This window comes from Pseudomonas sp. MD330_10 (assembly GCF_042610415.1).
Lineage (GTDB): Bacteria > Pseudomonadota > Gammaproteobacteria > Pseudomonadales > Pseudomonadaceae > Aquipseudomonas > Aquipseudomonas rhodesiae.
In genome coordinates, this window is sequence record NZ_JBHGZU010000002.1 from 393,992 (window position 1) to 501,303 (window position 107,312).

A 107,312-nucleotide genomic window follows, 5' to 3' on the forward strand; every position below is an offset into this window, starting at 1 on the left:
GACCTTCCCGCAGATGATGCGCTTTGCCCTGCCGGGCATCGGCAATAACTGGATGGTGATGCTCAAGGCCACCGCGCTGGTGTCGATCATCGGCCTGGCGGACCTGGTCAAGGCCGCACAGGATGCCGGCAAGAGCACCTACCAACTGTTCTACTTCCTGGTACTGGCCGCGTTGATCTACCTGCTGATCACCAGTGCCTCCAACTTTGTCCTGCGCCGTCTTGAACGCCGCTACTCCGCTGGCGCCCGGGAGGCCGTGCGATGATCGAACTCTTGCAGGAATACTGGCGCCCGTTTCTGTACAGCGACGGCCAGCACATCACCGGCCTGGCGATGACCATGTGGCTGCTCAGCGCTTCACTGGTGATTGGTTTTCTGGTGTCGATCCCGCTGTCCATCGCCCGCGTCTCGCGCAACCCGCTGGTACGTTGGCCGGTGCAGTTCTACACCTACCTGTTTCGCGGTACGCCGCTCTATATCCAGTTGCTGATCTGCTACACCGGCATCTACAGCATTGCCGCAGTCCGCGCGCAGCCAGTGTTGGACGCGTTTTTCCGCGATGCGATGAACTGCACCATCCTGGCCTTCGCCCTCAACACTTGCGCCTACACCACGGAAATTTTCGCTGGGGCGATCCGCAGCATGGCCCACGGCGAGGTCGAAGCGGCCAAGGCCTATGGGCTCAGCGGTTGGAAGCTCTACGCGTACGTGATCATGCCGTCGGCGCTGCGTCGTTCGCTGCCGTACTACAGCAACGAAGTGATCCTGATGCTGCACTCGACCACCGTGGCTTTCACTGCGACGATTCCCGACATCCTCAAAGTGGCCCGGGACGCCAACTCGGCGACCTTTATGACGTTTCAATCATTCGGCATCGCCGCGCTGATCTACCTGACCGTGACCTTTGCCCTGGTCGGTCTGTTTCGCCTGGCGGAGCGGCGCTGGCTGGCCTTTCTCGGCCCCAGCCACTAAGGAGCCTTCATGCGTCATCGGATTCACGAACTGATCGCGCCGCTGCCCGGCACGGCGCGGCAGATTCACAGTTTTCACTTCGGCCCGGAACACGCCGAAGGCAAAGTCTACGTCCAAGCGTCGCTGCATGCCGACGAGTTGCCGGGCATGCTGGTGGCCTGGCATTTAAAGGCGCGCCTGGCCGAGCTGGCCGCCGCCGGGCGCCTGCGCAGCGAAATCGTGTTGGTGCCGGTCGCTAACCCGGCGGGCCTGGAACAGGTGCTGATGGACACCCCGCTGGGCCGCTACGAGCTGGAGAGCGGGCAGAACTTCAATCGGCTGTTTGTCGACCTCGGTGATGAGGTGGGCAATCAGGTCGAAGCCTTGCTTGGCGACGATCCGCAGCACAACGTGCAAGTGATCCGTGCCGCGCTGCTCTCCGCCCTGGCCGGCCAGGGCGCCGCGACCCAGTTGCAATCCCAGCGCCTGGTGTTGCAACGCCTGGCGTGCGATGCCGACCTGGTGCTGGACCTGCACTGCGACTTCGAAGCCGTGGCGCACCTGTACACCACGCCGCAAGCCTGGCCGCAGGTGGAGGCGTTGGCACGTTACCTCGGCTCGGAAGCCAACCTGCTGGCTACGGATTCGGGCGGACAGTCGTTCGACGAATGCTTCACCCTCGTGTGGTGGCAGTTGCAGCAGCGCTTCGGCGCGCGGTTTCCGATCCCCATGGGCAGCATCGCGGTGACCGTCGAACTGCGCGGCCAGGGCGACGTCAACCACGGCCTGGCCAGCCTCGACGCCCAGGCGATCATCGATTACCTGATCCGCTTCGGTGCCATCAACGGCCAGGCCTCGCCGTTGCCCGACCTGCCTTACCCGGCCACGCCACTGGCAGGCGTAGAACCGGTAGCCACGCCAGTGGGCGGCTTGCTGGTGTTCGCCGCCCTGCCCGGCGAATATCTGGAAGCCGGGCAATTGCTGGCCGAAATCATCGACCCCATTACCGACCGCGTAACGCCCGTGCACTGCCGCAAAGCTGGCCTGCTTTACGCCCGTTCGCTGCGCCGCATGGCCACTGCCGGGATGGTCATCGGCCATGTCGCAGGCACCGAGGCCTACCGCAGCGGCTATCTACTTTCGCCTTGAGGATGCACGCCCCATGTACAAATTGACCGTTGAAGGCCTGCATAAAAGCTATGGCGACAATGAGGTGCTCAAAGGTGTCTCGCTCAAGGCCAAGACCGGTGACGTGATCAGCCTGATCGGCGCCAGCGGCTCGGGCAAGAGCACCTTCCTGCGCTGCATCAACTTTCTGGAAACCCCCAACGACGGCGCCATGACCCTCGACGGCCAGCCGATCCGCATGGTCAGCGACCGCCACGGCATGCGCGTGGCCGACGACGCCGAACTGCAACGCTTGCGCACCCGGCTGGCGATGGTGTTCCAGCACTTCAACCTGTGGAGCCACATGAGCGTGCTGGAGAACATCACCATGGCCCCACGCCGGGTGCTGGGTTGCAGCAAAAAAGACGCCGAAGACCGCGCCCGCCGCTACCTGGACAAAGTCGGCCTACCGGCCCGCGTAGCCGATCAATACCCGGCGTTTCTTTCCGGCGGTCAACAACAACGTGTCGCCATCGCCCGCGCATTGGCGATGGAACCGGAGGTGATGCTGTTCGACGAACCCACCTCGGCCCTCGACCCGGAACTGGTGGGCGAAGTGCTGAAGGTGATCCAGGGTCTGGCCGAGGAAGGCCGCACCATGATCATGGTCACCCATGAAATGAGCTTCGCGCGCAAAGTGTCCAGCCAAGTGCTGTTTCTGCACAAAGGCTTGGTGGAGGAGCAAGGCGCGCCGGAAGACGTGCTGGGCAACCCCAAGAGCGAGCGTCTGAAACAGTTCTTGAGCGGTAATTTGAAGTAAACCTTTGTGACGCCTGGAGGGTCTGTGGAATAAGCCCTCCAGAGCGTCAGCCACCGCATGGCAAAACCCCACGACTTCGTCAGGCAATGGTTCGCCGCCAAAGGCTGGAAGCCATTCGCCTTCCAAAAAGCCGTGTGGACGGCGGTCAAGGAGGGAAATTCCGGCTTGCTGCATGCCAGCACCGGCGCCGGCAAGACTTACGCACTGTGGTTTGCCGCGCTCAATCGCTTCGCCATTACGCGCCCGCCGGCCACCGGCAAACGTAAGCCACCGGCCGAGCCGCTGACGGTGTTGTGGATTACGCCGATGCGCGCCCTCGCCGCCGACACCGCGCGCGCCTTGGAAGCGCCGCTGGCAGCGTTGCAAATCCCGTGGAGTGTCGGCCTGCGCACCGGCGACACGAGTAGCGCTGAGCGCGCCCGACAAACCCGTCGCCAGCCGACCACACTGGTCACCACCCCGGAAAGCCTGACCCTGATGCTGGCCCGCGCCGACAGCGAAGCCAGCCTGGCCCATGTGCGCATGGTGGTAGTGGATGAATGGCACGAACTGATCGGTAACAAACGCGGGGTGCAGTTGCAACTGGCCTTGGCACGCTTGCGCCGTTGGCATCCTGACTTAATGGTGTGGGGGATTTCCGCGACGCTGGGTAATCAATCCCACGCCTTGGAAGTACTGGTGCCACAAGGCGGCGGGATCAATGTGCAGGGGCAAACGGCCAAGGCGCTGCACGTCGACACGTTGCTGCCGCCGGTGTCCGAACGCTTTCCCTGGGCCGGGCATATCGGATTGAAAATGCTGCCGCAGGTGGTGGCCGAGGTGGACGCCAGCAGCAGTTGCCTGGTGTTCACCAACACCCGTGCACAGTCGGAAATCTGGTACCAGGCCCTGCTCGATGCGCGGCCGGATTGGGCCGGGCTGATTGCTTTACACCACGGTTCGCTGTCCCGCGAGACCCGTGATTGGGTCGAACGGGCGCTCAAAGACGGGCAGCTCAAGGCGGTGGTGTGCACCTCCAGCCTGGACCTGGGGGTGGATTTTCTGCCGGTCGAGCGGGTGTTGCAGATCGGCTCGGCTAAAGGCGTGGCGCGCCTGATGCAGCGTGCCGGGCGGTCCGGCCACGCCCCGGGGCGTCCGTCCCGAGTGACGCTGGTGCCGACTCACAGCCTTGAACTGATTGAAGCGGCGGCGGCTCAGGACGCGATCGCCGAGCGCCGCATCGAAGCCCGCGAATCACCCTACAAACCCTTGGATGTACTCGTACAGCATCTGGTAAGTATGGCCTTGGGCGGTGGCTTTATGCCCGTGTCGTTGCTGGAGGAAGTGCGCGGCGCCTGGGCCTATCGCGACCTTACTGACGCCGACTGGGCCTGGGCCCTGGGTTTTGTGCGCCACGGCGGCTTATCGCTGACGGCCTATCCGGACTACCGCCGCGTGGAGCCCGACGAACACGGCATATGGCGTGTACCGGATGCACGCTTGGCCAGGCGCCATCGCATGAGCGTGGGCACCATCGTCAGCGATGCAAGCATTCAGCTGAAATTCTGGAGCAAGGGCGGCGGCGGCAAGAACCTGGGCAGCGTCGAGGAAGGCTTTATCGCGCGGCTCAAACCTGGGGATGGCTTCTTGTTTGCCGGGCGTTTGCTAGAGCTGGTGCGGGTGGAAAACATGACTGCCTATGTACGCCGCAGCAACGCCAAAAAAGCCGCCGTACCGCGCTGGAATGGCGGGCGCATGCCGCTTTCCAACGAACTGGCCCAGGCCGTGGTGGAACGTTTCGATGCTGCCGCCCATGGCCACTTCGACGGCCCGGAAATGCGCGCGGTGCAGCCGTTGCTACAGACCCAGTTGCGCTGGTCGGGCCTGCCGACACGCGAGCATTTGTTGGCCGAAGCGCTGAAATCACGGGAGGGTTGGCACCTGTTCCTCTACCCGTTCGCGGGGCGCCAAGTGCATCTCGGCCTGGCCAGTTTGCTGGCTTGGCGCGTCAGCCAGGGGCAACCCGTCACCTTTTCCATTGCGGTCAACGACTATGGCTTGGAACTGCTCAGCGCTACACCCGTGGATTGGCCGGCACTGTTGAATTCTGAGCTGCTGAGCCCGGATAACCTGCTGGAGGATGTGGCGGCCAGCTTGAACGCCGGTGAACTGGCCCTGCGCCGCTTCCGCGAGATCGCCCGTATCGCCGGGCTGGTGTTCGCCGGTTACCCCGGCGCGCCGAAAAGCACCCGGCAGGTGCAGGCTTCCAGCGGCTTGTTCTTTGAAGTGTTCAAGCAGTATGACCCGCACAACCTATTGCTGGCCCAGGCTGGCGAAGAAGTATTGCGAGACGAGTTGGACATCCGCCGCCTGGAAGCGGCGTTGAGACATCTTTGCACCCTGACACTGGACCTGCACGTAATCGAACGGCCCACGCCCCTGGCTTTTCCGCTACTGGTGGAGCGGATGCGCGAAAGCATGAGTTCGGAAAAACTCTCGGAGCGCATCGCGCGGATGGTCAAGGATTTGGAAAAAGTCGCGGATAACGGGAAAACTTGATGTATTGCGAAGTGCAGCTTGAAGGCGAAACGTTATGGCTGCTGGCGGAGAAAGCTATCTACTGGCCAGCGCGCAATTGCCTGCTGATCGCCGACGCGCATTTTGGCAAAGCGTCGGCCTATCGCAGCCTGGGGCAACCGGTGCCCCAAGGCACCACCACCGACAACCTGGCGCGACTGGACCGACTGCTACAAGCATTCGACTGCGCGCAGGTGATCTTCCTCGGCGACTTCCTGCACGGCCCCGGCTCCCATGCCAGCGGCACGCTGAGCGCCCTGCGAGCGTGGCGCGCCCAGCATCGCCAACTGCCCATGACGTTGATTCGCGGCAATCACGATAAGCGGGCGGGTGACCCGCCGGCCGACCTCGGCATCGACGTGGTAGCAGAACCGTTGCTGATGGGGCCGTTTGCCTTGCAACACGAACCGGACGCTCACCCCAGCCACCATGTACTGGCAGGTCATGTGCATCCGGTATATCGCTTGCGCGGCAAGGGTCGCCAGAGCCTGCGCTTGCCCTGCTTTCAGCTCGGGCCGCGGGTCAGCCTGCTACCCGCGTTCGGGGCGTTTACAGGGGGCTATAGGGTGGAACCGGACGCCAACCACCGGATTCTGGTGATTGGCGATCAGGAGGTATGGTTTGTCAGATGATGCAGGCCAACCCTAAAGGCTTCAGGCAACGGGCACGGGGGGTGCCTCGTCCGGCCGGGTAGGCTCACCGGGCTCACCGGGCTGCGGATAATCCGGCCCAGGTTGGCCGGGGATGCCGCCCGCATAGGCAGGGTCGGCCATCAGGGACCAGGCTAGAACACCAATCTGATTGGGCTCCAGCCGTGCGAGTTCTGCGCTGATTCGGGGGTCGATCTTCATAAAGTACTCCTCAAGCGTGGCCCGACACACTTCACACGTGTCGGGGCAGTACACCCAATAGAGTCACTTTCTTCAGACTAATTCCCTTTACGTGTAGGAGCTTTCGATCAAGCGCGCGGCAAGGTGACGCCAAGCTGACCCTGATACTTACCGCCACGGTCCTTGTAGGACACTTCACAGGCCTCGTCGGATTGCAGGAACAGCATCTGTGCCACGCCTTCGTTGGCGTAGATTTTTGCCGGCAATGTGGTGGTGTTGGAGAACTCCAGGGTCACGTGGCCTTCCCACTCAGGCTCAAGCGGGGTCACGTTGACGATGATGCCGCAGCGCGCGTAGGTACTTTTACCAAGGCAGATGGTCAACACGTCGCGAGGGATACGGAAAAACTCCACGGTGCGCGCCAGGGCGAAAGAGTTCGGCGGAATGATGCACACGTCGCTCTTGATATCGACGAAGCTCTTTTCATCGAAGTTTTTCGGATCGACGGTTGCCGAATTGATGTTGGTGAACACCTTGAATTCATCGGCGCAACGCACGTCGTAGCCATAGCTGGAAACACCATAGGAGATCAGGCGTTCGGCGCCTTCGCCACGCATCTGGCGCTCGACGAAGGGTTCGATCATGCCGTGCTCTTGCGCCATGCGGCGAATCCACTTGTCCGATTTGATGCTCATGGCGGGTGTCCTGAATAGCGAGGTGGAAAAATTCTGTGGGGCATCTTACCGGTGCCGGCGTTGGGGTTCAAAGGGCGTGGGGGTTTTCTTGACGAAAGCGGGCCTCTTCATACGCTCCAGCCAGCGGGGCTGGGCCCCACGCTACTGGGTCGGGTGACTGGAAATATCACCGCCAGTCACGAAATTGGAGAAACCTTCGGAAATATCATTGGCACGTTCCGGAAAAAGGGTTAAGGTGGCGCCACTGTGCTGCTTGTGTCACTGAGAATCTCTACACGATATGTTGAATTTCGATCCAACCATCTCCAAGAATTTTTCCTGCTCTTTGCACTCAGTCTCGGCCAGGGCTTTTCCTGAGTCGCAGTTAACTTTGTCCAAGGAGATACACCATGTCTAATCGCCAAACTGGTACCGTTAAGTGGTTCAACGATGAAAAAGGCTTCGGCTTCATCACTCCACAATCCGGTGACGACCTGTTCGTTCACTTCAAAGCTATCCAATCCGACGGCTTCAAAAGCCTGAAAGAAGGCCAACAGGTTTCTTTCATCGCTACCCGCGGTCAGAAAGGCATGCAAGCTGAAGAAGTTCAAGTTATCTAACTTGTACTGACTTAGTCGAAAAAACCCCGCCCTTAAAAGCGGGGTTTTTTTATGCCCGGGATTTGGTATTCGCAGCCACTGGTGCCTGATAAAAAATGTGGGAGGGGGCTTGCCCCCGATGACGGCTTAGCAGTCGGCACTTGCTTTGACTGATACACCGCTATCGGGGGCAAGCCCCCTCCCCCATTCAGGCATTCAAACTGCGCCGCTATTGAAACAACGACTCGCTCGACAGGCCATTCTTCTCCAGGATCTCACGCAAGCGCTTGAGCCCTTCCACCTGGATCTGACGCACCCGCTCACGGGTCAGCCCAATCTCCAGGCCCACATCCTCCAGGGTGCTGCTCTCATGACCGCGGAGGCCGAAGCGGCGAATCACCACCTCACGCTGCTTGTCCGTGAGCTCAGACAGCCACTGGTCGATGCTTTGAGACAAGTCATCGTCCTGCAACAGCTCACAAGGATCCGTCGGGCGATCATCCGTCAAAGTGTCCAGCAGGGTTTTATCCGAATCCGGCCCCAGCGACACATCGACCGAAGACACCCGCTCATTGAGACCAAGCATGCGCTTGACCTCCCCTACCGGTTTCTCCAGCAGGTTGGCGATCTCTTCAGGTGACGGTTCGTGATCGAGCTTCTGCGTCAGCTCACGGGCGGCCCGCAGGTAGACATTGAGTTCCTTGACCACATGGATCGGCAAGCGAATCGTCCGGGTCTGATTCATGATCGCCCGCTCGATGGTCTGGCGAATCCACCAAGTGGCATAGGTAGAAAAACGAAAGCCCCGCTCGGGATCGAATTTCTCAACTGCCCTGATCAGGCCCAGATTGCCCTCCTCAATCAGGTCCAGCAGCGACAACCCACGATTGACATAGCGTCGGGCGATTTTCACCACCAGGCGCAGGTTGCTTTCAATCATGCGCTTGCGCCCAGCCGGATCGCCCTTTTGCGACAAGCGCGCAAAGTGGACTTCTTCCTCGGGGGTCAGCAAAGGGGAAAAACCGATCTCATTGAGATACAGCTGGGTCGCGTCGAGCGCCCGCGTGTAATCAATGTATTTGTGTTGCTTTAACGCGGAGGAGTTCTTGGATTTGGTTCGAACTGAAGGTGTAGCAGGTCCCTCATTCGACATCGATTCCATAGCGATGCCGCTCTCCATAAGGAGAACCTCATCGTCGATGTCAAACTCCGGCGCTTCTTTACTGAGAGCCATTGTTATAGTCCTTTGGTGAGTTCGACCTCAAGCTCAAGCGACGCCTTTATCCTTGGCAACGCTGGAGCCTGTTCCTTCTACGCGAGGAACAGGCTGGCAACACATCAACGACGGGGTAGGAATTGCAGTGGATCTACAGGCTTCCCTTGACGGCGAATCTCAAAGTGCAGTTTCACCCGGTCCGTACCAGTTGACCCCATTTCGGCAATTGTCTGTCCGACTTTGACCTGCTGCCCCTCCCGAACCAACAGCCTGCGGTTATGACCGTAAGCACTGACGTAGGTATCGCTGTGTTTGATGATGACCAGTTCGCCGTAACCCCGTAGACCGCTCCCGGCGTACACCACTGTCCCATCAGACGCAGCTAAAACAGGCTGTCCCAAATCCCCGGCGATATCAATGCCTTTATTCAAACTACCGTTTGAAGAGAATTTTCCAATCAGCACTCCATTTGAGGGCCATCCCCACCCGGTAGGTGCAGGACCTGCAGGAGGTTGCGGCGCCGGTGCTGGTTTGCTGGCGGAGGTCGAGGCCGCAGTACCGGCAGGCCGCGTAATGACGGTGGTTTTACTGGAGGACGATGGGGACGATGCGGTGCTTGTCACAACCGTCGTAGAGGCCGAGCCTGTGCGTCCATCGAAGCGGATCGTCTGACCCGGATGGATCGTATAGGGCACAGGAATATTGTTTCGAGCTGCGAGAGCCTTGTAATCCCAGCCATAACGGAAGGCGATCGAGAATAACGTGTCGCCCTTACGCACCACATACTGCCCGGTGGTGACCGTCGGCTTCTGCGGGGCGGAATTATTACGATCAACGACCCGTGCGCCACTGCTTGGTGAGCTTGAACAGCCGACCAACACGGAACTGAACACAAGGCCAAGCACCAGTCGCTGAAAACTTGTTTTACTCATACGCTGCGCAAGACCTGTGAGACTCACCCGCCGCTCCCTTTGTGGTGACTGAATATGAACGCCCATAGCAGGCTTGAAAGATGACGCAAGTATAACTGGGCACTGAAGTTTTACTGGCACCCGCGCGAAACCGATGTGCAAGCGCGTGGAATGTAGCCGCCCAGCATGTTGACTTGATAGACCCCGCCGTAAGACACATCCGCATCAACAGAATTCACTGGCCGCGCAAATTGATCAGGCCAGCGGGCCATTGAGCAGGGGCACAAAGCGCACGGCACCCAGTACATGTCGTGAAAAGCCTTCGTCCTCACGAACAATCAGCATCAGCTGCTGCACTTCACCGGAACCGACCGGAATGACCAGGCGCCCGCCCGGTGCCAGTTGGTCGAGCAATGCCTGCGGTACATCGGTGGCCACTGCGGTAACGATAATGCCGTTATAGGGCGCCAGCGCCGGCCAGCCTTCCCAACCATCTCCCCAGCGGAAGACCACGTTGCGCAGGTTTAACTCCACCAGGCGTTCCTTGGCGCGGTCCTGCAACACTTTGATACGCTCAACCGAAAACACCCGTTCCACCAGCTGCGACAGCACGGCTGTTTGGTAGCCGGAACCGGTACCGATCTCCAGCACCTTGTCCAGCGGCCCCGCCGCTAGCAGCAGCTCGCTCATGCGCGCAACCATGTACGGTTGGGAAATCGTCTGGTTATGCCCGATGGGTAGCGCGGTGTCTTCATAGGCGCGATGGGCCAGGGCCTCATCGACAAACAGATGCCGCGGCGTGCGCCGGATCACTTCCAACACCTGGGCGTTGGAAAGCCCCTCTTCGTACAGGCGCTGGATCAAGCGCTCGCGAGTACGCTGGGAGGTCATCCCAATGCCGCGACGCAGCAGATCGTCTTGTTCACGAGCCATCAGCGCAGCCCCTCCAGCCAGCCATCGAGACTACCGAAGGCATCACTGAAGGTGCGATCGAGTTGCAACGGAGTAATCGACACATAACCTTGCATCACCGCGTGAAAGTCGGTGCCGGGGCCGCCATCTTCAGCGTCACCGGCGGCCGCGATCCAGTAACCCTCCTTGCCACGCGGGTCGACCACCTTCATCGGCGCCGCCGCGCGGGCGCGATGGCCCAGACGCGTGAGCTGGATACCGCGAATATGGTCGAGGGGCAAGTTGGGGACATTGACGTTCAGTACCGTACGCGGCGGCAGGTCCAGGGAACCGTGGGCCTCGACCAGCAAACGTGCGAAATGGGCAGCGGTCGGCAGGTTGTCGAGCTGGCGCGAGGCAAAAGAGAAGGCAAACGAGGTGCGCCCCAGGAAGCGCCCTTCAAGGGCGGCGGCCACGGTGCCCGAATACAACACATCATCGCCCAGGTTGGCGCCGAGGTTGATACCCGACACCACCAGGTCCGGCTCCTGCTCCAACAGGCTGTTGATCGCCAGGTGTACACAGTCGGTGGGGGTGCCGTTCACACTGATAAAGCCATTGGGCAGAACGTGCGGATGCAGCGGACGGTCAAGCGTCAGCGAACTGCTGGCGCCGCTCTTGTCCTGGTCGGGGGCAACCACTATGCACTCGGCATAATCCTGCAGCGCGGCATGGAGCGCGGCAAGGCCGGGTGCGGTGGCACCGTCATCGTTTGATATCAGAATACGCATGGGCTGTCCGTCTGCCCCACCGGCACCAGATCAACAAGCTCGCGCACCAAGACAGTGGCGAAGCATCCGGCCGGCAGGACGAATTCCAATTGCAGAATGTCAGGCCCGGGATAATGCCACGTCAACCCGCCAATGGGCAGTCGAAGAATACGACGTTCCTGGCTCATGCCCGCCTTCACCAGCCAATCACGCAGGTCGGCTTCGCTGGCGGCAACCGCCTGTTCCAGCTCGAAGGTGGCGCCGGCGGCAGGCGAATCGCCTTCGCCCCATTGCGGCCCGGTGGGGTGCAGGTCCAGGATCGCCAGGCGCGGGTCGTTGCACTCGGCCTCGCCCGCCGGGAAAAAACTGCGGCTGTCGGTAAACGCCAGCAAGTCGCCCACCTGGGCGCGCTGCCAGGAGCCATCGGCCACGCGCGCCGCCAGGACTTTGTTGAATAGAAAACTGCGCGCGGTGGACAGCAGCCGCGAGCGCACATTGCGTTGCTCGGGCAAGGCTTTGCGCGCTGCCCAGTCGCGCGCGTCAACGACGTTGCCACCGTTATGCCCAAAGCGCTGGGCGCCGAAATAATTGGGAATGCCATGCTGGGCAATCAGTTGCAAGCGCGCGTCGATCGCGGCGGTATCGGCCACCAATTGGGTCAGGCGCAAGGTGAAACCGTTGGCCGAATGTGCGCCGCGCTGCAACTTGCGTTTATGCCGAGCGGTTTTGAGGATAGTGAGGCTGTCGTTTTCAGCGGCGCTCATGTCCGGGTCGGTCTTGCCGGGCAATTGCACGCTAAACCACTGACGGGTCAGTGCCTGGCGATCCTTGAGCCCGGCATAACTGACGGTGCGCAACGGTACGCTAGCGGCCTTGGCGATACGCCGCGCTGCCTCTTCGGTGTTCAAGCCGCGCTTTTCCACCCACAGCCACAGATGCTCACCCTCGCCGGTCAGCGGGATATCGAGCACTTCGTCCACTTGGAAATCTTCGGCCGTGGCTTTCAGTACAGCACTGCCCAATGCCTCGCCATAGGCCCGCGGGCCCAGCAGTTGCAGATCACTCATGCGCGCAGCAACAAGGCGACGGAGTGCACCGCAATGCCCTCTTCACGACCGGTAAACCCGAGCTTTTCGGTGGTGGTGGCTTTCACGTTGACTTGATCCAATTCAATTTGCAGGTCCGCGGCAATCAGCGCGCGCATGGATTCGATATGGGGTGCCATTTTCGGTGCCTGGGCCACGATAGTGTTGTCGACATTACCGACCTTCCAGCCTTTTGCATGGATCAGGCCGACCACATGGCGCAGCAGCACCCGGCTGTCGGCACCTTTGAAGGTGGGGTCGGTGTCTGGAAAATGCTTGCCGATATCACCCAATGCCGCCGCGCCGAGCAACGCATCGCTCAAGGCATGCAGCACAACGTCGCCGTCGGAATGAGCCAGCAACCCATGGTGGTGTGCAATGCGCACGCCGCCCAAGGTAATGAAATCGCCCTCAGCGAAACGGTGCACATCGTAGCCGTGGCCAATACGCATAAAAAAACGCCCCGATTTAATTCAGGGCGTGATTCTACCTACTTTTGCCTCACATTAACCGAGCAAAGCACGACCATGGTGTCGCAAATGATCTTCGATGAAGCTGGCGATAAAGAAGTAGCTATGGTCGTAACCAGGTTGCAGCCGCAGTTCCAGCGGATGGTTGGCCGCTTTCGCTGCCTGCTGCAGGGCTTCGGGCTTGAGCTGCACGGCAAGGAAATCGTCGCGATCGCCCTGATCCACCAGCAGCGGGAGCTTGTGCGAGGCTTCACTGATCAGTACGCAGGCATCCCACTCGCGCCACTTTGAACGTTCTTCACCCAGGTAACGGGAGAACGCTTTCTGGCCCCATGGGCAGTCCATGGGGTTGCTGATCGGCGAAAATGCCGACACCGACAGGTAACGCCCCGCGTTGCGCAACGCACACACCAAAGCGCCATGCCCGCCCATGGAGTGGCCGCTGATGCCGCGCTTATCGGACGCAGGGAAATGCGCCTCCACCAATGCCGGCAATTCCTGCACAACATAGTCATGCATCCGATAATGCTTGGCCCAAGGTTCTTGGGTGGCGTTCAGGTAGAACCCGGCGCCAAGGCCGAAGTCCCAGGCGTTGTCCGGGTCACCCGGCACACCGGGCCCGCGAGGGCTGGTGTCCGGGGCCACGATGATCAAACCAAGTTCGGCGGCCATGCGCTGGGCGCCGGCCTTTTGCATGAAATTCTCATCGGTGCAGGTCAGGCCGGACAGCCAGTACAGCACCGGCAGCTTGCCGCCCTGCTCGGCTTGCGGCGGCAGGTAGACTGCGAAGGTCATGTCGCAACCGAGCACATCGGAATGATGTTTATAGCGTTTATGCCAGCCGCCGAAGCTTTTCTGGCACGACAGGTTCTCCAGACTCATGGCCGACCTCAAAAGTGAATGACGGTACGAATGCTCTTGCCTTCATGCATCAGGTCAAACGCCTTGTTGATGTCTTCCAGGCCCATGGTGTGGGTGATGAACGTATCCAGCGGGATTTCGCCGGTCTGGGCCATCTCCACGTAGCTTGGCAATTCGCTGCGACCGCGTACGCCGCCGAACGCCGAACCGCGCCAGACGCGACCGGTGACCAGTTGGAACGGACGGGTGGAAATTTCCTGGCCGGCACCGGCAACGCCGATGATCACCGACTCGCCCCAGCCTTTGTGGCAGCACTCAAGGGCCGCGCGCATCAGCTGCACGTTGCCGATGCACTCGAAGGAAAAGTCCACGCCGCCATCGGTCAGGTCGACGATCACGTCTTGAATCGGGCGATCGTAGTCTTTCGGGTTGATGCAGTCGGTGGCGCCCAGTTGCTTGGCGATTTCGAACTTGGCCGGGTTGATGTCGATGGCGATGATACGTCCGGCCTTGGCCTTGACCGCACCGATCACCGCCGACAGACCAATACCGCCCAGGCCGAAGATGGCGACAGTGTCACCCGGCTTGACCTTGGCGGTGTTGATCACCGCACCGATACCGGTGGTCACGCCGCAACCGAGCAGGCAAACCTTCTCCAACGGTGCTTCTTTGGGAATCTTGGCCACGGAAATTTCCGGCAGCACGGTGTACTCGGAGAACGTCGAGGTACCCATGTAATGGAAAATTGGCTGACCTTTGTAGGAAAAGCGCGTTGTGCCATCGGGCATCAAGCCTTTGCCCTGGGTGGAGCGAATGGCCTGACACAGGTTGGTTTTACCCGAGCGGCAGAATTTGCACTGGCCACATTCCGGGGTGTACAGCGGGATCACATGGTCGCCGACCGCAACGGAAGTCACGCCCTCACCGATGGCTTCGACCACTGCGCCGCCTTCGTGGCCGAGAATCGACGGGAAGATGCCTTCCGGATCGGCGCCCGAGAGGGTGTAGGCGTCGGTATGGCACACGCCGGAGGCAACCACCCGCAACAGCACTTCGCCGGCCTTGGGCATGGCGACATCCACTTCTACGATTTCGAGGGGCTTCTTGGCTTCGAAGGCTACGGCGGCGCGAGACTTGATCATCCGGGTTTCTCCATGGGTTAACAACTGAGGCTGAGAGTGTAAAACATGGCCGAATGATTAATAATCCAGTCAAAAGCAAAACTTTATTGCTGCACAGGGATAATCACTATGCAGGAAAACCGCTGGGAAGGCATCGACGAGTTCGTCGCAGTCGCCGAGTGCAGCCAGTTCACCGCCGCCGCTGAGCGTCTTGGGGTTTCGTCATCCCATATCAGCCGGCAAGTCGCGCGCCTGGAAGACCGACTGCAAACACGGCTGCTTTATCGCAGTACCCGCAAGGTCACCTTGACCGAGGCCGGCCAGACCTTTTTGCAGCATTGCCAACGCCTGCAGGATGGCCGCGAAGAAGCCTTGCGTGCCGTGGGCGACCTGACCAGCGAACCCAAGGGCATGTTGCGCATGACCTGTGCCGTGGCTTACGGCGAGCGCTTTATCGTGCCGCTGGTGACCCGATTTATGCGCCTGTATCCACAGCTGCGAGTGGATATCGAACTGAGCAACCGTCAGCTGGACCTGGTGCACGAAGGCCTCGACCTGGCGATTCGCCTGGGCCGCCTGCAAGACTCGCGTATGGTCGCCAGCCGCCTCGCGCCGCGACGCATGTACCTGTGCGCTTCACCGTCCTACCTGGCACGGTATGGTCGGCCACATAGCTTGTCGGAATTGACTCGGCACAATTGTCTGATCGGCAGTTCGGACATTTGGCAATTGGCCCAGGACGGACGCGAATTTGCCCAGCGCGTGCAGGGAAACTGGCGCTGCAACAGTGGGCAAGCCGTGTTGGATGCGGCGCTGCAAGGTGTGGGTTTGTGCCAGCTGCCGGACTATTACGTGCTGGAGCACCTGCACACGGGCGCACTGGTGTCGCTGCTGGAGGCCCATCAACCACCGAATACGGCGGTGTGGGCGCTGTATCCGCAGCAACGACATTTATCGCCAAAGGTCAGGAAGTTGGTGGATTTCTTGAAGGAGGGCTTGGCCGAGCGGCCGGAGTACAGCGGTTGAGTATTGGATGTCTAGATGGGGCTCATCGCGGGCAAGCCCGGCTCACACAGTTGACCGAGCGGCATGGGGAGAAGGTGATCGAATGTGGCTTGCCTGCGATGAAGTCGACCCGGTGCAACTGACTATCGACGATTGGCCCAACGCAGTCGTAACCACTCCAGATCTTCCGGACGGGTCACCTTGATATTATCCGAGCGCCCTTCGATCAAGCGCGGCGCCTGCCCGGACCATTCCATCGCCGAGGCTTCATCAGTGATCAGCGCATCGGCCACCAGGCTGTCGGCCAATGCGCGATGCAAGGCCCCGAGGCGGAACATCTGCGGCGTATAGGCTTGCCAGATCAAACTGCGATCGACGGTCTCCACCACCCGCCCCTGCTTGTCGACGCGCTTGAGGGTATCGCGAGCCGGCACCGCCAGCAGGCCACCGACCGGATCGTCCGCCAACTCAGCCAGCAATTTATCGAGATCATCACGGCTCAGGTTAGGCCGCGCCGCATCATGCACCAAGACCCAATCGTCATCGCAGGCGCCCAGGGCATTGAGCTGCAGCAGCGCGTTGAGTACCGAGCCCGAACGCTCCGCACCACCGTCCGCGCGTTGGATACGCGGGTCGGCAGCACACGCCAGGGCGGGCCAATAAGGATCATCAGAAGCGAGGCTGACCACCAGGCCCTTGAGAAAGGGGTGGTCGAGGAAACAGCCGAGGCTGTGTTCGAGAATCGTGCGTCCGCCCAGTTGCAGGTATTGCTTGGGACGGTCCGCGGCCATACGGGCACCAACGCCCGCGGCAGGAATCACGGCCCAGAAGGCCGGCAAACGCTGACTCATTGGGCCAACTGGTAGAGGGTTTCACCCTCCTTGACCATGCCCAACTCATGGCGAGCCCGCTCTTCGACGGTCTCCGTGCCCTTTTTCAACTCAAGGACCTCGGCATCGAGCACGCGGTTGCGCTCCAGCAAGCGTTCGTTCTCGGCACGCTGATCGGCAATTTGTTGGGTCAGGTCTTTTACCTGCGCAAAGCTGCCATTACCTACCCATAGGCGGTACTGCAGGCCAGCCAGCAGCAAGAGCAAGACAAGAAACAACCAATTGGGACTGCGCATCGAATATCGGGTATCCAGTGGAAAAAGACAGCCATGCAAAACTTTTGAAGCAACTGATAGCACGAAGCCTGGAAGAACCAGGCTTGTGCTAGATAGTCACCAGATTAACGCCGAAATTCACCCTGTCGTGAGTTTTCCGACGCAATCCGCCGACTTTTTACCATTTAACCCTCAGCCGCGAAACTCACCGCGACCGTTGTACTTGGCTTTGCCAGCCAGTTGCTCTTCGATACGCAGCAATTGGTTGTACTTGGAAACGCGGTCGGAACGGCACAGCGAGCCGGTCTTGATCTGGCCAGCCGAGGTGCCCACGGCCAGGTCGGCAATGGTCGAGTCTTCGGTTTCGCCGGAGCGGTGCGAGATCACAGCGGTATAACCTGCGGCCTTGGCCATCTGGATGGCTTCCAGGGTCTCGGTCAGGGTACCGATCTGGTTGAACTTGATCAGGATCGAGTTGGCGATCTTTTTATCGATGCCTTCTTTCAGGATCTTGGTGTTGGTCACGAACAGGTCGTCGCCCACCAGTTGGATCTTCTCGCCGATCTTGTCGGTGAGAATCTTCCAGCCATCCCAGTCGGACTCGTCCAGGCCGTCTTCGATCGAGATGATCGGGTAGCGCTGGGTCAGGCCCTTCAGGTACTCGGCAAAACCTTCGGAGTTGAACACCTGGCCTTCGCCGGACAGGTTGTATTTACCGTCTTCGTAGAACTCGCTGGCCGCGCAGTCCAGGGCCAGGGTCACGTCGGTGCCCAGGGTGTAGCCAGCGTTGGCCACGGCTTCGGAGATAACTTTCAGCGCATCTTCGTTGGACGCCAGGTTCGGTGCGAAACCGCCTTCGTCGCCGACCGCAGTGCTCAAGCCACGGGCTTTGAGTACGGCTTTGAGGTGATGGAAAATCTCGGTGCCCATGCGCAGGCCTTCGGAGAAGGTCTTGGCGCCAACCGGCTGCACCATGAATTCCTGGATGTCGACGTTGTTATCGGCATGCTCGCCACCGTTGATGATGTTCATCATCGGTACGGGCATCGAGTAGACGCCTGGGGTGCCGTTCAGGTTGGCGATGTGCGCGTACAACGGCAGGTCCTGGTCCTGGGCAGCGGCCTTGGCGGCGGCCAGGGATACGGCGAGGATGGCGTTGGCGCCCAGGCTGCCTTTGTTGTCAGTGCCGTCGAGCTTGATCATCGCGTGGTCCAGGGCTTTCTGATCCAGCGGGTCTTTACCCAGCAGCAGGTCACGGATCGGACCATTGATGTTGGCGACAGCCTTGAGGACACCCTTACCCAGGTAACGGCTCTTGTCGCCATCACGCAGTTCCAGCGCTTCGCGCGAACCGGTGGAAGCACCGGACGGCGCACAAGCGCTGCCGATGATGCCGTTATCGAGAAGCACGTCGGCTTCGACGGTGGGGTTGCCACGGGAGTCGAGAACTTCACGACCTTTGATGTCGACGATTTTTGCCATTGTTGTAAACACTCCAAAGTTGACGAAAACGACGCAGCTGAAGGAAAACTTTTGACCGACCGCAAGGGTGGAACAACGGGGCAGGCTTGCAGGCGACAAGACTCAGGCCCGCAGGCCTGAGCGTTTAGCGTGGGATACTCTACCGGAGAAACCCGGCTTACGCGGTCTCTACCGTCGGAAAACTCTTGACCAGTTCGTCCAACTGCTTGAGCTGGGCCAGGAACGGTTCAAGTTTATCCAGGCGCAGGGCACAAGGGCCGTCGCACTTGGCGTTATCCGGGTCCGGGTGGGCTTCCAGGAACAGGCCGGCCAGGGATTGGCTCATGCCGGCCTTGGCCAGGTCGGTGACCTGGGCGCGACGCCCGCCTGCGGAGTCCGAGCGACCACCGGGCATTTGCAGCGCGTGGGTCACGTCGAAGAACACCGGGTATTCGAACTGTTTCATGATGCCGAAACCGAGCATGTCCACCACGAGATTGTTGTAGCCGAAGCTGGAACCGCGCTCGCAGAGGATCAACTGGTCGTTACCCGCTTCCACGCACTTGCTCAGAATGTGTTTCATTTCCTGAGGCGCAAGGAACTGGGCTTTCTTGATATTGATCACTGCACCGGTCTTGGCCATGGCGACCACGAGGTCGGTCTGGCGCGACAGAAAGGCCGGCAACTGAATGATGTCACACACTTCGGCGACCACGGCCGCCTGCGCAGGCTCGTGGACGTCAGTGATGACCGGCACGCCGAAGGCTTGCTTGATGTCCTGGAAGATCCGCATGCCTTCTTCAAGGCCTGGGCCGCGATAGGACGTCACAGACGAACGGTTGGCCTTGTCGAAGCTGGCCTTGAATACATAAGGGATGCCCAGCTTCTGGGTGACCCGCACATATTCTTCACAGACCTGCATCGCCATGTCGCGACTTTCCAGTACGTTCATGCCGCCGAACAGCACCATGGGCTTGTCGTTGGCAATCTCGATATCGCCTACGCGAATGATCTTCTGGGCCATCGGTTTACGCCTTCTTCTGATGTTGCGTCAGTGCAGCTTTGACGAAACCGCTGAACAGTGGGTGACCGTCGCGCGGTGTCGAGGTGAACTCGGGGTGGAACTGGCAAGCCACGAACCACGGATGATCCGGCGCCTCGACCACTTCAACCAACGCGCCATCGCCCGAGCGACCGGAGATTTTCAGGCCGGCCTCTTTGATCTGCGGCAGCAGGTTGTTGTTCACTTCGTAGCGGTGACGGTGACGCTCGACGATCACGTCCTTGCCGTAGCAGTCGTGAACCAGCGAGCCCGGCTCCAGCAGGCAATCCTGCGCGCCCAGGCGCATGGTGCCGCCCAGGTCGGAGGCCTCGGTACGTACTTCGACCGCACCGGTGGCGTCTTCCCACTCGGTGATCAGGCCCACGACCGGGTGACCGCTCTTGCTGTCGAACTCGGTGGAGTTGGCGTCTTTCCAGCCCAACACGTTCCGGGCGAATTCGATGACGGCCACTTGCATGCCCAGGCAGATACCCAGGTACGGAACCTTGTTCTCACGGGCGTATTGAACGGCCGTGATCTTGCCTTCCACTCCGCGCAAGCCGAAACCGCCAGGTACGAGGATCGCGTCCACGCCTTCGAGCAGCGCAGTGCCTTGGTTCTCGATGTCTTCGGAATCGATATAGCGCAGGTTGACCTTGGTGCGGTTGCTGATACCGGCGTGGCTCATCGCTTCGATCAGCGACTTGTACGCGTCCAGCAGCTCCATGTACTTGCCGACCATGGCGATGGTGACTTCGTGCTCAGGGTTGAGCTTGGCGTCGACCACTGCATCCCACTCGGACAAGTCCGCGCCGCCACACTGCAGGCCGAAACGTTCGACCACAAAATCATCCAGACCTTGCGAATGCAGGATGCCCGGGATCTTGTAGATGGTGTCGGCGTCTTCCAGGGCAATTACCGCACGTTCTTCAACGTTGGTGAACTGCGCGATCTTGCGACGCGAGGAAATGTCGATCGGATGATCGGAACGGCAGACCAGCACGTCCGGCTGCAGGCCGATGGAACGCAGTTCCTTGACCGAGTGCTGGGTAGGCTTGGTTTTGGTTTCGCCGGCGGTGGCGATGTATGGCACCAAAGTCAGGTGCATCAGCATCGCGCGCTTGGCGCCGACTTCGAAACGCAACTGGCGGATGGCTTCGAGGAACGGTTGGGATTCGATGTCACCCACGGTGCCACCGATCTCGACCATCGCCACGTCAGCATCGCCCGCACCCTTGATGATGCGGCGCTTGATTTCGTCAGTGATGTGCGGAATAACCTGGATGGTCGCACCCAGGTAGTCACCACGGCGCTCTTTGCGCAGCACGTGTTCGTAGACACGGCCGGTGGTGAAGTTGTTGTTCTGGGTCATGGTCGTGCGGATGAACCGCTCGTAGTGGCCCAGGTCCAGGTCAGTCTCGGCGCCGTCGTGGGTGACGAACACTTCACCGTGCTGGAACGGGCTCATGGTGCCCGGGTCGACGTTGATGTACGGGTCCAGCTTGAGCATGGTGACTTTAAGCCCCCGCGCCTCCAGGATGGCCGCCAATGAAGCGGAGGCAATGCCTTTCCCCAATGAAGAAACAACACCGCCCGTGACGAATATGTAGCGCGTCATGAAAAACCCTAGAAGTCTGCGTTAAAGCGGTCCGAGCCGCCGGGGAAAGCGAAGAGAGGCCGAAGCCCCCGATCACCTGCATTAATCACAGTGCACCTTTCAAAAAAACCGCCGCGTTGTGACAGACCAGCAATGAAACACCGGTACGTTGATCGCTACACATTTTTTGGAATCGCCCAGCAAAGACTGCTTGGTAATCGGCAACTGCTGCGATTCAGGCGAATCCACAGAAGTTGTATCAAGAAGGGAGCGTAGTCTACCGGAAAGGCTCTATCAGCTCAAACCTTGATCGCAGGTCTGTGGCATCCAATGCAATTGCCAGTCCTGACTGGGCGGCGCCCACAATCCCGCAAGGTTGGGCACCCCCACTAAAAATCCTCCTCGATACAGCAGCGGCAATCTGCCACGGACGAAGCCCGGTAAACCGCTTTCGTTGAGCAAGCGCTTCAGATCCCGTCGACCGCGGCCTGGCACATCGACGATTTCACCGCCCTGGCGGTAACGGACCTCCAACGGACCTGCGGGCGCCTTGCCGCAAAATCTCAGCTCACCATTACCGGGTAACTGTAGCGGGCGTTGCGCATCAGACCAGCTCACCGGCACATCGGAAAATTCCGACCAGCAGGAAGGCAACCACCAGATGCGCTCACCGCAACGGTGTATTTGCCCAGCAGCCAGAGACCATAACGGTTGTGCGTCGTGCTTGGCATCACGTAAGGATTGCCAGCCGACCCAGTGATCGCTGTCGGGCAGGCGTGTCAGCGGATTCAGCCAATGGCGCAAAGCATTGCGCTGACGGGCATCGGAAAGCTCTCGCAGCGGAGCAAGCGCCAGGGATGGCAAGCCCAACCAGGGAAACGCTGAAGGTTGTTCGGCGGCTTGCAGATCCATCCTGGCCAACTCATCGAGCAGGCCCTGGGCTTCACTCAAGTGCTCGGCACTGCGGGCCAGCCCGGGGACGGCTTGCGGCCAGCGCTCGGTCAGTATCGGGAATACGCGGTGGCGCAGGTAATTGCGGGAGAAGCGATTGTCTGCATTGGAAGGGTCTGCGATCCATTGAAGCTGATGCTCCACGGCATAGGCTTCCAGCTCTGCCCGAGAGACGCCCAACAACGGGCGGACCAAGTGCCCGCCCGCCAACGGACGGTGCACGGGCATGGCTGCCAACCCCCGTACGCCTGCGCCGCGTAACAGCCGAAACAGCAAGGTTTCGGCCTGGTCTTCGCGATGCTGGGCGGTGAGCATCACCTCCCCTGCTCCGATAACTTGCGCAAACGCCTGATAACGCGCATCACGCGCCGCACGCTCGAGACTGGCACCGGACGGCACTTGCACGCGCATGATACGCAAGGGGACTCCCAGGTAGTCGCACACCGACTGGCAATGGCTTGGCCAAGCGTCGGCAGCGGCTTGCAAGCCATGGTGGATATGGACGGCGCTTAGAGGCACAAGGGGTTTGGCGGTGGCCAGGAGATGCAGCAGCACAGTGGAATCAAGACCGCCAGAGAAAGCGATATGCCAAGCCGGGGCGTCGCGCCAGGGGGCCAGGGCTTGCAGGAGTTTGGCGGGTAAAGTTGGTTTCATCAAACGCTACCGCCGCAAATCTGGAATACGTTGACCAAGCATACACAAAGCAAATGTGGGAGAGGGATTGCGCCCCGATTGCTGAGTGTCAGTCCCTGCATTTGCTGACTGATCCACCGCTATCGGGGGCAAGCCCCCTCCCACATTAGTACTGCTGCGACTTTAGAGACCGTAGCTCATCAGGCGCTCATAACGACGAGCCAACAGCGCTTCGTTATCCAGCTTCTTGAGCATCGCCAGCTGCGAGCCCAACTCTGCGCGGATGGTCGCGGCAGCGGCAGCCGGGTCACGATGGGCGCCGCCCAGTGGCTCGGCGATCACTTTGTCGACGATACCCAGCCCTTTAAGGCGATCGGCGGTGATGCCCATGGCTTCGGCGGCGTCCGGCGCTTTTTCGGCGGTTTTCCACAGGATCGAGGCGCAGCCTTCCGGCGAGATCACCGCATAGGTCGAATATTGCAGCATGTTCAACTGGTCGCAGACGCCAATCGCCAATGCACCGCCGGAACCACCCTCACCAATCACGGTGGCGATGATCGGCGTTTTCAGACGAGCCATCACGCGCAGGTTCCAGGCGATCGCTTCGCTCTGGTTGCGCTCTTCGGCGTCGATGCCTGGGTAAGCGCCCGGGGTATCGATAAAGGTCAGGATCGGCATCTTGAAACGCTCGGCCATTTCCATCAGACGGCACGCCTTGCGGTAGCCTTCCGGACGCGGCATACCGAAGTTGCGGCGCACCTTCTCGCGAACTTCACGGCCTTTCTGGTGACCGATCACCATCACTGGCTGGTCGTCCAGACGCGCAATACCGCCCACGATAGCCGCGTCGTCGGAGAAGTGACGATCACCGTGCAGTTCGTCGAACTCGGTAAAAATGTGCTGGATGTAATCCAGGGTGTAAGGCCGGCGCGGGTGGCGGGCCAGGCGCGCGATCTGCCAGCTGGTCAGTTTGCCGAAGATGTCTTCGGTGAGCGCGCTGCTCTTGTCTTGCAGGCGGGCGATTTCATCGCCGATATTCAGCGAATTGTCATTGCCGACCAGGCGCAGCTCTTCGATCTTGGCTTGCAGGTCAGCGATCGGCTGTTCGAAATCAAGAAAATTCGGGTTCATAAGCGTCCGTCTTGGGTCGACGGCCAGGGAGTGCCTGGCCAGCCGGTTGTCTATTCGCGCCCTACCTTAAGGGAGAGGCGCGTTTAGGTCGAGATTAAATGTTTTGTCGATCACGCTGAATGCCACTACCGGGCCAGCCATCAACGGTATTGGAGGAAGACGTTGTCTCGCCCGAACTGGTCACGCAAAGCTTGAATCAAGCCGTCGGCGGGATCAATTCGCCAGGTCTCGCCAAACTGGAGCATGGCCTTGGCATCGTTACCGGTGTACTCCATGGTCACCGGGCACGCGCCCCGATGCCGCTTGAGCAACTCACCCAACCAGCGTAGCTGATCGCCCTTGAGCGCCTCGGTTTTAACTTTCAGGCGCAGGCTTTCGGCCAGGTTGGTGCGGGCATCTTCCATGCTCATTACACGCTTGATCCGCAGGCGCAGGCCGCCGGAGAAGTCGTCGTTGCTGACCTCCCCTTCCACCACCACCATGGCGTCGGTCTGCAAAAGCGACTGAGCAGAGTGGAACGCATCGGCGAACAATGAGGCTTCGATCCGGCCCGAACGGTCGTCAAGGGTGATGAACCCCATCTTGTCGCCCTTTTTATTTTTCATCACCCGCAGCGCAATGATCATGCCGGCCACGGTCTGGGTATCCCGCGCCGGTTTCAGGTCGATGATGCGCTGACGGGCGAAACGGCGGATTTCCCCTTCGTACTCGTCGATCGGGTGGCCGGTGAGATAGAGGCCCAAGGTGTCTTTTTCGCCCTTGAGCCGCTCCTTGAGGGTTAACTCCTTGGCCTTGCGGTGATTGGCGTACACGTCCGCGTCTTCTTCGACGAACAAACCGCCGAACAGGTCGGCATGCCCACTGTCGTGGGTGCGGGCGGTCTGTTCGGCGGCCTTGATCGCTTCTTCCATAGCGGCCAGCAGCACCGCGCGGTTGCGGTCGATATTGGCCTGATAAGCCTTGGGCTCATCATGGAAATAAGGGCCGAGACGGTCGAGTGCGCCACTGCGGATCAAGCCATCCAGGGTTCGCTTGTTGATACGTTTGAGATCGACCCGCGCGCAGAAGTCGAACAGATCTTTGAAAGGCCCGTCCTGACGCGCTTCGGTGATGGCTTCCACCGGGCCCTCGCCCACGCCCTTGATCGCACCCAGGCCATAGATAATGCGGCCTTCGTCGTTGACCGTGAACTTGAACTCCGAGGCGTTCACGTCCGGCGCGTCGAGGCGCAGCTTCATGGTGCGCACTTCCTCGATCAAGGTCACGACCTTGTCGGTGTTGTGCATATCCGCCGACAGCACCGCTGCCATGAATGGCGCAGGATAGTGCGCTTTCAACCAGGCGGTCTGGTACGACACCAAGCCATAGGCGGCAGAGTGGGACTTGTTGAAGCCGTAACCGGCGAATTTCTCCACCAGGTCGAAGATGTTACCCGCCAGATCGGCGTCGATATTGTTAGTGGCGCAACCCTCAATGAAACCACCACGCTGCTTGGCCATTTCCTCAGGCTTCTTCTTACCCATCGCACGACGCAGCATGTCGGCGCCGCCCAGGGTATAGCCCGCCATCACCTGAGCAATCTGCATCACCTGTTCCTGATACAGGATGATGCCGTAGGTCGGCGCCAATACTGGCTTTAGGCCTTCATATTGGTAATCGGAATGCGGGTACGCCAGCTCGGCACGCCCGTGCTTACGGTTGATGAAGTCATCCACCATGCCTGATTGCAGCGGGCCCGGACGGAACAGGGCCACCAGTGCGATCAAGTCTTCCAGGCAGTCGGGCTTGAGCTTTTTGATCAGCTCTTTCATACCGCGGGATTCAAGCTGGAACACCGCCGTGGTTTCGGCTTTTTGCAGCAGGGTGTAGGTCGGCTTGTCGTCCAGCGGAATAAAGGCGATATCCAGCGGTTCCTCGCCCACCTTGGCGCGGTCGCGGTTGATGGTTTTGAGGGCCCAGTCGATGATGGTCAGGGTACGCAGGCCGAGGAAGTCGAACTTCACCAGGCCGGCCGCCTCCACGTCATCCTTGTCGAACTGGGTTACCAGGCCGTCGCCTTCTTCGTCGCAATAGATCGGCGAAAAATCGGTGAGTTTGGTAGGCGCGATCACCACGCCACCGGCGTGCTTACCGACGTTACGCACTACGCCCTCAAGTTTGCGGGCCATCTCCCAGATTTCGGCGGCTTCTTCGTCGACTTTGATGAAATCGCGCAGGATCTCTTCCTGCTCGTAAGCCTTCTCCAGGGTCATGCCGACTTCGAACGGGATCATCTTCGACAGACGATCAGCCAGGCCGTAGGACTTGCCCTGCACCCGCGCCACGTCGCGGATCACCGCCTTGGCCGCCATGGAACCGAAGGTAATGATCTGGCTCACGGCGTTGCGGCCATATTTTTCGGCCACGTATTCGATCACGCGATCGCGACCGTCCATGCAGAAGTCGACGTCGAAGTCGGGCATGGAAACCCGCTCCGGGTTCAGGAATCGCTCGAACAGCAGGTCGTATTCCAGCGGGTCAAGGTCGGTGATCTTCTGCACATAGGCCACCAGCGAGCCAGCACCTGACCCCCGGCCCGGGCCCACCGGCACGCCGTTGTTCTTGGCCCACTGAATAAAGTCCATCACGATCAGGAAGTAACCGGGGAACCCCATCTGGATAATGATATCCAGCTCGAAATTCAACCGGTCGACATAGACCTGGCGCTTGGCTTCATAGTCTTCGGTGGTTTCCTTGGGCAGCAGGACCGCCAGCCGCTCCTCAAGGCCATCGAACGAGACCTTGCGGAAATATTCATCGATGGTCATGCCATCGGGAATCGGGAAGTTAGGCAGGAAGTGCTTGCCCAGCTTCACTTCGATATTGCAGCGCTTGGCGATCTCGACAGAGTTTTCCAGGGCCTCAGGCAGGTCGCTGAACAGCTCGGCCATTTCTTCGGCGCTTTTAAGGTACTGCTCTTCGCTGTAATTCTTCGAACGGCGCGGGTCATCCAGGGCTCGGCCTTCGCCGATGCACACTCGGGTTTCGTGGGCCTCGAAATCTTCCTTCTTGATAAAGCGCACATCATTGGTCGCCACCAGCGGCGCACCGAGTTTGTCGGCCAATGCTACGGCGGCGTGCAGGTGCTCTTCATCGTTGGGCCGATTGGTGCGCTGCACTTCCAAATAGAAACGGTCGGGAAAAACCTGCATCCACTCGCGGGCCAGCACTTCGGCTTCCTGGGGATTGCCGCCCAGCAGCGCGATACCGATCTCGCCCTCTTTAGCGGCGGACAGCATGATCAGCCCTTCGCTGGCTTCGGCCACCCACTCGCGCTCGATGATGATCGAGCCATTGCGCTGACCGTCGATAAAACCGCGGGAAATCAGTTCGGTGAGGTTGCGATAGCCGACGCCATTCATCGCCAACAGGCTGATGCGGCTCAAGGGGTTGTCGGGGTCTTTGTTGGACAGCCACAGGTCGGCGCCGCAGATCGGCTTGATGCCGGCGGCCATGGCATTTTTATAGAACTTGACCAGGGAACACATGTTGTTCTGATCAGTCACCGCTACCGCAGGCATGTTCATGCCCACCAGGGTTTTGACCAGGGGTTTGATCCGTACCAGGCCGTCGACCAGGGAGTATTCAGTGTGCAGGCGCAGGTGAACGAATGAAGCCGGCATAGTGATCCTGTTCTAATACATGGAGACAACAAGGCCCGGATTGTACCGGGCCTTGGCAAAAACATCAGCCTCGCGACTAAACCTCGCTGAAGCTCTCGCGCAGCTCGTAAGCCTGGCGCACCGGGGCGAAGGAGCGGCGATGAATCGGCGTCGGGCCAAGGCGTGCGAGAGCTTCCAGATGAACGGGCGTCGGGTAGCCTTTATGCCCGCCGATGCCATAACCTGGGTAGATGAGTTCAAATGCAGCCATTTCCCGATCACGACTGACTTTGGCCAGAATCGAGGCCGCGGCAATCGCCGGCACCTTGCTATCACCCTTGACCACCGCTTCCGACGGCATGCTCAGTTTCGGGCAACGGTTGCCGTCGATCATCGCCATCTTCGGCGTGATGTGCAGGCCTTCGACCGCCCGCTGCATCGCCAGCATCGTGGCGTGGAGAATATTGAGCGTGTCGATTTCTTCGACTTCGGCCCGGGCGATATGCCAACTCAAGGCTTTTTCACAGATTTCGTCATACAGCTTTTCACGGCGTGCTTCGGTGAGTTTTTTCGAATCGTTCAGTCCCAGGATCGGTCGATTCGGATCCAGAATGACCGCCGCCGTGACCACCGCACCGCACAGTGGGCCACGTCCTACTTCATCGACGCCGGCCACCAGCTCATGGGCTTGGGCAACCAGGCTGAAATCCAGGCCCATTTGCGTACTCATAAAGCTTCCTGTTGTTTGCCGATCAAGTTCAGCACGGCGTCGGCTGCCTGGTTCGAGGCATCACGGCGCAACGTGCGGTGAATGGCGTCGAACCCACGGGTCTGTTCTTCGCCGCCGTCGATCAAGGGTAGTAGGGTCTGCGCCAGGGCGTCCGGCGTAGCATCGTCCTGCAACAACTCCGGCACCAACAGGCGTTGGGCCAACAGGTTGGGCAGGGAGATGTAAGGGCTCTTGACCATGCGCTTGAGAATCCAGAAGGTCAGCGGCGCCAAACGATAGGCCACGACCATAGGGCGCTTGTACAGCAAGGCCTCCAGCGTGGCAGTACCCGAAGCGATCATGACCGCATCGCAGGCCGCCAAAGCCAGATGGGACTGGCCATCCAGCAAGGTCAACGGCAGGTCGCGGCCTGGCAGCAGCGCTTCGATCTGCGCACGACGTTGCGGGCTGGCACAAGGCAATACAAACCGCACGCCGGGCTTCAGGACCATCAGGCGCTCGGCCGCATCGAAGAAGACGCTGGCCAGACGTCCGACTTCACCGCCTCGGCTGCCCGGCATCAGCGCCACCAGCGGGCCGTCGGGCAAGCCCAACTCGGCGCGGGCCGCGGCTCGGTCGGCATGCAGGGGAATGGCGTCGGCGAGGGTGTGCCCGACAAACCGCACCGGCACGCCCTTCTCTTCATAGAATTTGGCCTCGAACGGCAACAGGGTCAGCATCAGGTCGCAACCCTCGCGAATCTTCAGCACGCGCTTCTGCCGCCAGGCCCACACGGACGGGCTGACATAATGCACGGTCTTGATCCCGGCCTGACGCAGCTTGAGTTCGATATTGAGGGTGAAATCCGGTGCGTCGATGCCGATAAAGACGTCAGGCTTTTCTTCGATCAAGGTCTGGATCAGCAGTTTGCGCCGCGCCAGCAACTCGCGCAGACGACCCAATACTTCCACCAGCCCCATGACCGACAAGCGCTCCATGGGAAAGTAGGACGCCAGGCCTTCAGCCTGCATCAGCGGGCCGCCAACACCGATAAACTCCACCGCCGGATGCTGAGCCTTAAGGGCTCGCATAAGACCTGCGCCCAAAATATCGCCGGAAGCTTCTCCGGCCACCAGCGCTATACGCAGATTGGCCATGGTCAGCGGGTGATGCCGCGCGTCGACGCCTGGATCGAGTCACGGAACACCGCAACTTCCGGGAACAACGCAGCCGGCTCTGTCAGTTGGGTCAATGCCTGCTCTACGGTCAGCCCCTGGCGATAAACCACCTTATAGGCGCGGCGCAGAGCATGGATGGCATCATCGCTGAACCCGCGACGGCGCATGCCTTCGAAGTTCATGCTACGCGCTTCGGCCGGGTTGCCGAATACCGTGACATACGCCGGAACGTCCTTACCGATGGCGGTCCCCATGCCGGAGAAGCTATGGGCGCCGATATGGCAATACTGATGCACCAGGGTAAAACCGGACAGAATCGCCCAGTCATCAACATGAACATGCCCAGCCAACGCGGTGTTATTCACCAGGATGCAGTGGTTGCCGATGACGCTGTCATGACCGATATGGGCATATGCCATAACCAGATTGTGATCACCCAGGGTGGTTTCGGCGCGATCCTGCACGGTACCGCGATGAATTGTCACGCCCTCTCGGATGATGTTGTGATCACCGATAACCAAGCGCGTTTCTTCACCTTTGTACTTCATGTCCGGTGTGTCTTCGCCTACCGAGGAGAATTGGTAGATGCGATTGTGCTTGCCAATGCGGGTCGGACCTTTGAGGATCACATGCGGCCCGATGACAGTCCCCTCGCCGATTTCCACACCTGCGCCGATGATCGACCAGGGGCCGACCTCAACGTCGGCGGCCAGTACGGCCGACGGATCGATGATTGCGCGAGGGTCAATCAAACTCATAGTTTGCGTTCCGCGCAGATGATCTCGGCGGAGCACACCGGCTTGCCATCCACCGAGGCCTGGCACTCGAATTTCCAGATTTGGCGCTTGCAGCTGATGAACTTAGCTTCCAGGATCAACTGGTCACCTGGAGTGACCGGGTTGCGGAAACGCAGCTTGTCCGAGCCCACGAAATAGTAAAGCGTGCCATCGGCGGGCTTGAGGTCGAGCATTTTGAAACCAAGGATACCGGCAGCCTGGGCCATCGCTTCGATGATCAACACGCCCGGCATGATGGGGTGTGCGGGAAAGTGACCATTGAAGAACGGTTCGTTGATGCTGACATTCTTGTAGGCGCGAATGCGCTTTTCCTCAACATTGAGGTCCACTACGCGATCCACCAGCAGGAACGGGTAACGGTGAGGCAGGTATTCGCGAATCTCGTTGATGTCCATCATTTCGGGGGGAAGCCTGTAATAAAGATTGGGGGCGGGCGGACTAAAAGCACGCCCCGCTAGCAAATCAAGGAGGCAGCCTAGCGGCTGTACACACTTGATATGAAAATGGTATCAGCCTTCTGATGAAGCATTACTGCCAGGGGTCACTTCTCCAACACGCTTTTCCAGCTGTTTGAGACGTCGAGCCATATCATCAAGCTGCCGCAAACGCGCCGCACTCTTGCGCCATTCGGCCGCCGGCTGCATGGCGGTACCGGAGGAATAGGCGCCCGGCTCGGTAATCGAATGGGTCACCATGGTCATACCGGTGATGAAGACGTTGTCGCAGATATCGATATGCCCAACCAGCCCGACCCCCCCGGCGAGCATACAATGCTTGCCAATTCGGGTACTGCCGGAAATCCCCACGCATGCGGCCATAGCGGTGTGATCGCCAATCTGCACGTTGTGGGCGATCTGGATCTGATTGTCGAGCTTCACGCCATTACCGATCACGGTATCGGCCAAGGCCCCACGATCCACCGCCGTGTTCACGCCAATTTCCACATCGTCGCCGATCAGAACGCCACCGACCTGGGCAATTTTGTTCCAGACGCCTTTGGCTTTGGCAAAGCCGAAGCCTTCGCCACCGATCACGGCACCCGACTGGATGACCACACGCTGGCCGATTCGCACATCGTGGTACAGGGTCACCCGCGGCGCGAGCCAGCCATCGGCGCCGATCTCGCAACGCGCACCGATAAAGCAATGAGCCCCGACCGTGACGCCTGCGGCGATGCGCGCACCACTCTCGATCACCGCAAAGGCACCAATGCTGGCCGCTGGGTCAACCTGAGCGTCATCGGCAATCACAGCTGAAGGATGAATACCGCCTGCCGCTTTGGGTTTTGGATCGAACAGGTGCGACACCTTGGCATACGCCAGGTACGGGTCCGCTACCACCAACGCCTCCCCCGCGAACCCTTCAGCGTCGGCAGCTTTGAGCAACACGGCTGCGGCACGACTGTCGACAAGGTATTTACGGTACTGAGGGTTTGCGAGGAAGCTCAACTGAGCTGGGCCAGCCTCCTGTAAGGTGGCTAGCCCAGTGATTTCCTTCTCCGGGGAGCCACGCAATGTGGCCCCCAGGAACTCGGCCAACTCGCCGAGCTTGATAGTCGCGGTCATGGCTTACTTCAGCTGGTTCATGCGCTCGATCACCTGACGGGTGATGTCGTATTGAGGCTTGACGTCGATCACAGCGCCACGCTCGAACACCAGGTCAAAGGCACCTTTCTTGATGACTTCTTCCACGGCGCTGTCGAGCTTAGGCTTGAGCTGCTTAAGCATTTCGCGGTCGGCAACAGCCTTGGCTTCGTTCAGCTCCTTGGATTGGAACTGGTAGTCACGGGCCTTTTGCTTGAATTCCAACTCCAGACGCTCACGCTCGCCTTGCTGCATCTTGTCGCCACCAGCCACCAGACGGTCCTGGATGCCCTTGGCACTGCTTTCCAGTGTCTTGAGTTTGGTCAGTTGCGGACCGAATTTCTTTTCAGCGTCCACGGCGTATTTTTTGGCCGCGTCGGACTCCAGCAGCGCCATCTGATAGTTCAGGACGGCGATTTTCATTTCGGCGAAGGCCGGGGTCGCTACCAGCACGGTTGCCAGCAGAACCAATTGAGTCAACTTACGCACGATGTACTCCTACAGAATCCGTTGTCGTTATCTTAGGTCAAACGCTTAGAACGTCTGGCCGAGGGAGAATTGGAAAATCTGGGTTTCAGCGTTATCCGGCTTCTTGATCGGCATGGCCAGAGCAAAGCTCAACGGGCCCAGCGCGGTCACCCACGTCACACCCACACCCACGGAGCTTGCCATGTTGCTCAGGCTCACGTCGTTACACTGGGTGTTGGACTTCACGCCGCTCGGGTTGGTGATCTGCTCGCACTTGGAGTCGAACACGTTACCCACGTCCCAGAATACGGATGTGCGCAGGGAACGCTGATCTTTCACGAACGGCAGCGGGAACAGAATTTCGGCACCACCTTGGATCAACACGTTACCACCGAATGGCAGCGGGTCGTTGTCCGAGTCGGCCGTGGTGCCCTGGTTACCGGTCACACCTACACCACGACTCGGCGTACCGCGCGGGCCAAGAGTACTGTCCTTGAAGCCGCGTACCGAGTTGAAACCACCTGCGTAGTAGTTTTCATAGAACGGCAGACCATTGGTCGAACCATAACCATCGCCGTAGCCCAGCTCAGTATGCAGGCGCATGGTGTAGTTATCACTCAATGGCTGGAACAGCTGGCCACGGTAGTCGAGCTTGAAGAACGACAGGTCGCTGCCCGGCGTGGTGACTTCCGCCGTCAGGCTCTGGGAATGGCCGCGGGTTGCGAGCACACCTTTGTTCAGGGTCGACTCGGACCAGCCAGCAGAGGCCTTGAAGTTCAGGAACTTGTCGCCTTCACGACGGGTGAAGTCGAAGATTTCGTCTACGGTGTAGACACCGGTCTTGATCTCATCCTGCTGCGCCGACAAGCCGAAGGTCAGGCGCGAGGTTTCGCTGATCGGATAGCCGATGTTCACGCCAGCACCCAGGCTGTCGATCGCATAGCTAGCTACGTCTACGTCGAGATCTTTGTAGTCGGTGGTGCGGTAGAAGGCGTTGTAGCCCAGGCTCACACCGTCGGCGGTCCAGTAGGGGTCGACATAACCGAAGTTATAGCGGCTTTGGTATTCGCTACGGGTCAGGCCGATGGAAACCTTGTTACCGGTACCGAGGAAGTTGTTCTGGGTGATCGAACCACCAAGAATCAGACCGGCACTCTGCGCGAAACCGACGCTGGCGGTGATGGAGCCCGACGCTTGCTCTTCAACGGCGTAGTTCACGTCAACTTGGTCATCCACACCTGGCACCGCCGGTGTTTCGACGTTTACTTCCTTGAAGAAACCCAGGCGCTCAAGACGGGTCTTGGACTGATCGATGAGGTAAGTCGACGCCCAGCCACCTTCCATCTGACGCATTTCACGACGCAGCACTTCGTCGGCAGACTTGGTGTTGCCACGGAAGTTGATGCGGTTAACGTAAGCACGCTTGCCAGGATCCACCACGAAGGTGATGTCGACGGTGTGATCTTCGTCATGGGGCGTTGGAACGCCGTTGACGTTGGCGAAGGTATAGCCTTCGTTACCGAGACGACGCGTGATCAGTTCGGAAGTGGTGGTCATCAGCTTGCGCGAGAACACCTGGTCTTTCTGCACCAGCAACAGGGCCTTGACCTGGTCTTCAGGCACTTTCAAGTCACCGCTGAGCTTCACGTCACGAACCTTGTACTTCTCGCCTTCGTTGACGTTGACAGTGATATAGACGTGTTTCTTGTCCGGCGTGATGGACACCTGGGTCGAAGCGATATCCATGTTGATATAGCCGCGGTCCAGGTAGTAGGAGCGCAGACGTTCCAGGTCACCGGAGAGCTTTTCACGAGCATACTTGTCATCGTTCTTGAAGAACGACAACCAGTTGGTGGTTTTGAGTTCGAACAAATCGACCAGGTCTTCATCAGCAAACTTGGTGTTGCCCACCACGTTGATGTGCTGAATGGCCGCCACGGTGCCTTCGTTAATGTTGACCTTGAGGCCTACACGGTTACGCGGCTGCGGAACTACTTCCGTTTCCACGGTCGCCGAGTAGCGGCCCTGGGCTACGTACTGGCGTTGTAGCTCGTTACGTACACCTTCGAGGGTGGCACGCTGGAAGATTTCGCCTTCGGCCAAGCCAGATTGCTTAAGGCCCTTCATCAGGTCTTCAGTGGAGATCGCTTTGTTGCCCTCGATCTCGATACTGGCGACGGAAGGTCGCTCAACGACGTTGATGACCAGGACGTTGCCTTCTCGACCCAGTTGGATGTCTTGAAAGAACCCGGTTTTGAACAGCGCACGAGTGGATTCCACCAGGCGACGATCATCAGCCTGTTCCCCGACGTTCAACGGCAAGGCACCAAAGACGCTACCCGCGGAAACCCGCTGGAGGCCGTTGACGCGAATATCGGAGATGGTGAAGGACTCGGCGTGAACTTCGGCGATCATCAATACGGTGAGAACCGCAGTTAGCAGCAGACGTTTCATGAAGTCCTTTCTTATTCCAACTGGCAATAAACAAACTGCCGCAAAATGCGGCAGATTCGCAATTCAGCGAAGCGTTACAGACGACCCAGATCGTTGACCAGGGCTAACAACATCACCCCAACCACCAAACTGATACCAATCTGTATCCCCCAACCCTGCACACGATCCGACAAGGGGCGACCACGCACCCACTCGACCAGATAAAACAGCAGATGCCCCCCATCCAATACCGGAATGGGCAGCAAATTCAGAACACCCAGGCTGATACTCAGATAAGCCAGGAAATTCAGGAAATCCGCGACACCCGACTGGGCAGAAGCGCCCGCCACTTTAGCAATGGTTATCGGCCCACTCAAGTTTTTTACCGAGAGCTCGCCGAACAACATTTTCTTGAGGGATTCGAGCGTCAGCACACTCATGGTCCAAGTGCGTTTGGCACCCTCGCCGATTGCCGCCAACGGCCCGTAGCTGACCTCCCTCATCATCGAAGGCGGCCACTCGGGACTCTTGACCCCAGCACCCAGATAACCGCCGGCCGCCTTGGCTTCCCCGCGTGCCGCCAACGTTACAGGGACGTCGATTTGAGCATTATCGCGCTCAACTTTCAGCACAATTTTGGTATCAGGGCGAACACGCACCAGATCGACCACCTGCTGCCAGTCATTAAGCGCCTGTCCATCGAGCGCCAATAGGCGGTCGCCGGTTTTCAGACCTGCGGCCTGGGCCGGGCCTTTAGGGTCCAGCTCCGCGAGCACTGGCGGCAACACCGGCCGCCATGGGCGAATCCCCAGGGATTTGATCGGATCGGGCTCATCAGCCCCTTTTAGCCAGTGATCCAATGCCAGTGAACGGGCGGTTTCGGCAGTTGAATCCTGCTCACGCACGATGACGCTGACGGTGCCGCTTTCACCCAGGCGACGCACCAGTTGGAGATTGACCGCGCCCCAGCCTGTTGTGGGTTCGCCATCAATGGAAACAATTTCCTGCCCGGCGACCAAACCCGCTTTAGCTGCAATGCTGTCCGGCTCGACCGCACCGATCACCGGACGGATCTGTTGGCTACCCAGCATGGCCAACACCCAGAAAAACAGCATGGCCAACAGGAAGTTGGCGATCGGACCGGCCGCCACAATGGCGATACGCTGACGAACGGTTTTGCGATTGAAGGATTGGTCCAACTGGTCGGCCGGCACTTCGCCTTCACGCTCATCGAGCATTTTGACGTAGCCACCCAACGGAATGGCTGCGACCACGAACTCAGTGCCATGGCGATCATGCCAGCGCACCAGCGGCATGCCAAAACCGACGGAAAAGCGCAGTACCTTGACGCCGCAACGACGCGCCACCCAGAAGTGGCCGAATTCGTGGAAGGTAACCAGCACACCCAGAGCAACCAGGGTGCCGACAATCATATAAAGCGCACTCATCTAATTTCTCCGCATTCCAATCCAGTGCCAGAAGGCTCAACGCGCCGACAGACTATTTCGCGTTGCGGCTCAGCCAGTGTTGCGCAAGGACGCGAGCCTTGGTATCCGCCTCGAACACCGCACCCAGATCGCCGACCGCCACGACAGGCTCCAGACTCAGCACGTCCTCGATGATACTCGCGATCTGCGGGAAGCGGATGCGCCGTTCGAGAAACGCTGCTACGGCCACTTCGTTGGCCGCATTGAGCATCGCCGGCGCACTGTTACCTGCCTCGGCAGCTTGCCGCGCCAGGCGCAGACAAGGAAAGCGCTGCTCGTCCGGCGCTTCGAAATCCAGGCGAGCCACTGCAAACAGGTCCAGTGGGGCCACACCGGAATCGATGCGTTCCGGCCACGCCAAGGCATTGGCAATCGGCGTGCGCATATCGGGATTGCCCAATTGGGCCAATACCGAACCGTCCACATAATCGACGAGAGAATGAATCACACTTTGCGGATGAATCACCACCTCGACCTGATCAGGGCGCGCATCGAACAGCCAGCATGCCTCGATCAGCTCCAGGCCTTTGTTCATCATGCTGGCCGAATCTACGGAAATCTTACGCCCCATCGACCAGTTAGGATGGGCGCAGGCTTGGTCGGGAGACACATGCTCCAATTCGACCAGCGGTGTTTGCCGGAACGGACCGCCCGAGGCAGTGAGTAGAATCCGCCGCACGCCGACCTGACTCAAACCTCGCGCAAAATCACCCGGCATACACTGGAAAATAGCATTGTGCTCACTGTCGAGCGGCAGCAGCACCGCACCGCTCTTGCGCACGGCCTGCATAAAAAGCGCACCGGACATTACCAGCGCTTCTTTATTGGCCAGCAGGATTTTCTTGCCCGCATCCACTGCCGCAAGAGTCGGTCGCAGGCCCGCCGCACCGACGATAGCCGCAACCACCGTGTCGACCTCGGCATCCGCCGAAACCTGGCACAGCCCCTCCTCCCCCACCAACACTTGAGTGGCGAGCCCGGCCGCGCGCAGATCAGCCTGCAAACCACGCGCCGCGATGGGCTCAGGCACCACGGCATAGCGCGGTGCATGGCGTACGCACAACGTCAGCAACTCGCTGAGGCGCGTAAAACCTGTAAGCGCGAAGACCTGGTAACGATTCGGGTGGCGCGCGATGACATCCAAGGTGCTCAATCCCACCGAGCCGGTCGCCCCCAGCACGGTGACCTGCTGCAAGCGGCTCACGAAGCGGTCATCCACAGCAACACGGCAAAGATCGGGATGGCGGCGGTAAGACTGTCAATACGATCAAGCACGCCGCCATGCCCTGGCAGCAGATTACTGCTGTCCTTGATACCGGCTTGGCGCTTGAACATGCTTTCAGTAAGGTCTCCGACCACCGAGATGAAGACCACGATTGCGGTGCCCAGCAAGGCTAGGACAATTTCCTTTCCCGACCAACCACGCACCACGCCGACCACCAGCGCGATGGCCAGGGTCAATGCCAGGCCGCCGTACACACCTTCCCAGCTCTTGCCAGGACTGACGGCCGGAGCCAGCTTACGCTTGCCAAAGGCTCGACCCGAGAAGTAGGCACCAATATCAGCCCCCCAGACCAACACCATCACCGCCATGATCAGCCAGTTACCCATTGGCGAGTTCTTGATTTCCACCAACCCCTGCCAGGCTGGCAACAGAATCAACAGGCCAATCACCAGCTTGCTGGCGACACTGGACCACTGGCTGCTGGTGCGCGGATAAGTCAGCACCAGAAAGGTCGCCAGCGCCCACCACAGTACCGCAGCGCCCAACACCCATGGCACCACGATGCTCGACAGGGTATGCATCAGGAACAACAGCAGCGCCACGACCGCGGCGTAGGCCACGCGGGGCAACTGAGCGGTGAAACCGGCCAGACGCGCCCATTCCCAGGCACCCAAGGTCACGACCAGGCCAATAAACAGCGCAAAACCGGAACCATCGAGCAGGAAAAACCCACACAAGGCGATCGGTAACAGGATCAGAGCAGTGATGATTCGTTGTTTTAGCATTTAAACCCGGGCTCCAGCTTCGATCTGCTCGCTCGTTTTACCGAAGCGACGCTGACGAGAAGCGAAATCGGCCAGTGCAGTGCGCATGGCATCGTGTTTGAAGTCCGGCCAGAACAGGTCGGAGAAGTACAACTCGGTGTAAGCCAGCTGCCACAACAGGAAATTACTGATGCGGTGCTCGCCACCGGTGCGGATGCACAAGTCCGGCAACGGCAGGTCGCCGGTGACCAGGCAGGTTTGCAGCAATTCGGGCGTGATGTCGTCCGGTCGCAGATGACCGGCCTGGACTTCGCGAGCCAAGCGCTGCGCAGCCTGGGCGATGTCCCATTGGCCGCCGTAGTTAGCTGCAATCTGCAACACAAAACGGTCGGCTCCGGCGGTGATGGCCTCAGCTTCGCGCATGGCCGCTTGCAGCTCCGGGTGGAACCGCGAGCGATCACCAATAATGCGCAGGCTGATGTTGTTGTCGTTGAGACGCTTGGCCTCTCGACGAAGGGCCTTGAAGAACAGATCCATCAACGCGCTGACTTCTTCGGCGGGGCGCTGCCAGTTCTCACTTGAGAACGCGAACAACGTGAGCACCTCCACCTTGGCCTCGGCACACACCTCAATCACCGCCCGCACCGCATCGACACCCGCTTTATGCCCGGCAACACCCGGCATAAAGCGTTTCTTCGCCCAGCGATTATTCCCATCCATGATGATCGCGACATGGCGCGGCACCACGGAGGGCACAGTCTGCTTGGTCTTTTCCATGAAGGCGTCCTGACCCTTTATACGGCCATCAGGTCCTTTTCTTTTTCTTCGGTTGCCTGAGTGATCTTCGCCTCGGCTTCCTTGGTCAGCTTGTCGATATCGGCGACGGCACGACGCTCTTCGTCTTCGCTGATTTCCTTGTCCTTGACCAACTTCTTCAGTTCGCCCAAGGCATCACGACGAATGTTACGCACAGCAACGCGCGCATCTTCTGCCGCGCTGCGCGCCTGCTTGGTGAAGCCCTTACGGGTTTCTTCGGTCAAGGCAGGCATGGAGATCAGCAACAACTCGCCCAGGTTGGTCGGGTTGAGATTCAAACCGGCACTCTGGATCGCCTTGTCGACGGCCGCAAGCATGTTGCGCTCGAAGGCCACGACCTGCAGGGTCCGCGAATCTTTGACGGTGACGTTGGCTACGCTGCTCAGCGGCGTATCTGCGCCGTAATACGGCACCATCACACTGCCCAGGATGCTCGGGTGAGCCTTGCCGGTACGAATCTGGCCGAATGCGTGGCTCAGAGACTCCAGGGATTTCTGCATACGCGCTTGGGCGTCTTTCTTGATTTCATTGATCATTGTTGGCCTTCCTCGATCAGAGTCCCTTCCGCACCGCCATGTACGATATTCAGCAGGGCGCCGGGCTTGTTCATGTTAAATACGCGCAGCGGCATCTTGTGGTCGCGGCACAGGCAAATAGCCGTCAGGTCCATCACACCCAGCTTGCGATCCAGCACTTCATCGTAGGTCAGATGATCGAACTTCTCGGCATGCGGGTCTTTGAATGGATCTGCGGTGTACACACCATCCACTTTGGTGGCCTTGAGCACCACGTCTGCATCGATTTCGATAGCACGCAGGCAAGCCGCCGAATCCGTGGTAAAGAATGGGTTACCTGTTCCGGCGGCGAAGATCACCACTTCTTTGGAGTTCAGGTGGCGCATGGCTTTACGACGATCATAGTGATCGGTCACGCCCACCATGGAGATCGCCGACATCACGATGGCTGAGATGTTGGCGCGCTCCAGAGCGTCGCGCATGGCCAGAGCGTTCATCACAGTGGCCAGCATCCCCATGTGGTCACCGGTGACCCGATCCATACCGGCAGCACTAAGTGCCGCGCCACGGAACAGATTGCCACCGCCAATCACCAGGCCCACTTGCACGCCAATGCCGACCAGTTGGCCGACTTCCAGCGCCATGCGGTCGAGCACCTTGGGATCAATCCCAAACTCTTCCGAGCCCATCAGGGCCTCGCCGCTGAGCTTGAGTAGAATGCGTTTATAGCGAGCCTGATAACCACTGCCCTGCTGAGCCATTGCGAATCTCTCCTGCGGCGTATTTTTCAAAAATTCTTGGCGAGCCGTTTACGGCTTGCGTTCACTCTAGCTGGACGCTATCACAGCGCCATCGGAACACGGCTTTGTAAGCCAGTTCCGAAAGGAAACCAAATAAAATTGGCCTTCCCATTTGAAAAGAGGCTGCGCGCGTGAGCGGGCAGCCTCTTTCGGGCGACAGTTAAAACTGTCTTATTGCTTGGCGGCAGCCAGCTGGGCAGCAACTTCTTCAGCGAAGTTGTCGACCGGCTTCTCGATGCCTTCGCCTACTTTGAAGTAAGTGAAGGAAACGATTTCAGCGCCGGCTTTTTTAGCCAGCTCGCCAACCTTGATTTCAGGGTTCTTGACGAACGCCTGCTCAACCAGGCTCGCTTCGGCCAGGAACTTGCTGATACGGCCTTTAACCATATTCTCAACAATGTTTTCTGGCTTGCCTTTGATTTTTTCTTCGTTCAGCTGCAGGAACACAGCTTTTTCACGCTCGATGGCTTCGGCAGATACTTCCGAAGGCAGCAGGAACTCAGGGTTGCTGGCTGCGACGTGCATCGCGATGTCTTTGGCCAGCTCAACGTTGCCGCCCTTCAGGACAACCGCAACACCGATCTTGTTACCGTGCAGGTAACCACCCACTACATCACCCTCAACGCGGACCAGGCGACGGATGTTGACGTTTTCGCCAACCTTGCCGACCAGTACCAGACGGGCAGCTTCTTGAGCTTCGATCAGAGGCTCGACAGTGGTCAGCTTGTCAGCGAACGCTTTTTCAACGCTATCGGCAACGAATGCTTTGAAGTCGTCCTGCAGAGCCAGGAAGTCGGTCTGGGAGTTCACTTCCAGCAGAACGGCGGATTTGCCGTCTTCTTTCAGAGCGATGGCGCCTTCAGCGGCAACGTTGCCTGCTTTCTTGGCAGCCTTGATGGCGCCGGAAGCACGCATGTCATCAATGGCTTTTTCGATGTCGCCGCCAGCCTTGGTCAAGGCTTTTTTGCAATCCATCATGCCTTCGCCGGTACGCTCGCGCAGTTCTTTAACCAACGCTGCAGTAATCTCTGCCATTTCAAAATCCTCTTGGATAGGTTTTCAACCATTCCACCCGATTAAACGGGCGATCAATTCTTCTCGAACCACCCCTTGTAGGCCGCTGCACGTTACAGATGATGTAGCTGCGCTGCCGACAAATGGTTTTCGAGGGGGCAAAAAGGGGGCCAAGCCCCCTTTTTGCTTACTGAGTCAACGCCAGGGCGTCAATTACTCAGCGGCAGCTACCGGAGCTTCTTCAACGAACTGCTCGGTACCACCAGCAACGTGGTTGCGACCACGGATTACAGCGTCAGCCATCGAACCCATGTACAGCTGGATAGCGCGGATTGCGTCATCGTTGCCTGGGATGATGTAGTCAACGCCTTCCGGGCTGCTGTTGGTATCGACTACGCCGATAACAGGGATGCCCAGCTTGTTGGCTTCGGTGATCGCGATGCGCTCGTGATCAACGTCGATAACGAACAGTGCGTCAGGCAGACCGCCCATGTCCTTGATACCACCCAGGGAACGATCGAGCTTTTCCAGGTCACGGGAGCGCATCAGCGCTTCTTTCTTGGTCAGCTTGGCGAAAGTACCGTCTTCGGCTTGTACTTCAAGGTCACGCAGACGCTTGATGGAAGCACGGATGGTTTTGAAGTTGGTCAGCATGCCGCCCAACCAGCGGTGGTCGACGTACGGCGAACCGCAACGTGCTGCTTCTTCAGCAACGATCTTGCCAGCGGAACGCTTGGTACCGACGAACAGAATCTTGTTTTTGCCCTGGGCCAGACGCTCTACGAAAGTCAGCGCTTCGTTGAACATTGGCAGGGTTTTTTCAAGGTTGATGATGTGGATCTTGTTACGCGCGCCGAAAATGTATTTACCCATTTTCGGGTTCCAGTAACGGGTCTGGTGACCGAAGTGCACACCGGCCTTCAGCATATCGCGCATGTTGACTTGGGACATGATAGTTCCTTAATAAGTCGGGTTTGGCCTCCACGTATCCCAATGACCAACCAGCGGCATCAAGGCCTCCGGCACCCAGGTCATCGTGTCGACACGTGTGTGGATTTAAGCTTTTCGGGGTATCCCCGGAAAGCGGCGCATTTTATACCACACGAAGGGCGAAAACGAAACCTGCAATCACAACTGCCTTGAAGGCCACTCGCGCAACCCTTTGAATTGAGTCCGGATACCCCCACCCTATAGAGAGAAGCGATCGTCAGACCCTCATGACTTGAGAGCATCGTCTGTTAGAATCGCGTTTTTCAGGGCTTGTGTGAATTCTGTAACCTTTTGTCGCACACCCGTAAACCGTTTTGATTTCAGCGCCTCGCGCTAGAGAGAGCCTGTATGACCGTTACTTTGAAAACCGCCGAAGACATCGCCGGCATGCGCGTTGCCGGCAAACTGGCGGCCGATGTGCTGGAAATGATTGCCGAACACGTCAAGCCCGGCGTCACCACCGAAGAACTCGACCGAATCTGCCATGACTACATCGTCAATGTGCAAAAGGCTATCCCTGCCCCGCTCAACTACAAAGGCTTTCCCAAGTCGATCTGCACATCGATCAACCATGTGGTCTGCCACGGCATCCCAGGCGACAAGCCGCTCAAGGACGGCGACACGCTGAACATCGACGTCACCGTGATCAAGGATGGCTATCACGGCGATACCAGCCGCATGTTCCACGTCGGCACCGTGCCGGTCTGGGCCGAGCGCCTGTCCCAGGTCACTCAGGAATGCATGTACAAGGCTATCGAGATCGTCAAACCTGGCTGCCGCTTGGGCGACATCGGCGAAGTGATCCAGAAGCACGCTGAAAAGAACGGCTTTTCGGTGGTTCGCGAGTTCTGTGGCCACGGCATCGGCAAGGTGTTCCACGAAGAACCGCAGATCCTGCACTACGGCCGCGCTGGCACCGGCATGGAGCTCAAGGCCGGCATGACCTTCACCATCGAGCCGATGATCAACCAGGGCAAGGCCGACACCAAGGTGCTGGGCGACGGCTGGACCGCTATTACCAAAGACCGCAAGCTTTCGGCCCAGTGGGAACACACACTACTGGTCACCGAAACCGGCTACGAGATCTTCACCCTGCGCTCGGACGACACCATCCCGCGCGTGTCGGCGTAATTCAAGACTGCGTTGGTTTTCCCAAACGGTGTTGTGACTGACTCATAGATAGAAAGGAAAGCCGATCGATGCCCCAGGTGGATCCCGAACTCTTCGACCGTGGCCAGTTCCAGGCCGAGCTGGCACTGAAGTCGAGCCCTATCGCCGCGTTCAAAAAAGCCATTCGCCAAGCCCGCGAGGTGCTCGATGAGCGCTTTCGCAAGGGCCGGGATATCCGCCGACTGATCGAGGACCGCGCCTGGTTCGTCGATAACATCCTGCAAAAGGCCTGGGAACAGTTCACCTGGAGCACTGACGCCGACATCGCCCTGGTGGCGGTCGGCGGCTACGGTCGCGGCGAATTGCACCCCTACTCCGACATCGACCTGCTGATCCTGCTGGACAGCGCAGACCATGAGATCTTTCGCGACTCCATCGAGCGTTTTCTCACACTTTTGTGGGATATCGGCCTGGAAGTCGGCCAGAGCGTACGGTCGGTGGACGAATGCGCCGAAGAGGCCCGTGCCGACCTCACCGTGATCACCAACCTCATGGAAAGCCGCACCATCGCCGGCCCCGAGCGCCTGCGCCAGCGCATGCTCGACGTCACCAGCACGGCGCACATGTGGCCGAGCAAGGATTTCTTCCTGGCCAAGCGCGCCGAACAGAAAGCCCGGCATCACAAGTACAACGACACCGAGTACAACCTGGAACCCAACGTCAAGGGCTCACCGGGAGGGCTGCGGGACATCCAGACCATTCTGTGGGTGGCCCGTCGCGAATACGGCACCCTGAACCTGCGCGCCCTGGCCGGCGAAGGCTTCCTGGTGGAAAGCGAGAATGCGCTGCTGGCCTCCTCCCAGGAGTTCCTGTGGAAAGTGCGCTACGCCCTGCACATGCTTGCCGGGCGCGCCGAAGATCGTTTGCTGTTCGACCATCAGCGCTCCATCGCCTCGCTGCTGGGGTTTGAAGGCGAAGACGCCAAGACCAGTATCGAAAGCTTCATGCAGCAGTACTACCGCGTGGTCATGAGCATTGCGCAGCTGAGCGACCTGATCATTCAGCACTTCGAAGAGGTGATCCTGGCCCCCGAAGACGAAGCGCCGCCGCAACCGATCAATGCGCGCTTCCAGTTGCACGACGGTTATATCGAAGCACGCAGCGACAATGTGTTCCGCCGCACGCCGTTCGCGATGCTGGAAATCTTCGTGCTGATGGCCCAGCAGCCGGAAATCAAAGGCGTGCGCGCCGACACCATTCGCCTGCTACGGGAAAACCGCTACCTGATCGACGAAGACTTCCGCAACGATATCCGCAACACCAGCCTGTTCATCGAGCTGTTCAAATGCAAGATCGGCATCCACCGCAACCTGCGCCGCATGAACCGTTACGGCATCCTCGGGCGCTATTTACCGGAGTTCGGTTTTATCGTCGGGCAAATGCAGCACGACCTGTTTCATATCTATACCGTCGATGCGCACACCCTGAACCTGATCAAACATCTGCGTAAGTTGCAGTACACCCAGGTATCGGAAAAATTCCCGCTGGCCAGTAAGTTGATGGCCAAACTGCCCAAGCCTGAGCTGATCTACCTGGCCGGGCTGTACCACGACATCGGCAAGGGCCGGCACGGCGATCACTCGGAAATCGGCGCCGTCGATGCCGAGGCGTTTTGCCAGCGTCACCAATTGCCGTTGTGGGACAGCCGCCTGATTGTCTGGCTGGTGCAGAACCACCTGGTGATGTCGACCACTGCCCAGCGCAAGGACTTGTCCGATCCGCAGGTGATCCATGATTTCGCCCAGGTGGTCGACGATGAAACCCGCCTCGACTACCTGTACGTGCTCACCGTCTCCGATATCAACGCCACCAACCCCACTCTGTGGAATTCATGGCGCGCCAGCCTGCTGCGTCAGCTGTACACCGAGACCAAGCGCGCCCTGCGCCGTGGCCTGGAAAACCCAGTGGACCGCGAAGAGCAGATCCGCCGCACCCAAAGTGCGGCCCTGGACATCCTCGTACGCGGCGGCAACGACCCGGACGATGTCGAGCAACTGTGGTCGCAGTTGGGGGACGATTACTTCCTGCGCCACACCGCCGGCGATGTCGCCTGGCACACCGACGCCATTTTGCAGCAGCCTGCCGATGGCGGCCCGCTGGTGTTGATCAAGGAAACCACCCAGCGCGAGTTCGAGGGCGGCACGCAGATTTTCATCTATGCACCGGACCAGCACGACTTCTTCGCCGTGACCGTGGCCGCCATGGACCAGCTCAACCTGAACATCCACGACGCGCGGGTTATCACTTCCAGCAGCCAGTTCACCCTCGACACCTACATCGTGCTCGACACCGATGGCGACTCGATCGGCGACAATCCGGCGCGAGTGAAGAAAATCCGCGAAGGCCTTACCGAAGCCCTGCGCAACCCCGACGATTACCCCACCATCATCCAGCGTCGGGTCCCGCGCCAGCTCAAGCACTTCGCCTTCGCGCCCCAGGTCACCATCTCCAACGATGCCCAGCGCCCAGTCACCGTGCTGGAACTGAGCGCGCCGGACCGTCCGGGCCTGCTGGCGCGCATCGGCGGGATTTTCCTGGAGTTCGACCTGTCGTTGCAGAACGCCAAGATTGCGACCCTGGGCGAGCGCGTGGAGGACGTGTTCTTCATTACCGATGCCGACAACCAACCGTTATCCGACCCCGAGCTGTGCCGACGCTTGCAGGAAGCCATCGTCCAACAGTTGAGCGTGCCCCAGGAGCCGGGCGTTGAACTGACGCGCCTGACGATTTGATACCAGGGGCGGCCCACCGCCCCCTTCGCCGTTTTTAACGCCTTGCACGAGATCCACCGATGAACAACGCCCTGAACCAGCTCCAACCCTACCCGTTCGAAAAGTTGCGCGCCCTGCTGGGCAGCGTGACACCGAACCCGGCGAAGCGCCCGATTGCGCTGTCCATTGGCGAGCCCAAGCACAAATCCCCGCAGTTCGTGGCCGACGCCCTGGCTAATAACCTCGACCAGATGGCGGTGTACCCGACCACCCTGGGCATTCCCGCCTTGCGCGAGGCCATCGGCGTCTGGTGCGAGCGGCGCTTCAATGTACCCAAGGGGTGGCTCGATCCGGCACGCACTATTTTGCCGGTCAACGGTACGCGGGAAGCCTTGTTTGCCTTCACCCAAACCGTGGTCAATCGCAGTGACGACGCACTGGTGGTGAGCCCGAACCCGTTCTACCAGATCTATGAAGGCGCCGCGTTCCTCGCCGGGGCCAAGCCGCACTACCTGCCGTGCCTGGACAGCAATGGCTTTAACCCGGACTTCGACGCGGTTTCGCCGGATATCTGGAAACGCTGCCAGATCCTGTTTCTGTGCTCCCCGGGCAACCCGACCGGCGCGCTGATTCCAGTCCAGACCCTGAAAAAACTCATCGCCCTGGCCGACGAATATGATTTCGTGATCGCCGCCGACGAGTGCTACAGCGAGCTGTATTTCGACGAGCAAACCCCGCCGCCAGGCCTGCTCAGCGCCTGTGTGGAACTGGGTCGCCAGGACTTCAAGCGTTGCGTGGTGTTCCACAGCCTGTCCAAGCGCTCCAACCTGCCAGGGCTGCGCTCCGGCTTCGTGGCCGGTGACGCCGATATCCTCAAAGGTTTCCTGCTGTATCGCACCTATCATGGCTGCGCAATGCCAGTGCAAACCCAGCTTGCCAGCATCGCTGCGTGGCAGGACGAGGCCCATGTGCTGGCCAACCGTGACCTGTACCGCGAAAAGTTCGAAGCCGTGTTAGCCATTCTCAAGCCGGTACTGGACGTGCAGGCGCCGGACGGCGGGTTCTACCTGTGGTCGAATGTGCAGGGTGACGACGCCGCGTTCTGCCGCGACCTGTTCGTGGAAGAACATGTGACGGTGGTGCCGGGCTCGTACCTGTCGCGAGAAGTGGACGGGGTCAACCCTGGGGCCGGTCGAGTGCGCCTGGCGCTGGTTGCGCCGCTGGCCGAGTGCGTGGAGGCTGCGGAGCGAATTCGCGATTTCATTCAGCGCCGTCGTTAAGCCAGACGCATCGAGAGCCCGAGGGATGGCAATCCTTCGGGCACCCAATGCTCAGTATTCCAAGCCAATGGGCAGTGATAGCACTTACTTCACGGGCCCCAGGTTCGCTTCACTCATGTCCAGTTCCGCCAACACTTCCCTCAAAACGTCATCACCAATTTGGTGATGACGGCTCAAACTGTATAACTCCAGACGCTGGGCTCGAAGGGCCTTGAGGCGTAATTTTCGCTCCAGTAGGTCCATCTGCTGCGCCAGCGCTTGAGCTTCGGCCGAATCATTGAATACCTCCAACTGATGACGATATTCCGACATCAGGCGCGCTTTAAGCTCGGTGGCCAATGCGGCTTGCGCAGCGTCCTGGCTCTCGCTCTCGGGCGGCTCCTCGGCCTCAAGCGCGTGGATCGCAGCCACGGCCGTCTTTTTCCACGCTTCGCGCACTTCCTTGTGGCGTTTTTCGTCCGGGCTTTTTTCGATGCCCTTTAATAAAAGCGGCAACGCAATACAGGCAGCGATCAGCGACAGCAGAATCACGCCGGCGGCAATGAAGATCAGCAGGTCGCGCTCGGGGAAATCCTTGCCCGGCGCCAGCAGCAGCGGCACCGACATCACACCGGCCAAGGTCACGGCACCGCGGACACCGCCGACGGTCAACAACCAGCAGGACCGGGCAGTCGGTACCAATGTCAGCTCACTTTTCCCACGCAAGCGCCGCAACAGGCCCGACAGGCGCCAGATGCTTTGCACCCAGATAAAGCGCAAAACCACCAGCACCAGAAAGATCGCGATCACGTCCAGGCAGCGATACAGCAAGGTAGGCCACAGCGTCGACTCATGACTCACCACAGCCTTGACGATGTCGGGTAACTGAAGGCCCAGCAGCAGGAAAATCAGGCCATTGAAGGCGAATTCCAGCAACGACCACACACTGCGATTGAGCAGGCGTGTGCTGGTCTGGCGCGGCAGCAAATCGAGCCAGCTTTGCATCATCCCCGCCGCTACCGCCGACAAAATCCCCGACGCCCCCAGGCGTTCGGCCAGCACATAGGCGGCAAATGGCAACAGCAACATAAACACCACATGGGTCGCCGGATCGTCCCAGCCCCGCGCGATCATCCAAGCCCGCAACCGACCGACCACCCAGCTCAAAGCGACGCCCACCGCCAGGCCACCAAGGGCGACCAGCACGAAGGTCAGGCTGGCATCCGCCAGGGAAAAAATCCCGGTCAATGCCGCTGCCAGGGCGAACTTGAAGGTCACCAGGCCCGACGCGTCATTCATCAAGGCCTCGCCCTGCAGCATGTGCATCAGCGGGGTCGGCAACCGATTCTGGGAAATGGCCGACACCGCCACGGCGTCCGTCGGCGACAACACGGCCGCCAGGGCGAAGGCCACCGGCAGCGGGATCGTAGGCAATATCCAGTGGATGAAGTAACCGGCGCCGACCACGGTAAACAGCACCAGCCCCACTGCCAGCGTCAGGATCGGGCCGCGCAGGCGCCACAATTCACGTTTGGGCATGCGCCAACCATCGGAAAACAGCAGTGGCGGCAGGAACAGAAACAGAAACAACTCCGGGTCCAGGGCTACATGCAGCCCCAACGTGGGCCAGGCCAGCAAAGCGCCGGCGGCAATCTGCACCAAGGGCAACGGTAGGGGGATAACACGCCCGACCAGGCGCGAAGCACTGACCAGCATCAGCAGGATAAGAACGGTGTAGGCGGTTTGCATAAGGCGGGGTTCCCGGACAATCGACTCGCAACGACACACATCAGGCAACAACTCGCCGTTGAAGTGCCATATTAGCCGCCTATGCTGCGCGGTGGCTTTTGCACAAAAGTCGCACGGTGCTGACGAGCGGCACCCAAATGCGCTGGGCGTGGCATAATCCCAGACCTTTGACTTTCATCAGCACACTCCATCGGATCAGAGGGGGGCAATTCCTTGACCGCTTCAAGCAAAACGTTGCACCTTTTCGGTATCAAAGCTTGCGACACCATGAAAAAGGCACGTACCTGGCTCGATGAGCACGCCGTGAATTATGAGTTCCATGACTACAAAACGGCCGGTATCGACCGTGAACACTTGACCCAATGGTGCAACGAGCACGGTTGGCAAGTGGTGTTGAACCGCGCGGGCACCACCTTTCGCAAACTCGAAGACGAACGCAAAGCCGATCTCGATCAGTCGAAAGCCATTGAATTGATGCTCGCGCAACCCTCGATGATCAAGCGCCCGGTGCTGGATCTCGGAGACAGAACCCTGATTGGCTTCAAGCCAGACATTTATTCGGCGGCCCTCAAGTAGGCCAGCCCTTTTATTTTTGTAGAGGTAACAGCATGTCCCATTCCCTGTTCAGCCTGGGCTTCGGCGTCGGCACTCAGAACCGCCAAGGCGCTTGGCTGGAAGTGTTCTACGCACACCCCTTGCTCAACCCTTCGGCTGAAATCGTCGCGGCCATCGCACCGATCCTCGGTTACAGCGAAGGCAACCAAGCCATCACCTTCACCGTCACCCAGGCCCTGCAACTGGCGGACGCACTCAAGGGCGTCGACGCGACCCAGGCCGCGCTGCTCAGCCGTCTGGCCGAAAGCCATACGCCGCTGGTCGCCACCCTGCTAGCCGAAGACGCCGCACTGACCTCCACGCCTGAGGCCTACCTCAAGTTGCACCTGTTGTCCCATCGCCTGGTCAAGCCCCACGGCCTGAGCCTGGCCGGCGTGTTCCCGCAACTGCCGAACGTGGCCTGGACCAGCCAGGGCGCGATCGACATCAGCGAGTTGGCCGAGCGCCAACTGGAAGCGCGCCTGCGTGGCGAGCTGCTGGAAGTGTTCTCGGTGGACAAGTTCCCGAAAATGACCGACTACGTGGTGCCGGCCGGTGTGCGTATCGCTGACGCCGCGCGCCTGCGCCTGGGCGCCTACGTGGGCGAAGGCACCACCGTGATGCACGAAGGCTTCGTCAACTTCAACGCCGGCACCGAAGGCCCGGGCATGATCGAAGGCCGCGTGTCGGCCGGCGTATTCGTCGGCAAGGGCTCGGACCTGGGCGGCGGTTGCTCCACCATGGGCACCCTGTCGGGCGGCGGCAACATTGTGATCAAGGTCGGCGAAGGCTGCCTGATCGGCGCCAACGCCGGTATCGGTATCCCATTGGGCGACCGCAACACCGTGGAGTCGGGCCTGTACGTGACCGCCGGAACCAAAGTCGCCCTGCTCGACGAGCAGAACCAACTGGTCAAAGTGGTCAAGGCACGCGAGCTGGCCGGCCAACCGGACCTGCTGTTCCGTCGTAACTCCGAGACCGGTGCCGTGGAGTGCAAAACCCACAAATCGGCCATCGAACTGAACGAAGCGCTGCACGCTCACAACTAAGCAGCCACTCGATGCCACTAGTGGGCCGCGCCTTCGCGGTGCGGCCCGCTTATACGAGTCTTGATCATCATGCTTGTGCCCTCCCCCTGGCGCGCCGACTTTCCGGCCATCGCCACCCTGCAACGGCAGGACCAGACCTATCTGGACAACGCCGCCACCACTCAAAAACCCCAGGCGCTGCTGGATGCGATCAGCCATTACTACGCCAATGGCGCAGCCAATGTGCACCGCGCCCAACACTTGCCCGGCGCCCATGCGACCCAGGCTTTCGAAGACAGCCGCAGCAAGGTTGCACAGTGGTTGAACGCAGGTGATAGCGGGCAAATAGTGTTTACCCATGGCGCGACCTCTGCGCTGAACCTCTTGGCCTATGGCCTTGAGCACTTATTCACGACGGGCGATGAGATCGTCATCAGCGCCTTGGAACACCACGCCAATCTGCTGCCGTGGCAGCAACTGGCCAAACGTCGCGGCTTGGAGTTGGTGGTATTGCCGCTCAATGCCGACGGCGTGATCGATGTTGAAGCCGCAGTCGGACTGATCGGCCCCCGCGCGCGCCTGCTGGCGGTGAGCCAGTTATCCAATGTGCTGGGGGCCTGGCAACCGCTGGAAACCTTGCTGGCGATGGCCCGGACCCATGGCGCCCTGACCGTGGTGGATGGAGCCCAAGGCATCGTCCATGGTCGGCATGATGTGCAGGCCCTGGGCTGTGATTTCTATGCATTCTCCAGCCACAAACTGTACGGCCCCGACGGCGTTGGCGTGTTGTTTGGCCGCAATGACGCCCTGCACCACTTGCGCCACTGGCAATTGGGCGGCGAGATGGTGCAGCACGCGGACTATCACAGCGCCAGTTTCCGCCCGGCGCCCCTGGGTTTCGAAGCGGGAACGCCGCCGATCGCGGGAGTGATCGGCCTGGGCGCGACCCTGGACTACCTCAGTTCACTGGACCCACAGGCGGTTCTCGCCCACGAAGCCGCTCTGCATGATTACCTGCTGCGCGGCCTGAAGGCCCGCAACGGCGTGCGCGTGCTGGGTTCGCCGCAGGTTGCGCTGGTCAGCTTTGTGGTCGACGGCATCCATAACGCCGACCTCGCGCACTTGCTCACCGAGCAAGGAATTGCCGTACGCGCCGGCCATCACTGCGCAATGCCCCTACTCAAGGCGATGCACTTGTCGGGGGCGATCCGTGTGTCCCTGGCGCTGTACAACGATTCCGACGATCTGGAGCGCTTTTTCGAGGCCCTGGACCAAGCGCTGGATATGCTGCGATGACCCTGCCCGTTGATGCCGTAGAGGCGCTCGAAGCGTTTCAAGCCGTCGGCAGCTGGGAGCAACGCGCGCGCATGCTGATGCAGTGGGGCGAGAGGCTGCCGGCGTTGGCGGATGAAGATAGGGTCGACGCCAATCTGGTGCAGGGCTGTGAAAGCCTGGTGTGGTTGGTTGGCCGTTTGGAGAACGGTCATTGGCAGTTTGCCGCCAGCAGCGATGCGCGAATGATTCGTGGGTTGGTGGCACTGCTGCTGGCGCGAGTCAACGGGTTATCGACTGCTGAGTTGCAGGGGGTCGACTTGCCCGACTGGTTCAATCAACTCGGGCTTTCCCGCCAACTGTCGCCGTCGCGCAGCAATGGCTTGAATGCAGTCCTGCAGCGCATGCGAACCCTAAGCCAGACACAGAGCTAAATGTGAGAGGGCCGGTGCGAGGATTGGACTTGCCCCCGATAGCGGCGGGTCAGTCAGTTATTCAGTGCCTGACACCCTGCAATCGGGGGCAAGCCCCCTCCCACATTTTGATTTGTGCAAGGCCGTGAGATTCAGGTGGGTTTGACCCGCTCCGAAGGCCTGCGCACTCCCGCCACAATTTTGTCCACCGCTTTGGTCGCGGCCACCATGCCGAAGGTGGCCGTGACCATCATCACCGCGCCAAATCCTCCGGCGCAGTCCAGCTTCACGCCATCGCCGACAAAACTCTTCTGCAAACAGATGCTGCCGTCTGGTTTGGGATAGCGCAGTTGCTCGGTGGAAAACACGCATGGCACGCTGTAATGGCGAGTCACGGTGCGGGAGAACCCATAATCGCGGCGCAGCGTGGAGCGGACTTTGGAGGCCAGCGGGTCGTTGAAGGTGCGGTTCAAGTCGCAGACTTGGATCAGCGTCGGGTCGATCTGCCCGCCGGCACCGCCAGTGGTGATGATCTGGATTTTGCGGCGCTTGCACCAGGCAATCAGCGCGGCTTTGGCGTTGACGGCGTCGATGCAGTCGATCACGCAATCGATGTTGGGCGTGATGTACTCGGCCATGGTGTCGCGGGTGACGAAGTCCGCCACCGCATGCACGGTGCAGTCCGGGTTGATGCCGCGCAGGCGTTCGGCCATAACCTCGACCTTGGGCTTGCCCACGGTGCTGTCCAAGGCGTGCAACTGGCGATTGCTGTTGCTGACGCAGACATCGTCCAGGTCAAACAGCGAAATTTCGCCCACCCCGCAGCGGGCCATGGCTTCGGCCGCCCAGGAACCCACGCCGCCCACGCCGACGATCGCCACATGGGCCGCTTTCAAGCGTTGCAGGCCCTCAATGCCATACAAGCGGGCAACGCCTGCAAACCGCGGATCTTCTGTACTCATGACCATTACCCCAAAAACCGGCGCGCATTATAGGGCTACGCAGCGACAAGTTTTAAGCTACAAGCTAAAAGTTAAGAACTTAGATGTACTTTCGCTGCCCAATGTCCGGTTTTTCTCGGCTTGCTGTACGGTCAGGGAAAGGCCGGTGTAGGATGCGCGCCGTTCGGCGCAGCCCGGCACCTCATTTCGTTCCACACCCTTTGGAACCCGCATAACCATGGCATCGCGTAAATTTGGACTCAACCTGGTGGTGGTGTTGGCAATTGCCGCGCTATTCACCGGTTTCTGGGCGCTGATCAATCGCCCGGTCTCAGCCCCCAACTGGCCTGAACAAATCTCCGGTTTTTCCTACTCGCCGTTCCAACAAGGCCAGTACCCCCAGAAAGACCAATACCCCACCGACGAACAGATGCGTCAAGACTTGGCGATCATGAGCAAGCTGACGGACAACATCCGCACCTACTCGGTCGACGGCACCCTGGGGGATATCCCCAAACTGGCGGAAGAATTCGGCCTGCGGGTGACCCTGGGGATCTGGATCAGCCCGGACCTGGAGCGTAACGAACGCGAAATCCAGCGCGCCATCGAGATCGCCAACAACTCGCGCAGCGTCGTGCGCGTGGTGGTGGGCAACGAAGCGTTGTTCCGTGAGGAAATCACGCCCGAGGCGCTGATCGTGCTGCTGGACCGTGTGCGCGCTGCCGTCAAAGTACCGGTAACCACCTCCGAGCAATGGCACATCTGGGAACACAATCCACAACTGGCCAAGCACGTCGACCTGATCGCCGCGCACATCCTGCCGTATTGGGAACATATTCCGGTGGATAAGGCCGGCCAATTCGTACTCGACCGCGCCAAGGATCTGAAGAAGACCTTCCCGAAAAAGCCGCTGCTGCTGTCGGAAGTCGGCTGGCCGAGCAACGGGCGCATGCGCGGTGGGGCTGACGCGTCCCCGGCCGACCAGGCCATTTACCTGCGCACGCTGGTGAACAAGCTCAACCGCCAAGGCTACAACTACTTTGTGATCGAGGCGTTCGACCAGCCGTGGAAGGCCAGCGACGAAGGCTCGGTCGGTGCGTATTGGGGCGTGTTCAACGCCGCGCGCCAGCAGAAATTCAACTTCGAAGGACCGGTGGTGGCGATTCCGCAATGGCGCGTGCTGGCTATCGGTTCGGTGGTGCTGGCGCTGCTGTCCCTGACCCTGCTGATGATCGACGGCTCGGCCCTGCGCCAGCGCGGCCGCACGTTCCTGACCTTTATTGCGTTCCTGTGCGGTTCGGTGCTGGTATGGATCGGCTACGACTACAGCCAGCAATACAGCACCTGGTTCAGCCTGACCGTGGGCTTTTTGCTGGCGCTCGGCGCCCTTGGCGTGTTCATCGTGTTGTTGACCGAAGCCCACGAACTGGCCGAAGCGGTATGGACCCACAAGCGTCGGCGTGAATTCCTGCCGGTGGTCGGCGATTCGGACTACCGCCCAAAAGTATCGATCCATGTGCCGTGCTACAACGAGCCGCCGGAGATGGTCAAACAGACCCTCGACGCCCTGGCCGCGCTCGATTACCCGGACTACGAAGTCCTGATCATCGACAACAACACCAAGGACCCGGCCGTGTGGGAACCGGTGCGCGACTATTGCGCCACCCTCGGGCCGCGCTTCAAGTTCTTCCACGTCGCGCCCCTGGCCGGTTTCAAGGGCGGTGCGTTGAACTACCTGATTCCGCACACCGCCAAAGACGCCGAAGTGATCGCCGTGATCGACTCGGACTACTGCGTCTCGCCCAACTGGCTCAAGCACATGGTGCCGCACTTCGCAGACCCGAAAATCGCTGTGGTGCAGTCGCCGCAGGATTATCGCGATCAGAACGAAAGCACCTTCAAGAAGCTCTGCTATGCGGAATACAAAGGCTTCTTCCATATCGGCATGGTGACCCGCAACGACCGCGACGCGATTATCCAGCACGGCACCATGACCATGACCCGCCGCTCGGTGCTCGAAGAACTGGGCTGGGCCGACTGGTGCATCTGTGAAGACGCCGAACTGGGCCTACGGGTATTCGAGAAAGGTCTGTCGGCGGCGTATTACCACGACAGCTACGGCAAAGGTCTGATGCCGGATACCTTTATCGACTTCAAGAAGCAGCGCTTCCGCTGGGCCTACGGCGCGATTCAGATCATCAAGCGTCACACCGCCAGCCTGCTGCGCGGCAAGGACACCGAACTGACCCGTGGCCAGCGCTATCACTTCCTGGCGGGCTGGTTGCCTTGGGTGGCGGACGGCATGAACATCTTCTTTACCGTCGGCGCGCTGTTGTGGTCGGCGGCGATGATCATCGTACCGACCCGGGTCGACCCGCCATTGCTGATTTTCGCGATTCCGCCGTTGGCGCTGTTCGTATTTAAGGTGGGCAAGATCATCTTCCTGTACCGCCGTGCGGTGGGCGTGAACCTCAAGGACGCGTTCTGCGCGGCCCTGGCCGGGCTGGCGTTGTCCCACACCATCGCCAAGGCGGTGCTGTATGGCTTCTTCACCACCAGTATTCCGTTCTTTCGTACACCGAAAAACGCGGATAACCACGGCTTCTGGGTCGCGATTTCCGAAGCCCGCGAAGAAATGTTCATCATGCTGTTGTTGTGGGGCGCCGCGCTGGGGATCTACCTGGTGCAGGGCCTGCCGAGCAATGACATGCGCTTCTGGGTGGTGATGTTGCTGGTACAGTCCCTGCCGTACGTGGCGGCGCTGATCATGGCGTTCTTGTCGTCGCTGCCGAAACCGGCGCCGGCGCCACAGCCCGCTCCGGCCGCGTAAAAACTTGCGCAATGCACTAAACGGCGGCCTCTGGCCGCCGTTTTGCTATAAGATAACGGCCGTTTTGTCTGCCCGCCCTGCTCTTCCAAACATGCTTTCCGGAGTTTTCCCATGACGGCCCATGCCGACCTTTCGCCCACCCTTCAACTTGCCATCGACCTGATCCGCCGCCCCTCGGTGACGCCGATCGACGCCGATTGCCAGAAGCTGATGATGCAGCGCCTGGGCGACGCCGGCTTCAAACTTGAGCCGATGCGCATCGAAGACGTGGACAATTTCTGGGCCACCCACGGTAAGCATGAAGGCCCAGTGCTGTGCTTCGCAGGCCACACCGACGTGGTCCCGACCGGCCCGGTGCAGGCCTGGCAGAGCGACCCGTTCGACGCCTTGATCGACGAAAACGGCATGCTCTGCGGGCGTGGTGCAGCCGACATGAAAGGCAGCCTGGCGGCGATGTTGGTAGCGTCCGAGCGCTTCGTCGCCGATTACCCGGACCACAAGGGTTCGGTGGCCTTCCTGATCACCAGCGATGAAGAAGGCCCGGCACACCACGGCACCAAAGCCGTGATCGAACGCCTGGCAGCGCGCAAGGAGCGCCTGGACTGGTGCATCGTCGGCGAACCGTCAAGCACCACGCTGGTCGGCGATGTGGTCAAGAACGGCCGTCGCGGCTCCCTCGGCGCGACCCTGACCGTGCGCGGCGTGCAAGGCCACGTGGCCTATCCGCACCTGGCGAAGAACCCGATCCACCTGGCCGCGCCGGCCCTGGCCGAACTGGCCGCCGAGCATTGGGATGACGGCAACGCGTTTTTCCCGCCCACCAGTTTCCAGATTTCCAACCTCAATTCCGGCACCGGCGCCACCAACGTGATTCCCGGCGAGCTGACGGCGGTGTTCAATTTCCGTTTCTCCACCGAGTCCACCGTGGAGGGTCTACAGCATCGCGTTGCGCAGATTCTCGACAAGCACGGCCTGGACTGGCACGTGGAATGGGCGCTGTCGGGTCTGCCGTTCCTGACCGAACCGGGCGCCCTGCTCGATGCCGTATCGGCCAGCATCAAGGCAGTCACCGGTCGCGAGACCCAGGCGTCCACCAGCGGCGGCACTTCCGATGGCCGCTTCATTGCGACCCTCGGCACCCAAGTGGTCGAGCTGGGGCCGGTCAACGCGACCATCCACCAGGTCAATGAGCGCATTCTGGCCAGCGACCTCGATGTGCTGACCGAAATCTATTATCAGACCCTGATCAAGTTGCTCGCCTGATGCTCGCCTGCCCCCTTTGCAGCGCCCCGCTCAACGCGGTGGACAATGGCGTGGCGTGCCCGGCCGGGCACCGTTTCGACCGGGCACGCCAGGGTTACCTGAACCTGTTGCCGGTACAGCACAAGAACAGCCGTGACCCGGGTGACAACCTGGCCATGGTCGAGGCGCGTCGCGACTTCCTCAACGCCGGGCACTACGCCCCGGTGGCCAAACGCCTGGCCGAACTGGCCGCAGAACGTGCGCCGCAGCGCTGGGTGGACATCGGCTGTGGCGAGGGCTACTACACCGCGCAAATCGCCGAGGCCCTGCCCCATGCCGACGGCTACGCGCTGGATATCTCCAAGGAAGCGGTCAAACGTGCGTGCAAGCGCAACCCGGCGCTGACCTGGTTGATCGCCAGCATGGCCCGCGTGCCGTTGGCCGACGCCAGTTGCCAGTTCCTGGCCAGCGTATTCAGCCCGTTGGACTGGCAGGAAGCCAAGCGCCTGCTAAGCCCTGGCGGCGGCTTGATGAAGGTCGGTCCTACCAGTGGTCACCTGATGGAGCTACGTGAACGTCTGTACGACGAAGTGCGCGAATACACCGACGACAAGCACCTGGCCCTGGTGCCGTCGGGCATGAGCCTGGCGCACAGCGAGATCCTGGAATTCACACTGAGCCTGGCCGATCCCAAGGACCGCGCCAACCTGCTGGCCATGACACCCCACGGCTGGCGGGCCAGTGCCGAGCGCCGCGCCGAAGTGATCGAGGCGGCCGAGCCGCTGAAGGTCACGGTGTCGATGCGCTACGATTATTTCGTGCTTCAATAACCGACTTTATTTTCGCGAATGGATTTTCGAATCCCGCAACGAGGAACATCCATGCGCCAACCCGATATCGAGATTTACCTGAAGGACGCCGACGTCGACCACAAAGCCATCGCCGCCTGGCTGGGCGCGGCCCTGGGGCCATGCAGCGACTGGGTCCAGAAAGGCCAGACCTACAAGTGCAAGGCCGGCAAAGTGCCTGTCACCTGGCTGCCCAAGGCCGTTGGCAAGTGGAACAGCCTGTACCTAGAAAGCGACCAGACCCCATGGGACGAAGACATCGCCTGCGCCCGCGCCGCATTTGCCGCGCTGAACGTGGAAGTGCGCTGCGCGCCGGGCACGTGGGTCGAGGAAGAAGGTGAAGAAAGCGCCGACATCTGGATTCGCATCAGCGCAGACGGCGAAGAGCAGATTACTTGGAAGACGGGTTGAAAAGCAGCTTCAAGCGGCAAGCGGCAAGCTGCAAGCCAAAGCGCTTGTAGCTTGCCGCTTAAACCTGCCACTCAGCCTATAGGCCGACCACATCCTCGGCCTGCAAGCCCTTCTCGCCGCTCACCACGGCGTATTCCACCTGCTGGCCCTCGGCCAGGGAGCGGTGGCCTTCACCGCGGATGGCGCGGTAGTGCACAAACACATCCTGGCCGTCCTCACGCTGAATGAAGCCATAGCCCTTTGCATCGTTGAACCACTTCACATTGCCGGTTTCGCGCGTTGCCATCTGTTTACTCCCACTTCGGTTTTTATTATTGAGCCGGTACGCGTTGAACTGCCGAGTATATGGCAGGCTCAAAAGCGTTCAACTCAAGTTTACATCGCTGCTTTTTTGCCGATTTTCGGCGAATACGGCACACTACCCGCCCGAGCGCCTGCTCGGTTTTTTCCCACTTGAAGCAGCTCGCCTATGACCCGCTCCCCGTTCCGCCGTCTGGTGTTCGGCACCTTGCGCCGACTGTTGTACCTCTGGGTTCGCTCGGAGACGATCAACCAGTCGTCCCTAACCCTCAACCTGGACCGCAGCCGGCCGGTGTTTTACGTCCTGCAATCACCCTCCCTCACCGAACTGGCGGTGGTCGACGCCGAGTGCACCAAGGCCGGCCTGCCGCGCCCGGTGTTGCCGGTGTCGGTAGGCCCACTGATGGAGCCGGCGGCGTTCTTCTACCTCACGCCGGAACCGGATTGGCTGGGCCGCCAGGACAAGCGCGGTGCGCCGCCGACCCTGACCCGCCTGGTCAACACCCTCAGCGAGCACGCCGAAGAGAATGCACAAATCATTCCGGTCAGCGTGTTCTGGGGCCAGTCCCCCGAGAGCGAGTCCAGCCCATGGAAGCTGCTGTTCGCCGACAGTTGGGCGGTCACCGGGCGTCTGCGCCGGCTGTTGAGCATCCTGATCCTGGGGCGCAAGACTCGCGTGCAATTCTCCGCGCCTATCAACCTGCGTGAATTGATCGAGCACAATAAAGGCCACGAACGCACCGTGCGCATGGCCCAGCGCATCCTGCGTGTGCACTTTCGTAACCTGAAGACTGCGGTGATCGGCCCCGACCTGTCCCACCGCCGCAACTTGGTGAAGGGTCTGGTCAACATGCCGCTGGTGCGCCAGGCCATCGCCGACGAAGCCGAACGCGAAAAAATCAGCCCGGAAAAAGCCAAGGCCCAGGCCCTGCGCTACGGCAACGAAATCGCCTCGGACTATACCTACACCGCGATCCGGTTTCTGGAAGTGGTGCTGAGCTGGTTCTGGAACAAGATCTACGACGGCATCAAGGTCAATAACATCGAAGGTGTGCAACAGGTTGCCCAGGGTTACGAGGTGATCTACGTCCCGTGCCACCGCAGCCATATCGACTACCTGCTGTTGTCCTACCTACTGTTCAAGAACGGTCTGACGCCGCCGCATATCGCCGCCGGTATCAACCTGAACATGCCAGTAATCGGTAGCCTGCTGCGCCGTGGCGGTGCATTTTTCATGCGCCGCACCTTCAAGGGCAACCCGCTGTACACCGCCGTATTCAACGAGTACTTGCATACGCTGTTCACCAAGGGCTTCCCGGTGGAGTATTTCGTCGAAGGCGGACGCTCGCGCACCGGGCGCATGTTGCAACCCAAGACCGGAATGCTGGCGATCACCTTGCGCAGTTTCCTGCGCTCTTCGCGTATGCCGATCGTATTCGTGCCGGTGTACATCGGTTATGAGCGCGTGCTCGAAGGCCGCACCTACCTCGGCGAACTGCGCGGGGCGAGCAAGAAGAAAGAGTCGATCTTCGATATTTTCAAAGTGGTCGGCGCCCTCAAGCAGCGCTTCGGCCAGGTCGCGGTGAACTTCGGCGAGCCGATCAAGCTGGCGGAATTCCTCGACGCCGAGCAACCGGACTGGCGCGCCCAGGACCTGGGCCCGAACTACAAGCCGGCGTGGCTCAACCAAACCACCCATCGCCTGGGCGAACAAGTGGCTCGCCACTTGAACGAAGCCGCCGCCGTGAACCCGGTGAATCTGGTGGCCCTGGCACTGCTGTCCACCACGCGCCTGGCCCTGGATGAACAGGCCATGGCCCGTCAGCTGGACTTGTACCTGACGCTATTGCGCCGCGTGCCGTACTCGCCCCATACCACCGTGCCGGAAGGCGATGGCATGGCGCTGATCCAGCACGTCAAAGATATGAAGCTGTTGTCGGAACAGAGCGACGCCCTGGGCAAGATTTTGTACCTGGACGAACAGAACGCCGTTCTGATGACTTACTACCGCAACAACGTACTTCACATCTTCGCCCTGCCCGCGCTGCTGGCGAGCTTCTTCCAGAGCAGCTCGCGCATGAGCCGCGAACAGATCCTGCGCTATACCCACGCGCTGTACCCGTACCTGCAATCGGAACTGTTTATCCGCTGGTCCCTGGACGATCTGGACAACGTGATCGACCAGTGGCTGGAGGCGTTCGTCGAACAGGGCCTGCTGCGCTTCGAGAAAGATGTGTACCTGCGCCCGGCCCCCAGCTCGCGACACTTTGTGCTGCTGACGCTGCTGTCCAAGAGCATCGCCCAAACCTTGCAACGCTTCTATATGGCGATCTCGCTGTTGCTCAACAGCGGCCAGAACAGCATCAGCGCCGAGGAGCTGGAAGACCTGTGCACGATCATGGCCCAGCGCCTGTCGATCCTGCATGGGCTCAATGCCCCGGAGTTCTTCGATAAGAGTCTTTTCCGACATTTTATTCAGACGTTGCTGGAGCAAGATGTGCTGCGCCGCGATGAGGCCGGCAAATTGAGCTACCACGACCTGCTCGGTGAACTGGCCGAAGGCGCGGCCAAACGCGTGTTGCCGGCCGAGATTCGCCTGTCGATCCGCCAGGTGGCCTTGCACCGGGTGGACGGTGCGGGTGATGCGCCGGTGGAACCAGAAGAAAGCCGCTAGATTGAATAAGGGCCGGAGAGCCTCCGGCCCCGTTGAAAAGGAGCTGCACCATGAAAAAGATCATTCTCCTGGGCCTCACCGCCCTGCTCGGAGCCTGCCAATCCATGAGTCCCGCGCCCAAGGCCAGCCTCGACGGCGAAGTGTTCTACCTGCAACGCATCGCCCTGCCCCCTGCGGCCACGTTGAGCGTGAGCCTGCAGGACGTGTCCCTGGCGGACGCTCCCGCCGTGGTTCTGGCCGAACAGAAAGGCCCGGTCAAAGGCCAGGTGCCCCTGCCGTTCCACCTGAGTTACGACCCGGCACAGGTCAAGCCCGGCCACAGTTACGCGGTGAGTGCTCGCATCGAGCTGGAGGGCAAGCTACTGTTCATCACCACTGATCGCCACACCGTGCGGCTCGACGGCCAGGACGCCCAGCCGCTGCGCGTGCGCGTCAACGCCGTAGCCCCCTGATTTCGAACATCGAACATAAGGAAGCGCCCATGCTCCGTAAATCCCTTCGCTTCACTGCCCTGTGTGCCGGCCTGCTGCTCGGCGCCAACGCTATGGCCCTGGACCTGGGCAGCCTGTCCCAGGGCGACGCCACTGGCGGACTCAAGGATGCATTGACCCAAGGTGCCCAGATCGCGGTGAAACAACTAGGCGTACCCGGCGGTTTCAGCAACAACCCGGAGGTCAAGATCGGCCTGCCGGGCAAGTTGGGCAAAGTCGCGGACAAGCTGAAGATGTTCGGCATGGGTGATCAGGTCACCCAACTGGAAACCAGCATGAACAAAGCGGCTGAAACGGCTGTGACCCAAGCCCAGCCGATTCTGGTAAACGCTGTGAAAAACATGAGCGTGACCGACGCCAAGGGCATCCTCAGCGGCGGCCAGGATTCGGCCACTCAGTACCTGGACAAAAGCAGTCGCGAAGCCATTCGCGCCAAATTCCTGCCGATCGTCAAGGCTGCCACCGACAAAGTCGGCGTAGCCCAGCAGTACAACGCCCTGGCCGGCAAAGCCGCCGCCTTCGGCGCCGTGGATGCCAAGAGCGCTAATGTCGAGAACTATGTGACCGAACAGGCACTGGACGGTTTGTTCAAGATGATTGCGCAGCAGGAAGAGACGATTCGCAAGAATCCCGCGGCGGCTGCCACCAGTTTGGCGAAGAAAGTATTCGGCGCACTGTAGGCATGCGTCAGCAAACCCCGCACTTATGCAAACGCCCCGATCAGTCGGGGCGTTTGCATTACTGAGCGAGCGAAAAAAACCGTTGGTATCGCAACTGCATCACCAAGTGATTTTGGTCTCAATCGTCGCAGTTTTTTGGCAAGGCTTGGCGTTGTCTTCGCATGGCTTTGCAGGTTCGGGTTTGTGCGAGTGGCAATGCTTATCGCCCCTCTTCGCCTCATTAAACAATGAGTTGAGCCCTAACAACGAAAGCGGGCCTAGGAACACAGGAAAAAACATAGGCAACTCCTCACGAATTCAATGAAACCTTATCCCGCAGCGGCCCCATCAACATGAGAGAGCACCTGCAGATCAGGTAGCCATGTGTGGCAATTCGCTTGTAAACAGTTCCTCTGGCCTGTATTCAAATATCCTGACGCGTCCACAAATAGCGTACAGCAAGACCTCAGTGGATCAGCTCATCTGCCAGTCGTCCCAGCAGAACGGCCGCGAAACAGCAAATCGTCACAGCAGTGGCTCGATCGATGGCAACGGGTGTCAGCCAGTTTCCTCGGCGTCGTTCAAGACGGCTGCCCAGCAGTAACCAGGTCGCGCCAACCGGCACGATCACCATGGCCAGCACAACCATAAACGCCAAGTAGCCTCGCGGACTGCTGAACGCATCGGCGGGCGCGAGGAATGAAGCAATCAATAAACCCTTGGGGTTCATCAACGTCATCAGAAAGAAATAGCGACCTGAAAAACCGTCTCGGTCTAAACGGGTGTTTTCGCTTTTACGCTGCCAAAGCTGATACGAGACGTAGAGTAAGTAGGAGACGGCAACCCATTGCGCGCACCGCATTACCCATGGGGAATAGAACGCGAAATGGATCAGGGCGGCCCCCCACAACGACACCTGCAGCAGATAAGCCGCGCACTCAATCAGCACCAAGCGCCATGCGCCCCGAAATCCGAAGAGCACACCGGCGCGAAAAAGCAATGTGTTAGTCGGCCCGGGGGCAGACAGTAACAACATCAAACTCAAAACTGTGGCCAGCATGCTTACACGTCACCCTTCCTCACTCGGAACCACGCAGCATACAGGGCCGGCAGGAACAATAGGGTCAATGCCGTGGCGACAATCAACCCGCCCATGATCGCCACTGCCATCGGCCCGAAGAACACGCTACGCGACAGCGGGATCATCGCCAGCACCGCTGCCAGGGCCGTCAGCACTATCGGACGGAAGCGTCGGACCGTGGCCTCGATGATCGCCTGCCACGGCGCCAGCCCCGCCTTGATGTCTTGCTCGATCTGATCCACCAGGATCACCGAGTTACGCATGATCATCCCGGACAATGCGATAGTGCCGAGCATCGCCACGAACCCGAAGGGCTGACGGAACACCAACAGAAACAGCGTTACACCGATCAGCCCCAGCGGCGCCGTCAGAAACACCATCGCGGTGCGTGAGAAACTGCGCAATTGCAGCATCAGCAACGTCAACACCACCACGATGAACAGCGGCACACCGGCCTTCACCGAGTTCTGGCCGCGCGCGGAGTCTTCGACGGTGCCGCCGACCTCCAGCAGGTAACCGTCCGGCAATTCGGCGCGCACCTCGGCGAGGGTCGGAAAAATCTGCTGCACCAGGGTCGCCGGTTGTTCCTTGCCGTAGATATCGGCGCGGACGGTCACCGTGGGGAGGCGGTTGCGATGCCAGATCACACCTTCTTCGAAGCCGTACTCAAGGGTGGCGATCTGCGACAGCGCGACGCTTTTACCATTGTCGGTGGGCACCGCCAGGCTGGGGAGCAACGTCAGTTCGGTGCGTTCATGCCGGGTGCCGCGCAGGAGGATTTCGATCAACTCGTTATCCTCCCGGTACTGGCTGACGCTGGAGCCGGTCAGGGAACTCTGGAGGAATTTCGACAGGTTGGCGGTGCTGACGCCCAGCGCCCGGGCGCGGTCCTGATCGATATTGAGGTAGACGATTTTGCTCGGTTCCTCCCAGTCCAGGTGCACGTTAACCACATGAGTATTTTCGCGGACTTTCGCGGCGACCTTGCGGGCCAGGGCGCGCACCTCTTCGATATGTTCCCCCGTCACGCGAAACTGCACCGGGTAACCCACGGGCGGGCCGTTTTCCAGGCGTGTGACACGCGAGCGCAGGTCAGGGAACTGTTCGTTGAGGGTTTCGATCAGCCAGGTGCGCAGGGTTTCGCGCTCCTCGATGGTCTTAGCCAACACCACGAACTGGGCGAAGCTGGTGGCCGGCAACTGCTGATCCAGAGGCAAGTAAAATCGCGGCGAGCCGGTGCCTATATAGGCCACATAATTGTCGATGCCGGCATGCTCTTTGAGCAGCGCCTCCAGGCGTTTGACCTGCTCGGCGGTGTTGCTCAGGGACGCGCCCTCGGCCAATTTCAAATCGACCATCAGTTCCAGGCGACCAGACGCCGGGAAAAATTGTTGCGGCACGAACCGAAACAACGCCACCGAACCGATAAACAGCAGCAGCGTCAGCACGATCACGGTTTTACGCCGATTCACACACCACGCCACCAACCGCCTTACACGCTGATAGAAGGGTGTGCCGTAGGGGTCGGGGCCATCATGGCCGTGTTTGGCGGCATGAATCTTCGCCAGGTCCGGCAGGAGTTTTTCCCCCAGGTAGGGCACGAACACCACGGCGGCCACCCAGGACGCGAGCAGCGCGATGGTCACCACTTGGAATATCGAGCGGGTGTATTCGCCGGTGCTCGACTGGGCCGTCGCGATGGGCAGAAAACCGGCCGCCGTGATCAGCGTACCGGTGAGCATCGGAAACGCGGTGCTGGTCCAGGCAAAACTGGCGGCCTTGAGCCGGTCGTAGCCTTGCTCCATTTTGATCGCCATCATTTCCACGGCGATGATGGCGTCATCGACCAGCAGCCCGAGGGCCAGTACCAGGGCGCCGAGGGAAATCTTGTGCAAGCCGATGCCGAGGTAATACATGGTGGCGAACGTCATCGCCAGCACCAGCGGAATCGCCAGTGCCACTACCATACCGGTGCGCAGTCCCAGGGAGAAAAAGCTCACCAGCAACACGATGGCCAACGCTTCGGCCAGCACCTGGACGAATTCGCCGACTCCGGTTTTGACCGCTGCGGGCTGATCCGACACTTTGCGCAACTGCATGCCCGCCGGAAGGTTCTTCTGAAGACGTGCGAATTCACCCTCAAGCGCCTTGCCCAGCACCAGAATATCGCCGCCCTCGCGCATGGCCACGGCCAGGCCGATGGCGTCTTCGCCCATGTAGCGCATGCGTGGCGCCGGTGGATCGTTGAAGCCACGGTGAATATCAGCTACATCGCCGATACGGAAAGTGCGATCCCCCACGCGAATGGGAAAACTGCGGATTTCGTCCACCGTCTTGAAATTGCCCGACACCCGCAACTGCACACGCTCGCTTGGCGTTTCAAAGAACCCGGCGGTAGTCACCGCGTTCTGTTCCTGCAACGCCTGTTGCACAGCGGCCAAGGGTAAACCCAAGGTGGCGAGTTTGAGGTTGGACAGCTCGATCCAGATCTTCTCGTCCTGCAAACCGAGCAAGTCGACCTTGCCCACATCCGCTACGCGTTGCAGTTGGATCTGGATGCGGTCGGCGTAGTCCTTGAGCACGGCGTAGTCGAAACCATCGCCGGTCAGGGCGTAGATATTGCCGAAGGTGGTGCCGAATTCGTCGTTGAAAAACGGCCCTTGGATATCCGGCGGCAGGGTCTGGCGGATGTCGCTGATTTTCTTGCGCACCTGGTACCACAGTTCGGGTATCTGCGCCGAGCGCATGGCATCACGGGCGACGAAGGTCACCTGGGACTCGCCCGGCCGGGAAAACGAGACAATGCGCTCGTAGTCGCCGGTCTCCATGAGTTTTTTCTCAATGCGCTCGGTGACTTGCCGTGAGACTTCCTGCGCGGTGGCGCCAGGCCAGTTGGTCTTGATCACCATGGCCTTGAAGGTGAAGGGCGGATCTTCGCTCTGCCCCAGCTTGGTGTAGGACAACGTGCCCACCACTGCCAGCAGGATCATCAGGAACAGCACGATCTGGCGATTACGTAGCGCCCATTCGGAAAGATTGAAACCCATTGGGACTACTCCTTGGCCGCCAGATTCACCACACGGTTGGCGCGATCCACCGGGCGCACTGGCTGGCCCTCGTGGAGCACATGCACACCGGCTGCGATAACCCAATCATCGGCGCTCAAGCCCTTCAGCACAGGCACGGTTTTATCGCCGAACGCGCCGATACGCACCGGTGTGCGCTTGAGGGTGTTGTCCGGCTGCACGCGCCAGACGTAGGACTCACCGTTCTCCGCGCTGATGGCAGACAACGGCACGGACAGCGGATTACTGCCGTCGCCCTGTATAAACACGCGAGCGCTCTGGCCGAGTTCCGCCGGGACTTTGCCGCCGGTAAACGCAACGCGCGCAGCAAAAGTACGCGACTTGGGGTCGGCGGCAGGGGACAACTCGCGAATGCGCCCAGCGAAGCGTTGATCCGGCTGGCTCCACAGCTCCACAGACACCGGCTGGCCGATCTTGAAGCGAGCAAAGCCTTGTTCGGGCAGGCTGATCAGCACTTCACGTTCGCCATCGGTGGCCAGGGTGAACACCGTTTGCCCGGCGGACACCACTTGCCCGACTTCCACCGCACGCTTGGCCACCACGCCATCCTGCGGCGCGCGCAACACCGCATAGGCCGCCTGGTTACTGGCCACATCGAACTCGGCTTTGATTTGCTTGAGGCGGGCTTCGCCCGAACGGTAAAGATTTTCGGAATTGTCGTACTGGGACCGGCTGACCATCTGACGATCCAGCAAAGTTTTGTAGCGATCACGCTCGGCACGCACCAAGCTCAAGTTGGCCTGGGCGGCGGCGACCTGAGCGCGGGCGGCGTCCAGTTGCAGGCGCACGTCCTGAGGGTCGAGTTCGGCCAACGCCTGATTGGCCTTGACCCGCTCGCCCTCCTCCACCCAGCGCTTACTGACTTTGCCGCCAATGCGAAAAGCCAGGTCCGGCTCGTAGCGCGCACGCACTTCTCCGGGGTAGCTGTCCGTCGTCTGCGCAGAAGGCTGTGGCTGCACCACCATGGCCGGGCGGATGGTGGTCTGGGGCGCTTCTTCATGACCGCAGGCGGCCAATAGGAGGACCAGACACGAAGGCAACGCAAGGGGCAGGAAAGTGCTGCGCATGCTGAAGGACCTTTCGCAAATGATGCTAGGAATAATTATACTTGCCGGTATGTTATTAATACCAAACTCGCCAGTCCAGTATTAAAGGTGAAAATGTCCGACAATCCTCTGAACACCAATAGCCCCGGGCGTCCCAAGGACATGGCAAAACGCCAGGCAATCCTCGAAGCAGCCAAGTTTCTGTTTTTGAGCAATGGTTACGCCAGCACCAGCATGGACGCGGTGGCCTTGGAGGCTGGCGTGTCGAAACTCACGGTCTACAACCACTTCACCGACAAAGAAACCCTGTTCACCGCCGCCGTCGTGGCCAAGTGCGAGGAACAATTACCGGTGATGTATTTCGAGATGCCCGCGGGTGTACCGGTAGAAACGGTCCTGCTGACCATCGCCCGTGGCTTTCATCGGCTGATCAACAGCGAAGAGTCGGTGAACCTGCATCGGCTGATGATGACCACCGGCAATCAGGACGTGAAACTCTCGCAGATTTTCTTCGAAGCCGGACCCATGCGCATGTTGCAAGGCATGGAACGCCTGCTCAGCACCATTGACCAGAGCGGCGCCCTGAGCATCGATAAACCGTTCAAGGCGGCCGAGCATTTCTTCTGCCTGCTCAAAGGCACGGCGAACTTCTGCCTGCTGTATGGCTGCGGCGGCCAGTTGAGTGAGGAAGCCGCCGAAGCCCATGTGCAGGATGTGGTGGGGTTGTTTATGCGGGCCTACAAGCCATAGCGGTTATCAGGGCTTGAGCGCTTTCTTGGGGTAAATGTCGTAGCGGCTGGACTTGCCATCCAGCGCATGGCTCGGCTTGGGCCCGTCGATACACGGCGCCTTGCGCGGGCGCTTGACCACAACACGGTGACTGGCCAGGGCCAGCGCTGCGGCGAGCAAGGCCGGTGCGTCTGGGTCATCGCCCACCAGCGGGCGGAACAGGCGCATCTCCTTCTTCACTAGGGCGGTTTTCTCACGATGAGGGAACATAGGGTCGAGGTAGATCACCTGGGGAGGCTCGCCCTCCCAGTTGCGCATCACCTCGATGGAGTTGCCCTTGAGCAGCTGCATGCGTGCCACGATCGGCGCCACCTCGAAATCATCCGCGCCGCGCGCCAGGCCGTCTTCGAGCAAAGCGCCAATCAACGGCTGGCGTTCGATCAGGCTCATGTTGCAACCCAGGCTCGCCAGCACAAAGGCGTCCTTGCCCAGGCCCGCCGTGGCGTCCAGCACCCGTGGGCGTACCCCTTGGGCGATGCCCACGGCCTTGGCGATCATCTGCCCACTGCCACCGCCGTATAAACGCCGATGCGCCGCGCCGCCTTCGACAAAGTCCACACGCACCGGCCCCGGCGCGTCCGCCCCCAGTTGCTGCAACTGCAAGCCATGTTCGCCGACCTGCAAGGAAAAATCCGCATCCGCCAGCACTAACGGCAAGCCAAGTTGGGCAGCCCACTGTTCGGCGCGGGCCTGGAAAGCATCGGCCATGGCCTCGACCCGGATGCGGCTGGCCGCTGGTTGTTCGCTCATCAATCGCTACGCTCAAAAATATTAAGGATCGGCCAACACCGGCCGATAAAACCAACAGTCAGGTATTTTGCCAGAGCTGAGCGTCGACCGAAGAAAATGTCAGACATTCTCCCCCTAACCATCGGTGTACTGCCGACCCACAACCACTACGGCTTGCGCAACACTCAAGCGCTGGCCGGTGTGAGTCATGTGTGGCAGGACTTCTTCGCCCGGGCATTGGCCGAGCAGCTCGGCGAAACGCCGGACGCGCCGGCAGCCGAGGCGACGGCACCGCTGGACCCGGCGGTAGAACCCAGCGCAGGCGCAGACCTGTTGTCGCAGATCCTCACCCAGCGTGAGTGCGACGTTAAAGACACCGAAATCGCCCCGCCAGAACCGCTGTTCCTGCCCATCGCCGAATTTGAAACCGAGCTGCTGCCACCGGCTGCGACGCCGTTTCCTGAAGAAGAAATCGTCGCCCAGCAACGTCAGCAGAATTTCGAAAGCGGTTGGGTACGCCCTATCGTGCTGGCCGCCGGGCAGCCGTTGCCGGAGCCAGGCCCCGCGCCGGAACCGCGCGCACTGCACTTGCCAATCGCCGAGTTCGAACTGGACCTGTTGCCACCGCCGCCTACGCCTTACCCCGAAGAAGCGTTGGTGGAGCAGCAAAAAGCCCTGGACTTCGACTACTACTGGGCACGCCCATTGATCACCCACAACCTGCGCCTGGCCGCCTGACCCTCAGCGGCACACCCACCAGCGCCCCATATCGAAGTGGAAGTGATTGCGGTGCGCGGCGTTGTAGTCCGGGCTTAACACCACGTTGAAATCATCACAGGCACTGTCGCGCACCTGACGCAGGAACCGCGCATTGGTGCCCTCCCCTGGCCAATCCTTGAGCACGCTGATACTGCGCCCATCGGCCAAGCGAAAACCGGCGATATCCAGCGCGTTGGCCGAGGCATGCTGGCTCAGTGGCCCGTTGGCACGGTTATACATCGTGCGACAGGCAAAACTGCCCAGATGATCGACTCGCGTCACCGCCTGGCCGAACACCGTCTGCGCCGCCGGTTGCAGGCTATGGCGCTCGAACAGCGCGAACGCCACGGCCAGCGGGCAACTGGCAAGAAAGCTGCTGCTCAATCCCACCCCTGCACCCTGCACGCGCAAGGTGTTGCGCAACGGGCAGGCGACATCGGCGGATGAATCAGCTTGATGGCTCACGCGCAAGCCTGAAGTCTTCAGCACCTGGTCGCACAGCGCCGGGTCGTCCTGCAGACGTCCCAGCTTAAAACGCGTCAACAGGTTTGGGCTGGCGCGCACATCCAGCGGCGCCCATGGATTCCATTCCGGCGCCAACGGCACCCAGCCGCGCCATACACCGACCACCACCGCGCCGCCCAGCATCAGCAGCACGCCCATCACCTTGATAAACCGCATGGGTCAGACCTTGAAAAACTGATTGGCCGTGCTGAAGGGCATGGAGCGCTCGGTAAAGGTAAAGGTGCCCAACTCATAGACCTCCTGGGCCGCGCGATAGAACTCGCCATAGGCCGCCAACGCCATCGCCGAACCCACGCTGATGCGCTTGACGCCCATGGCGCTCAATTGCGCGACGCTGAGTTTCAGCGCACCGGACATCAACACATTCACCGGTTTGGGCGCGACTGCCTTGACCACCGCCAACACCTCATCGGCGGTGCGCAGGCCCGGCGCGTAAAGTACGTCGGCACCGGCCTCGGCGTAGGCTTGCAGGCGGCGGAGGGTATCGGGCAGGTCCAGACGACCGTGCAATAGGTTTTCCGCGCGGGCGGTGAGCATGAACGCAAACGGCAAACTGCGGGCCGCGGTAGCCGCCGCTTGTACACGCTCCACAGACAGGTCGAAGGCATAAATGGGGTCGCCAGAGTGTCCAGTGGCGTCTTCGATGGAACCGCCGACAATCCCCGTGGCCGCTGCACGCAGGATGGTCTGGGCGCAGCCGTCCGGGCTGTCGCTGAAACCGTTTTCCAAGTCGGCCGCCACCGGCAGTGTTGTGGCCTGGGCGATCTGATGCGCGTTGAGCAAGGTGTCGTCCAGAGACAGCGCGCCCTCCGCATCCGGCCTACCAAGGCTGAAGGCATAACCCGCGCTGGTGGTGGCCAAGGCTTCGAACCCCAGGCTGGCAAGCATCACGGCGGAACCTGCGTCCCACGGGTTGGGCATCACGAACGCGCGGTCGCGTTCATGCAGGCGCTTGAAGGTTTCGGCGCGAAGGGTTTGAGCATCCATGGCAAGCTCCTGGCGGGAAAAGGAGCCCTAGAGTAACCCCAGTTGCTCCACTTCGGGCTCGCGATCCAACGTGGGTAATGGTGCAAGGCCAGGCAAGCGTGCCATCAGTTGGGTATGAAAGCGCATGGCCAATTGGGCGGCGAGGCGATTGTCCGAGGTGTGCAGAAACACGTAGGGAGTGCGGCCCTCTTCGATCCAGCCGGCGACTTTTTCAATCCAAGGCACCAGAAACGGGTCGTTGGCCTCCAGCTCCGGATGGCCAATGAAGCGCACCTGCGGAAACTGAGTCAGCGCAGCCGGCCGCGGCGGCACTTTGGGCTTTTTCGATTGCGCATGCAGCACCGCCGGCGACGTCGAGGTGCAACTGAACAGCGCCCTGGGGTCCAGGCAGATACGCTCGACACCCCGGTCGCGCAACAGGCGGTTAAGCATGCGCTCGGCATCGCCCTTGGCGAAAAATTCCGGATGGCGCACTTCCACCGCCATCGGACGCTCCAGGCCGTCGATAAACCCAGCCAGTTCCGCCAGACGCTGCGGCGAGAACGCAGCCGACAGTTGCAGCCACAACGGAGCTACACGTTCACCCAACGGGCTCATCAGGCCGACGAAACTTTCCGCCGCCGGTAATTGCTCACGCAAATCGCCCCCGTGGCTGATATCCCCGGGGAATTTGGCGGTAAAGCGAAAATCGGCGGGCATGATTTCGGCCCAGCGCTGCACGGTGGCGGCCGAGGGGCGAGCGTAGAATGTGGTGTTGCCTTCAACGGCGTTGAAGACCTGAGAATAGAGGGCGAGGTAATCGCTGGCGCGAGCATCGGCTGGGTACAGGTACTCGCGCCAGGCGTTTTCACTCCAGGACGGGCAACCGAGGTAGTAAGGCAGAAGCATCAGATATGAACGTCGAGACCCAGCACTTCCATATCCCACTCGACAAAACCGGCGGTGGTCAGGTAACTGGCCAAGGCGGTGGCAACGCTTTTGCTCATGGAGCGGGGGAAGACCATATCCTGCTGACGGGCAGGCAGGCCGCTGATACGCGCACTGCCAGCACCTTGCGTAGCGGTCGCCGCCTCGGACTGGACTTCGATGAAGTCCGGCGAATCTTCGACCGAATCGTCTACCGTCACGCTCGCCTTGCGCGGCTTACGTTTGAGGGGGTACGACTGTGAGGAAAATCCGTCTATACGCATCGATGCGAACTCGCTATCAGTGATGGCATTTTAGTGGCGACTTCCGTTGCGCGCAAATGCTCTGGTGATAACTAGAACACATAATTTGAAAAAGGTTTAAAACCAAGGGCAAATTCTGACGATTGGCGAAAGTTGCCATCACTTTGGCGTCAAATCAGCCCGCGTTCGGCCTTGGTTTGCGCCACTTTATCGCGCAAGTACACCGGCGCCGCCTGATCGGCTGGGATCGCTTCACCGCGCTCGAAGGCAAAACGCGCCAGGGTCAGCAGGTCTTCGGCATGGGGCAACATGGCAGCGTCCTGGCCGGCCAGTTTCACCGCAATGCGCTCCCCATACCCCCAACCTGTGCCCGCGCCGAACCAATCGCCGCTGGCATCCTCCGGCAGTGCCGACGCTTCGGGCGGCTGCACCGCTTCCGCGCCGACCAGGCGCATTTCACCGGCCACCGCGCGGTAACAGCCCCAGTAGACTTCGTCCATCCGCGCGTCGATGGCGGCCGCTACCTGCGACGCGCCCTGCTCACGCAACGCGCGCTGGGCCAATACGGCAAGGTTGGAGACCGGCAACACCGGGCGTTCCAGGGCAAAGGCCAGGCCTTGCACCACGCCGATAGCAATGCGCACACCGGTAAAGGCGCCCGGGCCGCGACCAAAAGCAATAGCGTCCACCGCCGCTAAAGTGGTGCCGGCATCTTCGAGCAGTTGCTTGATCATCGGCAACAGCTTTTGCGCGTGCAGGCGTGGGATCACCTCGTAGTGGCTGGTTACTTTGCCATCGTGCAGCAAGGCAACGGAGCAAGCTTCGGTTGCGGTGTCCAGGGCCAGCAGGGTGCTCATCGGTGTCGGTGTCCAAGTCGAAAAAAAGTGCGCCAGTATAAACAACAACGGCCCGCAAGCGGGCCGTTGTATGAGACGCCGATCAGGTGATCAGCTCAGGGCTTGCATCACCTTGGCGGTGATCGCTTCCACCGAACCGACGCCAGGGATATGGCTGTACTTCGGCTTGCCGTTGGCAGCGGACAGCTTCTGGTAGAAATCCACCAGCGGCTTAGTCTGGGAATGGTAGACCGACAGGCGATGACGCACGGTTTCTTCGGTGTCGTCCTTGCGCTGTACCAGGTCTTCGCCGGTGACATCGTCTTTGCCTTCAACTTTCGGCGGGTTGTAGACGGTGTGGTACACGCGGCCCGAGGCCTCGTGAACGCGACGGCCTGCGATACGCTGGACAATTTCTTCGTCTTCCACCGCGATTTCAACCACGGCGTCCAGCTCGACACCGGCCGTGACCAAAGCTTCGGCCTGAGGAATGGTGCGCGGGAAACCGTCGAACAGGAAACCGTTGGCACAGTCAGGCTGCGCGATACGGTCCTTGACCAGGGCAATGATCAGGTCATCGGAAACCAGGCCACCGGCGTCCATGATGCTCTTGGCCTTGATGCCCAGCTCGGTGCCTGCTTTTACCGCAGCGCGCAGCATGTCACCGGTGGAGATTTGTGGAATGCCGAATTTTTCAGTGATGAACTTTGCCTGAGTACCTTTACCGGCCCCGGGAGCTCCCAGCAGAATGACGCGCATCGATGTGCTCCTCAATTTTTTATAGAGATGACGCTCGGATTCGCCGCGTGGGGCCAATCGCGTAAAAATGTGATTCGGGCCGCCCAAACGGCCAAAGGCTGATCAAGATACACAGCAGGCCCTAACCACACAAGCCGCCAAAAGTCGGAAGAACCCGCGCCGCGCATGCGTCATAGGTAGGGTATTCCAGAGTGCAACCCTGCCCCTTGAACGATGACCGCCCGGTTCCGGGCGGCCAGCGTGGTTCAAGCGCAAGCCATTGAGAACATGCGAAAAACCTCAGCCGGTGTTGCGCAAGCCGGCCGCGATACCGGCCACGGACACCAGCAGCGCCTGTTCCAGAGGGCTGTCCTGCGCGGCTTCCTGCCGGCGCGAGCGCGCCAGCAGCTCGGCCTGCAACAGATGCAAGGGGTCAAGGTAGGTGTTGCGCAGGCGGATGAACTCCAGGGTGTCAGGGCTGTGGGCCAGCAGTTGCGACTGGCCGGTCAGACCGAGCACCACCGAGCACGCCTGCGACAATAGGTCGCGTAAGTGCGCACCTAATGGCAACAAATCGGGCTGCACCAGACGCTCATCATAGAGACGCGCGATATCGGCATCGGCCTTGGCCAGCACCATTTCCAGCATATCGATGCGGGTGCGGAAGAACGGCCACTGTTCGCGCATCTGCCCCAGCAATTCACCTTCACCCCGCGCCAGGGCATTGCTCAACGCCGCCTCCCAGCCGAGCCACGCCGGCAGCATCAAGCGCGTCTGGGTCCAACCGAAGATCCAGGGGATGGCGCGCAGGCTTTCGATACCGCCCGCACGCCGCTTGGCTGGACGGCTGCCCAGCGGCAGGCGGCCCAGCTCCTGTTCGGGGGTGGACTGGCGGAAATACTCGACGAATTGCGGATTTTCTCGCACCACCGCGCGGTAAGCCCTCACACCATCCGAGGCCAATTCGTCCATCAAATGACGCCAGGCCGGCTCGGGCGGTGGCGGCGGCAACAGCGTTGCTTCCAGCACCGCAGCCAAGTAAAGGTTGAGGTTCTGCTCCGCGATGTCCGGCAGACCGAACTTGAAGCGGATCATTTCGCCTTGTTCGGTGGTGCGGAAACGCCCGGCCACCGAGCCTGGTGGCTGCGACAGGATCGCCGCGTGGGCCGGGCCGCCGCCACGGCCCACGGTGCCACCGCGACCATGGAACAACAGCAGCTCCACTTGCTGTTCGCGGCAAATATCCACCAGGCGCTCCTGCGCCCGGTATTGCGCCCAGGCGGCAGCGGTGGTGCCGGCGTCCTTGGCCGAGTCGGAGTAGCCGATCATCACTTCCTGCGGGCCTTGCAGACGCGCGCGATAACCCGGCAGTTGCAACAATTGCTCGATCACCGGGCCGGCGTTATCCAGGTCGGCCAGGGTTTCGAACAGCGGCACCACGCGCATTGGCCGCTGTACACCCGACTCTTTAAGCAGCAATTGCACCGCCAGCACATCCGACGCCGCACCGGCCATGGAGATGACATACGAGCCCAACGAAGCCGCCGGGGCCGCGGCAATTTCCTTACAGGTGTTGAGCACTTCGGCGGTGTCGGCCGACGGTTTGAAATACCCCGGCAGCAACGGACGACGGTTAGTCAACTCCTTCATCAAGAAGCTGATGCGCGCGTCCTCATCCCAGTCTTCGTAGCGACCCAGGCCGAGGTAATCGGTGATCTCCGTCATGGCTGCGGAGTGTCGGCTGGAATCCTGGCGGACATCCAGACGCACCAGGAACAGGCCAAACGTCACGGCGCGGCGCAGGCAATCGAGCAGCGGCCCGTCGGCGATCACGCCCATGCCGCATTCATGCAGCGACTGATAGCACAGCTCCAGCGGCTCAAGCAGGTCACGGTTGTTCTGCAACACCTCAGCGGGCGCCGGTGTGCTGCTGCTCAACGCGGTGTGGGCCCATTGCCGCGTGGCGCGCAAGCGGTCGCGCAGTTGCTTGAGCACGGCCCGGTACGGCTCGACGCTGTCGCCGACCTTGGCCTGCAACGCTGGGCTGGCGTGGCGCATGGACAGCTCGGAAGCCAACTGATCGATATCGCGCAGGTACAGGTCGGCCGCCATCCACCGCGCCAGCAGCAAGACTTCGCGGGTGACCGGCGCGGTGACATTCGGGTTGCCGTCACGGTCGCCGCCCATCCACGATGCAAAGCGAATCGGCGCCGCTTCCAGGGGCAGGCGCAGGCCGGTGGCCGCGTGCAACGCCTGATCGGCCTTGCGCAAATAGTTGGGAATGGCGTGCCACAGCGAATGCTCGATCACCGCAAAGCCCCATTTGGCTTCGTCCACGGGTGTGGGGCGGGTGCGGCGGATTTCTTCGGTGTGCCAGGCTTCGGCGATCAACCGTTGCAGGCGTTGGCGGATCTGCTCGCGCTCGGCGGTGGTGAGGTCGCGGTGGTCTTGCAGCGCCAACTGCGCGGCGATGGCGTCGTACTTCTGGATCAAGGTGCGGCGCGCCACTTCAGTCGGGTGGGCGGTGAGGACCAGCTCGATTTCCACGCGCGCCAACTGGCGGGCCAGGGATTCGTTGCTGTGGCCTTCGCGTTGCAGGCGCGCCAGCAGCTCGGGCAGCACGCGCGCCTCGAAGGGTGCCGGTTGCGACTCATCGCGGCGGTGAATCAATTGATACTGCTCGGCGATATTGGCCAGATTGAGAAACTGGTTGAAAGCCCGCGCCACCGGCAGCAGTTCGTCTTCCTGCAACTGATTGAGGCTGGCGCTCAGTTCATCGCCGGCGGTTTTCTCAGAGTCGGCGCCACGCCGATCGGCCTTGGCGCCTTTGCGGATCTGCTCGATCTTGTCGAGAAAATCATCGCCGTACTGCTCTCGAATGGTGTTGCCCAACAGCTCACCCAGCAGGTGAACATCCTCACGCAAGCGTGCATCGATATCACTCATCAGCCAATCTCCAGCCAGAAATCCGGGACGCGCAGATCTGCCAGAGTGCCGCCCGCGTTGTTTTATGACAAGACTTTAAACCTTGTGGGTTGCAGCTAGTCTCAACCGTAAGCCGTCGCGATAGGCGAACGGCTGGTCACTCATCACCGCCCGCTTGCCGTGGGTTTTATTGAGGTTGCCATGAAAATCCGAGAATTGGCCCAGCATTGGGAAGAGAACGCCAAGGGTCGCTTGACCAAGACCGAATATGCGATCCACCTGGACGTGGAGTCCGCCGCCCGGCTGGCGGCCATCGCCGAGATGTACCCCAAGCGCAACACCGAAGAGCTGCTGGGCGAGCTGATCGGCGCCGCCCTTGAAGAGCTGGAAGCCAGCTTTCCCTATATCAAAGGTCAGCAGGTGATTGCGACCGATGAAGAGGGCGACCCGCTGTACGAAGACGTCGGCCCGACCCCGCGCTTTTTGTCGCTGTCGCGTCGCTATCTCCATGATTTGTCTACCAGTGCGGACGAATCGAAGCACTGATCTGCTGTCGTTTAATCCACCCTCCCCTTGTATTCCGGGCCTATTGCAGGCCCGAAATACTTCCTGGCACTGCAAAAGTTCCAATTTTTTTCGCTGACCGCTCAGTCAGTTATTTTTTTAGGCAAATCGCCATCTCGTCTGAACTTTTGAAAAAAGCCTCCGGTCACAGCCAGTAAGCCATCACTTGGAACGGCCGTTTGAAAGAGCACCAGGCGCTTTACGACCGGGCTCGCAGCCGTTCACTGACTGAGATGGATTTTGATGTTTTTCAGGAGTTATCCAATGGAGTTGAAGACGATGAAGACCAGCACTGCCAAATCCTCGTTTAACCATCTGCGCGGGCTTAAATTGGCCGCGCTGGCAATCGGTACCAGCTTCGTTCTGGCTGGCTGCGCCGGTAACCCTCCGACTGAGCAGTACGCAGTGACCCAGTCGGCGGTCAACAGCGCTGTCAGCGCCGGTGGCACCGAGTACGCCGCTGTAGAAATGAAGTCGGCTCAGGACAAGCTCAAAGAAGCTGAAATCGCGATGCACGACAAAAACTACGAGAAGGCTCGTATGTTGGCTGAGCAAGCCGAGTGGGACGCCCGTGTCGCAGAACGTAAAGCCCAGGCTGCCAAAGCTGAGCAAGCGGTAAAGGATTCCCAGAAGGCCGTTGACGAGTTGCGTAAGGAAGGTATGCGCCCGGCTGCTATCCAGCAGAAATAAACCGAGCCCCTTGATCGCACCGCACCCGATACTGAATTGAAAGGACGACACGATTATGCGTAAACAACTGATGATCCCTGCCCTGTTGGCAATGAGCGTTGCCTTGGCGGCCTGCTCCACCCCGCCGAACGCCAACCTGGAAAACGCCCGCACCAACTTCTCCGCCCTGCAAACCAACCCTCAAGCCACCAAGCTTGCGGCGCTGGAAACCAAGGACGCTCAGGAATGGCTGGATAAGGCCGACAAAGCCTACCGCGACAAGGAAGACCAGAAGAAGGTCGACCAGTTGGCTTACCTGACCAATCAGCGCGTTGAAGTGGCCAAAGACACCATCGCCCTGCGCGAATCCGAAGCCAAGCTGAAAAACGCCGGTGACGAACGCGCTCGCGCCCTGCTGGATGCTCGCGATGCGCAGATCAAGCAGCTGCAGGATAGCCTGAACGCCAAGCAGACCGATCGCGGCACGCTGGTGACTTTCGGTGACGTACTGTTCGCCACCAACAAATCCGACCTGAAATCCAGTGGTCTGGTGAATATCACCAAACTGGCTCAGTTCCTGCGCGACAATCCAGATCGTAAAGTGATCGTCGAAGGCTACACCGACAGCACCGGTTCCGATTCCTACAACCAGAGCCTGTCGGAGCGCCGTGCAGCGTCCGTACAACGCGCACTGGCTCAACAAGGTGTGGATATTTCGCGCATCGTGACCCAGGGCTATGGCAAGGAATATCCGGTTGCCGACAATAGCAGTGCATCGGGCCGCGCCATGAACCGCCGCGTTGAAGTGACCATCTCCAACGACAACCAACCGGTCAAGCCACGTTCGTCGATGGCGAACTGATTGATTGAGCTTGGATAGAAAAACCCACCTTACGGTGGGTTTTTTTTCGGTTCGCCAAACTCGATAGTGCGATGAGTATCCTCAGCGGGCATCTCAATTCTGGAACCGTAGGTATTTTGCGATAGCTTGTCCATCAGTTGCGCAAGCTCATGATCCCGAGCATCTCGCCTTTCTAGCGTCTGATGCCCTCTGATCATGTCCAGCATATTGTCGATTGCAGCAATCCGTATCGCCACGTTCTCAGCCTCGATCTGTGTAAGCAACTCCGCTTTCTGTGGTTTGAATACGCGATAGGGTTCCAGTTAATTCCGTCGCCAGTGACTACCGCCAGCGCCAACTTGTTCGTGGACTGATCGCTACAAGCGCGATAAAAAGCCCATCGGCGAGAGCTGCTTTTGTGAGACGGCAGTCAGAAAGATACCGGGGTGTTCCCCTGATAGTCTCCCTGCTGGATTTGAGAGGCAGACTGCGCGCCAGATTGACCGTCTTGCTGAGCGTTGCCGCTTTGAGCTTCTTGACCGCTCTTTGCCCCTTCATTCTTTTTTTGTTCAAGTAGCTTATTCAGCAGCTTCAAAAGCTCCTCAAGGGTTTCGCCGCCACCTGCACCACTGCTTCCCGATCCACCTTGGGAACCTTGCAATTGCAGTTGTTGAATTTTGTTTCGTGTATCTTGGATCTGCTGATCGAGACTATCTTGCCCCACTGCGCCGGCATAGCCCGCATTCCCAACACTCGACGGTCCATTAATAGCTGCCATAGATGCTAACTCCACATAACTGAAATAAAGACCGATCAGTGATACCAATCAGTCCAGAATCTGTGGCCGGTTAATCGAGATAGTTCCGGGTTGCGCAGGTTTACCATTGCACTGAAGACTTAATCACCAAGTCTCGTGGCGTTTTCCCACAACAATGATGTGAAAGCTTACTGCTGCAACTGCGGCGTTTCCTGCCCCATGCAGCGCACGGCTTGCTTCTTGTTGTTCACCAGCACGCCACTCAAGCCTTTCTGCTCAGTATCAAACATCACCAGCACGCCATCGACGCATTGCGCCACTTGGGCGGCCGGAGTCAGGGAGATCTTGTAATCCTCGCCCGGCACGGTCTTGAGCATGGTGAAGTCACTGAGCAGCAACGCATCTTCCGGTTTGGCGAAGTGCAGGTAGCCGTAGTACCACAGGCAACCGACGGTACCGATGATGGTGCCGATGCCGGTGAGGATCAGCGGGATCATGTTGCGTTCTTCGCTCATTGCGGGCTCTCTGATGGATCAACGTTAGGAGTCGGATAGTTTGGAATTTCGCCCAGGCGCCGTAGGCCATTGAAATGTTGCGGGTCATCCAGATAGCGCAGCATCACGGTTTGCCAGGTTTTATCGGCAAAGGTCTGCACATGCCCGCCACGGGTCAATTGCAAGACTCTGGGCGGCGGCGCCGCCTGATACAAGCGGATGCCATTGGCCACGGGCACGATCGGGTCATCGAGGCTGTGAAACAACAGTTTCGGCACGCCACTCAACTGGGGCATGGCGTTGATCGCACTGTCCGCGTCGGGCACGAGCCAGGATAAGGGCACTTGCAATGGCCATGTTAGCCAGGAGGTGCTCAGCGCGAATTGTCCTACGTCACGATAACTAGCCGGTACGCCGTCCAGCACCAGCGCTTTGAGCTGGGCCTGACGCTGCGGGTGCGCCGCCAAGTAATGCACGGCCAGCGCGCCGCCCAGGCTTTGGCCGAGCACAATCAGCGGCTGCCCCTGGGTTTCGGGGGCCTTGTCGAGCCAGCTGAAAGCCGCGTCCACGTCCTGATAAATCGCCGGCAATGAGGGCTTGCCTTCCGACAGCCCATAACCGCGATAGTCCAGCAGCAACACTTGATACCCCTGCTCCGGTAACCACCAACTGCCGCCCAGATGCCAGGCCAAATTGCCACCGTTGCCGTGCAGGTGCAGCACCGTGCCCTTGAGCGGCACGCCGGGCTTGGCCGGCAACCACCAAGCATGCAGCTTGACGCCATCGGCAGTGGTCAAGGTGACGTCGCGGTAGTCCAAGTGTGCTTTTTGTGGCGTGAACGGCAGGCCGGGTTCGGGGTAGAACAGCAGCGAGCTACAGCCGTTCAGTGTGAGGAGCAGGCACAGAATGCCGAGGATTCTCATCCGTTGAAGCCTCGCAAATAACAGCATTTAAAGGATATTGGAGTAGTCAGCCTCGATCCTATCCAGGCTCAGATGGTTGAGGAAGTTGGAAAAGCACATCCACGCCGCCAGGGCGTTCATGTCACGGAATTGCTCGGGCAGGTACTTGGGCGGCACCACAAGCCCCTCGTCCACCAGTTGGCGCAGGGTGCGCATGTCCTCCAGGGTGGTCTTGCCGCAGAACAGCAGCGGCACTTGTTCCAGCTTGCCTTTACGCACAGCCAACTGGATGTAGTTGTAGACCATGATAAAGCCCTTGAGGTAGGACAAATCCTTGGTGAACGGCAGACCGGTAGGCACCGAGCCACGGAATACGCGGCTGGCGTTGCCATAGCTTTCCGCCATCTCAAAGCCTTGTTCGCGGAAGAACTCAAATACCTGCAGGAAGTCGGCGCCCTCCTCCACCATATGGATGGCCCGCGTGCGGTTGGTCAATTTGCGCAGGCGGCTGGGGTAGGAGGCGAAGGTAATGATCTCCATCAGGATCGCCAGACCTTCCTGCGTCACGGTGGACGACGGCGGGCCCTTGGACAGGAATGTGCAGATCGGCTGGTTCTGGCCGTTGAGGGTGGTGCCCACATGCACCAGGCCTTCATGCACTTCCAAGGCGCGCACATCGCGGTCGTTGAACATCGCGTCGGCGCGGATCTTGATGTAGTCGGCACCCGCCGCCGCGTCGGCGACGATACCGTCGGACTCGAACACACGAATGGTTTCTTCGGCCTCGCCGAATACCTTGTTCAGGCGGGTTTGCAGCAGTGCCACGGCGTCCTTGGCGGTCAGGGTCTTGGCTTCGTCCTTGAGGTCGCCACGGCCGTCGATGTTGTTCAGGTAATCGGACAGCATCAGGCCCAGATCGGCCAGGGTCGGGTCGCCGGCGTGGAACGCATCGGAGGCGGCGCCGTACAGCTCTTGGGAGATCAGCCCGAAGTCCTCGGTGCCGCGGGCCTCCAGCATGCGCACCACCATGCGGTATTCCTTGCACATGCGGCGCATGATCTGCCCCACCGGGCTGAATTGGCCGAGCCGGCGGGTGATGTCACGCTCGATATTCTGGAATTCCAGCTTCACCGCGCTGGAATCGAACGACAGTGGCCGGTTCAGGTAATAGTCGCGATCCACGGCCGGCATGGCTTTGCCCTTGGCATTGAGAAACCCTTGACGGATGTTCTCGTCCCACTTCACGGCGTCGAGGACGCGGATCGGGGTTTGCGCCAGCACAATGCGATCGGACAAGGTGCGTATCGTCTGCTGGTAATCGTCCACCCGGTACTTCCTCTTTAAACGTTATCGACCCGCGCGCCGGTAGCGCACGGCTTCAACGAACACATCGGCATTGGCCGGATCATCCAGGTAGGCAAATACCTGGCTCATGGCGCTGTCGATCAGTACACCGGCGCCTTCGACGGTATCCACGGTGCTGCCATGCAGTACCTGTTGCCCGATAGCCTGGTGAATCTGTTCGAGATCGAGGTTATAGACCACCAATTCGTGCTTATCGTCGAACTCGAACCCCGCCAGGAAGTAATGCCCTCCCAACCTGGCGGGCAACGGTGCCGACAGGTACCAGCGGCTGCCATGGCGCGAAACGGTAAACAGGTACTCATCGCGCTGGGCCGGCGAGGCTTTAGGGTAGCTCACCGCTTTATAGCGGTGCTCACCGACGCGGCTGATTTGTAGATTGAGCGGTTCGCCCCAGGCATTCTTGCTGGTCCAATGGCCCAGCAATTCATCCGGCGCCGCCTCATGGGCGGGCAACGGGTCCTTGAACGTTACCAGGCAACCACCGAGCAATAGGAACGACAGGGCCAGTACCGCCAAACGCCAGGTTTTCATTGGACTCCCCCGGTGTCAGACCGAGGCCAACACCAAATGCATGTAACGCTTGAGAATCTCAAGCATCTCGTCAGCGGTCAGAGGCTCTGGGCCGCCCAGCAGGCCCTGATATTCCATCCGACCGATTATCGCCGTCAACACTTTGGCATCCTGTTGCGGCTCGCGGGAACCCAATACCTGGAAAAACTGCCCGGTGCCCTGCAGCAGGATCTGTTGATGGGAGCGCACCAGTTCCGCCAGGCGCGGGTTGAGCAAGGCTTCCTGACGGAAGGCCTGTTCGGCCATCAAGTGCTCGCGGCGGTTGGTCAATTGACGCATCACGTAATCGGCGGTCAAGCGGGCGATGTCGTCCGCCAACTGGGAGCGCGACTGCGGGCTGCCATCGCCATAAGCGACCATTTCGCGCAGCAGGCCCTCGTTACGCACCCACAATTTACCCATGAACGCGGCGCTGCGTTCCACGTATTGGGCGAAGGTGTCGGTGAGCAGGTCGTCGATATCCTTAAAGTAGTAGGTGGTCGCCGACAGCGGCACCCCCGCTTCGGCGGCCACCGCACGATGACGCACAGCCCGCACACCATCGCGCACCACGATGCGCATGGCCGCATCCAAAATGTCTTGCCTGCGCTGCTCGCTGCCTTGGCGACTGGCCTTGCGGCCCTGGTACTGGACGCTTTCAGCCACGGCAGCAGCAATGCCGGCGGCGCCTTCTTGTGCGGTTACGCGGTTCACGACTCACATCCTTGAACAGATCAAAACCTGGCGCTGTTTGCTTGACGCTTATAGACGCCACATAAAAAAGCCGCCTTATAAAAGGCGGCTCTGGATTTCGCTACGGTTACGCTTGTGGCCGCATGTGCGGGAACAGGATCACATCGCGGATCGACGGCGAGTTGGTCAACAACATCACCAGGCGGTCGATGCCGATGCCTTCACCGGCGGTCGGCGGCATGCCGTATTCCAGGGCGCGGACGAAGTCGGCGTCGTAATGCATGGCTTCGTCGTCGCCGGCGTCTTTGTCGGCCACCTGGGCCATAAAGCGCTCGGCCTGGTCTTCCGCGTCGTTCAACTCGGAGTAGGCGTTGGCGATTTCGCGGCCGCCGATAAACAACTCGAAACGGTCGGTGACGTTCGGGTTGTCGTCGTTGCGACGGGCCAACGGCGACACTTCGAACGGGTACTGGGTAATGAAGTGCGGCTGTTCCAGCTTGTGCTCCACCAGCTCTTCGAAAATCATCACCTGCAGTTTGCCCAGGCCTTCGAAACCCAGCACCTTGGCGCCGGCTTTCTTGGCGATGGCGCGAGCCTTGTCGATGTCGTTGAGGTCATCGGCGCTCAGCTCGGGGTTGTATTTGAGGATCGAATCGAACACCGACAGGCGCACGAACGGCTCGCCGAAGTGGAACACCTTGTCGCCGTACGGCACGTCGGTGCTGCCCAGGACCAACTGCGCCAGCTCGCGGAACAGTTCTTCGGTCAGGTCCATGTTGTCTTCGTAGTCGGCGTAAGCCTGGTAGAACTCCAACATGGTGAATTCTGGGTTGTGACGGGTGGAGACGCCTTCGTTGCGGAAGTTGCGGTTGATCTCGAAGACCTTCTCGAAACCACCGACCACCAGACGCTTGAGGTACAGCTCAGGCGCGATACGCAGGAACATTTCCATGTCCAGCGCGTTGTGGTGGGTTTCGAACGGCTTGGCTGCGGCACCGCCGGGAATGGTTTGCAGCATCGGCGTTTCCACTTCCAGGAAGTCACGCTGCATCAGGAAGCTGCGGATGTGGGCGATGATCTGCGAGCGGACGCGGAAGGTGTGGCGCACGTCTTCGTTGACGATCAGGTCGACATAGCGCTGGCGATAGCGTTGCTCGGTGTCGGTCAGGCCGTGGTGCTTGTCCGGCAGCGGGCGCAAGGACTTGGTCAGCAGGCGCACGTTGGTCATTTCCACGTACAGGTCGCCCTTGCCGGAACGGGCCAGGGTGCCTTCGGCGGCGATGATGTCGCCCATGTCCCAGGTTTTCACCGAGGCAAGGGTTTCTTCGGACAGGGTCTTGCGGTTGACGTAGACCTGGATACGCCCGGTCATGTCCTGGATCACCATGAACGAGCCACGGTTGAGCATGATGCGACCTGCCACCTTGACCGGGATCGCCGCTTCCGCCAGCTCTTCCTTGGTCTTGTCCGCGTACTGTTTCTGCAAGGCATCGCAGTAGTTGTCGCGGCGGAAGTCGTTGGGGAAGGCGTTGCCCTTGGCGCGCTCGGCAGCAAGCTTTTCCTTGCGCAGGGCGATCAGGGAGTTTTCTTCCTGTTGCAGGGCTTGCGGGTCGAGTTGTTGGTCGCTCATGTCTTTAAATTTTCCATCACAGGTTCGTTGCCCTCAGGCCTTCGGCCTGGGGATCGCGGGCAAGCCCGCTCCCACACAGGGTATTACAGGCCGGACTTCAGGCTGGCTTCCAGGTACTCGTCGATATCACCGTCGAGCACCTTGTCGCAGTCGCTACGTTCGATGTTAGTGCGCAGATCCTTGATACGCGACGCGTCGAGCACATAGGAACGGATCTGGTGACCCCAGCCGATATCCGACTTGGTGTCTTCCAGCGCCTGGGAAGCGGCGTTGCGCTTCTGCATCTCCTGCTCGTACAACTTGGCCCGCAGCATTTTCATGGCGGTGTCCTTGTTGGCGTGCTGGGAGCGTTCGTTCTGGCAGCTCACCACGGTGTTGGTCGGTACGTGGGTAATCCGCACGGCCGAGTCGGTGGTGTTGACGTGCTGACCGCCGGCACCGGAGGAACGATAGGTATCGATCCGCAGGTCCGCCGGGTTGATCTCAATTTCCACTTTGTCATCGATCTCGGGCGAGACGAACACCGCGCAGAACGAAGTGTGGCGACGGTTGCCGGAGTCGAACGGGCTCTTGCGCACCAGACGGTGCACGCCGATCTCGGTACGCAGCCAGCCAAAGGCGTATTCGCCCTTGATATGCACGGTAGCACCCTTGATACCGGCGACTTCACCGGCGGACAGCTCCATGATGGTCGCGTCGAAACCGCGCTTGTCGGCCCAGCGCAGGTACATGCGCAGCAGGATGTTGGCCCAGTCCTGGGCCTCGGTGCCGCCGGAACCGGCCTGGATGTCCAGGTAGGCGTTGTTCGGGTCCATTTCGTGGCTGAACATACGGCGGAATTCAAGCTTGGCGAGGTTTTCCTCGAGACGGGCCAGCTCGGCGACCACATCGCCCACTGCGCCTTCGTCGTTTTCTTCGACGGCCATGTCCAGCAGGTCACGGCAATCGGCCAGGCCGGTGTTCAGTTCGTCGAGGGTGTCGACGATCTGCGCCAGCGCAGCGCGCTCGCGCCCCAGTTCCTGGGCGTATTCAGGTTTGTTCCAGACACTCGGATCTTCAAGCTCGCGGTTGACCTCGGTCAGACGCTCATGCTTTTGATCGTAGTCAAAGATACCCCCGAATAGTTTCGGAGCGCTCGGACAGGTCCTTGATGGTGTTAAGGATCGGGTTGATTTCCATGGCGGGCAGCACTCGTTGGCGAACTTTTGAAAGCCGGCGAGTATAACGGCAAACCGCTGGAAACGGCAGCCCGCTGAGCCGAAAAGGCGGTTTCAAACCCTATGAAAACCCGCTGTGGGAAGGGAGTTGCCGTGGTGAGCGGGCTTGTCGAATCGTCGCACCGCCCGCGCTGGGCTGCGACGCAGCCCCACTCCAGGCGATGTGGTTTTAGCTGACACACCGAGGTGCCTGGGTTTGGGGCCGCTTCGCAGCCCGGCGCAGGGCAAGTCTGCTCACCAAAGAGTTAGGAGTCTGCCTTTGAAACTTGTGTTGAGCACAGCCTCAGGTCATTCGATACCGACCTGATTGCGCCCATTGTGCTTGGCCGTATACAGACCCTTGTCCGCCGCCATGATCACCTGGCGGCAACTGGAGCCCTGCTGCGGGACCATGGTGGACAGGCCGATGCTGACGGTCAGGCACGAACCTTCGGTCGGGGCATTGTGGGGGATGTTCAGCGCGGCGACGGCCATGCGCAGTTTTTCCGCCACCAGGCGCGCGCCACCCGGCGAGGTGTTGGGCAGCACCAGAGCGAACTCCTCGCCGCCGTAGCGCGCCGGCAGGTCCGACGGGCGGCTGCTGGCGTCACGGATGGTGTCGGCGACCTTACGCAGGGCTTCGTCGCCTTCGACGTGGCCGAAGCTGTCGTTGTAGGTCTTGAAGAAGTCCACGTCGATCATCAGCAATGACAGTTGGGTCTGGTCACGCATGGCGCGCCGCCATTCCAGCTCCAGGTATTCGTCGAAGTGGCGACGGTTGGACAGCCCGGTCAGGCCATCGGAGTTCATCAACCGTTGCAGCACCAGGTTGGTGTCCAGCAACTGCTGCTGGCTGACCCGCAGCGCACGGTATGCCGCATCGCGCTGCAACAGGGTCATATAGGAACGTGAGTGATAGCGGATGCGCGCCACCAGTTCGATGTTGTCCGGCAGCTTGACCAGGTAATCGTTGGCGCCGGCTGCAAATGCCGCGCTCTTGATCAGCGGGTCTTCCTTGGTGGAAAGCACGATGATCGGGATGTTCGCCGTGGCCGGGTGGTTGCGGTACTCGCGCACCAGGGTCAGGCCATCGAGGCCGGGCATCACCAAGTCCTGCAGGATCACCGTCGGTTTGATGCGGATGGCCTGGGCAATGGCCTGGTGCGGGTCGGCGCAGAAATGGAAGTCGATGTTTTCTTCATGGGCCAGGCCACGCCGCACGGCTTCGCCGATCATGGCCTGGTCGTCGACCAGCAACACCATGGCGGCGTTTTCGTCGGTCTTGATGTCGTCGATCTGTAAATCATTCATCTGCAGTCACCTGAATTACCACCTGCAAGCCAGCACCGCGCAAGGTCTTGCTCATTGTGCAAAGACCTCCAGCAGTCGAGGCGCAATTCTATCCAGTGGGCGAATTTCAACAGCGGCATCGATTGCCGCCGCCGCTTTGGGCATGCCATACACCGCCGAGCTCTGTTGATCCTGGGCGATGGTCAAATAACCTTGTTCACGCAGCAGTTTGAGACCCTGGGCCCCGTCGCGCCCCATGCCGGTCAGTAATACGCCGACAGCATCGCCATTCCAGTGACTGGCGACGCTCTCGAAAAACACGTCGATCGACGGGCGATAGATCTCGTTCACCGGCTCTGCGGTGTAGGCCAGCGTACCGTTCTTCAATAAACGAATGTGATGGTTGGTCCCGGCCAGCAATACCACCCCGCTCTGGGGCGGCTCACCTTCACGGGCCAGGCGCACCGGCAGGCTGGACGCGCTGCTGAGCCACTCGGCCATACCGGCGGCGAACACCTGGTCGACGTGCTGCACCAGCACAATCGCGGCGGGAAAGTCGCGGGGCAGACCTTTGAGCAGGGTTTCCAGGGCCGCCGGGCCGCCGGCCGAAGAGCCGATGGCCACCAGCCGCTGGCGTTTGCCCTCGTGGCGCGGCGGCGCGGTTTCCGCGCGCACACGGCTGCCGCGCTGGCCGATCAACCAACCGATGTTGAGGATCTTGCGCAGCAACGGTGCCGCCGCATCCTGGGGGTTGCCCACGCCCAACGCCGGCGTATCCACCACGTCGAGGGCGCCATGGCCCATGGCTTCGAACACGCGGCTCACATTGGCCTGGCGGTCGACGGTCACGATCAGAATCGCGCACGGGGTCTCGGCCATGATCTGGCGCGTGGCCTCCACACCGTCCATTACCGGCATGATCAGGTCCATAAGGATCAGGTCCATAAGGATCAGGTCCGGGGTCAGTTCGGCGCAGCGCTGCACCGCTTCCAGGCCATTGCTGGCCACCCACACCACTTGATGCGCCGGCTCGAAACTCAACGCTCGGCGCAAAGCCTCGATGGCCAGCGGCATGTCATTGACGATGGCGATCTTCATGCCCGCGCGCCTCCGATCAGTTCCATCACGGCATCGAGCAAGGCGTCGTCGTGGAAACTGGCTTTGGCCAGGTAATAATCGGCCCCGGCGTCGAGCCCGCGTCGGCGGTCTTCTTCGCGGTCTTTATACGACACCACCATCACCGGCAACGATTGCAGGCGACTGTCACGGCGCAAGAGTGTGACCAATTCGATACCGTCCATGCGAGGCATATCAATGTCAGTGATCAGCAGGTCGAAATCCTCGGAACGCAAGGCGTTCCAGCCGTCCATGCCATCGACGGCCACGGCCACTTCGTAGCCGCGATTAAGCAGCAATTTGCGTTGCAATTCACGCACCGTGAGCGAGTCATCCACCACCAGCACGCGTTTGCGCGGAGCTTCGGCGGTCTGCTGGCTGCGCCGGGCGATACGCTCAAGACGCCCGGTATTAAGCAGTTTGTCCACCGAACGCAGCATGTCTTCGACGTCGACGATCAGCACCACCGAGCCGTCGTCGAGCAATGCACCGGCGGAAATATCCTGGACCTTGCCCAGGCGATCATCCAGCGGCAACACCACCAGGGTGCGCTCGCCGATAAAGCGTTCCACGGCAATCCCATACACCGCATCACGCTCACGAATCACTACAACTTTCAGCGTTTCCGAAGGGCTCTGCCCGGCCGGTCGCTGCAACAATTGGCTGGCGGCGACCAGGCCGACATGCCGGCCTTCGTGCCAGAAATGCTGGCGACCTTCCAGTTGCACGATGTCTTCCGGCGCCAGATCGCACATGCGTTCGATATGCGCCAACGGGAAGGCATAAGCCTCTTCGCCGACCTCGACCACCAGGCTGCGCACCACCGATAGGGTCAGCGGCACCTCCAGATGGAAACGGCTGCCCTGCCCCGCCGCTTGTTCCAGCACCACCGCGCCGCGCAGTTGGCGCACCATATGCTGCACCGCGTCCAGCCCGACGCCGCGCCCGGACACTTCGGTGACTTTGTCGCGCAGGCTGAAACCCGGCAGGAACAGGAACGTCAGCAACTCCTCTTCGCTCAGGCGCAGCGCGGTCTCCAGCGGCGACAGCTTGCGCTCGACAATGGTGCCGCGCAGGCGTTCGAGGTCCACCCCATTGCCGTCGTCACTCAGCTCCAGCACCAACAGACCCGCCTGGTGCGAGGCGCGCAGGCGGATCAGCCCTTCGGCCGGTTTGCCCGCCAGCACGCGTTGCTCGGGCATTTCGATGCCGTGGTCGACGGCATTGCGTAACAGGTGGGTGAGGGGCGCTTCGAGTTTTTCCAGTACGTCGCGATCGACCTGGGTTTTCTCGCCTTCGATCTCCAGGCGGACTTGCTTGCCCAGGCTGCGGCCCAGGTCACGGACCATGCGCACCTGCCCAGCCAGCACGTCTGCAAACGGGCGCATGCGACAGGCCAGCGCGGTGTCATAGAGCACCTGGGCGCGCTGCCCGGCCTGCCAGCCGAACTCATCGAGCTCGGCGGTTTTTTCCGCCAGCAGCGCCTGGGCTTCGCTCAACAGGCGGCGCGCATCGGCCAGGGCCTCCTGCGCTTCGAGGTTCAGGTGCTGGGTCTTGAGCTGGCCATCGAGGGTGTCGAGGGCACGCACGCTCTGGCTCTGAATACGCTTGAGGCGCTGCAGGCTGACCAGGTAGGGCTTGATGCGCTGGGTTTCCACCAAAGACTTGCTCGACAGGTCCAGCAGGCTGTTCAAGCGCTCGGCGGTCACGCGCAATACGCGCTCGCCGCCTTCGGTCATGCGCTTGCCCTGACGCGGTGGGTCGCTGGTGACGGGCGGCGCGGGCTCGGGCTCCGGCGGCAGTTCTTCAAGCACCGGCTCGGAGGCCGGCTCGGGTACTGTTGGCGGCGCAACGCTGGGGCTCGGGTGCGAGGGGGCCAGCAAGCGCTCCATCAACGCCACATACGCTTCAATATCCGCCGGCCCCACGTCGTTGCCGGGGGTGGCGATGCGCATCAGCAGGTCGGTGCCTTGCAGCAATGCATCGATATGTTCAGGTTGCAGATACAGACGGCTTTCCTGGGCACTGACCAGGCAGTCCTCCATGACATGGGCCACGCTGACCCCGGCATCCACCCCCACGATGCGCGCCGCGCCTTTGAGCGAGTGGGCCGCGCGCATGCAGGCTTCGAGTTGGTCGGCCTGGGTCGGATTGCGCTCCAGGGCCAGCAGGCCCGCGCTCAGCACCTGGGTCTGTGCATCGGCTTCCAGGCTGAACAGTTCCAGCAGCGAGGCATCACGCATCTGGTCGGGGGTCATGTAAGGCTCCGTGTCACGGCAGACAACAATTGTGCCTCGTCCAGCCAGCGCAGGCTGCGGCCCTTCCATTGCAGCACGCCCTGGGTGTAGCGCGCGCTGGCCTGGGTGCCGGACACCGACGCCGCGCTCAACGTACGCTCGTCGATGGCGTGGATACCGTCCACTTCATCCACCGGCACCACCACCGGGCCATCCTGCGCGGCAATGATCAACATGCGCGGTGTGACCCGTGCGCCGCTAGGCCCACTGTCAGTGGCATCCAGACCGAGCAGTTCCATCAGCGACAAGCACGCCACCAGCGCACCGCGCACATTGGCCACGCCGAGCAAGGCGCGCGAGCGCTGGTGCGGCAGCGAGTGGATCGGTTGCAGCGGCGCCACCTCCACCAGGCAACGGGTGGCGATGCCGAGCCACTCGTCACCGAGGCGGAACATCAACAGCGAGCGGGTCGCCACGTCCTCGTCGACCGTCTCGGCGACGTGAGCGCGACGGTCGTCCTGTTGCAAGGCATAGCGGTCCAGCAGGCGCGTGGCCGCGGCGGAATATACCGAGCAGTTACGGCAGTGGATATGTTCCACCAGCAGCGGGCAGGATTTGTCGCCATGGACGCCGATGCGGTTCCAGCAATCGTCGATGGCTTGGGTGTCGGCCAGGGTCAGGTCCAGGCCGGTGGTGTCGAGCGCGTCGGGGCTACTCATGGTTTGGACTCACTGTCAGCTCGCTCGCTGCGGGCGGCCCGCGCCTGCAAACGACGCGCCCCCGCACTGTCGCCCTGGGATTCCAGCAGCGCGGCCAACTGCATCAGGGCCTGCGGATGCTGGGGTTCCAGGTACAAGGCTTTTCGATAATACCCCTGGGCCTGCTGGGCACTGCCCTCCACATCGCTGAGCAGCCCCAGCCAATAGAACACCTGGGCGGCCGGGGGATGGTCGCTCAAATACTGTTCGCACATGGCGCGGGCCTCGGCACTTTTGCCTTGGTTGGCCAGGGTGGCGATACGGCTGAGCAAGGCGCCCGCTTCGGAGGGTGGCGCCTTGATCGGCACTACCTGGGCACTCACTGTGCTGAACGGCCGTGGTTTAGCCGGAAGCGGCGCCGCAGTGCGTTGCGGCTTGGGCATCGGTATGAAGGTCGGCTCGGGCCTGACCGGTTCCGCGTGCCGACTGAAGGCAAAGGACTGCGGCACCCCAATCGAGCGCATGCCGTGGCGCCCCAACAAGCTGCCTTCGGCCGGGCCGATAAACAGCACGCCGTCGACGTGGGTCAGGGCCTTGAGCACTTCGAACACTTGCTGCTGGGTCGGTTGATCGAAGTAGATCAACAGGTTGCGGCAAAACACAAAATCGTAGCTGGCCTCATTGGCCAGCAGCGCCGGGTCAAGCAGGTTGCCCACTTGCAGACGCACCTGTTCGCGCACGCGGTCGGCGATGTGGTAACCGTCGCTGTGCTCGGTGAAGTGGCGTTCGCGAAAGGCCAAATCACCGCCGCGAAACGAATTCTTGCCATACACGCCGCGCCGGGCGCGCTCCACCGACAGCGGGCTGACATCCATGCCCTGCACCTTGAACTGATGCGGTGCCAACCCGGCATCCAGCAGGGCCATGGCGATCGAGTAAGGTTCTTCCCCGGTGGAACACGGCAGGCTAAGGATACGCAGGGCGCGCATCTGCTTGATCTCGGCCAAGCGCGCGCAGGCCAAGCGCGCCAGCGTGGCGAAGGATTCGGGATAACGGAAAAACCAGGTCTCGGGGACGATCACCGCTTCGATCAGCGCTTGCTGCTCGTCGTGGGAGCGTTGCAGGCGCTGCCAGTAATCGTCCGGGGTAAGTGCCCCAACAACCTGGCTGCGCTGGCGCACGGCCCGCTCGATGATGGCCTCGCCCACCGACGCCACGTCCAGGCCGATGCGTTCCTTAAGGAAGGCAAAGAAGCGCGGATCGTTGCTCATAGGCTCAGCTCGCTGGAAAACAACAGGGCGCGCACGTCATCGGTGAGCAGATCATTAACGCCGATCCACTGCATCAGGCCCTCTGCATCTTCGCGCACAGGTCCCAGGTACGGCGCCTCGCGGTTGTCCAGGCCGTATGCTTGGAACTCTTCAAGGCCGCAACGCAGGGTGTCGGTGGCCTGCTCCAGAATCAGCCCCAGCCGGCGCGCCTCGACCCAGGGCTGCGGCTGGTAATGCACCAGCACCAGCCGCGTGCTGGTGCGGGCCTGGGCCGGCGTGCCGAAGGCCAGGGCACTGAGGTCGATGACCGGCACCAGCGCGCCGCGATGGGCGAAAATGCCGGCCACCCACACGGGGGCGTGGGCGATGGGTTTGAGCGGCAGGCGCGGCAGTACTTCGGCCACTTCGGTGGCCCGTAGGGCATAGCGTTCGCTGCCGATATGAAACACCAGGAACAACGCTTTTTTCGCTGCCGGGACGGCGCCGCGTTTAGCCGCGAGTTCGCTCATCAGACTTTGAAACGCGACACGCCGCTGCGCAGACCCACCGCAACCTGGCTCAGTTCATCGATGGCGAAACTGGCCTGACGCAGGGATTCCACCGTCTGGCTGCTGGCGTCGCCCAGTTGCACCAGCGCGTGGTTAATCTGTTCGGCCCCCGTGGCTTGGGCCTGCATGCCTTCGTTGACCATCAGCACTCGCGGCGCCAGGGCCTGGACCTGATGGATGATCTGCGACAGCTGCTCGCCCACCTGCTGCACTTCGAACATGCCGCGGCGCACTTCTTCGGAGAATTTGTCCATGCCCATCACCCCGGCCGACACCGCCGACTGGATCTCACGCACCATCTGCTCGATGTCGTACGTGGCCACGGCAGTCTGGTCGGCCAGGCGCCGCACCTCGGTGGCGACCACGGCGAAGCCGCGCCCGTACTCACCGGCCTTCTCGGCTTCGATAGCGGCATTGAGCGACAGCAGGTTGGTCTGGTCGGCGACCTTGACGATGGTCACCACCACTTGGTTGATGTTGCCGGCCTTCTCATTGAGGATCGCCAGCTTGGCGTTGACCAGGTCGGCGGCGCCCATTACCGAGTGCATGGTTTCTTCCATGCGCGCCAGGCCCTGCTGACCGGAACCGGCAGCCACCGATGCCTGATCGGCGGCGGTGGAAACTTCGGTCATGGTGCGCACCAGGTCCTTGGAGGTGGCCGCGATTTCGCGGGACGTGGCACCGATTTCGGTGGTGGTCGCCGCGGTTTCGGTGGCGGTGGCCTGTTGCTGCTTGGAGGTGGCGGCGATCTCGGTGACCGAAGTGGTCACCTGCACCGACGAGCGCTGGGCCTGGGACACCAGGGCGGTCAGCTCGGTCATCATGTCGTTGAAGCCGGTTTCGACCGCGTTGAACTCGTCCTTGCGCGACAGGTTCAGACGCTTGCTCAGGTCGCCGGTGCGCATGACCTCAAGAATTTCGACGATACGCTGCATGGGCGACATGATCGCGCGCATCAGCAGCAAACCGCACAGGCCAGCAGCCAGAATCGCCACGGCAAGCGACACGAACAAACTGATCTTGGCGGAGACCACTGCTTCATCGATGGCGGACGTTGCGTTATCGGACACGCCTTTATTTTCGGCGATGATGTCGTTGAGTTTCATGCGACCTTCAATCCAGATCGGCGTCAACTGCTCATCCAGCAACTCGTGGGCGGCCGGCAAATCGTTGGCCTGGATGCGATCGAGTACTTGCGCCAGGACCTTGTTGTAATTGCTGTGCGAGGCCTTGAAGTTATCGAACTCCATACGATCGGCCTGGTTGCCGATCGTTTTCTCGTAATTGGCCATTTGTTGTTCGATGCGCTTTTCGAAACCCTGGTAATCGGTCTTGTCGGCACTGGTCAGGGTTTTGTCTTCGCGCATACCGATGATATCGAGGGTCTGCAGATAGCTGTCGACCCACGCACTGCGGATCATTGAGCTCAGATAAACCCCCGGCACAGCGTCATCGCGCACGGCTTCTTGCCCAGCCTCGATTTTCAGTAACCGTGAATAAGAGACCACGACCATTAACAGCATGATGGCGATAACGACCGCAAAACTTGCCAGGATCCGTTGGCGCAAGGTCCAATTCTTCACAGTACTTCCTCGAAGGGCCATTCAAATGGAGGGGAGTATAGCTGAGCAGCAGCGCTCATTTATGAATGGGTTTGGTGGTCAACCGACATAAACGCTAAAACGCCTGTGGGAGGAGGCTTGCCCCGATGACGATACCTCAGTTGGAAAACCTGCAACTGATGCACCGCTATCGGGGGCAAGCCCCCTCCCACATTTTGTTTTAAACCGGTGGTTATTGGTTAAGCCGTACCTGTTTTTCCAGTTCCACCTTCAAGCCGGGCTCCAGTTTGAGCTGGCGCGCCAACTCATCCAGATACGCCTTCTCCATAAAGTTTTCCTCATCTACCAGCATCACGCTGGCGATGTACATCTCGGCGGCCATTTCCGGGGTGTCGGCGGCGCGGGCGACATCCGCTGGGTCCAGGGGCTTGTTCAGTTCGGTGTGCAGCCAGTGTTGCAATTCGCGGTCGTTGTCGAGTTTGGTGAACTCGCCTTCGATCAGCGCGCGCTCACGCTCGTCTACATGGCCGTCGGCCTTGGCGGCGGCGACCAACGCCTTGAGGATGCCCTGGCTGTGCTGCTCGACCTGGGCCGGTGGCAGACGGTCGATGGTTTGCGGTTCGCCTTGGGGCGCACTGGCCTGTTGCGCCTGCCAGTTGCCATAGGCTTTGTAGGCGATGACGCCCAGGGCGGCCAAACCGCCGTAGGTCAGGGCCTTGCCGCCGAATTTGCGGGCTTTTTTGTTACCCAGCAACAGCCCCATGGCACCCGCCGCCAGGGCTCCCCCGCCAGCGCCACCGAGCAGGCTGCCCAGGCCGCCACCGCCGAGCAGACCGCCCAAGGCGCCCTTGTCTTCCTGTTTGCGCTGGCCGCCGGCCTTATTCTGCAACATGTCCTGGCCGGACTTGAGCAACTGATCGAGCAATCCACGGGTGTTCATAACAGCCTCCAGACACTTGGGTTCATAGGACCAATAGGCTGCCAGCGTAAAACTAAGTGCCAAAAAACCAGGATCTAGAGTGCTTCCAGATGTAACGCCGCTGCCTATCGTATAAATCGATATACACTCAGGTACTTCTATAAAAACAGCCTTCTGGTAATTCCAGCATGATGACCTTGCGTCAAATCCGCCACTTCATTGCCGTGGCCGAGACCGGCTCGATCTCCGCCGCCGCGCAAACCGCGTTCATCTCTCAGTCGACCCTGACCCTGGCGATCCAGCAACTGGAGCAGGAGATTGGCGTCAACCTGTTCAATCGCCACGCCAAGGGCATGACCCTCACCCACCAGGGCCATCAGTTTCTGCGCCAGGCACACCTGATTCTGGCCACCGTCGACAACGCCAAGCGCAGCCTGCAACAGAGCACCGACCAGGTAGCCGGGCAATTGATCGTCGGCGTGACCAGCCTGGTGGCCGGCTACTACTTGGCCGACCTGCTGACCCGCTTCCAGCGCGCGTACCCCAATGTGGAAATCCGCGTAATGGAAGACGAGCGCCCGTATATCGAACATCTGCTGGTCAGCGGCGAAATCGACGTGGGCGTGCTGATCCTGTCCAACCTCGAAGACCGTCATGCCCTGCAGACCGAAGTCCTGACCCACTCGCCCCACCGCCTGTGGCTGCCGGCGCAGCACCCGTTGTTGGAGCACGACAGCATCAACCTGGCCGATGTGGCACGCGAACCGTTGATTCAGTTGAACGTCGATGAAATGGGCCACAACGCTCAGCGCCTGTGGGCCGGCGCCGGCCTGCAACCGCGTGTGACCTTGCGCACGGCATCCACCGAAGCGGTGCGCAGCTTGGTGGCGGCGGGCCTGGGGGTGTCGATCCAGCCGGACATGACCTACCGCCCCTGGTCGCTGGAAGGCGACATTATTGAAGCGCGGCCGATTGCAGACCTCAGCCAGACTCTGGATGTCGGCCTGGCCTGGCGCCGTGGCACCGCGCGGCCGACCCTGGTGGACCCGTTTCTTACGGTAGCGCGCGAACAGCCGCACCCACGCAAGCCATCTATTTAATCGAATGCTGCATTCAGTATTTAGTATTTGTTGACCTCGCGCCCGCCCTCTACTCTCGACTCATCCATAAGAGAAAGCCGGGCGCCTTGTAAGAGAACGCCCATGGCCACACAAGAAAAGAGATCGCGAAAAATGTCCGGCGCGCCCACCCCGCTGCTCACTGCGTTGCTGATCGACGGCGAACTGGTTCAAGGCCAGGGGTTTGTCGAGCCGATCCTCAACCCGGCCACCGGTGAAGTGCTGACTCAAATCGCCGAAGCCAACACCGAGCAAGTCGAAAGCGCCATCCTTGCCGCCCACCGCGCCTTTGCCGGTTGGTCGCGGACCACACCGCAGCAACGCTCCAACCTGCTGCTGGGCATCGCCGATGCCATTGAAAAACAAGCCGACTACCTGGCCCGTCTGGAATCGCTGAACTGCGGCAAGCCGTTGCATCTGGCGCGTCAGGATGATTTGAGCGCCACTGTGGATGTGTTCCGCTTCTTCGCTGGCGCCGTGCGTTGCCAGACCGGCCAACTGAGCGGCGAATACCTGCCGGGCTACACCAGCATGGTGCGCCGCGACCCGATCGGCGTGGTGGCCTCCATTGCGCCATGGAACTACCCGTTGATGATGGCCGCGTGGAAGATCGCCCCGGCCCTCGCCGCCGGTAATACCCTGGTGTTCAAACCGTCGGAACACACGCCGCTGTCGATCCTGGCCCTGGCACCCGTGCTCAAAGAGCTGCTGCCACGGGGCGTGATCAACATTTTGTGCGGCGGCGGCGAAGGGGTCGGCAGCCATTTGGTCAGTCATCCCAAGGTGCGCATGGTGTCGCTGACCGGCGATATCGTCACCGGCCAGAAGATTCTGCAAGCCGCGTCTAAAACCCTGAAACGCACGCACCTGGAATTGGGCGGCAAGGCACCGGTGATCGTGTGTAACGACGCCGACCTGCAGGCCGTGGTCGAAGGCGTGCGCGCCTATGGCTATTACAACGCCGGGCAGGATTGCACCGCCGCATGCCGTATCTATGCCCAGGCCGGGATTCACGACAAATTGGTCGCCGAGCTGGGCGCGGCCGTCGGCAGCCTGCGCTTTGCCGGCAAACGCGACGCCGATAACGAACTCGGCCCGCTGATCAGCACACGCCAGCGCGACCGCGTCGCCAGCTTTGTCGAACGCGCCCTCGGCCAACCGCATATCGAACGGGTCACCGGCGCCGCCGTGCATTCCGGTGCCGGTTTCTATTACCAGCCCACCCTGCTGGCCGGTTGCAAGCAAAGCGATGAGATCGTGCAGCGCGAAGTGTTTGGCCCGGTGGTCACCGTGACCCGCTTCGACGAACTGGAGCAAGCGGTGGACTGGGCCAACGATTCCGAATACGGCCTGGCCTCTTCGGTGTGGACCCAGAACCTGGACAAAGCCATGCAAGTGGCGGCACGCCTGCAATACGGCTGCACCTGGATCAACAGCCACTTCATGCTGGTCAGCGAAATGCCCCACGGCGGTTTGAAGCGCTCGGGATACGGGAAAGATCTGTCGAGCGACTCGTTACAGGACTACAGCGTGGTGCGCCACATTATGGCGCGTCACGGTCAGCACCTTTAAAACAACAACTAAGCTCATGCGTCACGGCTTCACACACTGCCCCGACCATAATTAAAGAAGAGGGAACCCCCATGTCCGCGCACAAGACCGCACTGCTCAGTGCCTTGACCACCGCGCTGCTGGCCAGCGCCAGCCTGCAAGCCGCCGAACCGCTCAAGGCGGTCGGCGCCGGCGAAGGCCAGTTGGATATCGTCGCCTGGCCCGGCTATATCGAACGTGGCGAAAGCGACAAAGCCTACGATTGGGTCAGCGGTTTCGAGAAGGAAACCGGCTGCAAGGTCAATGTGAAAACCGCCGCCACCTCTGACGAAATGGTCAGCCTGATGGCCAAGGGCGGCTATGACCTGGTCACCGCCTCCGGCGATGCGTCGCTGCGGTTGATCGTCGGCAAGCGTGTGCAGCCGATCAACACCGCGCTGATTCCCAACTGGAAAAACCTCGACCCGCGCCTCAAGGATGCGCCGTGGTACGTGGTCGGCCAGCAAACTTATGGCACCCCGTACCAATGGGGGCCGAACGTGCTGATGTACAACACCAGCGTGTTCAAGACCGCGCCCACTAGCTGGAGCGTGCTGTTCGACCCGCAGAACCTGCCGGACGGCAAGCCGAACAAGGGCCGCGTGCAGGCCTATGACGGCCCGATCTACATCGCCGACGCGGCGCTGTACCTCAAGGCCACCAAACCGGAGCTGGGAATCCAGAGCCCCTACGAGCTGACCGAAGCGCAATACAAGGCCGTGCTCGACCTGCTGCGCGCCCAGCAACCGCTGATCCACCGTTACTGGCACGACACCACCGTGCAAATGAGCGACTTCAAGAACGAAGGCGTGGTGGCCTCCAGTGCCTGGCCGTACCAAGTCAACGGGCTGGTCAACGAGAAACAACCGATCGCCTCGACCATCCCCAAGGAAGGCGCCACCGGCTGGGCCGACACCACCATGTTGCACAGCGAGGCCAAGCACCCCAACTGTGCCTACAAGTGGATGGACTGGTCGCTGCAGCCGAAGGTCCAGGGCGATGTCGCCGCCTGGTTCGGCTCGCTGCCAGCGGTGCCGGCCGCGTGTAAGGAGAGCGAATTGCTCGGCGCCGAGGGTTGCAAGACCAATGGCTTCGACCAGTTCGACAAGATCGCCTTCTGGAAAACCCCACAGGCCGAAGGCGGCAAGTTCGTGCCGTACAGCCGCTGGACCCAGGACTACATTGCGATCATGGGCGGCCGTTAAAACCATCAAGACGGCATAGACCTACTGTGGGAGGGGGCTTGCCCCCGATAGCGGTGTGACAGCCAACCCAGCTTTCACTGAACCACTGGTATCGGGGGCAAGCCCCCTCCCACATTGACCGCACTCACAGATGTTTTGTTTTTTCAGAAGTCCAGGCCGGGCCGCTGCGACGACCCGCGCCTTTTTGGAGCACCGCACCATGACGCTTGCAGTCCAATTCACCCACGTTTCCCGTCAGTTCGGCGAAGTGAAAGCCGTTGACCGGGTTTGCATCGATATTGAGGACGGCGAGTTCTTTTCCATGCTCGGCCCTTCCGGCTCGGGCAAGACCACCTGCCTGCGGCTGATCGCCGGCTTCGAACAACCCAGCGCCGGCTCGATCCGCATTCATGGTGAGGAAGCCGCCGGCTTGCCGCCGTATCAGCGCGATGTGAACACCGTGTTCCAGGATTACGCGCTGTTCCCCCATATGAATGTGCGCGACAACGTGGCCTATGGCCTAAAGGTCAAAGGCGTGGGCAAGGCCGAACGGCTCAACCGCGCCGAAGAAGCCCTGGGCATGGTGGCCTTGGGCGGTTACGGCGAACGCAAACCGGTGCAACTCTCCGGCGGCCAGCGCCAACGGGTGGCCCTGGCCCGCGCGCTGGTCAATCGCCCGCGCGTGCTGTTGCTTGACGAGCCCCTGGGCGCCCTCGACCTCAAGCTGCGCGAGCAGATGCAAAGCGAGCTGAAAAAGCTGCAACGCCAGCTCGGCATCACCTTTATCTTCGTGACCCACGACCAGACCGAAGCGCTGTCCATGTCCGACCGCGTGGCGGTGTTCAACAAAGGCCGTATCGAACAGGTCGACACCCCGCGCAACCTCTACATGAAACCGGCCACGGCGTTCGTCGCCGAATTCGTCGGCACCTCCAACGTGATTCGGGGCGAACTGGCCCAGCGCTTGAGCGGCAGCGCCCAACCGTTTTCGATCCGTCCGGAACATGTGCGGTTTGCCGAAGGCCCGCTGGGCGCTGGCGATGTGGAGATCAGCGGCGTGCTGCATGACATCCAGTACCAGGGCAGCGCCACCCGTTTTGAGCTGAAACTGGACAACGGCCAGACCCTGAGCATCAGCCAGGCCAACAACCAGTGGCTGGACACCAGCAGCGCCCATCAGGTCGGCCAGCCCCTAACCGCGCGCTGGGCCCGACAGGCCATGACGCCGTTGACCGATAACGCAGGCGAGGTGTGACATGAGCCTGGCCCTTTCCCAACAACCGCCGATGCGCAGGTTTTCCAACCTGCTGTACCGCAAGCCCAACCTATACCTGGCGATGCTGCTGGTGCCGCCGCTGATCTGGTTCGGCGCTATCTACCTGGGCTCGTTGCTGACCTTGCTATGGCAAGGCTTCTACACCTTCGACGACTTCACCATGGCGGTCACCCCGGACCTGACCCTGGCCAACTTCGCCGCGCTGTTCCAGCCGTCGAATTTCGACATCATCCTGCGCACGCTGAGCATGGCGATCGTGGTGTCGATCGCCAGCGCCATCGTCGCCTTCCCGATTGCCTATTACATGGCGCGCTACACCACTGGCAAAACCAAGGCGTTTTTCTATATCGCCGTGATGATGCCGATGTGGGCCAGTTACATCGTCAAGGCTTACGCCTGGACGTTGCTGCTGGCCAAGGGCGGCGTGGCGCAGTGGTTTGTGCAGCACCTGGGGTTGGAGCCGCTGCTGCACTTTGTGCTGGGCATTCCCGGCGTCGGCGGCAGCACCTTGAGCACCTCGCACTTAGGACGGTTCATGGTGTTCGTCTATATCTGGCTGCCGTTCATGATCCTGCCGATCCAGGCGTCCCTGGAGCGTTTGCCGCCGTCGCTGCTGCAAGCCTCGGCCGACCTGGGGGCCAAGCCGCGCCAGACCTTTATGCAGGTGATTTTGCCGCTGTCGGTGCCAGGGATCGCCGCCGGATCGATCTTTACGTTCTCGCTGACCCTGGGCGACTTTATCGTGCCGCAACTGGTGGGCCCGCCGGGCTACTTCGTCGGCGGCATGGTGTACGCCCAGCAAGGCGCCATCGGCAATATGCCCATGGCGGCGGCGTTCACCCTGGTGCCGATCGTGCTGATCGCGATTTACCTGTCCATCGTCAAACGCCTGGGGGCCTTCGATGCACTCTGAAAAAGCATCTCTCGGTTTGCGCATAGCCGCCTGGGGCGGCCTGGTGTTCCTGCACTTCCCGATCCTGATCATCTTCCTCTACGCCTTCAACACCGAAGAAGCGGCGTTCAGCTTCCCACCCCAGGGCTTCACCCTGAAGTGGTTCAGCGTGGCGTTCGCACGGCCCGACGTATTGGAAGCGATCAAGTTGTCGCTGCAGATCGCCGCCATCGCCACCCTGATCGCTATGGTGCTCGGCACACTGGCTTCCGCGGCGCTGTACCGGCGTGAGTTCTTCGGCAAACAGGGCGTGTCGCTGATGCTGATCCTGCCGATTGCATTGCCGGGGATCATCACCGGTATCGCGTTGCTGGCAACGTTCAAGACCCTGGGCATCGAGCCGGGGATGTTCACCATCATCGTCGGCCACGCCACCTTTTGTGTGGTGATCGTCTACAACAACGTCATCGCCCGCTTGCGCCGCACCTCCCACAGCCTGATCGAGGCGTCGATGGACCTAGGCGCCGACGGCTGGCAGACCTTCCGCTACATCATCATGCCCAACCTGGGCTCGGCGCTGCTGGCCGGCGGCATGCTCGCGTTTGCGCTGTCGTTCGACGAAATCATCGTCACCACCTTCACCGCCGGGCATGAGCGCACCTTGCCGCTGTGGCTGCTCAACCAGTTGAGCCGGCCACGGGATGTGCCGGTGACCAACGTGGTGGCGATGCTGGTGATGCTGGTGACGATGTTCCCGATCCTGGGCGCCTATTACTTGACCCGCGGCGGTGAAAGCGTGGCGGGGAGCGGCGGTAAATAACTTGCCACTGAAGGAACGCGGTTCAAATGTGGGAGGGGGCTTGCCCCCGATAGCGGTGTGACAGCCAACACAGCTGTCACTGAACCACTGGCATCGGGGGCAAGCCCCCTCCCACATTTAAATCCGGTTTCTTCAGGGAAATAACACGCGTTTTTTGGAGGACTCAATCATGCAAACCAAACTGTTGATCAACGGCCAACTGGTACAAGGCGAAGGCCCGGCACAAGCGGTGTTCAACCCGGCCCTGGGCCGTGTGCTGGTGGAAATCAACGAAGCCAGCGAAGCCCAGGTCGACGCCGCCGTGCGCGCCGCCGATGCCGCGTTCGAAAGCTGGTCGCAAACCGCGCCCAAAGACCGCTCGCTGTTGCTGCTCAAATTGGCGGACGCCATCGAAGCCCACGGTGAAGAACTGGCCAAGCTGGAGTCGGACAACTGCGGCAAACCCTACAGCGCCGCGCTGAATGACGAGATCCCGGCGATTGCCGACGTGTTCCGCTTCTTTGCCGGTGCCAGTCGCTGCATGAGCGGTTCGGCCGGCGGCGAGTACTTGCCCGGCCATACCTCAATGATCCGCCGCGATCCTGTGGGCGTGATCGCGTCCATCGCACCGTGGAACTACCCGCTGATGATGGTCGCCTGGAAAATCGCCCCGGCCCTGGCCGCCGGTAATACCGTGGTGCTCAAACCGTCGGAACAAACCCCACTGACGGCATTGCGCATGGTGGAACTGGCGTCGGAAATCTTCCCGGCCGGCGTGCTCAACCTGGTATTTGGCCGCGGCCCGACCGTAGGTAGCCCGCTGGTGCAGCACCCGAAAGTGCGCATGGTGTCGCTGACCGGTTCGATCGCCACCGGCGCGAACATCATTGCCAACACCGCCGACAGCGTGAAGCGCATGCACATGGAGCTGGGCGGCAAGGCACCGGTGATTATCTTCAACGACGCGGACATCGACGCCGCCGTGGAAGGCATCCGCACCTTCGGTTTCTATAACGCCGGCCAGGACTGCACGGCGGCGTGCCGTATCTATGCCCAGGCGGACATCTACGACGCATTTGTCGAGAAACTCGGCGCGGCGGTCGCCAGTATCAAGTACGGTTTGCAGGATGACCCGAGCACCGAGCTGGGGCCATTGATCACCGCGCAACATCGCGACCGCGTGGCCGGGTTTGTCGAACGTGCCGTGGCGCAACCGCATATCCGGCTGATCACCGGCGGCAAGGCCGTAGAAGGCAACGGGTTCTTCTTTGAACCGACCGTGCTGGCCGACGCCCAGCAAGACGACGAAATCGTGCGCCGCGAGGTGTTCGGGCCGGTGGTGTCGGTTACCAAATTCTCGGATGAAGCCCAGGTGCTGGGTTGGGCCAACGATTCGGACTATGGCCTTGCGTCATCCGTGTGGACGGCCGACGTAGGACGCGCCCATCGCCTGGCCGCACGCTTGCAATACGGCTGCACCTGGGTGAACACCCATTTCATGCTTGTCAGCGAAATGCCCCACGGCGGTCAGAAACTGTCGGGGTATGGCAAAGACATGTCCATGTATGGGCTGGAGGACTACACCACGGTCCGGCATGTGATGTTCAAGCATTGATTCGCCGCCCCCCTGCAAGCAGGCGCTTGCAGGGGGGCTTATAACAATAATTTTCAGGATCCCCCATGGACATCACCCGCCGCGACTTCCTCAACGGCGTCGCCATCACCATTGCTGCCGGCATCACGCCGCTGCAGATTCTCCAGGCCGCCCCCGACGGTCGCTATTACCCACCCGCCCTCACCGGCCTGCGCGGCAGTCATGTCGGTTCGTTCGAAGTGGCGCATCAGATGGGCTGGGAAAAGAAGGTCTTTGACACCGATACCTTGCCGATCACCGAGGACTATGACCTGGTGGTGGTCGGCGGTGGCCTGAGCGGTCTGGCGGCGGCGTGGTTCTACCGTGAGAAGCACCCCAAGGCGAAAATCCTGATTCTGGAAAACCACGACGATTTCGGCGGCCATGCCAAACGCAATGAGTTCCAGGCCGGCGGCCGCATGATCATCGGCTATGGCGGCAGCGAAGCCTTCCAGTCGCCCACCCACCTGTTCAGCGAGCAAGTGAACGGTTTGTTGAAAAAGCTCGGGGTGAATATCAAGCGCTTCGAAACCGCCTTCGACCGCCCGTTCTACCCCAGCCTGGGGCTGTCGCGCGGGGTATTTTTCGACAAGGAAAACTTCGGCGAAGACAAACTGGTGACCGGCGACCCGACGCCGATGGTGGCCGACGATATCGCCCCGGAACAGCTGCATGGGCGCGCCCTGAAAGACTTTATCAATGACTTCCCACTGCCGGCTGCGGACCGCCAGGCGTTGATCGAACTGCACACTGCGCCCAAGGACTACTTGCCGGGCAAAACGGCCGAGGAAAAGGCCGATTATCTGGCGGCCACCAGCTACCGGGACTTCCTGCTCAAGAACGTGGGGTTGTCGGAAGGTGCGGTGAAATACTTCCAGAGCCGCACCAATGACTTTATGGCCTTGAGCATTGATGCCGTGGCTGCGTCCGACGCTTATAACGTCGGTTTCCCTGGCTTCGCGGGGATGAACCTGGCGCCGATCAGTGAAGAAGCTGCGGCAGAAATGGAAGAGCCCTACATCTACCACTTCCCGGACGGCAACGCGTCGCTGGCGCGCCTCTTGGTGCGCAGCCTGATTCCGGGGGTGGCGCCGGGGCACACCATGGACGATATCGTGCTGGCGCCCTTCGACTATGCCAGGCTCGACCAACCCAAGGCGCCGGTGCGCCTGCGCTTGAACAGCACGGCGGTGAGTGTGCGCAATGTCGGCGACGGCGTACATATCGGCTACAGCCGAGGCGGCCAACTCGCACAAGTACGCGGCAAACGCTGCATCCTGGCCTGCTACAACATGATGATTCCGTACCTGCTCAAGGGCCTGCCCGCGCCCCAGGCCCATGCGTTGAGCCAGAACGTGAAATTCCCCTTGGTGTACACCAAGGTGGTGATTCGTAACTGGCAGGCGTTTGAGAAGTTGGGCGTGCATGAAATCTACGCAGCTACCCAGCCTTACAGCCGCATCAAGCTGGACTACCCGGTGAGCATGGGCGGCTACGACCACCCGCGCGACCCGACGCAGCCCATCGGCTTGCACATGGTCTACGTGCCCACCAGCCCCAACAGCGGCATGAACGCCCGCGACCAGGCCCGCGCCGGACGCGGCCGGTTGTATGGGCAGACATTCGAGCAACTGGAAGCGCAATTACGTGACCAACTGCAACGCATGCTAGGCCCGGGCGGGTTCAACCATGAGACGGATATCCTGGCGATCACCGTGAATCGCTGGTCCCATGGCTATGCGTATTTTTCCAACAGCCTGTTCGATGACGCCGACGAAAGTGAAGCGCTGATGAACCTGGCGCGCAAACCGTTGGGGCATGTGAGCATCGCCAACTCGGACGCGGCCTGGAGTGCGTACGCGCATGCGGCGATCGACGAGGCTTACCGAGCCGTGGGCGAAGTGGCCTGAAACACACCTCTGACAGGCAATACAAAACTGTTTGTGGGAGGGGGCTTGCCCCCGATAGCAGTGTGAAGTGCGCCCCAAAAGTTGGACAGTAATTGTCTAGGCTACAGCGGAACGGGCTCTGTACTCTACAGGGCTCAGTC

At 60.5% G+C, this 107,312-nt stretch carries 98 protein-coding genes (1 of these 98 cut by a window edge); 35 read left to right on the top strand and 63 right to left on the bottom strand.

The window, feature by feature from the left end:
- The 6 genes in view from ACFZPT_RS04920 to pdeM are tightly spaced (at most 57 nt apart) and all read left to right on the top strand, a layout consistent with a single transcriptional unit that may run on beyond the window.
- Nucleotides 1-265, top strand: partial view of an ABC transporter permease gene (locus ACFZPT_RS04920; protein ID WP_010212412.1) — the 3' portion only. It extends 464 nt beyond the left edge of the window; the window shows 265 of its 729 coding nt (coding positions 465-729); its start codon lies beyond the left edge, outside the window; it ends in the stop codon at nt 263-265.
- Nucleotides 262-972: an ABC transporter permease gene (locus ACFZPT_RS04925; RefSeq protein WP_034096271.1), complete on the top strand. Its 711-nt coding sequence runs from the start codon at nt 262-264 to the stop codon at nt 970-972. Before ACFZPT_RS04920 ends, ACFZPT_RS04925 begins: the two co-directional genes overlap by 4 nt.
- Nucleotides 973-981: 9 nt before the next feature.
- A complete protein-coding gene (locus ACFZPT_RS04930) occupies nt 982-2,100 on the top strand; it encodes a succinylglutamate desuccinylase/aspartoacylase family protein (RefSeq protein ID WP_040267498.1) in 1,119 nt (372 codons plus the stop codon).
- A 13-nt stretch (nt 2,101-2,113) separates the two neighbouring features.
- The gene (locus tag ACFZPT_RS04935) at nt 2,114-2,878 is read left to right on the top strand and encodes an ABC transporter ATP-binding protein (protein WP_099312697.1); all 765 of its coding nucleotides are present in this window, start codon (nt 2,114-2,116) and stop codon (nt 2,876-2,878) included.
- Between the two features lie 57 nt (nt 2,879-2,935).
- Complete coding sequence (locus ACFZPT_RS04940; protein ID WP_099312699.1) at nt 2,936-5,416, top strand: ligase-associated DNA damage response DEXH box helicase; 2,481 nt, start codon at nt 2,936-2,938, stop codon at nt 5,414-5,416.
- Nucleotides 5,416-6,066, top strand: a complete 651-nt coding sequence (pdeM, locus tag ACFZPT_RS04945) for a ligase-associated DNA damage response endonuclease PdeM (protein WP_184336263.1) — start codon at nt 5,416-5,418, stop codon at nt 6,064-6,066. Before ACFZPT_RS04940 ends, pdeM begins: the two co-directional genes overlap by 1 nt.
- Nucleotides 6,067-6,087: 21 nt before the next feature.
- On the opposite strand, the gene ACFZPT_RS04950 is transcribed toward pdeM, so the two are convergent.
- Complete coding sequence (locus tag ACFZPT_RS04950; RefSeq protein WP_034137254.1) at nt 6,088-6,285, bottom strand: hypothetical protein; 198 nt, start codon at nt 6,283-6,285, stop codon at nt 6,088-6,090.
- Between the two features lie 107 nt (nt 6,286-6,392).
- Nucleotides 6,393-6,959 carry a dCTP deaminase gene (gene dcd / locus ACFZPT_RS04955; protein WP_034096266.1) on the bottom strand — a complete coding sequence of 189 codons (567 nt, stop codon included), beginning with the start codon at nt 6,957-6,959 and terminating at the stop codon, nt 6,393-6,395.
- A 389-nt stretch (nt 6,960-7,348) separates the two neighbouring features.
- On the opposite strand from dcd, the gene ACFZPT_RS04960 reads away from it, so the two are divergent.
- Nucleotides 7,349-7,558, top strand: coding sequence for a cold-shock protein (locus tag ACFZPT_RS04960; protein ID WP_002554837.1), 210 nt, complete (start codon nt 7,349-7,351; stop codon nt 7,556-7,558).
- Between the two features lie 208 nt (nt 7,559-7,766).
- On the opposite strand, the gene rpoS is transcribed toward ACFZPT_RS04960, so the two are convergent.
- From rpoS to ACFZPT_RS05000, 8 genes are all read right to left on the bottom strand, one after another.
- Nucleotides 7,767-8,771: an RNA polymerase sigma factor RpoS gene (gene rpoS / locus ACFZPT_RS04965; protein ID WP_034096265.1), complete on the bottom strand. Its 1,005-nt coding sequence runs from the start codon at nt 8,769-8,771 to the stop codon at nt 7,767-7,769.
- A 104-nt stretch (nt 8,772-8,875) separates the two neighbouring features.
- A complete protein-coding gene (locus tag ACFZPT_RS04970; protein WP_034096264.1) occupies nt 8,876-9,712 on the bottom strand; it encodes a peptidoglycan DD-metalloendopeptidase family protein in 837 nt (278 codons plus the stop codon).
- 207 nt (nt 9,713-9,919) lie between these two features.
- Entirely contained in the window at nt 9,920-10,555 is a 636-nt protein-coding gene (locus ACFZPT_RS04975; RefSeq protein ID WP_169867554.1) for a protein-L-isoaspartate(D-aspartate) O-methyltransferase, read from the bottom strand.
- A gap of 41 nt (nt 10,556-10,596) precedes the next feature.
- Nucleotides 10,597-11,346 carry a 5'/3'-nucleotidase SurE gene (gene surE / locus ACFZPT_RS04980; RefSeq protein ID WP_034096262.1) on the bottom strand — a complete coding sequence of 250 codons (750 nt, stop codon included), beginning with the start codon at nt 11,344-11,346 and terminating at the stop codon, nt 10,597-10,599.
- Nucleotides 11,334-12,392 carry a tRNA pseudouridine(13) synthase TruD gene (gene truD, locus ACFZPT_RS04985; protein WP_379558970.1) on the bottom strand — a complete coding sequence of 353 codons (1,059 nt, stop codon included), beginning with the start codon at nt 12,390-12,392 and terminating at the stop codon, nt 11,334-11,336. Before truD ends, surE begins: the two co-directional genes overlap by 13 nt.
- Complete coding sequence (gene ispF, locus ACFZPT_RS04990; RefSeq protein WP_012722614.1) at nt 12,389-12,862, bottom strand: 2-C-methyl-D-erythritol 2,4-cyclodiphosphate synthase; 474 nt, start codon at nt 12,860-12,862, stop codon at nt 12,389-12,391. The genes truD and ispF overlap by 4 nt, the downstream gene beginning before the upstream one ends.
- Before the next feature lie 54 nt (nt 12,863-12,916).
- Nucleotides 12,917-13,762 (bottom strand): S-formylglutathione hydrolase, encoded by an 846-nt coding sequence (fghA, locus tag ACFZPT_RS04995; RefSeq protein WP_379554977.1) that lies wholly within the window; start codon nt 13,760-13,762, stop codon nt 12,917-12,919.
- An 8-nt stretch (nt 13,763-13,770) separates the two neighbouring features.
- Nucleotides 13,771-14,883, bottom strand: coding sequence for an S-(hydroxymethyl)glutathione dehydrogenase/class III alcohol dehydrogenase (locus tag ACFZPT_RS05000; RefSeq protein ID WP_034112177.1), 1,113 nt, complete (start codon nt 14,881-14,883; stop codon nt 13,771-13,773).
- 108 nt (nt 14,884-14,991) lie between these two features.
- On the opposite strand from ACFZPT_RS05000, the gene ACFZPT_RS05005 reads away from it, so the two are divergent.
- Nucleotides 14,992-15,888 carry a LysR substrate-binding domain-containing protein gene (locus tag ACFZPT_RS05005; protein WP_047881541.1) on the top strand — a complete coding sequence of 299 codons (897 nt, stop codon included), beginning with the start codon at nt 14,992-14,994 and terminating at the stop codon, nt 15,886-15,888.
- Between the two features lie 122 nt (nt 15,889-16,010).
- Here the strand turns inward: ACFZPT_RS05005 and ispD are convergent, their stop codons facing one another.
- From ispD to rpsB, 23 genes are all read right to left on the bottom strand, one after another.
- Complete coding sequence (ispD, locus tag ACFZPT_RS05010; protein ID WP_099312703.1) at nt 16,011-16,718, bottom strand: 2-C-methyl-D-erythritol 4-phosphate cytidylyltransferase; 708 nt, start codon at nt 16,716-16,718, stop codon at nt 16,011-16,013.
- Complete coding sequence (ftsB, locus tag ACFZPT_RS05015) at nt 16,715-16,993, bottom strand: cell division protein FtsB (protein WP_034096256.1); 279 nt, start codon at nt 16,991-16,993, stop codon at nt 16,715-16,717. Before ftsB ends, ispD begins: the two co-directional genes overlap by 4 nt.
- A gap of 171 nt (nt 16,994-17,164) precedes the next feature.
- Entirely contained in the window at nt 17,165-18,454 is a 1,290-nt protein-coding gene (gene eno / locus ACFZPT_RS05020; protein ID WP_034096255.1) for a phosphopyruvate hydratase, read from the bottom strand.
- Between the two features lie 157 nt (nt 18,455-18,611).
- Nucleotides 18,612-19,457: a 3-deoxy-8-phosphooctulonate synthase gene (kdsA, locus tag ACFZPT_RS05025; protein ID WP_034096254.1), complete on the bottom strand. Its 846-nt coding sequence runs from the start codon at nt 19,455-19,457 to the stop codon at nt 18,612-18,614.
- 4 nt (nt 19,458-19,461) lie between these two features.
- On the bottom strand, nt 19,462-21,093 hold the full coding sequence (locus tag ACFZPT_RS05030) for a CTP synthase (RefSeq protein ID WP_034096253.1): 1,632 nt from the start codon (nt 21,091-21,093) through the stop codon (nt 19,462-19,464).
- A 273-nt stretch (nt 21,094-21,366) separates the two neighbouring features.
- Nucleotides 21,367-22,677: a tRNA lysidine(34) synthetase TilS gene (tilS, locus tag ACFZPT_RS05035; RefSeq protein ID WP_099312705.1), complete on the bottom strand. Its 1,311-nt coding sequence runs from the start codon at nt 22,675-22,677 to the stop codon at nt 21,367-21,369.
- Between the two features lie 162 nt (nt 22,678-22,839).
- Nucleotides 22,840-23,787 carry an acetyl-CoA carboxylase carboxyltransferase subunit alpha gene (locus tag ACFZPT_RS05040; RefSeq protein WP_099312707.1) on the bottom strand — a complete coding sequence of 316 codons (948 nt, stop codon included), beginning with the start codon at nt 23,785-23,787 and terminating at the stop codon, nt 22,840-22,842.
- Nucleotides 23,788-23,927: 140 nt separating this feature from the next.
- Nucleotides 23,928-27,449, bottom strand: coding sequence for a DNA polymerase III subunit alpha (gene dnaE, locus ACFZPT_RS05045; protein WP_034096250.1), 3,522 nt, complete (start codon nt 27,447-27,449; stop codon nt 23,928-23,930).
- Between the two features lie 76 nt (nt 27,450-27,525).
- Entirely contained in the window at nt 27,526-28,158 is a 633-nt protein-coding gene (gene rnhB, locus ACFZPT_RS05050) for a ribonuclease HII (protein ID WP_034096249.1), read from the bottom strand.
- On the bottom strand, nt 28,155-29,294 hold the full coding sequence (gene lpxB / locus ACFZPT_RS05055) for a lipid-A-disaccharide synthase (RefSeq protein ID WP_040267486.1): 1,140 nt from the start codon (nt 29,292-29,294) through the stop codon (nt 28,155-28,157). The genes rnhB and lpxB overlap by 4 nt, the downstream gene beginning before the upstream one ends.
- A gap of 2 nt (nt 29,295-29,296) precedes the next feature.
- Nucleotides 29,297-30,073 (bottom strand): acyl-ACP--UDP-N-acetylglucosamine O-acyltransferase, encoded by a 777-nt coding sequence (lpxA, locus tag ACFZPT_RS05060; RefSeq protein WP_034096247.1) that lies wholly within the window; start codon nt 30,071-30,073, stop codon nt 29,297-29,299.
- Nucleotides 30,070-30,510: a 3-hydroxyacyl-ACP dehydratase FabZ gene (fabZ, locus tag ACFZPT_RS05065; RefSeq protein WP_003172281.1), complete on the bottom strand. Its 441-nt coding sequence runs from the start codon at nt 30,508-30,510 to the stop codon at nt 30,070-30,072. Before fabZ ends, lpxA begins: the two co-directional genes overlap by 4 nt.
- A 111-nt stretch (nt 30,511-30,621) precedes the next feature.
- The gene (lpxD, locus tag ACFZPT_RS05070) at nt 30,622-31,677 is read right to left on the bottom strand and encodes a UDP-3-O-(3-hydroxymyristoyl)glucosamine N-acyltransferase (RefSeq protein ID WP_034112165.1); all 1,056 of its coding nucleotides are present in this window, start codon (nt 31,675-31,677) and stop codon (nt 30,622-30,624) included.
- Nucleotides 31,678-31,680: 3 nt separating this feature from the next.
- Nucleotides 31,681-32,184 (bottom strand): OmpH family outer membrane protein, encoded by a 504-nt coding sequence (locus tag ACFZPT_RS05075; RefSeq protein ID WP_003219314.1) that lies wholly within the window; start codon nt 32,182-32,184, stop codon nt 31,681-31,683.
- 45 nt (nt 32,185-32,229) lie between these two features.
- Nucleotides 32,230-34,617, bottom strand: coding sequence for an outer membrane protein assembly factor BamA (bamA, locus tag ACFZPT_RS05080; RefSeq protein WP_099312709.1), 2,388 nt, complete (start codon nt 34,615-34,617; stop codon nt 32,230-32,232).
- A gap of 74 nt (nt 34,618-34,691) precedes the next feature.
- A complete protein-coding gene (rseP, locus tag ACFZPT_RS05085) occupies nt 34,692-36,044 on the bottom strand; it encodes a sigma E protease regulator RseP (protein WP_034096244.1) in 1,353 nt (450 codons plus the stop codon).
- Between the two features lie 52 nt (nt 36,045-36,096).
- Entirely contained in the window at nt 36,097-37,287 is a 1,191-nt protein-coding gene (gene ispC / locus ACFZPT_RS05090) for a 1-deoxy-D-xylulose-5-phosphate reductoisomerase (RefSeq protein WP_034112163.1), read from the bottom strand.
- A complete protein-coding gene (locus ACFZPT_RS05095; protein WP_034096242.1) occupies nt 37,284-38,093 on the bottom strand; it encodes a phosphatidate cytidylyltransferase in 810 nt (269 codons plus the stop codon). The genes ispC and ACFZPT_RS05095 overlap by 4 nt, the downstream gene beginning before the upstream one ends.
- Nucleotides 38,094-38,849, bottom strand: a complete 756-nt coding sequence (gene uppS / locus ACFZPT_RS05100; RefSeq protein WP_034096241.1) for a polyprenyl diphosphate synthase — start codon at nt 38,847-38,849, stop codon at nt 38,094-38,096.
- Nucleotides 38,850-38,866: 17 nt separating this feature from the next.
- Nucleotides 38,867-39,424, bottom strand: coding sequence for a ribosome recycling factor (frr, locus tag ACFZPT_RS05105; protein ID WP_034096240.1), 558 nt, complete (start codon nt 39,422-39,424; stop codon nt 38,867-38,869).
- Nucleotides 39,421-40,164 carry a UMP kinase gene (gene pyrH, locus ACFZPT_RS05110; protein ID WP_003189161.1) on the bottom strand — a complete coding sequence of 248 codons (744 nt, stop codon included), beginning with the start codon at nt 40,162-40,164 and terminating at the stop codon, nt 39,421-39,423. The genes frr and pyrH overlap by 4 nt, the downstream gene beginning before the upstream one ends.
- Nucleotides 40,165-40,374: 210 nt before the next feature.
- Nucleotides 40,375-41,238 (bottom strand): translation elongation factor Ts, encoded by an 864-nt coding sequence (gene tsf, locus ACFZPT_RS05115; RefSeq protein WP_034096239.1) that lies wholly within the window; start codon nt 41,236-41,238, stop codon nt 40,375-40,377.
- A 192-nt stretch (nt 41,239-41,430) separates the two neighbouring features.
- On the bottom strand, nt 41,431-42,168 hold the full coding sequence (gene rpsB, locus ACFZPT_RS05120) for a 30S ribosomal protein S2 (RefSeq protein WP_003189158.1): 738 nt from the start codon (nt 42,166-42,168) through the stop codon (nt 41,431-41,433).
- A 387-nt stretch (nt 42,169-42,555) separates the two neighbouring features.
- On the opposite strand from rpsB, the gene map reads away from it, so the two are divergent.
- From map to dapC, 3 genes are all read left to right on the top strand, one after another.
- On the top strand, nt 42,556-43,338 hold the full coding sequence (gene map / locus ACFZPT_RS05125) for a type I methionyl aminopeptidase (protein ID WP_034096238.1): 783 nt from the start codon (nt 42,556-42,558) through the stop codon (nt 43,336-43,338).
- Between the two features lie 68 nt (nt 43,339-43,406).
- The gene (locus ACFZPT_RS05130; RefSeq protein WP_099312711.1) at nt 43,407-46,109 is read left to right on the top strand and encodes a [protein-PII] uridylyltransferase; all 2,703 of its coding nucleotides are present in this window, start codon (nt 43,407-43,409) and stop codon (nt 46,107-46,109) included.
- Between the two features lie 59 nt (nt 46,110-46,168).
- Nucleotides 46,169-47,368 carry a succinyldiaminopimelate transaminase gene (dapC, locus tag ACFZPT_RS05135; protein ID WP_379554978.1) on the top strand — a complete coding sequence of 400 codons (1,200 nt, stop codon included), beginning with the start codon at nt 46,169-46,171 and terminating at the stop codon, nt 47,366-47,368.
- A gap of 84 nt (nt 47,369-47,452) precedes the next feature.
- Here the strand turns inward: dapC and ACFZPT_RS05140 are convergent, their stop codons facing one another.
- Nucleotides 47,453-49,096, bottom strand: a complete 1,644-nt coding sequence (locus tag ACFZPT_RS05140; protein ID WP_034096235.1) for a Na+/H+ antiporter — start codon at nt 49,094-49,096, stop codon at nt 47,453-47,455.
- Between the two features lie 267 nt (nt 49,097-49,363).
- Between ACFZPT_RS05140 and ACFZPT_RS05145 the strand changes: the two genes are divergently transcribed.
- From ACFZPT_RS05145 to ACFZPT_RS05160, 4 genes are all read left to right on the top strand, one after another.
- Entirely contained in the window at nt 49,364-49,672 is a 309-nt protein-coding gene (locus ACFZPT_RS05145) for an arsenate reductase (RefSeq protein ID WP_231980866.1), read from the top strand.
- Between the two features lie 32 nt (nt 49,673-49,704).
- Entirely contained in the window at nt 49,705-50,739 is a 1,035-nt protein-coding gene (dapD, locus tag ACFZPT_RS05150) for a 2,3,4,5-tetrahydropyridine-2,6-dicarboxylate N-succinyltransferase (RefSeq protein ID WP_034096233.1), read from the top strand.
- Nucleotides 50,740-50,808: 69 nt separating this feature from the next.
- A complete protein-coding gene (locus ACFZPT_RS05155; protein WP_379554979.1) occupies nt 50,809-52,014 on the top strand; it encodes an aminotransferase class V-fold PLP-dependent enzyme in 1,206 nt (401 codons plus the stop codon).
- Entirely contained in the window at nt 52,011-52,424 is a 414-nt protein-coding gene (locus tag ACFZPT_RS05160) for a SufE family protein (RefSeq protein ID WP_047881547.1), read from the top strand. Before ACFZPT_RS05155 ends, ACFZPT_RS05160 begins: the two co-directional genes overlap by 4 nt.
- A 131-nt stretch (nt 52,425-52,555) precedes the next feature.
- On the opposite strand, the gene tcdA is transcribed toward ACFZPT_RS05160, so the two are convergent.
- Complete coding sequence (gene tcdA, locus ACFZPT_RS05165; protein ID WP_052448339.1) at nt 52,556-53,365, bottom strand: tRNA cyclic N6-threonylcarbamoyladenosine(37) synthase TcdA; 810 nt, start codon at nt 53,363-53,365, stop codon at nt 52,556-52,558.
- Between the two features lie 217 nt (nt 53,366-53,582).
- Between tcdA and ACFZPT_RS05170 the strand changes: the two genes are divergently transcribed.
- The 4 genes from ACFZPT_RS05170 to ACFZPT_RS05185 all read left to right on the top strand — a co-directional run bounded on the left by ACFZPT_RS05170 (nt 53,583) and on the right by ACFZPT_RS05185 (nt 58,675).
- The gene (locus tag ACFZPT_RS05170; protein WP_034096229.1) at nt 53,583-56,174 is read left to right on the top strand and encodes a glycosyltransferase; all 2,592 of its coding nucleotides are present in this window, start codon (nt 53,583-53,585) and stop codon (nt 56,172-56,174) included.
- Between the two features lie 111 nt (nt 56,175-56,285).
- On the top strand, nt 56,286-57,437 hold the full coding sequence (dapE, locus tag ACFZPT_RS05175) for a succinyl-diaminopimelate desuccinylase (RefSeq protein WP_099312715.1): 1,152 nt from the start codon (nt 56,286-56,288) through the stop codon (nt 57,435-57,437).
- Complete coding sequence (locus ACFZPT_RS05180; protein ID WP_034096227.1) at nt 57,437-58,246, top strand: putative RNA methyltransferase; 810 nt, start codon at nt 57,437-57,439, stop codon at nt 58,244-58,246. The genes dapE and ACFZPT_RS05180 overlap by 1 nt, the downstream gene beginning before the upstream one ends.
- Before the next feature lie 51 nt (nt 58,247-58,297).
- Nucleotides 58,298-58,675, top strand: coding sequence for a hypothetical protein (locus ACFZPT_RS05185; RefSeq protein ID WP_379554980.1), 378 nt, complete (start codon nt 58,298-58,300; stop codon nt 58,673-58,675).
- Between the two features lie 76 nt (nt 58,676-58,751).
- On the opposite strand, the gene ACFZPT_RS05190 is transcribed toward ACFZPT_RS05185, so the two are convergent.
- Nucleotides 58,752-58,961 carry a cold-shock protein gene (locus ACFZPT_RS05190; RefSeq protein WP_034096225.1) on the bottom strand — a complete coding sequence of 70 codons (210 nt, stop codon included), beginning with the start codon at nt 58,959-58,961 and terminating at the stop codon, nt 58,752-58,754.
- Between the two features lie 183 nt (nt 58,962-59,144).
- Between ACFZPT_RS05190 and plsB the strand changes: the two genes are divergently transcribed.
- The 3 genes from plsB to ACFZPT_RS05205 are packed head-to-tail and all read left to right on the top strand — an operon-like array spanning nt 59,145 to nt 62,820.
- Nucleotides 59,145-61,649 (top strand): glycerol-3-phosphate 1-O-acyltransferase PlsB, encoded by a 2,505-nt coding sequence (gene plsB / locus ACFZPT_RS05195; RefSeq protein ID WP_034096224.1) that lies wholly within the window; start codon nt 59,145-59,147, stop codon nt 61,647-61,649.
- A gap of 50 nt (nt 61,650-61,699) precedes the next feature.
- A complete protein-coding gene (locus ACFZPT_RS05200) occupies nt 61,700-62,101 on the top strand; it encodes a YbaY family lipoprotein (protein WP_034096223.1) in 402 nt (133 codons plus the stop codon).
- Between the two features lie 29 nt (nt 62,102-62,130).
- A complete protein-coding gene (locus ACFZPT_RS05205) occupies nt 62,131-62,820 on the top strand; it encodes a DUF4197 domain-containing protein (RefSeq protein ID WP_034137230.1) in 690 nt (229 codons plus the stop codon).
- 445 nt (nt 62,821-63,265) lie between these two features.
- Here the strand turns inward: ACFZPT_RS05205 and ACFZPT_RS05210 are convergent, their stop codons facing one another.
- Genes ACFZPT_RS05210 through ACFZPT_RS05220 form a run of 3 tightly spaced genes read right to left on the bottom strand, consistent with a single transcriptional unit; the run spans nt 63,266 to nt 68,033 of the window.
- Nucleotides 63,266-63,859, bottom strand: a complete 594-nt coding sequence (locus tag ACFZPT_RS05210) for a LysE family translocator (RefSeq protein WP_099312721.1) — start codon at nt 63,857-63,859, stop codon at nt 63,266-63,268.
- A 2-nt stretch (nt 63,860-63,861) separates the two neighbouring features.
- Complete coding sequence (locus ACFZPT_RS05215) at nt 63,862-66,927, bottom strand: efflux RND transporter permease subunit (protein ID WP_034096219.1); 3,066 nt, start codon at nt 66,925-66,927, stop codon at nt 63,862-63,864.
- Nucleotides 66,928-66,932: 5 nt separating this feature from the next.
- Nucleotides 66,933-68,033, bottom strand: coding sequence for an efflux RND transporter periplasmic adaptor subunit (locus ACFZPT_RS05220; protein WP_099312723.1), 1,101 nt, complete (start codon nt 68,031-68,033; stop codon nt 66,933-66,935).
- Between the two features lie 93 nt (nt 68,034-68,126).
- On the opposite strand from ACFZPT_RS05220, the gene ACFZPT_RS05225 reads away from it, so the two are divergent.
- Complete coding sequence (locus tag ACFZPT_RS05225; protein WP_034096217.1) at nt 68,127-68,762, top strand: TetR/AcrR family transcriptional regulator; 636 nt, start codon at nt 68,127-68,129, stop codon at nt 68,760-68,762.
- 6 nt (nt 68,763-68,768) lie between these two features.
- Here the strand turns inward: ACFZPT_RS05225 and ACFZPT_RS05230 are convergent, their stop codons facing one another.
- The gene (locus tag ACFZPT_RS05230) at nt 68,769-69,551 is read right to left on the bottom strand and encodes a class I SAM-dependent methyltransferase (protein ID WP_034096216.1); all 783 of its coding nucleotides are present in this window, start codon (nt 69,549-69,551) and stop codon (nt 68,769-68,771) included.
- Between the two features lie 96 nt (nt 69,552-69,647).
- Here ACFZPT_RS05230 and ACFZPT_RS05235 point away from each other — a divergent pair, with 96 nt between their 5' ends.
- A complete protein-coding gene (locus tag ACFZPT_RS05235; protein ID WP_099312725.1) occupies nt 69,648-70,268 on the top strand; it encodes an energy transducer TonB in 621 nt (206 codons plus the stop codon).
- A 3-nt stretch (nt 70,269-70,271) separates the two neighbouring features.
- On the opposite strand, the gene ACFZPT_RS05240 is transcribed toward ACFZPT_RS05235, so the two are convergent.
- The 7 genes from ACFZPT_RS05240 to ppc form a co-directional block, all read right to left on the bottom strand.
- On the bottom strand, nt 70,272-70,970 hold the full coding sequence (locus ACFZPT_RS05240) for an extensin family protein (RefSeq protein ID WP_034096214.1): 699 nt from the start codon (nt 70,968-70,970) through the stop codon (nt 70,272-70,274).
- A 3-nt stretch (nt 70,971-70,973) separates the two neighbouring features.
- Entirely contained in the window at nt 70,974-71,801 is an 828-nt protein-coding gene (locus tag ACFZPT_RS05245) for an oxaloacetate decarboxylase (protein WP_034096213.1), read from the bottom strand.
- 27 nt (nt 71,802-71,828) lie between these two features.
- On the bottom strand, nt 71,829-72,689 hold the full coding sequence (locus tag ACFZPT_RS05250) for a DUF72 domain-containing protein (RefSeq protein WP_099312727.1): 861 nt from the start codon (nt 72,687-72,689) through the stop codon (nt 71,829-71,831).
- Nucleotides 72,689-72,991, bottom strand: coding sequence for a hypothetical protein (locus ACFZPT_RS05255; protein ID WP_034096211.1), 303 nt, complete (start codon nt 72,989-72,991; stop codon nt 72,689-72,691). The genes ACFZPT_RS05250 and ACFZPT_RS05255 overlap by 1 nt, the downstream gene beginning before the upstream one ends.
- 149 nt (nt 72,992-73,140) lie before the next feature.
- Complete coding sequence (tsaB, locus tag ACFZPT_RS05260; protein ID WP_034096210.1) at nt 73,141-73,827, bottom strand: tRNA (adenosine(37)-N6)-threonylcarbamoyltransferase complex dimerization subunit type 1 TsaB; 687 nt, start codon at nt 73,825-73,827, stop codon at nt 73,141-73,143.
- Nucleotides 73,828-73,917: 90 nt separating this feature from the next.
- Nucleotides 73,918-74,565, bottom strand: a complete 648-nt coding sequence (gene adk, locus ACFZPT_RS05265) for an adenylate kinase (protein WP_034096209.1) — start codon at nt 74,563-74,565, stop codon at nt 73,918-73,920.
- Between the two features lie 279 nt (nt 74,566-74,844).
- Nucleotides 74,845-77,490: a phosphoenolpyruvate carboxylase gene (ppc, locus tag ACFZPT_RS05270; protein WP_099312729.1), complete on the bottom strand. Its 2,646-nt coding sequence runs from the start codon at nt 77,488-77,490 to the stop codon at nt 74,845-74,847.
- 180 nt (nt 77,491-77,670) lie between these two features.
- On the opposite strand from ppc, the gene ACFZPT_RS05275 reads away from it, so the two are divergent.
- The 3 genes from ACFZPT_RS05275 to ACFZPT_RS05285 all read left to right on the top strand — a co-directional run bounded on the left by ACFZPT_RS05275 (nt 77,671) and on the right by ACFZPT_RS05285 (nt 79,564).
- Nucleotides 77,671-78,015 carry a hypothetical protein gene (locus ACFZPT_RS05275; protein ID WP_034096207.1) on the top strand — a complete coding sequence of 115 codons (345 nt, stop codon included), beginning with the start codon at nt 77,671-77,673 and terminating at the stop codon, nt 78,013-78,015.
- 282 nt (nt 78,016-78,297) lie between these two features.
- On the top strand, nt 78,298-78,723 hold the full coding sequence (locus ACFZPT_RS05280; protein ID WP_034096206.1) for a DUF4398 domain-containing protein: 426 nt from the start codon (nt 78,298-78,300) through the stop codon (nt 78,721-78,723).
- A gap of 55 nt (nt 78,724-78,778) precedes the next feature.
- Nucleotides 78,779-79,564: an OmpA family protein gene (locus ACFZPT_RS05285; RefSeq protein ID WP_034096205.1), complete on the top strand. Its 786-nt coding sequence runs from the start codon at nt 78,779-78,781 to the stop codon at nt 79,562-79,564.
- 409 nt (nt 79,565-79,973) lie between these two features.
- Here ACFZPT_RS05285 and ACFZPT_RS05290 read toward each other — a convergent pair whose 3' ends face one another.
- From ACFZPT_RS05290 to ACFZPT_RS05365, 16 genes are all read right to left on the bottom strand, one after another.
- Entirely contained in the window at nt 79,974-80,321 is a 348-nt protein-coding gene (locus ACFZPT_RS05290) for a hypothetical protein (protein WP_379554981.1), read from the bottom strand.
- Between the two features lie 167 nt (nt 80,322-80,488).
- The gene (locus tag ACFZPT_RS05295) at nt 80,489-80,815 is read right to left on the bottom strand and encodes a hypothetical protein (protein WP_003172217.1); all 327 of its coding nucleotides are present in this window, start codon (nt 80,813-80,815) and stop codon (nt 80,489-80,491) included.
- Nucleotides 80,812-81,717, bottom strand: a complete 906-nt coding sequence (locus tag ACFZPT_RS05300; protein WP_094064773.1) for an alpha/beta hydrolase — start codon at nt 81,715-81,717, stop codon at nt 80,812-80,814. Before ACFZPT_RS05300 ends, ACFZPT_RS05295 begins: the two co-directional genes overlap by 4 nt.
- A 27-nt stretch (nt 81,718-81,744) precedes the next feature.
- Nucleotides 81,745-83,022, bottom strand: a complete 1,278-nt coding sequence (locus tag ACFZPT_RS05305) for a flavohemoglobin expression-modulating QEGLA motif protein (RefSeq protein WP_034096202.1) — start codon at nt 83,020-83,022, stop codon at nt 81,745-81,747.
- 21 nt (nt 83,023-83,043) lie between these two features.
- Complete coding sequence (locus tag ACFZPT_RS05310; protein ID WP_034112094.1) at nt 83,044-83,592, bottom strand: hypothetical protein; 549 nt, start codon at nt 83,590-83,592, stop codon at nt 83,044-83,046.
- 15 nt (nt 83,593-83,607) lie between these two features.
- Nucleotides 83,608-84,324: a TetR/AcrR family transcriptional regulator gene (locus ACFZPT_RS05315; protein ID WP_034096200.1), complete on the bottom strand. Its 717-nt coding sequence runs from the start codon at nt 84,322-84,324 to the stop codon at nt 83,608-83,610.
- A gap of 106 nt (nt 84,325-84,430) precedes the next feature.
- The gene (gene lysS, locus ACFZPT_RS05320; protein WP_034112093.1) at nt 84,431-85,933 is read right to left on the bottom strand and encodes a lysine--tRNA ligase; all 1,503 of its coding nucleotides are present in this window, start codon (nt 85,931-85,933) and stop codon (nt 84,431-84,433) included.
- An 83-nt stretch (nt 85,934-86,016) separates the two neighbouring features.
- Nucleotides 86,017-87,112, bottom strand: a protein-coding gene (gene prfB / locus ACFZPT_RS05325; RefSeq protein WP_098100956.1) for a peptide chain release factor 2 whose coding sequence is annotated in 2 segments (ribosomal slippage) — nt 86,017-87,039 and nt 87,041-87,112 — 1,095 coding nt in all. Because the reading frame shifts where the segments join, the coding sequence is not laid out codon by codon here.
- A 326-nt stretch (nt 87,113-87,438) separates the two neighbouring features.
- Entirely contained in the window at nt 87,439-88,440 is a 1,002-nt protein-coding gene (locus ACFZPT_RS05330; protein WP_034096198.1) for a diguanylate cyclase, read from the bottom strand.
- Between the two features lie 51 nt (nt 88,441-88,491).
- Complete coding sequence (locus ACFZPT_RS05335) at nt 88,492-89,517, bottom strand: chemotaxis response regulator protein-glutamate methylesterase (RefSeq protein ID WP_379558973.1); 1,026 nt, start codon at nt 89,515-89,517, stop codon at nt 88,492-88,494.
- Nucleotides 89,514-91,793 (bottom strand): hybrid sensor histidine kinase/response regulator, encoded by a 2,280-nt coding sequence (locus ACFZPT_RS05340; RefSeq protein ID WP_099312731.1) that lies wholly within the window; start codon nt 91,791-91,793, stop codon nt 89,514-89,516. Before ACFZPT_RS05340 ends, ACFZPT_RS05335 begins: the two co-directional genes overlap by 4 nt.
- The gene (locus ACFZPT_RS05345) at nt 91,790-92,491 is read right to left on the bottom strand and encodes a chemotaxis protein CheW (protein ID WP_047881556.1); all 702 of its coding nucleotides are present in this window, start codon (nt 92,489-92,491) and stop codon (nt 91,790-91,792) included. The genes ACFZPT_RS05340 and ACFZPT_RS05345 overlap by 4 nt, the downstream gene beginning before the upstream one ends.
- Nucleotides 92,488-93,741 carry a protein-glutamate O-methyltransferase CheR gene (locus ACFZPT_RS05350; protein ID WP_034112090.1) on the bottom strand — a complete coding sequence of 418 codons (1,254 nt, stop codon included), beginning with the start codon at nt 93,739-93,741 and terminating at the stop codon, nt 92,488-92,490. Before ACFZPT_RS05350 ends, ACFZPT_RS05345 begins: the two co-directional genes overlap by 4 nt.
- On the bottom strand, nt 93,738-94,250 hold the full coding sequence (locus ACFZPT_RS05355) for a chemotaxis protein CheW (protein ID WP_034112089.1): 513 nt from the start codon (nt 94,248-94,250) through the stop codon (nt 93,738-93,740). The genes ACFZPT_RS05350 and ACFZPT_RS05355 overlap by 4 nt, the downstream gene beginning before the upstream one ends.
- Nucleotides 94,250-95,872: a methyl-accepting chemotaxis protein gene (locus ACFZPT_RS05360; RefSeq protein WP_047881557.1), complete on the bottom strand. Its 1,623-nt coding sequence runs from the start codon at nt 95,870-95,872 to the stop codon at nt 94,250-94,252. Before ACFZPT_RS05360 ends, ACFZPT_RS05355 begins: the two co-directional genes overlap by 1 nt.
- 211 nt (nt 95,873-96,083) lie before the next feature.
- The gene (locus ACFZPT_RS05365) at nt 96,084-96,791 is read right to left on the bottom strand and encodes a tellurite resistance TerB family protein (RefSeq protein ID WP_040267451.1); all 708 of its coding nucleotides are present in this window, start codon (nt 96,789-96,791) and stop codon (nt 96,084-96,086) included.
- 167 nt (nt 96,792-96,958) lie between these two features.
- Between ACFZPT_RS05365 and ACFZPT_RS05370 the strand changes: the two genes are divergently transcribed.
- The 8 genes from ACFZPT_RS05370 to ACFZPT_RS05405 all read left to right on the top strand — a co-directional run bounded on the left by ACFZPT_RS05370 (nt 96,959) and on the right by ACFZPT_RS05405 (nt 107,172).
- Nucleotides 96,959-97,870, top strand: a complete 912-nt coding sequence (locus ACFZPT_RS05370) for a LysR family transcriptional regulator (protein WP_034096190.1) — start codon at nt 96,959-96,961, stop codon at nt 97,868-97,870.
- Between the two features lie 132 nt (nt 97,871-98,002).
- Complete coding sequence (locus tag ACFZPT_RS05375; RefSeq protein ID WP_379554982.1) at nt 98,003-99,460, top strand: gamma-aminobutyraldehyde dehydrogenase; 1,458 nt, start codon at nt 98,003-98,005, stop codon at nt 99,458-99,460.
- A 71-nt stretch (nt 99,461-99,531) separates the two neighbouring features.
- Entirely contained in the window at nt 99,532-100,683 is a 1,152-nt protein-coding gene (gene ydcS / locus ACFZPT_RS05380; protein WP_034112087.1) for a putative ABC transporter substrate-binding protein YdcS, read from the top strand.
- A 199-nt stretch (nt 100,684-100,882) separates the two neighbouring features.
- Complete coding sequence (locus ACFZPT_RS05385) at nt 100,883-101,917, top strand: ABC transporter ATP-binding protein (RefSeq protein WP_099312733.1); 1,035 nt, start codon at nt 100,883-100,885, stop codon at nt 101,915-101,917.
- Nucleotide 101,918: 1 nt separating this feature from the next.
- Nucleotides 101,919-102,851, top strand: coding sequence for an ABC transporter permease (locus tag ACFZPT_RS05390; RefSeq protein ID WP_034096187.1), 933 nt, complete (start codon nt 101,919-101,921; stop codon nt 102,849-102,851).
- Nucleotides 102,841-103,650, top strand: coding sequence for an ABC transporter permease (locus ACFZPT_RS05395; protein ID WP_034096186.1), 810 nt, complete (start codon nt 102,841-102,843; stop codon nt 103,648-103,650). Before ACFZPT_RS05390 ends, ACFZPT_RS05395 begins: the two co-directional genes overlap by 11 nt.
- A 169-nt stretch (nt 103,651-103,819) precedes the next feature.
- Nucleotides 103,820-105,244 (top strand): gamma-aminobutyraldehyde dehydrogenase, encoded by a 1,425-nt coding sequence (locus tag ACFZPT_RS05400; protein ID WP_099312735.1) that lies wholly within the window; start codon nt 103,820-103,822, stop codon nt 105,242-105,244.
- 65 nt (nt 105,245-105,309) lie between these two features.
- Nucleotides 105,310-107,172, top strand: a complete 1,863-nt coding sequence (locus ACFZPT_RS05405) for an FAD/NAD(P)-binding protein (protein WP_099312737.1) — start codon at nt 105,310-105,312, stop codon at nt 107,170-107,172.
- Nucleotides 107,173-107,312: the final 140 nt, after the last annotated feature.

Bases quoted from the DNA above. Each gene is read 5' to 3' on its own strand.
- ACFZPT_RS04925 (WP_034096271.1), top strand. From the start codon at position 262: ATGATCGAACTCTTGCAGGAATACTGGCGCCCGTTTCTGTACAGCGAC.
- ACFZPT_RS04930 (WP_040267498.1), top strand. From the start codon at position 982: ATGCGTCATCGGATTCACGAACTGATCGCGCCGCTGCCCGGCACGGCG.
- ACFZPT_RS04935 (WP_099312697.1), top strand. From the start codon at position 2,114: ATGTACAAATTGACCGTTGAAGGCCTGCATAAAAGCTATGGCGACAAT.
- ACFZPT_RS04940 (WP_099312699.1), top strand. From the start codon at position 2,936: ATGGCAAAACCCCACGACTTCGTCAGGCAATGGTTCGCCGCCAAAGGC.
- pdeM (WP_184336263.1), top strand. From the start codon at position 5,416: ATGTATTGCGAAGTGCAGCTTGAAGGCGAAACGTTATGGCTGCTGGCG.
- ACFZPT_RS04950 (WP_034137254.1), bottom strand. From the start codon at position 6,285: ATGAAGATCGACCCCCGAATCAGCGCAGAACTCGCACGGCTGGAGCCC.
- dcd (WP_034096266.1), bottom strand. From the start codon at position 6,959: ATGAGCATCAAATCGGACAAGTGGATTCGCCGCATGGCGCAAGAGCAC.
- ACFZPT_RS04960 (WP_002554837.1), top strand. From the start codon at position 7,349: ATGTCTAATCGCCAAACTGGTACCGTTAAGTGGTTCAACGATGAAAAA.
- rpoS (WP_034096265.1), bottom strand. From the start codon at position 8,771: ATGGCTCTCAGTAAAGAAGCGCCGGAGTTTGACATCGACGATGAGGTT.
- ACFZPT_RS04975 (WP_169867554.1), bottom strand. From the start codon at position 10,555: ATGACCTCCCAGCGTACTCGCGAGCGCTTGATCCAGCGCCTGTACGAA.
- surE (WP_034096262.1), bottom strand. From the start codon at position 11,346: ATGCGTATTCTGATATCAAACGATGACGGTGCCACCGCACCCGGCCTT.
- truD (WP_379558970.1), bottom strand. From the start codon at position 12,392: ATGAGTGATCTGCAACTGCTGGGCCCGCGGGCCTATGGCGAGGCATTG.
- ispF (WP_012722614.1), bottom strand. From the start codon at position 12,862: ATGCGTATTGGCCACGGCTACGATGTGCACCGTTTCGCTGAGGGCGAT.
- fghA (WP_379554977.1), bottom strand. From the start codon at position 13,762: ATGAGTCTGGAGAACCTGTCGTGCCAGAAAAGCTTCGGCGGCTGGCAT.
- ACFZPT_RS05000 (WP_034112177.1), bottom strand. From the start codon at position 14,883: ATGATCAAGTCTCGCGCCGCCGTAGCCTTCGAAGCCAAGAAGCCCCTC.
- ACFZPT_RS05005 (WP_047881541.1), top strand. From the start codon at position 14,992: ATGCAGGAAAACCGCTGGGAAGGCATCGACGAGTTCGTCGCAGTCGCC.
- ispD (WP_099312703.1), bottom strand. From the start codon at position 16,718: ATGAGTCAGCGTTTGCCGGCCTTCTGGGCCGTGATTCCTGCCGCGGGC.
- ftsB (WP_034096256.1), bottom strand. From the start codon at position 16,993: ATGCGCAGTCCCAATTGGTTGTTTCTTGTCTTGCTCTTGCTGCTGGCT.
- eno (WP_034096255.1), bottom strand. From the start codon at position 18,454: ATGGCAAAAATCGTCGACATCAAAGGTCGTGAAGTTCTCGACTCCCGT.
- kdsA (WP_034096254.1), bottom strand. From the start codon at position 19,457: ATGGCCCAGAAGATCATTCGCGTAGGCGATATCGAGATTGCCAACGAC.
- ACFZPT_RS05030 (WP_034096253.1), bottom strand. From the start codon at position 21,093: ATGACGCGCTACATATTCGTCACGGGCGGTGTTGTTTCTTCATTGGGG.
- tilS (WP_099312705.1), bottom strand. From the start codon at position 22,677: ATGAAACCAACTTTACCCGCCAAACTCCTGCAAGCCCTGGCCCCCTGG.
- ACFZPT_RS05040 (WP_099312707.1), bottom strand. From the start codon at position 23,787: ATGAACCCGAATTTTCTTGATTTCGAACAGCCGATCGCTGACCTGCAA.
- dnaE (WP_034096250.1), bottom strand. From the start codon at position 27,449: ATGCCGGCTTCATTCGTTCACCTGCGCCTGCACACTGAATACTCCCTG.
- rnhB (WP_034096249.1), bottom strand. From the start codon at position 28,158: ATGAGTACGCAAATGGGCCTGGATTTCAGCCTGGTTGCCCAAGCCCAT.
- lpxB (WP_040267486.1), bottom strand. From the start codon at position 29,294: ATGGCCAATCTGCGTATAGCGCTGGTGGCCGGAGAAGCTTCCGGCGAT.
- lpxA (WP_034096247.1), bottom strand. From the start codon at position 30,073: ATGAGTTTGATTGACCCTCGCGCAATCATCGATCCGTCGGCCGTACTG.
- fabZ (WP_003172281.1), bottom strand. From the start codon at position 30,510: ATGATGGACATCAACGAGATTCGCGAATACCTGCCTCACCGTTACCCG.
- lpxD (WP_034112165.1), bottom strand. From the start codon at position 31,677: ATGACCGCGACTATCAAGCTCGGCGAGTTGGCCGAGTTCCTGGGGGCC.
- bamA (WP_099312709.1), bottom strand. From the start codon at position 34,617: ATGAAACGTCTGCTGCTAACTGCGGTTCTCACCGTATTGATGATCGCC.
- rseP (WP_034096244.1), bottom strand. From the start codon at position 36,044: ATGAGTGCGCTTTATATGATTGTCGGCACCCTGGTTGCTCTGGGTGTG.
- ACFZPT_RS05095 (WP_034096242.1), bottom strand. From the start codon at position 38,093: ATGCTAAAACAACGAATCATCACTGCTCTGATCCTGTTACCGATCGCC.
- uppS (WP_034096241.1), bottom strand. From the start codon at position 38,849: ATGGAAAAGACCAAGCAGACTGTGCCCTCCGTGGTGCCGCGCCATGTC.
- frr (WP_034096240.1), bottom strand. From the start codon at position 39,424: ATGATCAATGAAATCAAGAAAGACGCCCAAGCGCGTATGCAGAAATCC.
- pyrH (WP_003189161.1), bottom strand. From the start codon at position 40,164: ATGGCTCAGCAGGGCAGTGGTTATCAGGCTCGCTATAAACGCATTCTA.
- tsf (WP_034096239.1), bottom strand. From the start codon at position 41,238: ATGGCAGAGATTACTGCAGCGTTGGTTAAAGAACTGCGCGAGCGTACC.
- rpsB (WP_003189158.1), bottom strand. From the start codon at position 42,168: ATGTCCCAAGTCAACATGCGCGATATGCTGAAGGCCGGTGTGCACTTC.
- map (WP_034096238.1), top strand. From the start codon at position 42,556: ATGACCGTTACTTTGAAAACCGCCGAAGACATCGCCGGCATGCGCGTT.
- ACFZPT_RS05130 (WP_099312711.1), top strand. From the start codon at position 43,407: ATGCCCCAGGTGGATCCCGAACTCTTCGACCGTGGCCAGTTCCAGGCC.
- dapC (WP_379554978.1), top strand. From the start codon at position 46,169: ATGAACAACGCCCTGAACCAGCTCCAACCCTACCCGTTCGAAAAGTTG.
- ACFZPT_RS05140 (WP_034096235.1), bottom strand. From the start codon at position 49,096: ATGCAAACCGCCTACACCGTTCTTATCCTGCTGATGCTGGTCAGTGCT.
- ACFZPT_RS05145 (WP_231980866.1), top strand. From the start codon at position 49,364: ATGAAAAAGGCACGTACCTGGCTCGATGAGCACGCCGTGAATTATGAG.
- dapD (WP_034096233.1), top strand. From the start codon at position 49,705: ATGTCCCATTCCCTGTTCAGCCTGGGCTTCGGCGTCGGCACTCAGAAC.
- ACFZPT_RS05155 (WP_379554979.1), top strand. From the start codon at position 50,809: ATGCTTGTGCCCTCCCCCTGGCGCGCCGACTTTCCGGCCATCGCCACC.
- ACFZPT_RS05160 (WP_047881547.1), top strand. From the start codon at position 52,011: ATGACCCTGCCCGTTGATGCCGTAGAGGCGCTCGAAGCGTTTCAAGCC.
- tcdA (WP_052448339.1), bottom strand. From the start codon at position 53,365: ATGAGTACAGAAGATCCGCGGTTTGCAGGCGTTGCCCGCTTGTATGGC.
- ACFZPT_RS05170 (WP_034096229.1), top strand. From the start codon at position 53,583: ATGGCATCGCGTAAATTTGGACTCAACCTGGTGGTGGTGTTGGCAATT.
- dapE (WP_099312715.1), top strand. From the start codon at position 56,286: ATGACGGCCCATGCCGACCTTTCGCCCACCCTTCAACTTGCCATCGAC.
- ACFZPT_RS05180 (WP_034096227.1), top strand. From the start codon at position 57,437: ATGCTCGCCTGCCCCCTTTGCAGCGCCCCGCTCAACGCGGTGGACAAT.
- ACFZPT_RS05185 (WP_379554980.1), top strand. From the start codon at position 58,298: ATGCGCCAACCCGATATCGAGATTTACCTGAAGGACGCCGACGTCGAC.
- ACFZPT_RS05190 (WP_034096225.1), bottom strand. From the start codon at position 58,961: ATGGCAACGCGCGAAACCGGCAATGTGAAGTGGTTCAACGATGCAAAG.
- plsB (WP_034096224.1), top strand. From the start codon at position 59,145: ATGACCCGCTCCCCGTTCCGCCGTCTGGTGTTCGGCACCTTGCGCCGA.
- ACFZPT_RS05200 (WP_034096223.1), top strand. From the start codon at position 61,700: ATGAAAAAGATCATTCTCCTGGGCCTCACCGCCCTGCTCGGAGCCTGC.
- ACFZPT_RS05205 (WP_034137230.1), top strand. From the start codon at position 62,131: ATGCTCCGTAAATCCCTTCGCTTCACTGCCCTGTGTGCCGGCCTGCTG.
- ACFZPT_RS05210 (WP_099312721.1), bottom strand. From the start codon at position 63,859: ATGCTGGCCACAGTTTTGAGTTTGATGTTGTTACTGTCTGCCCCCGGG.
- ACFZPT_RS05215 (WP_034096219.1), bottom strand. From the start codon at position 66,927: ATGGGTTTCAATCTTTCCGAATGGGCGCTACGTAATCGCCAGATCGTG.
- ACFZPT_RS05220 (WP_099312723.1), bottom strand. From the start codon at position 68,033: ATGCGCAGCACTTTCCTGCCCCTTGCGTTGCCTTCGTGTCTGGTCCTC.
- ACFZPT_RS05225 (WP_034096217.1), top strand. From the start codon at position 68,127: ATGTCCGACAATCCTCTGAACACCAATAGCCCCGGGCGTCCCAAGGAC.
- ACFZPT_RS05230 (WP_034096216.1), bottom strand. From the start codon at position 69,551: ATGAGCGAACAACCAGCGGCCAGCCGCATCCGGGTCGAGGCCATGGCC.
- ACFZPT_RS05235 (WP_099312725.1), top strand. From the start codon at position 69,648: ATGTCAGACATTCTCCCCCTAACCATCGGTGTACTGCCGACCCACAAC.
- ACFZPT_RS05240 (WP_034096214.1), bottom strand. From the start codon at position 70,970: ATGCGGTTTATCAAGGTGATGGGCGTGCTGCTGATGCTGGGCGGCGCG.
- ACFZPT_RS05245 (WP_034096213.1), bottom strand. From the start codon at position 71,801: ATGGATGCTCAAACCCTTCGCGCCGAAACCTTCAAGCGCCTGCATGAA.
- ACFZPT_RS05250 (WP_099312727.1), bottom strand. From the start codon at position 72,689: ATGCTTCTGCCTTACTACCTCGGTTGCCCGTCCTGGAGTGAAAACGCC.
- ACFZPT_RS05255 (WP_034096211.1), bottom strand. From the start codon at position 72,991: ATGCGTATAGACGGATTTTCCTCACAGTCGTACCCCCTCAAACGTAAG.
- tsaB (WP_034096210.1), bottom strand. From the start codon at position 73,827: ATGAGCACCCTGCTGGCCCTGGACACCGCAACCGAAGCTTGCTCCGTT.
- adk (WP_034096209.1), bottom strand. From the start codon at position 74,565: ATGCGCGTCATTCTGCTGGGAGCTCCCGGGGCCGGTAAAGGTACTCAG.
- ppc (WP_099312729.1), bottom strand. From the start codon at position 77,490: ATGAGTGATATCGATGCACGCTTGCGTGAGGATGTTCACCTGCTGGGT.
- ACFZPT_RS05275 (WP_034096207.1), top strand. From the start codon at position 77,671: ATGAAAATCCGAGAATTGGCCCAGCATTGGGAAGAGAACGCCAAGGGT.
- ACFZPT_RS05280 (WP_034096206.1), top strand. From the start codon at position 78,298: ATGGAGTTGAAGACGATGAAGACCAGCACTGCCAAATCCTCGTTTAAC.
- ACFZPT_RS05285 (WP_034096205.1), top strand. From the start codon at position 78,779: ATGCGTAAACAACTGATGATCCCTGCCCTGTTGGCAATGAGCGTTGCC.
- ACFZPT_RS05290 (WP_379554981.1), bottom strand. From the start codon at position 80,321: ATGGCAGCTATTAATGGACCGTCGAGTGTTGGGAATGCGGGCTATGCC.
- ACFZPT_RS05295 (WP_003172217.1), bottom strand. From the start codon at position 80,815: ATGAGCGAAGAACGCAACATGATCCCGCTGATCCTCACCGGCATCGGC.
- ACFZPT_RS05300 (WP_094064773.1), bottom strand. From the start codon at position 81,717: ATGAGAATCCTCGGCATTCTGTGCCTGCTCCTCACACTGAACGGCTGT.
- ACFZPT_RS05310 (WP_034112094.1), bottom strand. From the start codon at position 83,592: ATGAAAACCTGGCGTTTGGCGGTACTGGCCCTGTCGTTCCTATTGCTC.
- lysS (WP_034112093.1), bottom strand. From the start codon at position 85,933: ATGAGCGACCAACAACTCGACCCGCAAGCCCTGCAACAGGAAGAAAAC.
- ACFZPT_RS05330 (WP_034096198.1), bottom strand. From the start codon at position 88,440: ATGAATGATTTACAGATCGACGACATCAAGACCGACGAAAACGCCGCC.
- ACFZPT_RS05335 (WP_379558973.1), bottom strand. From the start codon at position 89,517: ATGAAGATCGCCATCGTCAATGACATGCCGCTGGCCATCGAGGCTTTG.
- ACFZPT_RS05340 (WP_099312731.1), bottom strand. From the start codon at position 91,793: ATGACCCCCGACCAGATGCGTGATGCCTCGCTGCTGGAACTGTTCAGC.
- ACFZPT_RS05345 (WP_047881556.1), bottom strand. From the start codon at position 92,491: ATGAGTAGCCCCGACGCGCTCGACACCACCGGCCTGGACCTGACCCTG.
- ACFZPT_RS05350 (WP_034112090.1), bottom strand. From the start codon at position 93,741: ATGAGCAACGATCCGCGCTTCTTTGCCTTCCTTAAGGAACGCATCGGC.
- ACFZPT_RS05355 (WP_034112089.1), bottom strand. From the start codon at position 94,250: ATGAGCGAACTCGCGGCTAAACGCGGCGCCGTCCCGGCAGCGAAAAAA.
- ACFZPT_RS05365 (WP_040267451.1), bottom strand. From the start codon at position 96,791: ATGAACACCCGTGGATTGCTCGATCAGTTGCTCAAGTCCGGCCAGGAC.
- ACFZPT_RS05370 (WP_034096190.1), top strand. From the start codon at position 96,959: ATGATGACCTTGCGTCAAATCCGCCACTTCATTGCCGTGGCCGAGACC.
- ACFZPT_RS05375 (WP_379554982.1), top strand. From the start codon at position 98,003: ATGTCCGGCGCGCCCACCCCGCTGCTCACTGCGTTGCTGATCGACGGC.
- ydcS (WP_034112087.1), top strand. From the start codon at position 99,532: ATGTCCGCGCACAAGACCGCACTGCTCAGTGCCTTGACCACCGCGCTG.
- ACFZPT_RS05385 (WP_099312733.1), top strand. From the start codon at position 100,883: ATGACGCTTGCAGTCCAATTCACCCACGTTTCCCGTCAGTTCGGCGAA.
- ACFZPT_RS05390 (WP_034096187.1), top strand. From the start codon at position 101,919: ATGAGCCTGGCCCTTTCCCAACAACCGCCGATGCGCAGGTTTTCCAAC.
- ACFZPT_RS05395 (WP_034096186.1), top strand. From the start codon at position 102,841: ATGCACTCTGAAAAAGCATCTCTCGGTTTGCGCATAGCCGCCTGGGGC.
- ACFZPT_RS05400 (WP_099312735.1), top strand. From the start codon at position 103,820: ATGCAAACCAAACTGTTGATCAACGGCCAACTGGTACAAGGCGAAGGC.
- ACFZPT_RS05405 (WP_099312737.1), top strand. From the start codon at position 105,310: ATGGACATCACCCGCCGCGACTTCCTCAACGGCGTCGCCATCACCATT.